The sequence below is a fragment of the Collinsella sp. TF10-11AT genome (genome assembly GCF_003437565.1).
Taxonomy (GTDB): domain Bacteria; phylum Actinomycetota; class Coriobacteriia; order Coriobacteriales; family Coriobacteriaceae; genus Collinsella.
This window is the reverse complement of sequence record NZ_QSQW01000001.1, coordinates 230,686-335,645: the sequence shown is the minus strand read 5'-3', so window position 1 is coordinate 335,645 and position 104,960 is coordinate 230,686. Positions and strand designations below refer to the sequence as shown.

The 104,960-nt window shown below is 60.9% G+C and carries 92 protein-coding genes, 4 tRNA genes and 1 pseudogene (1 of these 97 running past the window's edge); 84 read left to right on the top strand and 13 right to left on the bottom strand.

Going from position 1 to position 104,960, the window contains the following annotated elements; all coding sequences use genetic code 11:
- Positions 1-182 precede the first annotated feature (182 nt).
- From DXC99_RS01485 to DXC99_RS01420, 14 genes are all read left to right on the top strand, one after another.
- Positions 183-260: transfer RNA gene (locus DXC99_RS01485), tRNA-Asp, on the top strand.
- Positions 261-618: 358 nt separating this feature from the next.
- Positions 619-1,104, top strand: coding sequence for an Rrf2 family transcriptional regulator (locus DXC99_RS01480; protein ID WP_117629049.1), 486 nt, complete (start codon positions 619-621; stop codon positions 1,102-1,104).
- Between the two features lie 21 nt (positions 1,105-1,125).
- On the top strand, positions 1,126-2,031 hold the full coding sequence (locus tag DXC99_RS01475) for an adenine glycosylase (RefSeq protein WP_117564952.1): 906 nt from the start codon (positions 1,126-1,128) through the stop codon (positions 2,029-2,031).
- A 114-nt stretch (positions 2,032-2,145) separates the two neighbouring features.
- Positions 2,146-2,685 (top strand): rubrerythrin, encoded by a 540-nt coding sequence (gene rbr / locus DXC99_RS01470; protein WP_055252097.1) that lies wholly within the window; start codon positions 2,146-2,148, stop codon positions 2,683-2,685.
- Positions 2,686-3,151: 466 nt separating this feature from the next.
- The gene (locus DXC99_RS01465) at positions 3,152-4,456 is read left to right on the top strand and encodes a hypothetical protein (RefSeq protein ID WP_147329320.1); all 1,305 of its coding nucleotides are present in this window, start codon (positions 3,152-3,154) and stop codon (positions 4,454-4,456) included.
- A gap of 123 nt (positions 4,457-4,579) precedes the next feature.
- On the top strand, positions 4,580-5,110 hold the full coding sequence (locus DXC99_RS01460; protein ID WP_117629047.1) for a DUF6036 family nucleotidyltransferase: 531 nt from the start codon (positions 4,580-4,582) through the stop codon (positions 5,108-5,110).
- Positions 5,107-5,670 carry a transcriptional regulator gene (locus tag DXC99_RS01455; RefSeq protein WP_117629046.1) on the top strand — a complete coding sequence of 188 codons (564 nt, stop codon included), beginning with the start codon at positions 5,107-5,109 and terminating at the stop codon, positions 5,668-5,670. The genes DXC99_RS01460 and DXC99_RS01455 overlap by 4 nt, the downstream gene beginning before the upstream one ends.
- A gap of 51 nt (positions 5,671-5,721) precedes the next feature.
- Entirely contained in the window at positions 5,722-7,077 is a 1,356-nt protein-coding gene (gene rmuC, locus DXC99_RS01450; protein WP_117629045.1) for a DNA recombination protein RmuC, read from the top strand.
- A 125-nt stretch (positions 7,078-7,202) separates the two neighbouring features.
- Positions 7,203-9,005, top strand: coding sequence for an ABC transporter ATP-binding protein (locus DXC99_RS01445; protein WP_117629044.1), 1,803 nt, complete (start codon positions 7,203-7,205; stop codon positions 9,003-9,005).
- A 63-nt stretch (positions 9,006-9,068) separates the two neighbouring features.
- On the top strand, positions 9,069-9,734 hold the full coding sequence (nth, locus tag DXC99_RS01440) for an endonuclease III (protein ID WP_035136768.1): 666 nt from the start codon (positions 9,069-9,071) through the stop codon (positions 9,732-9,734).
- A 158-nt stretch (positions 9,735-9,892) separates the two neighbouring features.
- Positions 9,893-13,525 carry a transcription-repair coupling factor gene (gene mfd, locus DXC99_RS01435; protein WP_117629043.1) on the top strand — a complete coding sequence of 1,211 codons (3,633 nt, stop codon included), beginning with the start codon at positions 9,893-9,895 and terminating at the stop codon, positions 13,523-13,525.
- Positions 13,526-13,581: 56 nt separating this feature from the next.
- Positions 13,582-14,445, top strand: coding sequence for a phosphatase PAP2 family protein (locus DXC99_RS01430; RefSeq protein WP_117629042.1), 864 nt, complete (start codon positions 13,582-13,584; stop codon positions 14,443-14,445).
- Positions 14,446-14,490: 45 nt separating this feature from the next.
- Entirely contained in the window at positions 14,491-15,516 is a 1,026-nt protein-coding gene (locus DXC99_RS01425) for a low specificity L-threonine aldolase (protein ID WP_117629041.1), read from the top strand.
- A gap of 75 nt (positions 15,517-15,591) precedes the next feature.
- Positions 15,592-16,182, top strand: a complete 591-nt coding sequence (locus DXC99_RS01420; RefSeq protein WP_117629040.1) for a GNAT family N-acetyltransferase — start codon at positions 15,592-15,594, stop codon at positions 16,180-16,182.
- Between the two features lie 176 nt (positions 16,183-16,358).
- Here the strand turns inward: DXC99_RS01420 and DXC99_RS01415 are convergent, their stop codons facing one another.
- Positions 16,359-17,081: a GntR family transcriptional regulator gene (locus tag DXC99_RS01415; protein WP_117629039.1), complete on the bottom strand. Its 723-nt coding sequence runs from the start codon at positions 17,079-17,081 to the stop codon at positions 16,359-16,361.
- A gap of 205 nt (positions 17,082-17,286) precedes the next feature.
- Here DXC99_RS01415 and DXC99_RS01410 point away from each other — a divergent pair, with 205 nt between their 5' ends.
- The 12 genes from DXC99_RS01410 (at position 17,287) to DXC99_RS01355 (ending at position 30,861) form a co-directional block, all read left to right on the top strand.
- Positions 17,287-18,279: an SIS domain-containing protein gene (locus DXC99_RS01410; RefSeq protein ID WP_117629038.1), complete on the top strand. Its 993-nt coding sequence runs from the start codon at positions 17,287-17,289 to the stop codon at positions 18,277-18,279.
- Positions 18,280-18,645: 366 nt separating this feature from the next.
- The gene (locus tag DXC99_RS01405; protein WP_117629037.1) at positions 18,646-19,728 is read left to right on the top strand and encodes a DMT family transporter; all 1,083 of its coding nucleotides are present in this window, start codon (positions 18,646-18,648) and stop codon (positions 19,726-19,728) included.
- Between the two features lie 183 nt (positions 19,729-19,911).
- A complete protein-coding gene (locus tag DXC99_RS01400; RefSeq protein ID WP_117629036.1) occupies positions 19,912-20,835 on the top strand; it encodes a PTS mannose/fructose/sorbose transporter subunit IIAB in 924 nt (307 codons plus the stop codon).
- Between the two features lie 36 nt (positions 20,836-20,871).
- Positions 20,872-21,666: a PTS sugar transporter subunit IIC gene (locus DXC99_RS01395; protein ID WP_117629035.1), complete on the top strand. Its 795-nt coding sequence runs from the start codon at positions 20,872-20,874 to the stop codon at positions 21,664-21,666.
- Between the two features lie 13 nt (positions 21,667-21,679).
- Positions 21,680-22,513: a PTS system mannose/fructose/sorbose family transporter subunit IID gene (locus DXC99_RS01390; RefSeq protein ID WP_117629034.1), complete on the top strand. Its 834-nt coding sequence runs from the start codon at positions 21,680-21,682 to the stop codon at positions 22,511-22,513.
- A 198-nt stretch (positions 22,514-22,711) separates the two neighbouring features.
- Positions 22,712-23,695: an SIS domain-containing protein gene (locus tag DXC99_RS01385; protein WP_233505639.1), complete on the top strand. Its 984-nt coding sequence runs from the start codon at positions 22,712-22,714 to the stop codon at positions 23,693-23,695.
- Positions 23,696-23,855: 160 nt separating this feature from the next.
- A complete protein-coding gene (locus DXC99_RS01380; RefSeq protein WP_158551578.1) occupies positions 23,856-24,485 on the top strand; it encodes an HAD family phosphatase in 630 nt (209 codons plus the stop codon).
- Positions 24,486-24,838: 353 nt separating this feature from the next.
- Positions 24,839-25,846, top strand: coding sequence for a YitT family protein (locus tag DXC99_RS01375; RefSeq protein WP_117583851.1), 1,008 nt, complete (start codon positions 24,839-24,841; stop codon positions 25,844-25,846).
- A 104-nt stretch (positions 25,847-25,950) separates the two neighbouring features.
- Positions 25,951-26,670 carry a GntR family transcriptional regulator gene (locus DXC99_RS01370; protein ID WP_117583850.1) on the top strand — a complete coding sequence of 240 codons (720 nt, stop codon included), beginning with the start codon at positions 25,951-25,953 and terminating at the stop codon, positions 26,668-26,670.
- Positions 26,671-27,016: 346 nt separating this feature from the next.
- On the top strand, positions 27,017-28,990 hold the full coding sequence (locus DXC99_RS01365; RefSeq protein WP_117583849.1) for an ATP-dependent DNA helicase RecQ: 1,974 nt from the start codon (positions 27,017-27,019) through the stop codon (positions 28,988-28,990).
- Between the two features lie 2 nt (positions 28,991-28,992).
- Positions 28,993-29,748, top strand: coding sequence for a GntR family transcriptional regulator (locus DXC99_RS01360; protein WP_117629032.1), 756 nt, complete (start codon positions 28,993-28,995; stop codon positions 29,746-29,748).
- 144 nt (positions 29,749-29,892) lie between these two features.
- A complete protein-coding gene (locus DXC99_RS01355) occupies positions 29,893-30,861 on the top strand; it encodes an SIS domain-containing protein (protein WP_117629031.1) in 969 nt (322 codons plus the stop codon).
- A gap of 132 nt (positions 30,862-30,993) precedes the next feature.
- Here the strand turns inward: DXC99_RS01355 and DXC99_RS01350 are convergent, their stop codons facing one another.
- On the bottom strand, positions 30,994-31,971 hold the full coding sequence (locus DXC99_RS01350; RefSeq protein ID WP_117629030.1) for an L-lactate dehydrogenase: 978 nt from the start codon (positions 31,969-31,971) through the stop codon (positions 30,994-30,996).
- 211 nt (positions 31,972-32,182) lie between these two features.
- Between DXC99_RS01350 and metA the strand changes: the two genes are divergently transcribed.
- Entirely contained in the window at positions 32,183-33,109 is a 927-nt protein-coding gene (gene metA / locus DXC99_RS01345) for a homoserine O-succinyltransferase (RefSeq protein ID WP_117629029.1), read from the top strand.
- Between the two features lie 42 nt (positions 33,110-33,151).
- Here the strand turns inward: metA and DXC99_RS01340 are convergent, their stop codons facing one another.
- From DXC99_RS01340 to DXC99_RS01325, 4 genes are all read right to left on the bottom strand, one after another.
- Positions 33,152-33,748, bottom strand: coding sequence for a 5-formyltetrahydrofolate cyclo-ligase (locus tag DXC99_RS01340; RefSeq protein ID WP_117629028.1), 597 nt, complete (start codon positions 33,746-33,748; stop codon positions 33,152-33,154).
- Positions 33,749-33,876: 128 nt separating this feature from the next.
- Positions 33,877-34,206, bottom strand: a complete 330-nt coding sequence (locus DXC99_RS01335; protein ID WP_117629027.1) for a type II toxin-antitoxin system HicB family antitoxin — start codon at positions 34,204-34,206, stop codon at positions 33,877-33,879.
- Positions 34,199-34,462 carry a type II toxin-antitoxin system HicA family toxin gene (locus DXC99_RS10600; protein WP_117629026.1) on the bottom strand — a complete coding sequence of 88 codons (264 nt, stop codon included), beginning with the start codon at positions 34,460-34,462 and terminating at the stop codon, positions 34,199-34,201. The genes DXC99_RS01335 and DXC99_RS10600 overlap by 8 nt, the downstream gene beginning before the upstream one ends.
- A gap of 392 nt (positions 34,463-34,854) precedes the next feature.
- Entirely contained in the window at positions 34,855-37,899 is a 3,045-nt protein-coding gene (locus tag DXC99_RS01325; protein ID WP_117629025.1) for an insulinase family protein, read from the bottom strand.
- Positions 37,900-38,380: 481 nt separating this feature from the next.
- Here DXC99_RS01325 and DXC99_RS01320 point away from each other — a divergent pair, with 481 nt between their 5' ends.
- The 8 genes from DXC99_RS01320 to DXC99_RS01285 all read left to right on the top strand — a co-directional run bounded on the left by DXC99_RS01320 (position 38,381) and on the right by DXC99_RS01285 (position 45,331).
- Complete coding sequence (locus DXC99_RS01320) at positions 38,381-39,085, top strand: GntR family transcriptional regulator (protein ID WP_117563729.1); 705 nt, start codon at positions 38,381-38,383, stop codon at positions 39,083-39,085.
- Between the two features lie 135 nt (positions 39,086-39,220).
- Positions 39,221-39,640: a PTS sugar transporter subunit IIA gene (locus tag DXC99_RS01315; protein ID WP_117629024.1), complete on the top strand. Its 420-nt coding sequence runs from the start codon at positions 39,221-39,223 to the stop codon at positions 39,638-39,640.
- A 71-nt stretch (positions 39,641-39,711) separates the two neighbouring features.
- The gene (locus DXC99_RS01310; RefSeq protein ID WP_117629023.1) at positions 39,712-40,185 is read left to right on the top strand and encodes a PTS sugar transporter subunit IIB; all 474 of its coding nucleotides are present in this window, start codon (positions 39,712-39,714) and stop codon (positions 40,183-40,185) included.
- A gap of 194 nt (positions 40,186-40,379) precedes the next feature.
- On the top strand, positions 40,380-41,414 hold the full coding sequence (locus DXC99_RS01305; RefSeq protein ID WP_117629022.1) for an SIS domain-containing protein: 1,035 nt from the start codon (positions 40,380-40,382) through the stop codon (positions 41,412-41,414).
- A gap of 81 nt (positions 41,415-41,495) precedes the next feature.
- Entirely contained in the window at positions 41,496-42,269 is a 774-nt protein-coding gene (locus DXC99_RS01300; RefSeq protein WP_117563725.1) for a PTS sugar transporter subunit IIC, read from the top strand.
- A complete protein-coding gene (locus DXC99_RS01295) occupies positions 42,269-43,117 on the top strand; it encodes a PTS system mannose/fructose/sorbose family transporter subunit IID (protein WP_199408835.1) in 849 nt (282 codons plus the stop codon). The genes DXC99_RS01300 and DXC99_RS01295 overlap by 1 nt, the downstream gene beginning before the upstream one ends.
- Before the next feature lie 385 nt (positions 43,118-43,502).
- Positions 43,503-44,168 carry a PilZ domain-containing protein gene (locus tag DXC99_RS01290; RefSeq protein ID WP_158551575.1) on the top strand — a complete coding sequence of 222 codons (666 nt, stop codon included), beginning with the start codon at positions 43,503-43,505 and terminating at the stop codon, positions 44,166-44,168.
- Between the two features lie 5 nt (positions 44,169-44,173).
- Positions 44,174-45,331: a hypothetical protein gene (locus DXC99_RS01285; protein WP_117629020.1), complete on the top strand. Its 1,158-nt coding sequence runs from the start codon at positions 44,174-44,176 to the stop codon at positions 45,329-45,331.
- Between the two features lie 48 nt (positions 45,332-45,379).
- On the opposite strand, the gene DXC99_RS01280 is transcribed toward DXC99_RS01285, so the two are convergent.
- Entirely contained in the window at positions 45,380-45,892 is a 513-nt protein-coding gene (locus tag DXC99_RS01280; RefSeq protein WP_117629019.1) for a hypothetical protein, read from the bottom strand.
- 397 nt (positions 45,893-46,289) lie between these two features.
- Here DXC99_RS01280 and DXC99_RS01275 point away from each other — a divergent pair, with 397 nt between their 5' ends.
- The 4 genes from DXC99_RS01275 to DXC99_RS10265 all read left to right on the top strand — a co-directional run bounded on the left by DXC99_RS01275 (position 46,290) and on the right by DXC99_RS10265 (position 49,729).
- Entirely contained in the window at positions 46,290-47,087 is a 798-nt protein-coding gene (locus DXC99_RS01275) for a hypothetical protein (protein WP_117629018.1), read from the top strand.
- 88 nt (positions 47,088-47,175) lie between these two features.
- Entirely contained in the window at positions 47,176-48,123 is a 948-nt protein-coding gene (locus DXC99_RS01270) for a hypothetical protein (protein WP_117716597.1), read from the top strand.
- A 123-nt stretch (positions 48,124-48,246) separates the two neighbouring features.
- Positions 48,247-49,329: an HNH endonuclease gene (locus DXC99_RS01265; protein ID WP_117629016.1), complete on the top strand. Its 1,083-nt coding sequence runs from the start codon at positions 48,247-48,249 to the stop codon at positions 49,327-49,329.
- A gap of 118 nt (positions 49,330-49,447) precedes the next feature.
- On the top strand, positions 49,448-49,729 hold the full coding sequence (locus DXC99_RS10265; protein ID WP_118256698.1) for a hypothetical protein: 282 nt from the start codon (positions 49,448-49,450) through the stop codon (positions 49,727-49,729).
- 130 nt (positions 49,730-49,859) lie between these two features.
- Here the strand turns inward: DXC99_RS10265 and DXC99_RS01260 are convergent, their stop codons facing one another.
- On the bottom strand, positions 49,860-50,558 hold the full coding sequence (locus tag DXC99_RS01260; protein WP_117629015.1) for a DUF5710 domain-containing protein: 699 nt from the start codon (positions 50,556-50,558) through the stop codon (positions 49,860-49,862).
- 407 nt (positions 50,559-50,965) lie between these two features.
- Here DXC99_RS01260 and DXC99_RS01255 point away from each other — a divergent pair, with 407 nt between their 5' ends.
- On the top strand, positions 50,966-51,979 hold the full coding sequence (locus DXC99_RS01255; RefSeq protein ID WP_147329319.1) for a hypothetical protein: 1,014 nt from the start codon (positions 50,966-50,968) through the stop codon (positions 51,977-51,979).
- Between the two features lie 381 nt (positions 51,980-52,360).
- Here DXC99_RS01255 and DXC99_RS01250 read toward each other — a convergent pair.
- Positions 52,361-52,435, bottom strand: a tRNA-Val gene (locus tag DXC99_RS01250).
- 231 nt (positions 52,436-52,666) lie between these two features.
- Here DXC99_RS01250 and DXC99_RS01245 point away from each other — a divergent pair.
- The 11 genes from DXC99_RS01245 (at position 52,667) to glmM (ending at position 66,728) form a co-directional block, all read left to right on the top strand.
- Positions 52,667-53,551: a hypothetical protein gene (locus DXC99_RS01245; RefSeq protein WP_117629013.1), complete on the top strand. Its 885-nt coding sequence runs from the start codon at positions 52,667-52,669 to the stop codon at positions 53,549-53,551.
- Between the two features lie 11 nt (positions 53,552-53,562).
- Positions 53,563-54,399: a hypothetical protein gene (locus DXC99_RS01240; protein WP_117629012.1), complete on the top strand. Its 837-nt coding sequence runs from the start codon at positions 53,563-53,565 to the stop codon at positions 54,397-54,399.
- A gap of 15 nt (positions 54,400-54,414) precedes the next feature.
- On the top strand, positions 54,415-55,401 hold the full coding sequence (locus tag DXC99_RS01235) for a hypothetical protein (protein ID WP_117629011.1): 987 nt from the start codon (positions 54,415-54,417) through the stop codon (positions 55,399-55,401).
- Between the two features lie 2 nt (positions 55,402-55,403).
- Positions 55,404-56,201: a hypothetical protein gene (locus DXC99_RS01230; RefSeq protein ID WP_117629010.1), complete on the top strand. Its 798-nt coding sequence runs from the start codon at positions 55,404-55,406 to the stop codon at positions 56,199-56,201.
- Positions 56,202-56,261: 60 nt separating this feature from the next.
- Positions 56,262-57,008: a signal peptidase I gene (locus DXC99_RS01225; RefSeq protein WP_117629009.1), complete on the top strand. Its 747-nt coding sequence runs from the start codon at positions 56,262-56,264 to the stop codon at positions 57,006-57,008.
- Positions 57,001-58,692, top strand: coding sequence for a hypothetical protein (locus tag DXC99_RS01220; RefSeq protein WP_117629008.1), 1,692 nt, complete (start codon positions 57,001-57,003; stop codon positions 58,690-58,692). Before DXC99_RS01225 ends, DXC99_RS01220 begins: the two co-directional genes overlap by 8 nt.
- Positions 58,693-58,761: 69 nt before the next feature.
- A complete protein-coding gene (locus tag DXC99_RS01215) occupies positions 58,762-60,999 on the top strand; it encodes a DUF2357 domain-containing protein (protein WP_158551572.1) in 2,238 nt (745 codons plus the stop codon).
- Positions 60,999-61,709, top strand: a complete 711-nt coding sequence (locus tag DXC99_RS01210) for a signal peptidase I (protein WP_117629006.1) — start codon at positions 60,999-61,001, stop codon at positions 61,707-61,709. Before DXC99_RS01215 ends, DXC99_RS01210 begins: the two co-directional genes overlap by 1 nt.
- A 125-nt stretch (positions 61,710-61,834) precedes the next feature.
- Positions 61,835-62,857 carry a DMT family transporter gene (locus DXC99_RS01205; RefSeq protein ID WP_199408834.1) on the top strand — a complete coding sequence of 341 codons (1,023 nt, stop codon included), beginning with the start codon at positions 61,835-61,837 and terminating at the stop codon, positions 62,855-62,857.
- A gap of 143 nt (positions 62,858-63,000) precedes the next feature.
- On the top strand, positions 63,001-65,313 hold the full coding sequence (locus DXC99_RS01200; protein ID WP_117629004.1) for a DUF4012 domain-containing protein: 2,313 nt from the start codon (positions 63,001-63,003) through the stop codon (positions 65,311-65,313).
- 83 nt (positions 65,314-65,396) lie between these two features.
- Positions 65,397-66,728 (top strand): phosphoglucosamine mutase, encoded by a 1,332-nt coding sequence (glmM, locus tag DXC99_RS01195; protein ID WP_117629003.1) that lies wholly within the window; start codon positions 65,397-65,399, stop codon positions 66,726-66,728.
- Positions 66,729-66,933: 205 nt separating this feature from the next.
- Here glmM and DXC99_RS01190 read toward each other — a convergent pair whose 3' ends face one another.
- Positions 66,934-68,508: a carboxypeptidase M32 gene (locus tag DXC99_RS01190; protein WP_117629002.1), complete on the bottom strand. Its 1,575-nt coding sequence runs from the start codon at positions 68,506-68,508 to the stop codon at positions 66,934-66,936.
- Positions 68,509-69,013: 505 nt separating this feature from the next.
- On the opposite strand from DXC99_RS01190, the gene pheS reads away from it, so the two are divergent.
- From pheS to DXC99_RS01160, 6 genes are all read left to right on the top strand, one after another.
- Positions 69,014-70,090, top strand: coding sequence for a phenylalanine--tRNA ligase subunit alpha (gene pheS, locus DXC99_RS01185; protein ID WP_089572718.1), 1,077 nt, complete (start codon positions 69,014-69,016; stop codon positions 70,088-70,090).
- A 184-nt stretch (positions 70,091-70,274) separates the two neighbouring features.
- Positions 70,275-72,728, top strand: a complete 2,454-nt coding sequence (gene pheT / locus DXC99_RS01180) for a phenylalanine--tRNA ligase subunit beta (protein WP_117629001.1) — start codon at positions 70,275-70,277, stop codon at positions 72,726-72,728.
- A gap of 248 nt (positions 72,729-72,976) precedes the next feature.
- Positions 72,977-74,062, top strand: a complete 1,086-nt coding sequence (gene cbiM / locus DXC99_RS01175; protein WP_117629000.1) for a cobalt transporter CbiM — start codon at positions 72,977-72,979, stop codon at positions 74,060-74,062.
- Positions 74,040-74,876 (top strand): energy-coupling factor transporter transmembrane protein EcfT, encoded by an 837-nt coding sequence (locus tag DXC99_RS01170; RefSeq protein WP_117628999.1) that lies wholly within the window; start codon positions 74,040-74,042, stop codon positions 74,874-74,876. The genes cbiM and DXC99_RS01170 overlap by 23 nt, the downstream gene beginning before the upstream one ends.
- Positions 74,877-74,922: 46 nt before the next feature.
- On the top strand, positions 74,923-75,693 hold the full coding sequence (locus DXC99_RS01165; protein WP_233505638.1) for an energy-coupling factor ABC transporter ATP-binding protein: 771 nt from the start codon (positions 74,923-74,925) through the stop codon (positions 75,691-75,693).
- Between the two features lie 79 nt (positions 75,694-75,772).
- Positions 75,773-76,621 carry a hypothetical protein gene (locus tag DXC99_RS01160; protein WP_117628997.1) on the top strand — a complete coding sequence of 283 codons (849 nt, stop codon included), beginning with the start codon at positions 75,773-75,775 and terminating at the stop codon, positions 76,619-76,621.
- Here the strand turns inward: DXC99_RS01160 and DXC99_RS01155 are convergent.
- Positions 76,618-77,691 (bottom strand): hypothetical protein, encoded by a 1,074-nt coding sequence (locus DXC99_RS01155; RefSeq protein WP_147329318.1) that lies wholly within the window; start codon positions 77,689-77,691, stop codon positions 76,618-76,620. The genes DXC99_RS01160 and DXC99_RS01155 overlap by 4 nt on opposite strands.
- 421 nt (positions 77,692-78,112) lie before the next feature.
- A complete protein-coding gene (pyk, locus tag DXC99_RS01150; RefSeq protein WP_089572705.1) occupies positions 78,113-79,573 on the bottom strand; it encodes a pyruvate kinase in 1,461 nt (486 codons plus the stop codon).
- Between the two features lie 441 nt (positions 79,574-80,014).
- Here pyk and DXC99_RS01145 point away from each other — a divergent pair, with 441 nt between their 5' ends.
- From DXC99_RS01145 to proC, 27 genes and pseudogenes are all read left to right on the top strand, one after another.
- Positions 80,015-82,696: a cation-translocating P-type ATPase gene (locus DXC99_RS01145; RefSeq protein WP_117628995.1), complete on the top strand. Its 2,682-nt coding sequence runs from the start codon at positions 80,015-80,017 to the stop codon at positions 82,694-82,696.
- A 469-nt stretch (positions 82,697-83,165) separates the two neighbouring features.
- A complete protein-coding gene (rsgA, locus tag DXC99_RS01140) occupies positions 83,166-84,119 on the top strand; it encodes a ribosome small subunit-dependent GTPase A (RefSeq protein ID WP_199408838.1) in 954 nt (317 codons plus the stop codon).
- Positions 84,120-84,371: 252 nt separating this feature from the next.
- Complete coding sequence (cpaB, locus tag DXC99_RS01135; protein ID WP_233505637.1) at positions 84,372-85,031, top strand: Flp pilus assembly protein CpaB; 660 nt, start codon at positions 84,372-84,374, stop codon at positions 85,029-85,031.
- The gene (locus DXC99_RS01130) at positions 85,031-86,680 is read left to right on the top strand and encodes a P-loop NTPase (RefSeq protein ID WP_117628993.1); all 1,650 of its coding nucleotides are present in this window, start codon (positions 85,031-85,033) and stop codon (positions 86,678-86,680) included. The genes cpaB and DXC99_RS01130 overlap by 1 nt, the downstream gene beginning before the upstream one ends.
- Positions 86,677-88,005 (top strand): CpaF family protein, encoded by a 1,329-nt coding sequence (locus DXC99_RS01125; RefSeq protein ID WP_117628992.1) that lies wholly within the window; start codon positions 86,677-86,679, stop codon positions 88,003-88,005. Before DXC99_RS01130 ends, DXC99_RS01125 begins: the two co-directional genes overlap by 4 nt.
- A complete protein-coding gene (locus tag DXC99_RS01120) occupies positions 87,978-88,904 on the top strand; it encodes a type II secretion system F family protein (RefSeq protein WP_117563706.1) in 927 nt (308 codons plus the stop codon). The genes DXC99_RS01125 and DXC99_RS01120 overlap by 28 nt, the downstream gene beginning before the upstream one ends.
- Positions 88,901-89,542 (top strand): type II secretion system F family protein, encoded by a 642-nt coding sequence (locus tag DXC99_RS01115; protein WP_055250542.1) that lies wholly within the window; start codon positions 88,901-88,903, stop codon positions 89,540-89,542. Before DXC99_RS01120 ends, DXC99_RS01115 begins: the two co-directional genes overlap by 4 nt.
- Before the next feature lie 10 nt (positions 89,543-89,552).
- Positions 89,553-89,786, top strand: coding sequence for a hypothetical protein (locus DXC99_RS01110; protein ID WP_117628991.1), 234 nt, complete (start codon positions 89,553-89,555; stop codon positions 89,784-89,786).
- Positions 89,750-90,313, top strand: a complete 564-nt coding sequence (locus tag DXC99_RS10260; RefSeq protein WP_147329317.1) for a hypothetical protein — start codon at positions 89,750-89,752, stop codon at positions 90,311-90,313. The genes DXC99_RS01110 and DXC99_RS10260 overlap by 37 nt, the downstream gene beginning before the upstream one ends.
- A 1-nt stretch (position 90,314) precedes the next feature.
- Complete coding sequence (locus DXC99_RS10325; protein WP_055250538.1) at positions 90,315-90,533, top strand: hypothetical protein; 219 nt, start codon at positions 90,315-90,317, stop codon at positions 90,531-90,533.
- On the top strand, positions 90,508-91,005 hold the full coding sequence (locus tag DXC99_RS01100; protein WP_233505636.1) for a TadE/TadG family type IV pilus assembly protein: 498 nt from the start codon (positions 90,508-90,510) through the stop codon (positions 91,003-91,005). The genes DXC99_RS10325 and DXC99_RS01100 overlap by 26 nt, the downstream gene beginning before the upstream one ends.
- A gap of 64 nt (positions 91,006-91,069) precedes the next feature.
- Positions 91,070-93,130: a hypothetical protein gene (locus DXC99_RS01095; RefSeq protein ID WP_117628988.1), complete on the top strand. Its 2,061-nt coding sequence runs from the start codon at positions 91,070-91,072 to the stop codon at positions 93,128-93,130.
- Positions 93,130-93,606, top strand: a complete 477-nt coding sequence (locus DXC99_RS01090; protein WP_117628987.1) for a TadE/TadG family type IV pilus assembly protein — start codon at positions 93,130-93,132, stop codon at positions 93,604-93,606. The genes DXC99_RS01095 and DXC99_RS01090 overlap by 1 nt, the downstream gene beginning before the upstream one ends.
- Complete coding sequence (locus tag DXC99_RS01085; RefSeq protein WP_226790440.1) at positions 93,603-93,962, top strand: DUF192 domain-containing protein; 360 nt, start codon at positions 93,603-93,605, stop codon at positions 93,960-93,962. Before DXC99_RS01090 ends, DXC99_RS01085 begins: the two co-directional genes overlap by 4 nt.
- 58 nt (positions 93,963-94,020) lie before the next feature.
- On the top strand, positions 94,021-94,311 hold the full coding sequence (locus DXC99_RS01080) for a hypothetical protein (RefSeq protein WP_117583813.1): 291 nt from the start codon (positions 94,021-94,023) through the stop codon (positions 94,309-94,311).
- Positions 94,286-94,570: a ribbon-helix-helix domain-containing protein gene (locus tag DXC99_RS01075; RefSeq protein WP_035137167.1), complete on the top strand. Its 285-nt coding sequence runs from the start codon at positions 94,286-94,288 to the stop codon at positions 94,568-94,570. The genes DXC99_RS01080 and DXC99_RS01075 overlap by 26 nt, the downstream gene beginning before the upstream one ends.
- A gap of 123 nt (positions 94,571-94,693) precedes the next feature.
- A tRNA-Phe gene (locus tag DXC99_RS01070) sits at positions 94,694-94,766 on the top strand.
- Between the two features lie 482 nt (positions 94,767-95,248).
- Positions 95,249-96,310, top strand: coding sequence for a glycoside hydrolase family 5 protein (locus DXC99_RS01065; RefSeq protein WP_055309641.1), 1,062 nt, complete (start codon positions 95,249-95,251; stop codon positions 96,308-96,310).
- Between the two features lie 6 nt (positions 96,311-96,316).
- Complete coding sequence (gene rsmI / locus DXC99_RS01060; protein WP_089572680.1) at positions 96,317-97,195, top strand: 16S rRNA (cytidine(1402)-2'-O)-methyltransferase; 879 nt, start codon at positions 96,317-96,319, stop codon at positions 97,193-97,195.
- Between the two features lie 69 nt (positions 97,196-97,264).
- A complete protein-coding gene (metG, locus tag DXC99_RS01055; protein WP_117628986.1) occupies positions 97,265-98,866 on the top strand; it encodes a methionine--tRNA ligase in 1,602 nt (533 codons plus the stop codon).
- Between the two features lie 110 nt (positions 98,867-98,976).
- Positions 98,977-99,837, top strand: coding sequence for a 16S rRNA (adenine(1518)-N(6)/adenine(1519)-N(6))-dimethyltransferase RsmA (gene rsmA, locus DXC99_RS01050; protein WP_117628985.1), 861 nt, complete (start codon positions 98,977-98,979; stop codon positions 99,835-99,837).
- Positions 99,827-100,744: a TatD family hydrolase gene (locus DXC99_RS01045; RefSeq protein ID WP_117628984.1), complete on the top strand. Its 918-nt coding sequence runs from the start codon at positions 99,827-99,829 to the stop codon at positions 100,742-100,744. The genes rsmA and DXC99_RS01045 overlap by 11 nt, the downstream gene beginning before the upstream one ends.
- Positions 100,745-100,787: 43 nt before the next feature.
- Positions 100,788-100,874 (top strand) — tRNA-Leu (locus tag DXC99_RS01040).
- A gap of 254 nt (positions 100,875-101,128) precedes the next feature.
- A pseudogene (locus tag DXC99_RS01035) lies at positions 101,129-102,247 on the top strand (IS1249 family transposase).
- A 277-nt stretch (positions 102,248-102,524) separates the two neighbouring features.
- Entirely contained in the window at positions 102,525-103,463 is a 939-nt protein-coding gene (locus tag DXC99_RS01030; RefSeq protein ID WP_117628983.1) for an SPFH domain-containing protein, read from the top strand.
- Positions 103,464-103,469: 6 nt separating this feature from the next.
- Positions 103,470-103,940, top strand: coding sequence for a 23S rRNA (pseudouridine(1915)-N(3))-methyltransferase RlmH (gene rlmH, locus DXC99_RS01025; RefSeq protein WP_089572673.1), 471 nt, complete (start codon positions 103,470-103,472; stop codon positions 103,938-103,940).
- Between the two features lie 73 nt (positions 103,941-104,013).
- On the top strand, positions 104,014-104,784 hold the full coding sequence (gene proC / locus DXC99_RS01020) for a pyrroline-5-carboxylate reductase (protein WP_117628982.1): 771 nt from the start codon (positions 104,014-104,016) through the stop codon (positions 104,782-104,784).
- 157 nt (positions 104,785-104,941) lie between these two features.
- Here the strand turns inward: proC and DXC99_RS10400 are convergent, their stop codons facing one another.
- Positions 104,942-104,960: the end of a DUF6724 family protein gene (locus DXC99_RS10400; protein WP_168170424.1), read on the bottom strand. 155 nt of this gene lie beyond the right edge of the window; only the last 19 of its 174 coding nucleotides appear in the window; its start codon lies beyond the right edge, outside the window; its stop codon occupies positions 104,942-104,944.

The following is a 104,960-nucleotide window of genomic DNA, read 5'->3' as shown; positions in this document are numbered from 1 at the left end:
AATGTGCTTTCCGTCTTGCGCAGGACTGTAGAGCAGCAAACTTAACCCCCGCCCCCAGCCCCGGAGACCCTCCCGGATGGCCCCAAAAATTTTTTCAAAAAAGTTGTTGCGCGCCGGACAGACTTCTGTGTATACTAATCCCCGCAGCGCACGCGAGCGGAAACAAACGCGAACGTCTGCCTGGGGAGTTAGCTCAGTTTGGTTAGAGCGCCGGCCTGTCACGTCGGAGGTCGCGGGTTCGAGCCCCGTACTTCCCGCCAACGCAATTAAAGCCACGTCTTCGGACGTGGCTTTTTGCGTTTGATGCACTTTGTTTCGATAGAACGATCGCCCTGGCGCATCTTCGCCCAGAATCCCCGCCCCTTCGGGAACGCAAGTAAAATCTAATAAGCATATCTGTCTAAACAACAGCTTTGTTGCGCAACACCTGTTCAACGAAGCAGGGGGTTAGGTTATACTAAATTGCACTGTGGGCCGCATCTGATGCATTTCGCTCCAAGCGCGGCATTCAGTGGATATCCGATTTACCATTTGGATGTCCTGCGGTCATTTAGCGTCTCGACACAAGCTCGGCCCCGGAGCTCGTTCGAGCTGTTCGTATTCCTTGAAAGGGGAAAAATGGACATATCGAGGAAGACTGATTACGCCCTTCGTATGCTGGCGATGCTTGCCGAGGATCCGGAGCGTTTGCTTTCTGTTCGCACCGCTGCCGAAGAGGTCAATGTTCCGTATTCGTTTGCCCGCTCGATTCAGCACGGTTTGGTCCAGGCCGGTATTGTGGAGAGCCTGCGTGGCGTCCACGGTGGCATGCGTCTCAAGGTCAGTCCGGACGACGTCACCATCCGCCAGGTCGTCGAGGCCGTTCAGGGCCCTATGGTTATGAATGATTGCACCGCACCCGATGGCGACTGTGCACGCATGGGCACGTGCTGCTATCATCCCCTGTGGGCCGGAGCTCAAGCGTTGATGCGCGATTACCTCGATTCCGTTTCGCTCGGCGACATCGTCGCTCACCGCCAGTTCCCGGCCGTCGATCCCAAATTCGCCGACCGCGAAGCGTTTCCCGAGTACGCCACCTGCGCGTGCGCTTGCCGGGAGGAATAGCGCCGCATAAGGAGCATAGATATGATTCAGGACCCCTTTCGTTCGATGATTCGTTCGGAAGGGGTCCTGCGTTATCGCGACCTTCCGTGGCGCCGCACGCGCGATCCGTACATCATTTGGCTTTCCGAGGTCATGTTGCAGCAAACACAGGTGCCACGCGTGGAGACGCGTATGCCGGCGTGGCTCGATCGCTTTCCGACCGTGCAGGCGCTTGCCCAAGCCGCGCCTTCCGATGTTTTGGACGCTTGGCAGGGCATGGGCTACAACCGACGCGCTCTGGCGCTCCACAAGGCCGCTCAGCGCGTTGTGGAGGACTGGGACGGTGAGTTTCCGCGTGAGACGCGTGACTTGGTCGCTCTGCCTGGTATTGGCCCGGCAACGGCGCAAGGTATCCGGTCGTTTGCGTTTGACCTTCCAGGCGTGTATCTGGAGACCAACGTGCGCACGGTCTTTCTGCATCACTTCTTTCCCGATGTACCGGCTGTTCCCGACCGCGAGCTGGTGCCGCTGATTCAGGCGGCCTGTCCGGCGGTCCCCGGTGCGGCGACCGACGAGATCGCTCCCTTTGCCGTGCCGCTCGATGATGCCGACACGCCGCGCGCGTGGTATTACGCGTTGCTGGACTACGGCGCATATCTAAAAAAGACGTTGCCCAATCCGTCCAGGCGCTCGGCGGGCTATAGCCGTCAATCAAAGTTTGAGGGCTCACGTCGCCAAAAGCGCGCGCATATCGTGCGCATGTTGCTGGCAGCGCGCGATGGCCAACCGGCGGGGATTACGCTTGCTGATGCCGTGGTGGGCGTTAACGATATGGAAGCGGCGGCTGGGCGCGGGCCGGTCGAGCGCGAGCTTGTCGCGGGCATTCTGGCCGACCTGGAGCGTGAGGGCTTTTGCCGAGCCGAGGGCGATCGCTGGCTGAGCATTTAGCCCGTGGAAATCTGAAGAACAGGATTGTAAGGTTTAGATTTCCGACATGAGGGCATCCTAAAGACGAGGCCGCTCGAAGCCTACGGGCGGCATGCGTTGAAGGGAAGTACACCTATGGATTTTGAGAATTCCCAAACCAAGAAGAACCTCGAGACCGCTTTTGCCGGTGAGTCCCAGGCGCACACCAAGTATCGCTACTATGCCTCCAAGGCAAAGAAGGACGGCTACGTTCAGATCTCGAACATCTTTGCCGAGACGGCTGGCAACGAGTCCGAGCACGCCAAACTGTGGTTTAAGTATCTGCACGATGGCGCCGTCCCCGATACCCTGGACAATCTGCGCGATGCCGCCGCGGGTGAGAACTACGAGTGGACCACGATGTACGACGAGTTTGCCAAGACCGCCGAGGAAGAGGGCTTTGCCGAGATTGCCGCAAAGTTCCGTGGTGTCGCCGCCGTCGAGAAGGCCCACGAGGAGCGCTACAACAAGCTCGTCGAGCGCATTGAGTCGGGCGAGGTGTTTGAGCGCGAGGGCGTAAAGGTGTGGAAGTGCCTGAACTGCGGACATCTGCACGTTGGTGCCGAGGCACCTGAGGTGTGCCCGGTGTGTAACCACCCCAAGGCGTACTTTGAGGAGCAGGTGGTGAACTACTAGCGCTTGGCGCTGGCTGCTGCGGAGCGCAGGGCGGGGAAATACCTTTCCCTCTCGCTCACGGCTTCGCAGAGTCGCGCGAGGCAAAGGTATTTCCCCGCCCCGCGCTCCGGCTTCGGGTCGTCGCGTGCTCGTTACTGAAGAGCTGATATTAAAGCTTGTGTGCCGCCCCTTATGGGGCGGCACGTTTTCGTATGGGGGCTGGTTGGGACGGCACCGTTCATGGGTGGGGTACACTGGGTAGCGACTTTTAGTTTATCTACTACCTGATGGGGTGTTTTTTATGGGTAAGAAGTCTCGGGCTCGGGTTGCTGCGGCGGGAACTCGCAAGGATCCTGGCCGTCGGGTTGCCGAGGGCAAAAGGGCCGATCGTGCCGAGAAAGACAAGAAGGTCGGTGCGCATGCTCATCCTGAGTGGGCGCCTCATTTGAATACGGCGAGCGAAGACCTGACCGCCAAACTGTTTACGATGGTCGAGGTCATCTTGGGCGTGGTGCCCGTGGTGGTCATTGGTCTGTTCCTGGCCTCTAAGGATGCCACGAGTGTGGATAAGCTCACCGATGTCTTTTCTCAGGACCCCTCGATGGTGGTCACGTTTATCTCTGCGTGCCTGCAGCCGTTTGCGGCGTACATGCTATACATGATTTATCGCAAGTACTGCGAGGGCGATGCGGGCTTTGCCGCCGGCAACCTGATCGGCCTCTTGTGCTCCGAGATTTTGCTGCTCAATATTCCCGGCGTCATCGGCATAGGCATCTTGTTGTGGCGCGTGTGGCGCAACGTTGCTCCGCATTTCGAGAGCTGGCTGTTTGAGCGCCGCGCAATGGGCGTGCTGGTCGATATCGCGGGCTCGCTCGTGATTCTAGCCTTGGCGTTTATGTGCGCCACCGCGCCCGCGGTCTCGCGGGCATGTAGTCTGTCCTCACCGACCACGGAGCGCAGGGCGGGGAAACCTTTCCCTCTCGCTCACGGCTTCGCAGGGTCGCGCGAGGCAAAGGTTTCCCCGCCCTGCGCTCCGGCGTTGAGTCGTCGTGTGCTCGCTACAGAAAAGCAGATAAGAAGTTTGCGTGCCGCCTCTTTTGGGGCGGCACGTTTTTTGCGTGGGGTCCCTGTCTCCATACTTTTCGTCAAGCTTTTGGTTAGATTTTGGTCAGTTGGCGTAAGGGTGGAAGGCCAAAAGATTGCTGGCGAAAAAAGCTCAGAGAAAGTGCCGGTAGGGGAGTTGTTGAGGTTTTCGACAGCTTTTGTCAGCAAGAAACTTTGCAGCTATTGCTACGGATTGCGTTGCCGTGGCCTTGGCGGTGCGGGATGCTGGGCGCAAGCGTCGAATGCTCCGATTTTGGAGGCCAGCATGGATCTGTTTCTTGAGACCCCGCAGCAACAAGCCGAGCGCATGTTGCGCCAACAGCAACGGCTTATGGAGATGCAAATGCAAGGGGCGGCCGTCCAGCCTCCTGCGCAAAATGCCGCGCCCGCGGTTTCGCTTGCGGGTGGATCGGTGCCAGAGAACTATTCCGTACAACAAGATTCGTATGCGCAGGAGCTTGCGTTCGACAAACGCCGTACGCGTCACCGCCGCGTGGGCCAGCGCCTGCGCACGTTAGCGATGATCGTGCTCATTCCGTTAGGACTTGCGGCGATTTTCCTGGTCTCGTATGCGCTCACCTGCATTCTCAACGGTGCCTCGCCCAGTGAAGTGCTCCAGCATCTGTCAGCCCTCGGCCAGCGCCTAGGCGATGTCATAACAACCATCCGCGCCGGCTGGGAGAGCTAGCGTTTGTCGCATTAGGACTTCTAGGGTGTAGGGATTATCGCCACGAGTGGAATCCTTGCATCCTGTGGGTCCTGTCGTGCAACTGAATAGTATTATTGAAGATGAATAATATTAGGATTTGCTATGTATAAGCAGGATTTAGAGCAGACTCTTTTGGATATTGACGAAGAGGCGGAGCTGGAAATAGGTCCAAGAGACGATAGGCCGAGCGTTGTATTGGTGGGAGGAAGCGCCTTCATGCTAAACGACGTGACGAATCGGGCGGTTACACATGACATTGATGTGTTTGAGGCAGACAGGTGCCTCCGCGAGATCATAGCTCGATACCCCGAGGTGAATGGTATGGCAGTGGCATATTGCAACCAGATGCCATTCAATTACGAAGATCGCCTGATCCCATTGGAGATTGGGGCGCATTTTATCAGGTACTTTACGCCATCTTTGGAGGATCTGGCGGTGATGAAGCTTTATGCCTATCGTCCGAACGACATCGTCGACCTCCATAGTCGAACATTTATCGACCGACTTGATTGGGATCTGCTCGAGCGGCTTATATTCGATGAAGGAGAGGCGTTGGCCTCGTCGCCTTCAGAGCGGAGTTATCAAGAGATGGTCTGCGCATACAGGCAATACAAAAAGGAGGTGCTCGGTTGAATCTGACTTTTGAGGGATTTTTGAAAGGCTATTGCCGAGAGCTGTCCGGACAGCAGTCGCTGAGTTTTAGGAAGCTTGTAAAGCAGGCAACAACGGTTGAGCCGCGTGTGGCGGAGCCTCTGTTTTTGCTCGCTTTGGCGCAGGGTAAGGCCGAATACGTTCTGGGTTTATCCGAGGGCTCGTGGATGGAAGAGGGCTATCGAGGTGTTTTGTCTCTGTATGGCCAAGCGAGTAGCCTGGCATCTCTATGCTCCGAGGATAAGCTCCCCAATCGTTACGCCAACGTTTGGCGTGCGTATAGAGGGGTGAAAGAAAAGCCAGCGGCCGACAGAAGGGTGAACGCCCTGATGAGAAAGAGAACACTTAAAGCATTGGAGGAATCGGGTGTAACGCGCTACGGTCTCTGCCGCGATTTGAATCTGAATAAGGGAAACGTGTACGCATACTTAGCCGGTGATGACTCGAAGGTGAGCAGGAAGACAGCGCGTCGCATTATGGAATATGCGGAGGAGAGAAGCACCCAAGAAGGGGCCGGGCGCCCGGTGCGTGTGGCAGGGTAAGATTGATCGCGGTTTTGATTGATAATCGATTGGGTTTGTTGGGCGGAGTCTATGTCTGCTATTGATATTGCGCTTGTTGTGATTGCCTTGGTGGCGGTGGGAGTTGCTGCGGTCTGCGCCCTGCAGCTTAAGGGCCTTCGTGCCGAGTTGCGAGAGCGTGGCGGCAACGAAGCGGAGACGCTCGCGGCGCTCGAGCAGGCCAACAGCGCGCTCGATGCCCTCAACGTCGCGCTGACAGAAACCCGCCGCACGGCAAACGCCATCGCGCAGCAGCAGACGACCGATGCGGCCGTGGAGCAGCAACGCTACCTGACCATCGCGCGAGAGTTCTCGCAGGCCGGCGACCGTATGGATGACCTGCGCCGCGAGACGGCCCAACAGCTCGGTGCCAACCGCGAGGGCATCGAGCACCGCCTGGACAAGGTGCGCGAGACGGTCGATGCCCAGCTGGGCGCCATCCGCAAAGACAACAACGTGCAGCTCGACCAAATGCGTGCGACGGTGGACGAGAAGCTCTCTCGCACGCTCAACGACCGACTGTCGGCATCGTTTAAGCAGGTGAGCGACCAGCTCGAGGCCGTGTACAAGGGCCTGGGCGACATGCAGTCTATCGCCACCGGCGTGGGCGACCTTAAGCGCGTGCTGGGCAATGTCAAGGCGCGTGGCATTTTGGGCGAGGTGCAGCTGGGTGCAATCCTGGCGGACATCCTTACGCCCGACCAGTATCTGGAAAACGTTGCCACCAAGCCCGGCGCCTCGGAGCGTGTTGAGTTTGCTGTCAGGCTGCCGGTAGACGAGGGCGACCCCGTGCTGCTGCCGATTGACTCCAAATTCCCGGGTGATGCGTACGAGCATCTGCTCGACGCGCAGGAGTCGGGCGATGCGGAGACCGTGGCGGCTGCGCGCAAGACGCTCGACACCATGGTCAAGCGCGAGGCTAAAGACATCTGCGAAAAGTACCTGAGTGTGCCGGCAACGACCAACTTTGGCATTATGTTCGTGCCGTTTGAGGGCCTGTACGCCGAGGTCGTCAGCCGCCCCGGGCTTATCGAGACCCTGGGCCGCGACTATCACGTCAACGTAGCCGGTCCCAGCACCATGGCCGCCATTCTCAACAGCCTGCAGATGAGCTACCAGACGTTTAGGCTGCAAAAACGTACCGACGACGTACTGCGCGTGCTCTCCGCCGTCAAGGCCGAGCTGCCACGTTATCAGGCGGCACTGCGCCGCGCCCAGCAGCAGATCGAGACCGCGGGTAAAACGGTCGAGGGCATCATCACCACGCGCACCAACGTCATGGAGCGCAAGCTCAAGGACATCGACGCGCTGGAGGATGCTGGGGAAGCCGACGCGATTTTGGGCTTGGAGTCCGCAGGCCTGCTCGCAGACCAAAAAGACGAGGACTAGCTGCATCTGACGGCGGGGCGCCGGCGTAAACGCGGGTGCCCACCGCTTTTCGCATCGTGCTTGCCTGAAGTGCGCTTCAATGTGCAACAATGGCGTTTCGCCCTATCAGACGCGAAAGGAAGCCCATGTCTCAGAGAAGCACCAGTCCGCTCAAACGCTCCACCGTGCGCCGCACGCTGCAGCGTTTTTGGGACGTCACGCGCACGCAGCCGCTGATCGTCTTTCTCTCGGTGTTCTCGTCGGCGGGCTACATCTTTTTGCTCACGTTTTCCAACACCTACGTGATGGCCCTCATCGTCGACCGCGTCCAGGCCGGCCCCGTGGCGGATGACCAGGTGTTTGAGGTCTTCGGCCCCTATATCCTGGCGCTCGTACTCGTTAACCTGGTGGGTCAGATCCTCTCCAAGCTACAGGACTACACCGTCTACAAGCTCGAGATTGCGGGCAACTATCACCTGGCGCGCCTGTGCTTTGACACGCTCTCCAATCAATCCATGACATTCCACACCAGCCGCTTTGGCGGATCGCTCGTGAGCCAGACGAGCCGTTTTATGAGCGGCTACACGGGTCTGGTGGACGTGACGGTGTATTCGCTCATCCCCACCATCACCTCGGTAATCTGCACCGTGGCCGCACTCGCCCCGGTGGTGCCCACATTTACCGTGATCCTGGTGTGCATCATGGTCGTCTACATTGCGTTTGTCTGGCTTATGTACAAGCGCATCATGCCGCTTTCGGCCGCGACGTCCGCCGCGCAGAACAAGCTCTCGGGCGTGCTCTCCGACGCGGTCACGAACATCTTGGCCGTCAAGACCTGCGGGCGCGAGGACTTTGAACGCGATCTGTTCGACACCGCCGACCGCGCCGCGCGCGATGCCGAGACGGTCTCGATGCACGCCATGATGCAGCGCAACTTTACGACCTCGGGCCTTATCGTCATCACCATGGCCGTGGTGAGTGTGTTCGTGGCGGGTGGCAACGCGTGGTTTGGCATCTCGGCCGGCTCGCTCGTCATGATTTTTACCTACACCTATAACCTCACCATGCGCCTGAACTACGTGAGTTCCATGATGCAGCGTATCAACCGCGCTTTGGGCGATGCGGCCGAGATGACGCGCGTGCTGGACGAGCCGCGTCTGGTGGCAGACGACGAGAACGCCCCCGAGCTCAAGGTGCGCGAGGGCGCAATTGATTTTGAGCACCTGAGCTTTGCGTACCGTGACGCTGCGGCGGGCGAGAGCGTGTTCGATGACCTGACACTTCATGTGGCGGCGGGCCAGCGCGTGGGCCTGGTGGGCAAATCGGGCTCGGGCAAGACGACGCTCACCAAGCTGTTGCTGCGCTTGGACGACGTGCAGGGCGGCCGCGTGCTTGTGGACGGCCAGGACGTCTCGCGCTGCACGCAGCAGAGCCTGCGCCGCCAGGTTGCCTACGTGCCGCAGGAGGCGCTGCTGTTTCACCGCTCCATTCGCGAGAATATCGCCTACGGCCGCCCCGACGCCACCGACGAGCAGATTCGCGAGGCCGCGCGCCTGGCAAATGCCCTGGAGTTTATCGATCGCCTGCCCAACGGCTTTGACACCATGGTGGGCGAGCGCGGCGTCAAGCTCTCGGGCGGCCAGCGTCAGCGCGTGGCTATCGCCCGCGCGATTCTCGCCGACGCGCCGATTCTGGTGCTCGACGAGGCGACCTCTGCCCTGGACAGCGAGTCCGAGGCGCTGGTGCAGGAGGCGCTCGAAAACCTGATGCATGGGCGTACCTCCATTGTGGTGGCGCACCGCCTGTCCACCGTGGCGGCGCTCGACCGCATTGTGGTGCTGGCCGATGGTGAGATTGTCGAGGACGGCACGCATGCGCAGCTCGTCGAGGCGGGTGGCGAGTACGCGAGCCTGTGGAGCCGTCAGACCGGCGCATTCTTGGAGGCGTAAGCGTCTCGGACGTGGGACAATTGTGCCCATAAGTTTATTGTGCCGTTGAGCTGAGGAGTCGTTATGCCACGCGAGACCAATGCCGCCAAGCGCGAGCGCGCCATCGAGGTGTGCGAGCGCCTCAACCGTCGCTATGGCCCGGTCGAGTGCTTTTTGGACCACGAGAATCCCTTCCGCCTGCTGATCGCGGTGCTACTCTCGGCGCAAACGACCGACGCGCAGGTCAACAAGGTGACGCCGCGGCTGTTTGCCCAGTGGCCCACGCCCGAGGCCATGGCCGGGGCGAGCGTGGCTGACGTGGCGGACACCATTAAGTCACTCGGCTTTTATAAGAGTAAGGCCAAGCATGCCGTGGAGGCCGCCCAGATGATCGTTGCTGACTACGGCGGCGAGGTACCGGCCGACATGAAGGAGCTTGTAAAGCTGCCGGGCGTGGGGCGCAAGACCGCGAACATCGTACTCAACGTGGGGTACGGCATCGTGGAAGGCATCGCAGTGGATACGCACGTCAACCGCATTGCGCACCGCCTGATGCTGAGTCCCAAGACGCATGCCAAGGAGCCGCTCAAGACCGAGCAGGATCTGCTCAAGATTTTGCCGCACGAGTATTGGGAGTCGGTCAACCATCAGTGGATCACCTTCGGTCGCGAGATCTGCGATGCCCGCAAACCCAAGTGCGACGAGTGTCCGCTGGCAGATTTGTGCCCCAGCGTGCGCGTAGCGGGGTAGGGCGGAATGCATCTTCGTCTGGCGTTTTTTGCAGGGCCGGGTTTGCCCTTGAGCAGGAGTCCTCTCCATGCGCTACCATGACAAACAATGATCTTTGACGTACGACCCGCCGAGCTTGCCCCGGCGGGCTTTTGGCGTTGCGATGCCGGAGGAACAGCATGCTCATTCACCGTATAGCCGCGCAGCTCTACACTGCCGAGGCCTTGCAGACCGTCGAGGCCGGACTCGATGCCGGCGAGGACGTGACGCTGGCCGTGTCGCAGTCGGGCCGTACGCTTATGGCCGCCGCCCAGTTTGCGCGCCGTCCGCGCCCCACGGTCTACATTGTGAGCGGCGAGGACGCGGCCGATCGTGCCGCCCGCAGCCTTGCCGCCTATGTGGGGCTGGCGCACGTGTGTCGCTTCCCCGAGCGCAAGGACTATCCGTGGCGCGAGCAGGCGCCCGACGACGCCGTGGTGGCGCAGCGCTGCGAGGCGCTCGGGCGCATCGTGCGCGGCGACAACTGCATTATGGTCGCCTCGGCCCGCGCACTGCTGCGCTGCGTGCCGCCGGTCGAGAGCCGCTACTGGGAGTCCACGACCTTTGCGGTGGGCGAGGAGATCCCTTTTGACGAGGTGCCGCAGCGCCTGGTGGGCATGGGCTACACCAATGCCGGCGCCGCCGATGCACCCGGCCTGTTCCGCGTGCACGGTGACACCGTCGAGGTGTTTCCCGCACAGGAAAAGGCGCCCGTGCGCATCGAGTTTTTCGGCGACGAGATCGACCGTATCCGCCGCATGGTGAGTTCCACGGGCCAGACCATCGGCAACGAGGACAGCATCGAGATCTTCCCCTGTCGCGAGCTCGCACTCACCGACGACGCCGTCCACAACATGCATGTGGCGCTCTATCGTGCCAGCCAGGACGACAGCAAACTGGCGGCGCTGCTCGAGATGGTGGATGCGCGCATCGTCACGCCCGAGCTCGACCGCTTTTTGCCGGTGATGTACGGCCAGACCGTGAGCCCGCTGTCGCATGTGAGCGGCAAGGCGCTCGTGGTGCTGTCCGAGCCGCGCTCGCTGTTCGACGATTGCCTGCGCGCCTACGAGGATATCGAGGCACGTGCCGGCGAGGCGGGGGTCGACCGTCTGGACGGCCTGTACGTGCGTGCCCAGCAACTCGACTTTGGTGCCCAGCAGCGCCTTAACTACGTGAGCTTGATCCGTGCCGGCGGTGCGGTGACGGCAGAGCTCAAGATTGAGCAGCCGGCCATCGCGGGCTCAGACAATCGCTTTATGACGCGCATCCAGGAGGTCGTGGGCAAGCGCTATGCCTGCGTATTTGCCATCCCCGACCGCGGTGCGCGCGAGTCGATGGAGCTCACCTTTGGCGATGAGGGTATTACCTTTGAGGAGTCGCTGACGGCCGCGCCCGAAAACGCGGGCGCTATTGGCGACCGTGTGCGCGTGGCAGCGGCAGATTCTGCCGATCGTGCTGTCCGCCAGGATGCTCATGCTGCAATTCGCGAACGCAAGGCCGACGCGCTCAACGCCCGCTCGCTCGAGGCAGGTGCCGCCCAGGCTGCCGCCGGTGCCGCCGTGCCCACCATCTCGCGCGGACGCGTGACCTTTGTCGATGCCGCCTTGCCGCAGGGCGTGGTGGTGCCCGATGCCAACCTGGCCGTGTTCTCGATTGCCGACCTCAACGCCCGCATGGACGCCAACCGCGCGCGCAGCCGCCGCAAGGTTGACATTACGCAGATCACCTTCCCGTTTAAGCCGGGCGACTACGTGGTGCACGCCACTCACGGCATCGCGCTCTTTAGCGAGATCGCGCGCCAGGAAGTGGGCGGCAAGGAGCGCGACTACTTTTTGCTGGAATACGCCGATGGCGACAAGCTCTACGTGCCGCTGGAGCAGGTCGACCGCATTACGCGTTATGTTGGCCCCGACGGTGACAAGCCACGCCTGACCAGGCTCAACACCGCCGACTGGACGCGTGCCACCAATAAGGCGCGCAAGAACGCCAAAAAGTTGGCGTTTGACCTGGTCGATCTGTATACGCGCCGCTCTTCGATTACCGGTATCGCCTGCCCACCCGACACGCCCGAGCAGATCGAGATGGAGGAGAGCTTCCCCTACGACGAGACGCGCGACCAGCTGGAGGCCATCGCCGACATTAAGGCGGACATGGAGGCACCCAAGCCCATGGACCGCCTGTTGTGCGGCGACGTGGGCTTTGGCAAGACCGAGGTCGCCCTGCGCGCGGCGTTTAAGTGCGTGGACTCCGGCCGCCAGGTCATGGTGCTCTGCCCCACGACCATTCTGGCCCAGCAGCACTACGAGACATTCTTTGAGCGCTTTGCTCCGTTTGGCCTGGAGGTCGAGGTGCTCAGCCGCTTCCGCACGCCGGCGCAGCAAAAGCGCGCGCTCAAGGCGTTTGCCGAGGGCACGATCGATGTGCTCATCGGCACGCACCGCCTGCTCTCGGCCGATGTGAACCCCAAGAACCTGGGCCTGGTGATCATTGACGAAGAGCAGCGCTTTGGCGTGCAGCACAAGGAGCAGCTCAAGAACCTGCGCGAGCAGATTGACGTGCTCACGCTTTCGGCCACGCCCATCCCGCGTACCATGCAGATGGCCACGAGCGGCGTGCGCGACATGAGCCTGATCACCACGCCGCCGACTGGGCGCCGCCCCGTGATCGTGCACGTGGGGGAGTACGACCCCGACGTGGTGAGCGCGGCGATTCGCCTGGAGGTGGGTCGCGGCGGACAGGTGTACTACGTGTCCAACCGCGTCAAGACCATCGACGACGCCGTGGCGCGCGTGCACGAGGCCGCGCCCGAGGCACGCGTGGGCGTGGCGCACGGAAAGATGAGCCCGCGCGAGGTCGAGGACGTGATGATCGAGTTCGCGACCAAAAAGATCGACGTGCTCATCGCCACGACCATTGTGGAGAGCGGTATCGACAACGCGACCGCCAACACGCTCATCATCGAGGACTCGCAGCGCCTGGGTCTGGCACAGCTCTACCAGCTTAAGGGCCGCGTGGGCCGCTCGGCCACGCAGGCATACGCGTACTTTATGTTCCCCGGCGAGCTGCCGCTCACCGAGGAGGCCACGGCGCGCCTGACTGCACTTTCCGAGTTCCAGGACCTGGGCAGCGGCATGCGCATCGCCATGCGCGACCTGGAGATCCGCGGCGCCGGCTCGCTCATGGGCGCCGAGCAGCACGGCAACCTGTCGAGTGTGGGCTTTGACCTGTTTACGCAGATGCTGGGACAGGCCGTGGCCGAGGCGCGCGGCGATGACGACGCCGGTGTGGAGGCGGCGAGCGTGGGTATTAACCTGCCGGCCGACTACTTCTTGTCCGAGGAGTACCTGCCGGCGGTGGACCAGCGCGTGCTCGTGTACCGCAAGCTCGCGGCGGCTGAGGACCTGGAGAGTGTCGACGAGGTGCAGGAGGAGACCGAGGCCGCGCATGGTGAGCTGCCGCTGGCGGGACTCAACCTGTTCAACCGCGCGCGCATCCGCATTCGCGGCGAGCGCCTGGGGCTCGAGAGCGTCACGCTCAGCGGTGGGCGCATTACCTTCCTGGGGGTTGACGTTCCCAAGAAGGTAGCCTTTGAGCTTAAGACCCGCTACGGTGCGGTGAACTTCCCCAAGAGCCGCAAGCTGTCGGTGCCCTATAAGGCGGGCGCCGGTGCGGGCAGCGGCCTGGGTCGCGGTCTCGATGCCAACGACGGCACCGGCCCCGTGGCAGCCGCCCTCATGCTGCTGCAGCAGCTGGGCGCCAGCGATGACGACTAATGGGTCGACGCTGCAAACGCCCCATTTGGGCAATCTGACCTCATCGAAAGGAAAGCATGTTCGGATACATCTATAAGAAAGATGTCGCCATGATCGCGGTTGTCCTGTGCCTTTGTCTGGGCGTGGGCAGTTTCTTCGATTATCAGATCTCGAGCGCGCTCTTCAATATCGGCAGCATGTACGGTCGCTTTATCGAGGCCGCTGGCGAGCTGCCGTTCGAGCTGACGGCGAGTATCGCGGGCGTCATGCTCGTGCGCGCGGTGCGTCCCGACTCCAGGGGGAGCAAATGGCTCGCCGTGCTCGGCATCCTCGTCAACGTTGGCCTGGCCGGCTACGAGATCGTCTCGTCCCTGAAGGTTGGCGGCAAACTCATCGCGGTTCAGCTGGTTCTGACGTTTGCATTGGTCATCGCGGCCAACCTCATCGCCTATCGCCTCACGCGCGACACCGACTCCGACGAGCTCACACGCTGGGCGCTGATGGTGCTTGCCGTGTGGGTCGCTCAGGCCATCATCCTCAACGTGATCGTCAAGCCGCTGTGGTCGCGCCCGCGCATGCGCGTGATCGAGGTGACGCAGGGACTCGATTTTCAGCCGTGGTGGGTGATCGGCAACCCCGACAAGTGGGCCTATATCGCCGCCGGCGTGATCAAGGACGGCTTTAAGTCGTTTGCGAGCGGACATACGGCACACGCGGCGATCGGCCTTATGCTCGCCGGGCTTCCCGCGGCGGCCTTTAAGGAAAAGCCGTCGCGCCGCCGCGCGGTCTTTTGGGTCGCCGCTGCGGTTGCGGCGTTCGTCGCCTTTGGTCGTATCGTGATCGGTGCGCACTTTTTGAGTGACGTGAGCTGCGGCTTTGCCCTGGTGCTGGCGCTCGAGTGCCTTGCAGCGCGCATTGCTTATCCGAGCGGCGTACAATAGCCCCATCTGAATCATCGGGCTCGTGCCCGGCTAGAGAGGATTACCATGCTCGCGTTTAACAATGACTATTCCCACGGCGCACATCCGGCAGTGCTGCAGGCGCTCGTCGACACTAATATGGAGCCGCAGCCCGGCTACGGCACCGATGCACACACCGAGCGTGCCAAGCAGCTTATCCGTGAGGCCTGCCAGGCGCCCGATGCCGACGTATTTTTCCTGGTAGGCGGCACACAGGCCAACGCGACGGTGATCGACATGCTGCTCGCGCCCTACGAGGGCGTCGTTGCCGCCGAGACCGGCCACGTTGCCTGCCACGAGGCTGGTGCCATCGAGTTTGGCGGCCACAAGGTACTCACCATCCCCGGCTACGAGGGCAAGATGCACGCCGAGGACCTCGAGAACTATATCCAGGTGTTCTACGAAAACGAGAGCTACGAGCACACGGTGTTTCCGGGTGCCGTGTACGTGAGCCTATCGACCGAGTACGGCACGCTGTGCTCCAAGGCCGAGCTCGCGGCGATTCATGCGGTGTGCCAGAAGCGCGAGATTCCGCTGTTTGTGGATGGCGCCCGCCTGGCCTATGCGCTGGCGGCCGATGAGTGCGACATTACCCTGCCCGAGCTGGCGCAGCTGTGCGACGTATTCTACATTGGCGGCACCAAGTGCGGCGCGCTCTGCGGCGAGGCTGTGGTGTTCTGCGGCATGCACGCTCCGGCGCATCCCATTCCGCGCATTAAGCAGCACGGCGCGCTGCTGGCCAAGGGCCGCCTGACGGGCGTGCAGTTTGAGGCGCTCTTTACCAATGGCCTGTATTTTGAGATCGGTCGCCAGGCGATTGAGACGGCTCAGGCGCTGCGCCGCTTGCTGCATGAGCGCGGCTACGAGTTCTTCTTGGAGACGCCTACGAACCAACAGTTCGTGATTCTGCCCAACGAGGATATGGCCCGCATTCGCGAGCACGCCTCGATCGAGTACTGGGAAAAGTACGACGAGACCCGCACCGTGGTGCGTTTTTGCACCAGCTGGGCCACGACGCAGGAGGACATCGACGCGCTGGCTGCCGTCCTGTAAGTTGATGCAATGACGAGGGCCGCCTTGCGCTTGGGTTTGGCGCAGGGCGGCCTTTGCTTTTGGGAGAAGGGTTGTATGACCGAGATGTCCGAGCCGACGATTCGCCTGGCGACGCCCGATGACGCGCCGGCGTTGCTTGCCATCTATGAGCCGTATGTGCGCCAGACGGCGATTACCTGCGAATACGAGGTGCCGAGCGTTGAGGAGTTCGCCGGGCGCATCGAGCATACACTGAAGCGCTACCCGTATCTGGTGATGGAGCTGGACGGGCGCCCGGTAGGCTATGCCTATGTGAGTCCGCTCAACAGCCGCGAGGCGTACGACTGGTCGGTCGAGACATCGATCTACCTGGCGCGCGACGTGCGCCACGGCGGACTGGGTCGCAGGTTGCACGACGCGCTCAAGCAGTGCCTGGTCGCGATGGGCATCACCAACATGTGCGCCCTCATCGCCGTGCCGCACGACAAGGACGACGAGTATCTAACGCACAACAGTCAGGATTTCCATGCCCATATGGGGTATCGCCTGGTGGGTGCCTTCGACCGCTGCGCTCAAAAGTTCGGTCGCTGGTACGACATGTGTTGGATGGAGTTGGTCCTGGCCGAGCGCACGCCCAACCAGCCCAAACCAACCTGGTTCCCCGATCTCCTCAAACCTACCATTTAGGGACAGGTTTATTTTGGCAGGTTTTATCTGGGCAAACGTTGCAAGCCGCTGCGAAGGATGCGGATACCTTCGCGGCGGCTTTTGTTTTGGGTGTGTATGACCAAGGCGATTGACCTGCGGATATAATAAAACCCCAGATAAAACCTACCAAAATAAACCTGTCCCTTTTTGGCCGGTTAGCCGATGGGCTCGGTGTATTTGGCGCGGTCGGTGCGCTGGATGCGCTTGGAGATATGGAGCGGGCGGCCGTCGGTGTCGTAGACGTAGTCGGTGATTAGGATCAGCGCCTGCCCGCGCTCGACGTTGAGCAAAAACGCCTCGTTTTGCGAGGCATAGCACACCTCAAAGGTCTTATGCCCCTGCGCCGGCGTACGATGGAACTCCTGGCGCAGCGTGGCGTAGAGCGAACCGTTGATATCGCGATCGATGAGCGCCTCAAAGCTTGGCGGCAGATAGGTGGTCTCCAGGCACAGCGGTGCTTCGTCCAGATAGCGCAGGCGGACGAGCTTGACGAGTTTGCTGCCCACGGCGGCATCGAAAAACTTGGTCACGTCGCCGGCGGCCTTGGCAAAGCCCGAGTCCACCGTGCGCGTGGTGGGCTTCATGCCCTGGCCTTCGACCTGCTTGGTATAGCTCGAAAACACCAGGTTGTTCTCGTGGAGCGCGGGCGTGTCGGCCACAAAGGTGCCACGTCCGCGCTCGGTGCGCACCAGGCCCTCGTCAACTAACACCTTAAGCGCGTGGCGCACGGTGCTGCGCGACAGCCCCGATTCGTCCATGAGCTCCATCTCGGACGGCAGCTTGTCTCCGCGTGCGTAGGTGCCGGCGGCGATGCGGTCACGCAGCGTACTCGCCAGACGCTCGTATTGGGCCAAGTTCTTTTTTGACGAAGTGCTCATGCGAACGACCTGTATCTAACCTGTATGCTTACTGAACCAAGCATGTATCCAACATGACAACAAAACCGCTGGTAATGGATTGTCGAAAACTTTACCAGCAAAAATTCTAAGACAAATATAGCATACAACTAGTCGACATAACCAAAACGTGTATGTAACTTGTATGCCATCGAGAGCATCAAACGAGAAGAAAGGCTGATGCACGATGACTACTCAGGAACAGGTTAAGGATGTCGTCTCCCAGGTTTTGGCTGACAAGGCAGACAAGGGCGGCATCAAGCGCGTTGTGTGGATCGGCGCCGGCGGATCTAACGGTGGTAACTATCCTGCTCAGTACTTTATGGAGCACGAGGCTACGCAGGTCGTGAGCTCCAGCTACACCAGCAACGAGTTCGTGCACGCAACCCCTGCCTACGTCAACGAGAACACCCTGGCCGTCGTCGTGTCCATGCGCGGCACCAAGGAGACCATCGTCGCCGCCCAGGTCGCCAAGGACCACGGCGCCAGCACCATCGCCATCTATGTTGACGAGTCCGGCCTCACCGAGGTCTGCGACTACAAGATCCAGTACGACAGCTTGGCCGTCGATGAGTCCTGCATGGGCCGCACCAACTCCGCCGTCGTGACCATGATCGCCATGGAGCTCACGCAGCAGACCGAGGGCTATGCCGAGTACGAGACCGCTATGGCCGCGTTCGACTTGGTCGACCCCATCTATCGCAAGGCTGTCGAGTACACCCGTCCGCTCGCTGCCAAGTGGGCCGAGCAGAACGCCGACAAGCCCTGCATCAACGTTATGGCTCAGGGCCCGCTCTTTGGTGCCGCCTACGTCTTTAGCATCTGCAACGTGCAGGAGATGCTGCAGATCGACTCCTGCACCATCAACACCTGCGACTTCTTCCACGGTCCCTTCGAGATCCTGGACAAGCGTACCTCGCTGTTCCAGCTCATCAGCGTCGGCCGCAGCCGCTGCAACGACGAGCGCGGCATCCGCTTCGTCAGCCAGTACGGTGGCGAGCGCGTCTATCAGCTCGACGCCAAGGAGCTCGGCCTCAACGACATCAAGGACAGCGTGAGCGAGTACTTCAACCACCTGATCTTTGCCCCGATCCTCAACAACGTGTATATGCGCGCGCTCTCTGCCGTCACCCACAAGGACTATATGACGCGCCGTTACATGTGGAAGCTGGACTACTAGTTACGCCGTTCTACCGAACGGCGTAACGGCTCGACGCTGCGCGCCCGGCATTTGGCCAATCTGCCGTTCAATTTCAAAGGCGCGACCAGAAGGTCAGCGCCTTTTCATTTCACGGCACCTTGGCTCAAATGACGGGCGCTCGCTGACGTTGCCAAAACGTCGGCGTCGTCGTGTTTGTTAAGGGGTTGGTGCATTGGGGCCAGGTTCATATGCACCAAGTTGGTGCATATGAACCTGGCCTCTTTGCACTAATGGGTTGTAGCGGAAAAGCAGATTTTCCCGTTTGCCGATTTGTGCCTTGAAAAATGTATATAACGACTATAACGTAGTGTGAAACATATTGGAAACAATACCGAGGAGGCTGCGTTGAAGAAAAGCAATCTGGGCTATGTGCTGGTGCTGATCGCCGCGCTTATGTGGGGCAGCATCGGAATCTTTGTAAACGGCATCTCGGCCATGGGCGTTACGTCCCAGAGTATGGCTGCCTTTCGCTTGTTGGTCGGAGCGCTTATCTTGGCGCCGGTCCTGATGTTTATGGGCTGCCGTTCGGGTGAGGGGTCTACCGTGGCTCAGGGTCCGCTGGCCCTGTTCAAGGCAAGCCCTAAAGAGCTTGTTTCCTGCGCGCTTGTCGGTATCGTCGGTTTGGCCGCCGCCAACACTTGCTATTACGAGTGTATGGGCGAGGTGGGCATGTCCACGGCCTCGGTGCTGCTCTACACCTCGCCGGTGTTTGGCGTCGTGCTCGGCCGCGTGCTTTATCGCGAGGACGTGACCCCCAACAAGCTCGTTGCCATCGCTTTTAACATAGGGGGCTGTGTACTTGCAGTAACTAATGGCGACCTTTCCGGTTTCCATTTTTCGGTTTGGGGCGTCACGTCGGGCGTGATTGCAGGCTTTTGTGGGGCGTCGCTCGCGGTGTTTAGCCGGATAGCAACCAAGACGGTCCACCCGCTGGCTGTCACGTTTTGGGGCCTTGTTTTTGGCGGTGCGGTTATGGCGGCTATCGCGGCTCCGTGGCCGGATGTCGCCGCGGCAATGTCGCCACAGCTGCTGCTGCTGTTCCTTGGCTTTGGACTCATCCCCACAGCCGTGGCTTACATCTTATATATGCAGGGTCTGTCCATGGGGCTCGAGACATCGAAAGTTCCCGTCGTAATGTCTTTCGAGACGGTCGTCACCGTACTGGTGGGCATTGGTGTCTATGCCGAGTCCGCCGGCGCGATCAAGGTCCTGGGTATTGTGCTGGTGCTCATGTCCATCCTGATTATGAACACCGACTTCTCCAAGCTGCGCAACAGTGTATTTGTCGGTCATGTCGCTGAGAGCATGACCTTTAAGCCCAACGCGTGGTGGACGGAGAAAACGCAGGACATGGATCTGTTTAAGGAGCGCACCGGCATCGCGCTGGAGCCCACCGTGCAGGAAAGCCCCTGGTACTTCGTGCGATAGAGGATTGCGCGCAGGGTCCGACTTGGGGTTATCCCGCCAGTGCCGGCCTGCCCAGCCCCAACGTTTCAAGTACGTTAAACCCGTCAACGGTCGATTTTCACCCGCGAACGGTCTTTATACTAATTAGCAATATCCACAACGTATAAGACGTTATAATGACCATAACGAAAAGGAGGAGGCAAGATGAATCAGATCATTCTCGCATCTCATGGCGGCCTGGCCGCAGGCGCCAAAGACACGCTCGAGATGGTTCTCGGCGACGTGTCGAACGTCCACGTCGTGTCGCTTGCTCGTGACGACAAGGAGCCCATCACCAACAAGGTGGACGCCATGATCGCCACGTTCAATGCGGACGACACCGTCTATGTGCTGACCGATATGCTCGGCAGCTCGGTCAACAACAGCATGGTCGAGCTTTCCCGCAACGGTGCGGCATTCACGGTGATCAGCGGTTTCAACATCCCGCTGGCACTGACGCTCGCTATGAGCCCCGCCCCCGTCAAGGGTGCCGAGCTCGCGGCCCTCATCAACGAGGCCCGCACCGGTCTGACCAACCCCAACGCACCGGTCGAGGCTGCCGCGGCTCCCGCCAAGAAGGCCAAGGCGCCCCGTCACAGCTCCGGTCCCGCCAAGATCGTCCTCGCACGTCTTGACTACCGTCTGCTGCACGGTCAGGTCGTCTTTACCTGGACCACCAAGGTTCAGGCCGAGCGCATCATCGTCGTCGACAACGCTGCCGCCAACGATGACATCAAGAAGGGCGCTCTCAAGCTTGCCAAGCCCCAGGGCGTGCGCCTGAACGTCTTTACCGTCGAGCGTGCCCTCGCCAAGATGGACAAGCTCAACACCCTCGGCGAGCGCGTCATGTTCGTCTTTGGCAACACGGCCGAGATGCTGCAGTTCTGCCAGGGCTACAAGCTCGACGCCATCAACCTGGGCGCCACCGCCAACCACGACGGTGCCGATCAGATCGGCGGCAAGGACAGCTCCGTCTTCCTCGACGCCACCCAGAAGGCCGACGTCAACCAACTGCTCGACATGGGCATCAAGCTCTATGTCCAGCAGACCCCTACGTATCAGAGCGTCGACATCGACGCCAAGCTGTAATCAACCAGGCTTTTGCCTGACTGAAAGGAGAAGGGTATGAATACGTTCATCAGTGCGGTGCTCGTCGGCCTCGTCGGCGTGTTCTGCATGTGGGACTCCCGCCTGCTCGGTCGTCTTAACTTCGAGCAGCCCCTCGTTGGCGCTACGCTCGTCGGTCTGCTGCTGGGCGATGTGCCCACCGGCCTTGCCGTCGGTGCCGCCGTCGAGCTCGTGTCCATGGGCCTGGTGCAGGTCGGCGCCGCCGTTCCGCCCGATATGGTCCTGGGCGGCATCGTGGCCGCTGCCTTTGCGTGCCTGACCGATGCTTCCGCCGAGACCGCCATGACGATCGCCATCCCGGTCGCCGTCCTGGGTCAGCTCCTCGGCATCGTGTTCCGTTCCATCATCGCCGCCCTCACCCATGTGGCCGATAGCGCGATTGATAACGGCAAGTTCAAGACCGCCTACCGCATGCACATCTGCGCCGGCTCCGGTCTGTACGCCATCATGTACTTCCTGCCGATCTTCCTGGCCGTCTTTGTCGGTACCGACCTGGTCCAAGCCATCGTCAACATGGTTCCCGAGTGGCTGTCCGTTGGTCTGAACGTCTCGACCAAGATCATGACCGCCTACGGTCTGGCCCTGCTGCTCACCATGATGATCAAGAAGGGTATGACCCCGTTCCTGTTCATCGGTTTCCTGCTCGCCGCCTACCTCAACCTGTCCGTCATCGCGGTCGCTCTGATCGGTGTGTGCCTGGCTATCGTCTTCATGGGCTTCAAGTTCAACGGTTCCCATGCTGCTGCCGGTGTCGATTCCGACTATGATCCGCTCGAAGACGACGAAGACTAAGGAGGAACACACTATGGCAACCGCAACCAAGGACGTGTCCCTGAACAAGAAGGTCAGCCAGTTCTTCTGGCGCTCCTGGGCCATCCAGGCCTCTTGGAACTACGAGCGTCAGATGAACATGGGCTTCCTCTACGGCATGGTCCCCACGCTCGACCGCCTCTACCCCGACGAGTCTGACCCCAAGCAGCTCGCTGCTAAGAAAGAGGCTTACCATCGTCACATGGCGTTCTACAACTGCACCCCGCAGACGAGCGCTTTTGTCCTAGGCCTCGCCGCCTCCATGGAGGAGGAGTACGCCAAGGATCCCGAGAACTTCGATCCCGATTCGATCAACGCGGTCAAGACCTCCCTCATGGGTCCGCTTTCCGGCATCGGTGACTCCCTCTTCCAGGGCACCATCCGCGTTATCGCCTTTGGCCTGGGCGTTCAGCTGGCTCAGCAGGGCTCCATCATGGGCCCGATCCTGGCCATGCTCATCTCCATCGTCCCCTCTGTGCTGATCACTTGGTTCGCAGCCAAGATGGGCTATCAGGGCGGCCACGAGTACCTGAGCAAGCTCCAGGGCGGCGACCTCATGGAGAAGCTCATGTATGTCTGCGGCATCGTGGGTCTTATGTCCGTGGGCGGCATGATCGCTACGCTGATCGGCGCCACCACCCCGCTGCAGTTCGCTGATGGCACCGTCGTGATCCAGGACATCCTGGACGGCATGATGCCCCAGATGATCTCCCTCGGCCTCACCGGCCTTATGTACTGGCTCATCAAGAAGAACGTCAACACCGGTTGGCTTCTCGTGATCGCCATCGTGGGCGGCATCGCCCTCTCCGCGGCCGGCATCCTGGCCTAGTCGCGACCCAGCGTCTAACCGCTTTCCCCCGGGGGCCTGCCTGGCATCCCATACCCCAGGCAGGCTTCCATCCCTAGATGTGTCAAAGAGACAGTCCCTTTGACACATCCTCAACGGGCCGGCGACTCGGTCCAAATTACGGTAACCCTGCGTGCGTCCGGCAAAGTGGCGCCGCAAAAATCGAAAGGAATGTGTCAGATGTACGAGATCGACCTTAACCTCCCTAAGCAAATCGTCGCTGACGTCCTGTCCAACCACGAGATCCACAGCGTCGCCTTCGTCGGCTGCGGTGCTTCCATGTCCGACCTTTACCCCGCCAAGTACTTCCTGGCCAACAACACGGACAAGCTGAACGTTCAGATCTTCACCGCTAACGAGTTCAACTACGACACGCCTTCCTGGGTCAACGAGCACACCTTCGTGATCACTTGCTCCCTCGGTGGCTCCACGCCCGAGACCGTCGAGGCCAACAAGACCGCCAAGAAGCACAACTGCCCGGTCGTCTCCCTCACCAACAAGGCTGGCTCCGCTCTGACCGTCGACGCCGACCACGTCATCGTCCACGGCTTCCACGCCAACTACGCTGCCAAGTGCGAGAAGCCCGGCTACGCCATCGCTCTTGCTCTCGAGATCCTTCAGCAGACCGAGGGCTATGACCACTACGAGGACATGATCACCGGCCTCACCAACGTCTTCGAGCTTTGCGAGAACGCTGCTCAGTCCGCCAAGGGCCTCGCCAAGCAGTTCGCCCAGGACTTCAAGGACGACGAGATGATCTACTTCATGGCCTCCGGTGCCTCCGAGAAGATGGCTTATTCTCACGCCGCCTTCCTGTTCACCGAGATGCAGTGGATCGATGCCGCCGCCTACAACACCGGCGAGTACTTCCACGGCCCGTTCGAGGTTTCCACCGAGGGTAAGCCCTACGTCTTCTTCATGTCCGACGGTGCCACCCGTCCGATGGACGCCCGCGCCCTCACCTTCCTTAAGCGCATGGGCGCCAAGGTCGCTCTGATCGACTCCAAGGACTACGGTCTGGCCGACGCCGTGCCGGCAAGCGTCGTCACCTACTTCAACCCGCTGCTGCACCTCGCCGTTATGCGCGAGTACGGCAACCAGATCGCCGAGGCCCGTCAGCACCCGCTGACCATGCGTCGCTACATGTGGAAGCTTTCCTACTAATCACAAGTAAGTAGACCTTACAGGTTGATTGAGAGGGGATGGGGTTTGCGCCCCGTCCCCTTTTTTGCTCTGGGGAGGGCGCGCCCGTCGCGCCGCAAAACCCCAGATAAAACCTACCAAAATAAACCTGTCCCTTTTTGGCGGGTGGGAGGAGATGCGTATGATCAAGGCAGTGCTGTTTGATATGGACGGCGTGCTGGTCGATACCGAGTGGTTCTACAACCGTCGCCGCGTGGCGTTTATGGAGGAAAAGGGGTTCCACTTTGACGAGATCCCCGATCTTTCGGGGTCTAACGAGCCTGCCATCTGGAAGTCGCTGGTGCCCGACGATGTTGAGCTGCGCGAGCGCTTGCGCGTTGAGTACAAGCAGGTCTACAGCCCGGTTCACCCTGTTCCGTATGCCGAGCTGCTCAACGAGCAGGCGGAGCCGGTGATGCGCGAGCTGCACGAGCGCGGCGTCAAGTGTGCCATCGCGAGCTCGTCCTATCGCGAGCTCATTGACGAGCTGGTGGAGATTGCCGGTATCACCGACGTGCTGGACTACACCATCAGCGGTCACGAGTGCAGTGCATTTAAGCCCGACCCCGAGATCTACCTGCGTGCCATGGAGGCACTGGGGGTGGAGCCTACCGAGTGCCTGGTTATCGAGGACTCGCCTTTGGGCATCGAGGCCGGCAAGCGCTCCGGCGCGCGCGTCCTGGCACTGCGTCCGCACGAGGGCGTTAACCTGGACCAAACGGGAGCCGACGCCGTCATCGACAACCTCGCCGACATTCTGACCGCTTTGTAGCGTCAATTCGCCGCAAGAAGTGCGGATTCACACGTCTCTTGCGGTGGATTGGCTCATTTTGGCTTTGATTTAGATCCGTTTGGCTTCGACTCGGACTAAGTGAGTAGACTTTTTGGCACATGCCGAGCACAAAGCGTATCTGCCTTAGTAAAACCGCAGGTCGGAGAGGTGGCTGTTTTGAGTGCGCTTGGTAGATCGCGAAAAGTCTACTCACTTAGAATTTGGCTCTTTGGTTGGGGAGCTGCTGGCTCGTTTTGGTTGTCGAGAGAGGGTGAATTGAAGCGCCCTCTCGCGCTCCATGCTACAATCGCCGGCATGCCCCACAATTACATCTGCCTTCGAAAGGAGCCTACGTGGCGAACGCCATCGATCAGCTCACGGACCGCGTGCTCGTGCTCGGCCGTCTCACCATCGTCCGCCGCGCCATTACTGCCGTGGCGGTCACCATCTCCGCCGTTCTCCAGACATTTCTGATTCAGGCGTTCATTCGCCCCGCCGACCTGCTTCCGAGCGGCCTCACCGGCGTCGCGGTCCTGCTCGATCGCGTCACCTCGCTCGGCGGCGTTCACATCGACATCTCGCTCGGCATGCTCGCGCTCAACATCCCCGTGGCGCTCCTGTGCTGGAGCGGCATTAGCAAGCGCTTCGTCATCTTCTCGATGATGCAGGTCATGCTCTCGTCGCTGTTCCTCAACGTCTTTCACTTCGCGCCGTTTTTGGGCGACAAGATCATGCTCATCATTTTTGGTGGCGTGGTCTCGGGTCTGGGCGCTGCCATCGCGCTTAAGTCCGGCGCATCCACCGGCGGCACCGACTTTATCGCGCTGTGGGTTTCCAACCACACGGGCAAGACCATCTGGGGCGTTATCTTTGGTTTCAACTGCTTTATCCTGGCGATCTTTGGCTTTATGTTTGGCTGGGACAACGCGGCGTACTCCATCGTGTTCCAGTTTATTTCGACCAAGACCATCGACAGCTTCTATCGTCGCTACGATCGCGTGACGCTGCAGATCACGACGCGCAAGGCCGACGAGGTCATGACCGCCTATGTTGACCATTTTCAGCATGGCATTAGCTGTGCCGAGGTCATTGGCGGATACAGCCGCGAGAAGATGTACCTGCTGCATGCCGTTGTCTCGACCTACGAGAGCCAGGACATTATCAAGCTGGTGTGCGACATTGATCCCGGCGCCGTGATCAATGTGTTCCATACGCTCAACTTTGTGGGCGGCTGGTGGGGCGGTCATGTCGACGAGCCCATGCCCACGGCCGTGCCCGATCCCGACAAGCCCGCGCGCATGGCCAGCAGGCAGGCGCGCCTCATCGATCAGGACAGCCTGCAACAGGACGACGGCAGGTAAGGATTTGCTGTATGCGGTGTATCGTTTTATCATTATGAGGTAACATGAAACTAGACGTTATATACGTATTAGTTATTTCAATATTTCGATAAGAGTGATTAGATATGCCTGCACCCAAAAATGCACCGCTTTACCAGCAGATTTACGACGAGATCAAGGATGCGATCGAGAAAGGTGTTTATGCACCCAAGGAGCGTATTCCGTCCGAGCTCGAGCTAGCCGAGCAGTACGAGGTGAGCCGAATTACGGTGCGTCGCGCCGTCGAGGAGCTGTGCTCCGATGGCTACCTGGTTAAGCAGCAGGGCCGTGGCACCTTTGTTTCCACGCCGCACATCAATCGCCAATTTCACGCCTCGACGCTGCAGACGTTTACCGCGCTGTGTGCCGGCAACGGCATGAAGGCCGGTGCGCACGTAATCGATCGCCAGATTGTGCCGGCGCGCCAAAACGAGATGGAGTTCTTTGGCCTGCAGAAGGATGCGCTGCTGCTGCACATCAAGCGCGTGCGTACTGCCGACGGCGAGCCCATCTTTGAAGAGAACATCTTTGTGCCGTTTGACGCCTACCGTGAGCTGTTGACGGCCGATCTTGAGGACAAGTCGATTTTTGCCGAGGTCGAGCGTGTTGGCGGAACGCCGATTGTCTCGGTTGGTTACCGTACGGTCGAAGCCGTTCGCGCCAACGCCGAGCAGGCGGCTGAGCTGGGCATTGCTCCGCACGATCCGCTGCTCAACCTGCGCGCCGGCTTTATCGGACCCAATGGCGAGCCGGTCCTGATGGGTAAGCAGTACTACGTGGGTAGCCGTTACGTCATGGTGATGTAAGTTACGCGGTTTTACCAAACCGCGTAACGGGCCGACGCTGCGCGCCGCCCAGGGCGACAATTTGTCATTAAAAAGGCGAGGCATGACCAGAAGGTCTATGCCTTGCCTTTTTCATGCCAACTTGTTCGCCCTGGACGTCGCTCGCTGTCCGTCCTCTACCTGCGGCGGAGTAGTCATTGCGCTCATTGGGGACAGACTTAAATGAGTAGTCGTTAGGGATATTCTTGTTTGACTAGTCGTTTAAGAACGTCCCCAATGACTACCCATGTCGTGGCCGGCAGCCGTGCGGCACCGGTCCGCGTGGCGGCGTATAATCGGCGGCAGATGACTTGGACGTTAGGAAACCATGACCGATAGCATGCAGCAGATGGCGCTCGACACGCTCGGCGCCTATTTTGGCTACACCTCGTTTCGCCCGGGGCAGGACCGCATGGTCGATGCGATCCTTGCCGGCCGCGACGCGCTGGGCGTTATGCCCACGGGCGCCGGCAAGTCCATTTGCTACCAGGTGCCTGCGCTCATGCTGCCCGGCATCACCTTTGTGGTGAGTCCGCTGCTGTCGCTTATGGAGGACCAGACCCGCGCACTGCTTGCGGCGGGCGCGCGCCCCAGCTATCTCAACTCCAGCCTTACGCCGGCTCAGCAAAATACCGTGCGCAAGCGGGCGCGCGAGGGTCGCTACCAGCTTATGTATGTGGCACCTGAGCGCCTGCTCGAGCCGCGTTTTCTGGCCTTTGCGCAGGAAGCTGCGGCCGAAGGCGGCATCGGCGTTCCGCTCGTGGCCATTGACGAGGCCCACTGTGTGAGCCAATGGGGTCAGGATTTCCGCCCCGCCTACCTGCAGATTCGCGAGTTTATCGATTCCCTGCCGCAGCGCCCCATCGTGGCGGCCTTTACCGCTACAGCGACTGAGCGCGTGCGTGCGGACATTCAGCAGATGCTCGGCCTGCAAAACCCGGCGACGGTGGTGACGGGCTTCGATCGCAAGAACCTCTACTTTGGCTGCGAGGAGATGGGCGACAAGGCTAAGACCGCGTGGGTGCGCGACTATGTGATCGCGCATTCGAGCGAGAGCGGCATCGTGTATTGCTCGACTCGCAAGACGGTTGATGCGCTGGCAGGAGAGCTTGCTGAGGCGTTGGGTCCCAGCGGCATTCGCGTTGGCCGCTACCATGCCGGCATGGGTAATGACGCCCGCCGCCAAAGCCAGCGCGCCTTTATCGACGACGATATTCAGGTGATGGTTGCCACCAACGCCTTTGGCATGGGCATCGACAAGCCCAACGTGCGCTACGTCATCCATAACAACGTGCCCGAGAGCATCGAGGCCTACTACCAGGAGGCGGGCCGCGCCGGCCGCGATGGCGATCCGGCCAGCTGCCACCTGCTGTGGAACGGCAACGATTTTCGCATGCGCCGCTTTTTGATCGACCGCGGCGATGCGGCCGACGAGACGCTCGACGACGAGCAGCGCGCGTGGGCGCTCCAGAACCGATATCGCCTGCTCAGTCAGATGGAAGGCTATTGCAACACCACCGGCTGCCTACGCGAATACATGCTGCGCTACTTTGGCGACGAGGCCGCGGCCGAGCATACGGCCGTGGGCGGCGCCGCCGCGGATGAGGCCGAGGGCTGTGGCAACTGCAGCAACTGCCTCACGCAGTTCGAGGTCGAGGACGTCACCGGTATGGCTCGCGCCGCCGTGCGCTATGTGGCCACGCGCCCCATGCGCTTTGGCAAGTCGCTCATCGCCGATGTGCTTCACGGCGGCAACACCGAGCGCATTCGCCAGATGCATCTGGACGAGGACCGCGGCTATGGTGGGCTGTCGAGCGAATCGGTCGGCCGCATCAAGGACATCATCGGCCAGCTGTGCGGCCGCGGTTATTTGGCCACCTCGCAGGGGCAGTACCCGGTCGTGGGCCTGGGTCCGCGTGCCGGCGAGGTCGAGGACGAGGCGTTTGCCTTTACCGTTAAGCGTCGCGCGTCCAAGCGCAAGGCCTCGGCCCGTGCTCGCCGTGCGGTGGATCTGCTGCGCGAGGAGGCCGAGCTGGATCAGCGCCCGCGCGTGGGCGACGATGCCGAGCTGTTCGAGCGCCTGCGTACCCTGCGCAAGGAGATCTCGACCGAGCTCGAGATGGCGCCGTACATGGTCTTTTCCGACAAGGCCCTGCGCGGCCTGTGCCGCCTGCGCCCGCAAACGCGCGACGAGCTGATTCAGGTCAACGGCATCGGCGAGAAAAAGGCCGATGCCTTTGGCGAGCAGTTTATGGCGGCGATTGAAGAGTTTGAGTCCGAGCATGCGCGGGATGGAGCGTAACGATGGCAACCGACGATAAAACCGACCGCGCTGGCGTATCCGCCGTACCGCTGTACCAGCAGGTCATGGACGACCTGAAGGGCGAGATCGCGCGCGGCGTGTATGCGGCCGGCTCGCGCATTCCTTCCGAGATGGAGCTCGCGAAGTCTTACGGCGTGGGACGCATCACCGTGCGTCGCGCCATCGAGGAGCTGTCGCGCGCGGGATATCTCAACCGACAGCAGGGGAGGGGCACCTTTGTGTGCGCTCCCAAGCTCAAGCGCAAGATTGTCCAGAAAGGTGACGTCCAGAGCTTTACTGAGGGTTGTGCCGCCAACGACATGGTGGCCGGAGCGCGTCTGGTGTCGCGTACGGTGGTCGCGGCGACGCGCGAGGATGCGGCGTTCTTTGGCGTGGAGCCCGGCTGCGAGCTCATCGTGGTCGAGCGCGTGCGCACGGCGGATGGCGTGCCCGTCATGCTCGAGAACAACGCCTTTGTGCTGGCCGACCATCCCTACCTGCAGACGCTTGCCGATAAGGACCTCACCGATAACTCGATCTTTGCGCTCGTTGCCGAGCATTCGGGCCGCGCGCCGCTCAAGTCCGACCCCTGTACCGTGGAGATTGCGCTTGCCGATGCTCAGGCGGCCCCGCTGTTGGAGGTGCCGGCCGGCGAGCCACTCTTCTATATGGAGGCGTACTTTACCGATGAGGACGAGCGGCCCCTGCTGCTCGGGCGCCAAAAGATCGTGGGCTCGCGCTACGTGTTCGACATCTAACGTCCATAGATAGAACAACATAGAACAAATTTGCTGAAATGACTTCACCTGCGACAGCTCGCATGCTATAAATAGAACAACATAGAACGACTGCAGGTACGAGCTGCCGTCGTCCAAAGCCGCCACACAAGGAGGAGCGTCACCGTGAACGCACACGATCTGATTCAGGAAATTATCGAGCGCAAGGGTAAGATCGAGAACGTCTTTTGGATCGCCTGCGGCGGTTCGATGATCGACCTGATGCCGGCTAACGAGCTGCTCAAGCGCGAGGCCACTACGTTTGCCTCGACGGTCTACACCGCGCGCGAGTTTTGCCTGATGGCCCCCAAGAGCCTGGGGCCGAAGTCGCTCGTCGTCGCCTGCAGCCACAGTGGCAACACGCAGGAGGTCATCGACGGTTGCGAGATGGCGTTGACTGCCGGCGCCGAGGTCGTCGCCCTCACCGACTGCGAGGGCTCCAAGATCGACAACGGCAAGTGGACCACCTGGGTCTACCCCTGGGGCGAGGGTGTGTCGCAGGCCGAGGTGCCGCAGGGCATCGGCGCTCTGATCGCCGCCGAGCTGCTCGACCAGCAGGAAGGCTACGAGGCGCTCGCCGACATGTACGAAGGCCTCAAGCAGATGGATGCGCTGCTGCCCGCCGCCCGCGAGAAGGTCAACGCCGAGCTGGGCGCCCGCTTTGCCGAGCTCTGCCAGCAGCACAAGTTCTTCTATATCCTGGGGTCCGGCCCCAACTTTAGTCAGACCTACGCCATGGCCATCTGCTCGCTCATGGAGATGCAGTGGCAGCACTGCTGCTATATCCACTCCGGCGAGTACTTCCACGGCCCCTTCGAGGCTACCGAGCCCGGCGTGTTCTACTTTGTGCAGCTCGGATCGGGTGAGTGCCGCCCCATGGAGGAGCGTGCACTCGCGTTCCTCAACACGCACACCGATACGATTATGGTGCTCGATGCGCTCGAGTACGGCGTGGGCGAGGTACCTGCCAGCGTGCGTTCGTTCTTGGAGCCGATCTTCTTTTACGCGATGAGCTGCGAGCTGCGCGCCGCCCGCGGCAAGGTGTTCGACCACAGCCCCGAGATCCGTCGCTACATGGGCATCGAGCAGTACTAAGTAACGGGAAAACCATTCACCTTCGATTCGCAAGGGCACTGCGTGAGTCAAAAAAGCGGGCCGCGCCGGGGATTTCCGGCGCGGCCCGCTTAGTATCGCGCTTAGATTCGCAAGGTTGCGGCAGCCAGCGGCCTACTTTGCGTCGTAGGCCTCGGTGTCCCACCAGTCGAGCTGGGCGATGTTGTCGCGGATGTGCTGGCAGCTCTTGTGGAAGCCCTCGAGCTCGTACTCGGACAGGTCGAGCGTGTAGACCTCCTCGACGCCCTCGGCGCCGATCACGCACGGCAGGGAGGTGAAGATGCCCTCCTCGCCATACTGGCCGGTCATGAGCGTGGAGGCGGAAAGCACGGCGTGCTCGTTGTGCAGCACGGCGGCGCAGACGCGCGCGGCGGAGTTGGCGACGGCGTACTCGGTGCACTGCTTGCCCTGGTAGGTCACATAGCCGCCCTTGCGCGCGAGCTCCTCGATCTCCATGTGGTCGAAGGCGTACCTGTCGGGGTTTTCGGCCTGAAGCTCGTTAAGGCTCTTGCCGGCGATGGTCGCGGACTTAAAGGCGGCCAGCTGGCTAAAGCCGTGCTCGCCGATCATGTAGGCGTCGATGGACTTGGGGCTCACGCCGACCTTCTTGGAGATCTCGGTGCGCAGGCGGGCGGAGTCCAGGCCGCAGCCCGAGCCGATGATCTTCTTGGGATCGTAGCCGGTCAGGTGCCACAGCTCGGTGCACACGACGTCGCAGGGGTTGGAGATGCTCACGAAGATGCCGTCAAAGCCGGCGTCGACGATGCGCTTGGCAAAGGTGCGGGCGGCGTCGGTGGTAAAGAACAGCTCACCGTCGCGGTTGCCGGCGGCCAGCGCGACCTTGCCGGCAGCGTTGACGATGACGTCGCAGCAGGCCAGCTCCTCGTAGTGGTCGTAGCAGTTGACGATCTTGGTGTTGTACGGGACAAACGAAAGGGAGTCGCGCAGGTCCTGGACCTCGGATGTCACCTTGGTCTCGTTGATATCGCACAGGTACAGCTCATCGGCAATGCCCTGCATGAGCAGGCTGTTGGCGACATGTGCTCCTACGTGGCCCTGGCCGACCACACCGATCTTACGCGTCTGGTACATATATGTATCCTTTCGGCCGAGTTTCTCGCGTCGAACCATTGTAGCCTTCTGCCGTCACTTTGCTAGGCTAAAGCGAAGTAGATTTTTGGGACATGCTTTAATCTCTACTTTTGGAGTGATTTGGGCCGCTGGCGACATCGCCGGGCGATGTGCTCGCGCGGATGGGGCCGCTCGTTGTACCATAGCTGCAACTGACTCGTAAGGAGCATCCATGCCCATTCGCATCCCCGACGCCCTCCCTGCCGCCGCGCAGCTCGAGAGCGAGAACATCTTTGTCATGACCGAGTACCGCGCGCTGCACCAGGACATCCGTCCGCTGCGCGTGCTCATCCTCAACCTCATGCCCACCAAGATCGCCACCGAGACGCAGATCATGCGCAAACTCTCCAACACGCCGCTGCAGGTGGAGGTGGACCTGCTGCGCACCAAAACGCACGAGGCCACGCACGTGAGCGCCGGCCACCTGGAGACGTTCTACCGCACGTTCGACGACATCCGCGACATCCACTACGACGGCCTGATTATCACGGGCGCGCCCGTGGAGCAGATGCCGTTCGAGGAGGTCGACTACTGGCCCGAGCTCTGCCAGATCATGGATTGGTCCACCACGCACGTGCACTCCACGCTGCACATTTGTTGGGGCGCGCAGGCGGGGCTCTACCATCATTACGGTATCCAGAAGTACGACCTGCCGGCAAAGGCGAGCGGCGTATTTGAGCATTATCTGGTGAAGCCGCAAAGCCCGCTGGTCCGCGGCTTTGACGACCGCTTCTATGCCGTGCATTCGCGCAACACCGATGTGCGCCGCGAGGACGTGGAGGCCGAGCCGCAGCTTGAAGTCGTGGCCGTGTCCGACGAGGTAGGCCTGTATATCGTCAAGTCGACCGACAGCCGCCGCTTTTTTGTCTTTGGCCATCCCGAGTACGATACCGACACGCTGCGCCTGGAGTACGAGCGCGACGTGAAGCGCGGGCTCAACCCTCAGGTGCCGGCGCATTACTTCCCGGGCGACGATCCCACCGCCGAGCCGCGCAACGTCTGGCGCAGCCAGGCTCAGCTGCTCTACACCAACTGGCTCAACTACTACGTCTACCAGACCACGCCCTACGACCTGGCCCGCGCCGGCGAGGAGCACTAGACTGCGATGGTGCTGCTGTAGCCGTGGCTGATGTGGCGGCGATTAGGCGCTGATGATGTTGGGCAGCGGCAGGTCGTGGGCATCGGTGGGGATGTGGTCGACGTGCTGTTCGTCAAAGGCGATGCCCACGATTTGACATACGGGCGAGAGCATGGGCAGGTAGCGGTCATAGCAGCCGCCGCCGTAGCCTAGGCGCATGCCGGTGCGGTCGAATGCTACGAGCGGCACGACGATCATGTCGAGAGCTTCGGCAGGCACGATAGGGAAGCGGCTGCTGTCGATGTCCGTGGCCGCAAAGGCCCGCGTGGGGTGGGCGATAAACGGAGCCGCGTCCGCGTCGCCGGCAGCAACTGCCCGCATACACATGCGCTGGCCACAAGCTGCGGCGTCTGTTGCCGAGAGCATGCACGGATAGGCCACGCGCCAGCCACGTTTGGCGGCAGCTGCGGCAAACGCGGCTGAGTCGACTTCGGAACCCATCGCGGCATAGACGGCAACGGTGTGCGGCGCCGCGGCATCCAAGCGGCCCAGCAGCTCAACCAGCCGCGCACAGATATCAGCAGACTTCGCCGCCCGCAAGTCCAAATCAAGAGCATCACGCCGAGCAATCACCGCCCGCCGCAACTCAGCCTTGTCCATCCCGGCTTCCTCTCCCAAACCTACCAAAAAGGGACAGGTTTATTTTGGCAGGTTTTATCTGGGCAAATGTCGAAACCACCACAAAGGTGCCTGTCCCCTTTGTGGTGGTTTTGGCCCATGCGTTAACGCTATAACGCCGCGGCGATTGCTTCGGTCACAAACTTATTGAGTGACTCGCCCTTCTTTGCCGCCGCCAGTGCTGCCTGCTTGTGAAGCTCGGAGCCTGTTCTCACATTGAACGAGCCCTTAAAAGCCCGCTCTGGTTCCTTGCCCTTTTCGGCACAAAACTCAAGGTAATCGTCGACGGCGTCGTGGAAGCATTGCTCCACTTCTTCAGCCTTGGAGCCTTCAAATACAATTGCGTCCCTAATGCCGGCGACCATACCTGTTAGTACATGCTGCTCGGCATCGAACTCGACTGGGGCGAAATAGCCCTTGTATGCCAAAACGTTACTCATGACTGCCTCCGACATCCTGCAGAAATCGAACGATGTTTCGAATTGTCCCCGCTGTCAATTCGTCAGATGGATGAGGCGCGTGCATCACGAACATCCTGCCATCTGAGGGCCTGTAGAAGCGAATGCGCGATCCGGATGTCTTGCCTTTGCTGTCCATTTCAAAGCCATATGAGGCCATGACTTTTAAAAAATCGGCATACCGATACGTCGAAGGGCAGCTAAACAGTTGGGCGATGAGTTTATCGGCTCGAGTCATCCCGCCTCACATTCTGCAACTATATTCTAGTTGCAATTTAAGTCCGATGCAAACACTCATAATATAGAACATGTGTACGTATAGAACAAGTGTTCGAATCACCACTGAGAAAGGGGACAGGCACCTTTGTGGTGGTCTGTGCTGTGGAGTGGGCGTCTCGGCGGTTTGTCTCGATCTGTAACAGTAACTCGGCATAAATGGGCCTAGCTGTTACAGATCGAGACAAAGAGCCGGTGCCGTTCGGGAACGTCTCGATCTGTAACATCTGGAGCCGATATTGCCGTCTAGATGTTGCAGATTGAGACAAACCGCCGCGGTGGGCTACGCCGCCCCGCCCAAGCCGCAGAAAAAAGTAGATTTTCAGGCATGTTCCAAAAATCTACCTTTGTGCGTTAGCCCATCAGGTCGACTACGTTAAAGCCGGCGTTGCTCTTGGCGATGACGTCTCGGCCGCCAAAGACGCAGGTGGGCGACTCGGCTGCGATGCGCGTTACGTCGGTGCCGAGCGAGCGCAGCTCACCGGGCGTGGCGGCGAGCATCTGGGCGCGACGCTCCTCGCGCGCGTGCGGATCGAGCCCGGCCAGGTAGGTCGTGTTGCGGCGCTTGGTGAGCGCGTACGGCTTCACCGGCGCGTCCATGCCACTTACGCAGCTCACGATAAAGCCCTCGAAGGCGGCCTCGTCGGGCTCAAAGCTGCCGAGCCATTCGCCTGCGCGTTCCACACGCTCAATCGAGGGGTCGATTGCCGGGTCGCGGTAGGTATAGAACGCCGTCTGGCGCTCGCCGGCTGCGCGGAATCCGCAGCCGTACGCACCGCCCTTCACGCGAATCTCGTTCCACAGGTAGTCGTAGGAGAGCGCGTTGGCAGCCACGGCCCAGGCTCCCGTCACGTCAATGCCCAGACGACGCGGGTCGCACGCGCTTGCCGCAAAGCAAATGTCGCTGGGAATGACAAAGGCCTCGTGACGGTCGCGCGGCGTCGGCACCACGAGCGCGTCGCGGCCGGCATCGACGTCGTCGCCAGCGTCCAGCCCCAGGTTACCCGCGGCATCCCAGTACGCGTCAAAGTCCTCGTCGCTGCCGGTAAAGCTCGCCATGCAGCCATCGGCTACAAAGATACGCTCCGCCAGCTCGGCAAGCTTGGCGCGCAGGTCGTCCAGGCGCTCGTCAAAGTGCTCGAGCAGATCGCGCAGGAACAGATAGAAATCCACGCCCGAAAGCTGCTCACGCACCACGGCCGAAGGCGAGCTGTAGCTCATCGCGCGACCGAGTGCCGCCGAGTGACCGTTGTTGATAAAGCCCTGCTCAAGACCAATGCGAATCTGTGTGAGCACGTCGCGCACGCGGTCGGCGTCGGCGTCCGCCAGCAGCGTGCTCGACCACACCTCGCGCGGCAGGCTCGCCAGCGCGTCGATCTTCTCGGACAGGGCGCCGGCACTCACCAGCAGGTAGGGGCGCGCGCCGTCCACGTCGGGCTGCGTCATAACTTCGGTCGTAAAGCTCAAAAAGCCCAGCTTGCCGGCGAGCAGGTTGTCGAGTTCCTCGGCCGAATGCTCGCGCGTGGGCAGCTGCTTAAGCAGGCGGCAGAGCAGCGTCACATAGGGCAGGTCCTCAAACGCGACGCAGCTCAGGTCGAAATACTGCATGGCGTAGGCCAGGCGGTTGGTAGGGATGTCGTGGCGCAGACAGACGATGGGCGCGGTCGTGTCCACGACCAGCGGCGGTTCGGGGCGCGCCTCGCCAATGTCGGACACGCGCAGGCGCGGCAGCGTGGCCTTGTCCTCGGGCGTGTCCTCGGCTTCCTGCGCGGCACGCAGCGCGGCCGTGCGATCGACCACGTCGGCCAGCTCGGAATCGGTCATGGCGTCGCGCTTGGCTGCCAGCTCGATGGCCTCGGCACCCTCCGAACCCTCGGCGGCGTCCACCGGCACCAGCTCGACGAGCGCCATGTGGTCGTTCTCCAGCACCAGCTCGCGCAGCAGGTCCTCAAAGTAGGTGCCGTCCAGCTCGCTACGCAGCTCCTCGTACACCGGGCCGTACTTGAGTGCCAGCGTCGCGGCGTCGTCATCGTAGAGCCAGGTGCTCAGCGCGTCGCACGCAATGGCCACGCCGTCGGCGATGCCGTAGTCGCGCTGGCGCAGATCGTATTCGTTGCTGCTGATGATGGCTTCCAGGCGCTCGCGCGGAACGCCGTGCTCGCACAGGTCGCGGCAGGCGTCCTGAAACACGCGGCGCAGCTCGCGCGCCACGCCGGGCTGCGCGTTTTGCAACATGATGAGCTCGTAGGGCTGCAGGCTCTCGGCCGCGGTGTAGCTCACCACGTTGCCGCCCAGGCCGGCGGCCAGAATGGTCTTCTTGACCGGCGCCTCGTTGGAGCCCAGCAGCGCCTCGAACAGGATATCCGCCGCGATCGTGCGTTTGCGGTCGAGCGCGCTGCCCAACACAAGGCCCAGGCCCACCAGGGCGTTCTCGGGTGTAGTGGCCATCTCGACGCGCTTGTACTCGCAGGTCACGGGCGTCTGCACGCCCAGCGGATTGGGCGCCAGCGTGGACGGGTCCTCGCCGGCGGCAACGGCTGCGTCCATGCGGCGGCTTGCGGCACTCGGCTGCGACAGATAACGCTCGTCCAAAAAGGCCAGTGCGCGGTCCACGTCCAGGTCGCCGTAGAGCGTGATGTAGGAGTTGGAGGGGTTGTAGTGGCGCGCGTGCGTGTCCAGGAACTGCTCGTAGGTGAGCGCGGGAATCGCGCGCGGGTCGCCGCCGCTTTCGTGCGCATAGGCGGTGTCGGGATAGAGCGCGGCGTTGACGGCGTCGTCCAGCACGCTCATGGGGTCGGACAGCGCACCCTTCATCTCGTTGAACACCACGCCGTTATAGCGCAGCGTGCCCTCGCGCAGGCTGGCGGGGTTGCCGTCGCCCTCGCCCTCGGCGCCCTCTGGCAGGTCCAGCTCGTAGTGCCAGCCCTCCTGCTCAAAAATGGTGGGCTTGGTGTAGATGGCCGGGTTGAACACCGCGTCCAGGTACACGTCCATCAGGTTGTACAGATCCTGCTCGTTGGTGGTGGCAACGGGGTAGATGGTCTTGTCGGGGTAGGTCATGGCGTTGAGGAACGTCTGCATGGAGCTCTTGATCAGGTCGACAAACGGCTCCTTGACGGGAAACTTGGCCGATCCGCACAGCACCGAGTGCTCAAGAATGTGGAACACGCCGGTGGAATCGGCCGGCGGCGTCTTAAAGCCAATGGCAAAGGCCTTGTTTTCGTCGTCGCACGCTAGGTACAGCAGGCGAGCGCCCGAGGCAGCGTGACGCAGCACGTAGGCGTCCGAGTCGAGCTCGGGCACGGTCTCGCAGCGCTCGACGGCAAAGCCGTGGCAGGTGGTGCCGGGCACCAGCAGCGCGGCGGCAGCGGCGCGCGGGTCGGTTGAGGTAGTGGACATATGCAGTCTCCTTTGACGCCCCAACGGGGGCGAATCGAGTCGAATCCCCGAGAGTATACCCATATGGGGCCTTCGACCAATCTGCCGGATGAGCGTGGATTTTCTGGCACACGAGCGTGGAAATTCGGACGTCTGCCGCATGAGCGTGGATTTTCGGACGAAATCGGCCGCCAAAAGCCCAAAAACCGTCCAAATATCCACGCTCGCGCGTCAAGTACGTATCTCTCACCTCACATTCATCTCTACGACGAGGGATGAATGTGAGACAGGTAGAAGATAAAAATCAATCGGCTTATCGGATGCATATACCGCCATCAGATTGAAGCTGTATGCGGAAATGGATGGACTCTACACCGCTTACGCAAAATAACCCCTCGTTTGCTAAAACATTATAGGAAATGGCGTGGAGTGCTAAAAAGTTCTAATACAATATAAGTCATTTATCTATAGGCTGCTGATTCCTTGTAAAGGTATGGTTGATATGGTTGAGGCAAATAGCGTTATCCCCCTGTACAAACAGATTGTTCGTGCGCTTTCTGATTCAATCGCCAACGGCACGTACCGCCCGGGAGATAAGCTTCCGACCGAGGCGGAGCTTATCGAGCAATTTGGCGTGAGCCGAATAACGGTTCGCTCCGCAATTAAAGAAATGGAAGATGCTGGGCTTGTTGAGAGGGCCCGCGGCAAGGGCACGTTCGTTTCGTCGGACACGCAGATGTATGCCGCGGACGACCGTGAGAGCTTTACCCATTCGTGCCAGCTTGCGGGCAAACAGGCGTCTACCAGGGTTCTCGAAATGGGCTGGGACTTCCCAAGTCTGCGAGACGCGAAGTTCCTGGGCGTAGACGATACCCAAAAGGTATTGCGTAGCCGTCGTCTGCGCCTTGTGGATGGCAAGCCCACGATGCTGGAAACCAATAGCTATTCCGCTGCGCTTTCTTTTTTGGAGCATGAGTCCCTCGATGATTCGCTGATGGCGGTACTCGATCGCCAGGGGATCAAGATGGGTCCCAACACGCGTACGCTCGAGGTCTGCTATGCGAGCGAGCTCGAGGCGGCATACCTTAACGTGGAGCTGGACTCTTCGCTGCTTCTGTTTGTCGATAGACGTTATGCCCCAAGTGGCGAGCCGCTTTTCATCTCCCGTCAGGTGTACTGCACCGAGCGACTGAAGTTCTATTTGTAAATTAGAGATAGATTGGTCGATTTACCGACCAATTGTTACCGTTCGCGGATTTGGAAAATAGACACACCACGTAGGGTAGATTGCTAATATACTTTGTTATGACAATATAGTACGTCCTATTGGTATTGGAGAACTATGAATAAGATATTGCTAGCGAGTCATGGTTATCTCGCCCAAGGCATGAAAAGCTCTCTGGAGATTCTGATGGGCACCAACGACCGAATCGAGTGCCTGTGCGCCTATGTCGATGACGATTCAAGGGACGTCGCGGCGTTGATTGATGCATGGATGGAGACGAGGGACCCTGCCGACTCTTGGTTTGTCGTGACTGACATCTTTGGCGGCTCTGTAAACAACGAATTCATTCAGAGGCAGACCGACGGATCGTTTACGTTAATCGCTGGAATGAACTTGCCGCTGCTGGTGGAAATGGTTACACAGCTGGACTCCCTGGATGCGGACAAGGCCAAAGCCGCGGTCGAGGGATCGCGTTCGTTTATTCAGCTTTGCGAGGCGGCGGACATGCTTGCCGGCGCCGAGGAAGAAGAGTTCTAGTTAGTTCTGGTTCGAGCCCTAGCTAGGGGCCACACCTGTCATTCCCTTTATCACGTGCGGAGATGATAACGATGATTAAGCTTACGAGAGTTGATTACCGACTGATTCACGGCCAAGTTGCCATGTCCTGGACTCACGCTTTGGATGTAGATTGCATCTTGCTTGCCAGCGATGCTGTGGCAAAAGACGACATGAGGAAGGCGGCCTTGAGGCTCGTCCGCCCCAACGGCGTTAAACTCGTCATCAAGGATGTTGACGCTGCTATCGAGGCGCTCAACAGCGGCGTTACCGACAAGTATTCGCTGTTTATCATCACTGAGACGATTGAAGATGTCTATCGTCTCGCTAAGGGTTGCAAAGACATCAAAGAGATCAATCTGGGCGGAACCCGAAAGACCCCTGAGACCACGCTTCATCCGACCCCTGCGATCTTTGCGACCGAGAAAGATGCCGAGCATATCCAAGAGCTCCTGGGCGATGGCGTGGCCATCGAAATCCGTCAGGTCCCCAATGACGCTAAGGTGTTTGCCAAGGACGTTTTCTAGCCGGAAACACGTTGATGCTCGGCATTTATTGAACCAATGCTTTATGCCTATGCCCGTCGATCATTTGATCGGCGGGCTTTTTATTAAAGAAAAATCAAAAAAATCTGAAATAGTTCTTGCATAGTTAGTTATATAAAGTATTATAACGTCATGGGATGAATGAAGGGTTCATCCAAGTGAGTTAGGAGTAAGGGATGTTCAATTTCGATGAGCCTCGTTACGAGAAGGTTGTGAGCGATGCCCTCGCTCTCCGTCCTCAGATTGAGGCTGCCGTGGACAAGGTCTGCGAGCAGGGTTATTCCAACATCTTCTTCATCGGCTGCGGCGGCACCTGGGCCCACACGCTCCCGATGAAGTATTGGGTCGAGACCACCACGGCCGACGTCGATGTCCACTGCGAGATCGCCGCTGAGTTCCTCGCATGCCCGCCCAAGACCTTCAACAAGGACTCGGTCTGCGTCTTCTCCACCCGTACCGGCACCACCCCCGAGATCATTGAGGCTGCCAAGTTCTGCCAGGAGCAGGGCGCCCGCACGCTGATGTATGTCTCCAACGACAACACCCCGGCCACCGAGTACGCCGATTACAAGTTCTTCAGCTTCGCCGAGGACGACGTTCTGTGCGAGGCCATCTACACCTACCAGATCACGCTGGTCGCCCGCTTCCTCAAGAACGCCGGCGCCTTCCCCAAGTACGACACCTTCATGGAAGAGTTCGGCAACATCGCTCCGTACCTCATCAAGGCCAAGGACGCTCAGGACGAGCGCTGCGCCGCCATGGCCGAGGACTTCAAGGACACCGATTACCACATGGTGATTGGCTCCGGCATGCTCTGGGGTGAGGCCTACGACTACGCCATGTGCATCCTCGAGGAGATGCAGTGGATCAAGACCAAGTCCATCCACGCCGCCGAGTTCTTCCACGGCACCATCGAGCTGTGCGAGGAAGGCACGAGCCTCATCATGCTCTACGGCGAGGACGACACCCGTAAGCTCATGGACCGCGTGGACAACTTCACTCACATGCTCGCCGACGAGAAGGGCGTCAACGTCCGCGTGAACAAGTTTGACACCGCCGAGGTCGAGCTGCCGTTCAGCGACCCCGAGTTCCGCAAGATCGTCTCCCCGATGGTCACCTACACCATCACCGAGCGTCTGAGCTGCCATCTCGAGCACGTCCGTAACCACCCGCTCACCACGCGTCGTTACTATCACCAGATGAACTACTAATCCTCTCAAATTGCTGCGGTTGTCTGCAGGCGAGCTGCGCAGAATGCCTCGCCTGCAGACCTATTTCTGGGGTTGATCGAAATGGTTGTCCAGTATCTTCTAGTTGCACTGGTCGCATTTATTGCGTCCATGGACGAGCAATTATTTGGCATTACGATGCTTGGTCGTCCGCTGTTTACGAGCCTGTTTGTCGGCTTGATCCTTGGCGATGTCCAGCAGGGCGTTATCGTCGGCGCGGCTTTGGAGTCCATGTTCATGGGCGCCATCATGGTCGGCGCGGCGGTTCCTCCCGAGGTCTATGCCTCCGGCGTGCTTGGCTGCGCGTTTGCCGTCATTACGGGTACGGGCACGGCAACTGCCGTCGCGCTCGCCCTTCCCGTCTCCGTCTTCCTTCAGGTGTGGCGCAACTTCTGCTACGCCGTTCCGGGTGCCTTTGCCTGCAAGAAGATTGAGACCGCTCTGGCAAATCGCGATCTTGCCAAGGCGAATCTGTACCATCTGACTATCGTGCCGCTGTCGATTGGCATTCCGTCTGCACTGCTGGTGTTTGGCTCACTGTTCTTTGGTGCCGACCTTATCAACAATGCGCTCAACGCGATTCCGCAGTTTGTGATGGACGGCCTCAACGTTGCGTCCGGCGTCATGGTCTGCATCGGCTTCGCTCTTCTTATCAGGACCATGGGCGATAACAAGCTCCTTCCCTGGCTGTTCCTGGGCTTCATTATGGTCATCTACCTCAAGATGGACGTGGTCGGCGTCGCCGCAGCTGCCATTTGCGTCGCGCTGCTCCTGGCCTTCCGCGAGGGCTCGTCCGGTCCGCAGACGGTTGCTGCAGATGAAGAGGAGGACTTCTAATGGCTATCCAGAACACCGACCTCAAAGAGGCCAAGAAGGACGCGATTATGACTCCCGATATGTATCGGAGCATGTTCCTTCGCCAGTTTACGAGCCAGTGCTCGCAGTCGTACGACAAGATGATGGCAATGGGCTTCATGTACACCATTCAGAAGCCCCTGCGAAAGATCTATCCCAACGACGACGATTACTATGCGGCGCTCGATCGCCATACCGAGTTCTTTAACATCACGCCTCATGTGCTTCCGTTTGTAGCCGGTCTAACGGTTTCGATGGAAGAGCAGGCGGCTGCCGATAAGAACTTCGACACGTCCTCGATTAACGCCATGAAGGTCGGCCTCATGGGACCGCTTTCCGGCATCGGCGATTCGTTCTACTGGGGTACGTTCCGCGTGGTTGCCGCCGGCATTGGTATTGGCATCGCTTCGACGGGCAACCCGCTCGGCCCCATCGTGTACGCGCTCATCTACTCCGTGATTAACTTTGCAACGCGTATCGTCGCAGCCCATCTGGGTTACGACTTGGGAACCAAGTTTTTGCAGCAGTCCGAAGAGAACAACCTTATGTCTCGCATGACGCATGCTGCCGGTGTCCTCGGAATGACCGTTATCGGCGCCATGATTGCGGCACAGGTCTCACTGTCCACTGCTTTGACCTTTGACGTGGGTGGTTCGGAGATTGTCCTGCAGGATCTGTTCGATTCGATCTTCCCCGGTCTGCTGCCCTTGCTGGCAACCTTTGCCTGCGTCGCCCTGTACAAAAAGGGCGTCAAGACCATTTGGATCATCTTGGGCATCTTTGCGATCTGCATCATCGGAACGGGCTTGGGAGTGTTCGCGGCGGCGTAATGTTGACTGCTATGCTCGCGCGTTGGATAACTAACTGACCGTTTGAAAACGGGGCTCGGCGTCAGGCCGGCCCCGTTTTTTGTTTGAGGGATTTTCCGACCGTCCAATAGTCCAGGCCCATGCATCACTCACGTATCTCTCATCTCTCACTCATCTCTAAGCTGAGAGATAAATGAGAGATGGCTGAGAGATAGACAGACGGCCTGTCGGGGACATGCATCGCTGTTAGATTGATGCCGCGCGCGGAGCAGCTGCACGTTCACCCGCGCCCTGCATCCCGCCATTTCGCGCACTGCCCGCCGAAACCTCCGGCAAAGCAGGTACAATAGCCCAATGCGCATCGCGCACGACGATGATATCGGCGCCCGCGACTGGGGGAGAAAACATGGCAGAGCAGCAGATAACGCCGGGGACCAAGCTTCAGGTGGCATTCGACGTGCCCATGGGCCAAAAAACCGACTTCAACATGCTCGCCACGTACAAAGAGAACCTGGACGAGGCGTACTTTCTTATGAGCGCGCCCATGCTCGCCGGCAAGCCGCTCATCATGGACGAAAACCAAAAGCTGCTGCTGCAATACAAAGTGGGCGAGGAGACGTTCGTGCTCGCTGGCTACCCCGAGTCGGTCGAGAAAAAGGGCATCCGCACCTACTGGAAAATGCGCAAAGTCGCCGAGCAGCGCACCTTCGTCAGGCGCCGCGACGAGCGTTTTAAGGTCGCCATGCGCCTGACCTACCAGCGCGACAACGCGCCGACCTCTGAGCCCGAGGACGCCATGACCATCGACGTTTCGGCCGGCGGTCTGGCCATCTACCTTAACGATTATCCCGACGTGGGCGAGGCCCTGGCCGTGCAAATGCCCACGATCCGCCTGCAGGGCGAGCGCCACGAGCTGCCCGGGCAGCTGGGCATCGTATGCTGGGTGCGCCGTGCGCCCAAGGGCAGCCTGTACCGCAACGTCTGCGGCCTGCAGTTCCGCTATGCCGACGACATGGAGCGCGAGCTCGTCAAAGAATACGTCGGCTACATCCGCACCAAATATAAGATCTGATCGCCATGGCTCTGTTCAAGCGTAACGACAACAAAGATCAAGCTGCCGAGGATTTGGCCGAGGATTTCGTCGAGGACCAGGCCGAGGACACGTCGCAGGACGTGCCCGGCGCCAATGCCGAGGACGCACCCGGCGAGGACTCCGCGCCCGAGCAGGCTTCCGCCTCCCGCAAGCGCTCTGGCAAGTCCAAGCCCAAACGCAAACCCAAGCCCAAGCGCGACCTGCGCGGCGTGGTGCGCATCGAGGAGCTGGAGCAGGCGCTGGCCGACCAGGACCTCGATGACATCGACCCCGATGCGGTCGTGTCCATGTATATGCCCAAGCGCCGCATGGAGCGCATTGGCGCGGCGCTGCTGCGCATGGACAAGCTGCAAAAGGCCCTTGTGGTGCTGGCGCTTGCCTTTGGTGTGCTGTTCGCCCTGTCGTTTATGCAGGAAAACATGGGTAACTTCACCATCAACCTCAACCGCTTGGAGCTGTTTCGCCGCGGCGTGGCCATTGCCGACAACGGCGACTTTAACAACGCCACCGCGCGCCTGGCCGCCGACGCCTTGGACAACGGCACGAATATCGCTGCCGAGGACTTGCCCGACAATCTGGACGACATCGACGGCAGCCACAACGGCAAGAACTACGTGGCGTACACCTTCTATATCCGCAACGCCGGTAAGACCGATCTGGGCTATAGCGCCAAGCTCAAGGTGGTCAGCGCCAGCAAGGGCGTGGAGAAGGCGGCACGCGTGAGGCTGTATCGCAACGGCGAGCCCACCACCTATGCGGCGGCCGCGGCCGATGGCAACCCTGAGCCCAACACCGAGCCGTTTGCGTCCAAAGACGTGGTGACGACCATCAGCCACGCGAACTTCCGCGTAGGCGATGTGGACAAGTACACCGTGGTCATTTGGCTGGACGGCGACGATCCGGAGTGCGTGGACAAGATCATCGGCGGGGCGGTGGAGTTCGGTTTTGACTTCGATTCGTCCGAGACCGACGATTCGAGTCTGTTCGTTAAGTTCGTGCAGGATATTGCCGATACCCTCACCGGCAACGACCCCATTAGCGCGAGCGGCAACGAGGCGCCCGATTACTACAAGGAGCACGAGGTGACATGGAGTAGTCGCCGCAACCAAAAGAACTCGCCTGCGGGGGACGGGGACAAATAGAACGAACAAGCGCCGGGCCGGAATCGATTTTCCGGCCCGGCGCTTTTGTTATGCGGAGGCGTTGTCTGCGGAGGTAGCGCCGTTGCCGGCGGCGCCGTCCAGCAAGAACAACCGCAGCGCGAACTTGATCGCGTAGCCTGGCTTGACCTGGGCCGTGTCACCCATGCGCTCGTCCAGGTCACTACAGTAGGCGTAGAGGTCGCGGATGAGGTCCGCGCCCGAGAGCGTGAACATGTAGCCCGCGTCCGAAAGCGCGTTGGGTGCTGCGGGCAGCCCCGCAGCCGCACAAAAGCTTGCAAGGTCGGGGCCCATGACGGCCTCGTAGTCAATCGCGGCGCCACGGTCCCGTGCGGCCTGCTCTTGCTTGCGGGTGTACGACAATGCCGTCGCCAGCACAAAGCTGGGCGTGGGCGCATTGACGTCGTCGGTGGTGGCGACGAGCTTACCGGCCGCTTGCGTGACCAGCCAGGCGACTTCGCGCTGACAACGAACGGCCTTGCGCGTCACCGGCTTAATCGATCCGGTGGAAACGCTTCCCTTGGGTTGATTGGCGGCAGGCATGGGCCCTCCCAACAAATAGCCCGTTTAGCAGGCAAAAATGACACGTGCCACACCAGTATAGCGAGTGGGAAAGGGCTAGGGCGAAGCTCGGCGGAGGGTGAATGTATGCGATGGCGTGGCACTGCGGCCGCAAGGCTTAAGAGGGACTTATGACTGTACGGGAGAGAGATCAAATAAGGTAAACGATGTTCACACAGCACCACATATAGCCCGAGGTAGACCTATGAATCTGCCGGAATGTAGGCTGCCGAAAACTCATAAGGAAATCGTAAGAATTATGGTATTCTCAATTTCATGTCTAAAGGATGGGCAAGCAACATCCAACACGAAAGCGCGGGCTCCCCTTCCGGGCTTCTCGAGGGTCATCTGGGACGAATGGGGAAAGAAAGGGGTCCGTATGGATACCAAGGCATTAAAGAAGCAGATGGGCGCCGCCATCGCCATGGTGCTGGTAGCAGCCGTAGCGTTGGGTTCTGCCACGTTCGCATGGTTTGTCAGCAACAACAAGGTCACAGCACAGACGTCTAACATTGCGGCTCAGTCCAACTCTGCATACCTTGTGATTGATAAGACGACGACGTCGACGAATTCCACTAGTTCTACCAGCTATTCGACAGATCAGACGACTGGTCTCTATCCTGCTATGATTGAAAAAAAGGAAGGCAAGGCCGTTTGGAAGACCGCTTACGCGGAAAAGGCCAATGCCACGACGATGAAGACCGGGAGCGATTTTGAGATTGCTGACGGAACTGCCGATAAAGCTGTGAAGGCGAATTACGCGGTTAAAAACACGTTTTATGTTGGCACCGGTACCTATGATGGCGAGTTCACGAACCTGCACATTACGGGTGTGACTGTTACTAACCCCGCAACGACGGAAAACATGAACCTCGGCAATGCCCTTCGCGTTCTCGTTGTTTGCGGTAATAAGTGGGAGGTCTGGAGCGGTAATGGCATTCAGCTCAGCTCGTCTAGCGACTCTAAACCGCTGTCGGCTAGCAATTTGCTTGCTTCCGATAATGCGGTGATCAAGTCCAATCAGGATACTCAGATTGATGTCTACCTGTACTACGATGGTAACGACGCTAACGTCTATTCTAACAACCTTAATAAGATCAATGCCGATGCTGGCAACAATGGCGTGACAATCACCTTCGAGGCGACGCCCAAGGAGTACAAGGGCGCTTCTAACTAGCTATTGCTGACTTCGTCGTTTTTGAGATTTCAGAATGCCGGGGGCCGAACCGTCGGCTCCCGGCATTTTTACTAGATAGGTCTATCGAATGAGCCAAAGCGTAAAAGAGCTAAAAAAACAGCTTATGGGCGCTGCCTGCGCGGTGCTTATGTCCGCCGTTGCTCTTTCGTCTGCTACCTATGCTTGGTATGTCGCAAATAACACGGTGAAGGCAACATCTTCAACCATCAGCGCAACGACGAATGGTTTCATCCTTCAGATAGATGAACTCAAAAACGGTGCCCAACATGGCGGCGAACAGACGTCGCTTGCGGCTGCAATACAGGGCGGAAAGATAACGCCGTCTTCTACAGACGATCTTAAGAACTGGTTTGTTTGCCAAGGCTGGGGATCCGACGGTAAAGTATCCTCTTACTCGCAGATTAACTTTAAGCAAGGCGGCAAGTCTGGCGAATACGAGGCTGGTGGCGAGACCCACTACGCTTATCTCAAGAGTGAGTTTATTGTTTATACCATTACAGAGTCCGGTATAGCCGACGTGTATCTTGAAGGATCTGACGGAGAGCCCGTAGTTGTTACCGCCCATGGGGCACCAACGACCGATACCATCCCGAATTCTTTACGAGTCGGTATCACTACTCAGGCAATTGATGCTAATGGAAACCCGACCGGTGATGAAACTCTAAAGGTCGTGTACGCTCCCGCTGCAGTTTCTACTACCGAGAAGGGTAACGATAAAAACGCCATTGCTGGATGGTCTTGTGTAAAGGACGCGGTTAGCGGACCTCAAGTGCCTTCCTACCAACATATTGAAGCAGACAATTGCGCCGGCTGGCTTGCAAACAAGGTGGGAGACGATTATCAGGTTGACGCCGGTACGCACCAGATCGCAAGTCGCGTTGGCTATGATGGCATAGCGGTCCGAATTTATATTTGGATGGAAGGAACCGATGCTGACTGCGTTAACAACGCCGCAGCTGAGGACCTTGCAACATACGATGTGACAGTCAAGCTCGCCGGTGTTGCAACGTCGTAATGCCGACGCTCGCTTAAATGCAGATGGTCAAGGGCCCGCTCCGAAGGAAGTGGGCCCTTTTTCGTTTGGCGCCATCATTGCATAGGCGATAATGTGGGGAACTGTTCTTCCAGGAGGTTCCTTATGGACGGCATCGCTTCTAGTGTTCCGCTGATTGCTCGGCCGAGTTTCGACCGTGCTTGCAGCTTTGTGCCGTCCGAATATGTCCAGGCCTGGGAGTGGTTCTTGCGCGAGGAGCAGCGTGGCGGCCTGTGGGACAAGCTCCCGCATCGCACCAATGCCGATAGCCCTCAATATCCCTTTCGTCTGACGATTGATTCCGAACTCTTTCCGGTGTCGCGCGACTCGGGCATCTTTTGGCCTGGTCGCCGGCGCGTTAAGCATCCGCGTGAGAAGACCTTCGCCCTTTCGGTGCACAACTCAAAGCGCGGCGCCTACCCCGATGTTCCGCCGCTCTATCTTGAGGATGGCACCTGGGTGCTCAAGTACTCGTCGCAAAGTGCTTCGGTCGAAAACTGGCGCGACCAGGACTACAACCAAAAGATGATCAACTGCATGGAGTGCGGCGTTCCCGTTGGCGTGTTCTTTGCAACGAGCGCTGGCTACAAGGTGCTGGGCCTAGCGTTCGTTGAGCGTTACGAGCCGGAGAACAGCTGGTTTGTGCTGCATGGCCCCGTTCACAAGGGTGGACCCGACGCGCGTTTCTTCCCCGATATGAGCTACATGAAGGACGCTCCGATTGCGGCGGAGTTTTCCGGCGCTCCGGCGAGCGACGATGAAAAGGTTCGCTATGCGCTGCGTCGCGAGCGAATCGGCCAGCAGCGTTTCCGCACGCAGCTCTTTGAGGCCTATACCGGTCGATGCGCCGTCTCGGGTTGCAATGTCGACGAAGCGCTCGAAGCTGCGCATATCGAGAACTACTCGGGTCCCAAGTCGCAGGTTGTCAGCAACGGTATCCTGCTGCGCCGCGACCTGCACTCGCTGTTCGACGCTCATCTGATTTCGTTTGAGCTGGTACGCGGCGACTATCAACTTTGCGGGTCGTACCTTCTGCGACATACGGAATATGCGACGTTTGCAGGCTCGGTGCTGCGCGAGCCGGACGAGCATCGCTTGCGACCCAACGCTCGATTCCTCGAGGCGCATCGAGCCGAGTTCGATTTCTCGGAATCGCGACGTCGGGCGGAAGCCGTTGCTCCGTATTAGTTAGGTGCGGCCCGTCGCAACCCAATCATGTCGATTGATCGGATCGCGCCGCGCCGCAACGAGAGCCGCACGATCCTGCCATCCTCTTCTCAACAGGTAAAACAGGAAAGGGGAGACCATGGGATGGCGAAGCGATATCGCGCGCGGCGCATACGGTAACTTACCGCGCGTTTTGATGGATCGGAGCTTATTTCCGCTCATCGAGGCCAGCTGCAGCCAAATCTGTCTGCCCTGTCCTTGCTGCGGTACAGACCTTCCGTGCCTAGACATCACCTTCATCGATGCCCGCGATAAGCACGCCACCGACCCGCGGGTTCGAACGGGCCTGCGCCTCCCGGTCTATCCTCAGCAATGCCCGACCTGTGGATGCGCCATTACCTATGACGATGCGGACACCTAATTGCCTGATGGCGAGCGAGGATTTTTGGACGATCGAAAACCGAGCGTGGATAATCTCCCGTTTTTGGGCTGAAGGGCTGTCAAAAACGGGAGATTTTCCACGCTCAGCCGTTTCTGCCTTATAAGATGCCCTACAGGTAAATCCCCTCGTACAAGGTCTTGTGGAACTGGGTGTGGTGGTCGCGTGCCCAGGTGAAGAGCGCCTGGTCAAAGTTGTCCTGGCTGGCGGGGATGCCGTAGACGCCGGCGACTTCCACGCGCACGAACTCCAGCGCGGGCAGCTTGTTGATGGCCGTGAGCGCAAACGGCGACGTGGGCTCCTCGAACAGGTAATGGCTGCCTTGCAGCGCGCCGCAGGCGGTGCAGGTGCTGGAGAGCGATGCGGTCTTGGTGGTGCGCGACGTTACGGGCTTGTAGCCGCAGCGCTCGCGCAGGTAGTCGCGGATCTCGGCCGGCACGCAGCCCAGCGCGGGGACGATAGCTATGGCGTTGGCGCGGGCGGTGTCGATCGCGATGTGGCCCGCGTCGTCCATGGCGGGTACTGCGCCGGGCGCAGCCTTGCTGCCCGAGTCCTCGGCCACCCGATACGGAATGCCAAAGGCCGTGACCGTTGTCTGCTCGTGGCACTTCCAACATTCGCGCTTGCCCAGCACCAGGTAGATGTAGGGCGCGCTGGGGTCGGAGCGGTCCAGCCCAGGCAGCCACGCGGCAAAGGGCTCGGGGTTGACGCCATCGGGCACGTACCAGATCTTCTTGACCCGGTCCCACTTGGCGCCCAGGGCCTTGGCCTTGTCTTTGTGCGAAAAGGGAACATCGAGCTCGGTGCGCATGGCGGCTCCTTTGTGCGGCTTGCGGTGCATGTGCTCCAAGGATACCCCAGCGCTGGGTGTGTGGTCGCTAAACGAGCATTTCGACCGTCCGAGAAGTCGCGGAGCATTTTGGCGAGGGGGTGCCGTCAAGCAAATGGGCAAGCAAATGGTCAGCTTTTGGTCAGTTGAGCGGCAACCTTGCCAAAAGCTTGACGGATTTGCATTTAGACGTCGACGAATGAACACTTTGGTTGCGCCGCGGCAAAAAACTGCTGGTCGTTTGCCGAAAACTCGCCAGGACCGCCAGCGGCCGCCGACGCGCGTGCTATCTTCGCGCCATGGGTTACTTTATCGTTTCACATAACGCTGCGTTGGCGCTTTTGGCGCACCTGCCGAACCCTCGTTTTGGGGATTCGGAACCAGAGGTCGTGTCGATTGCAGGCGCCTGCGCGCTGTTGGAGCAAGAGGCGCAGGAGTTTATCGATCGCTATGATCTGGGGATCCAAACGCTGGATTTGCTGGTGCCATCGCGTGCCGACCGTCGGCAGAGCAAGCATGTTAAGACGCACCTGTGCACCAACGAGCTCCCGGCGGGCTCGTTTATCTCGCTGGGCCACTGGATGGGCGGCCTGGATGCGTATGTGTGCTCCCCCGAGCTGGCGTTTGTGCAGGTTGCGCACGACAGCTCTGCGGCCGAGGCCATCTATGCCGGCTATGCCATGACATCGGACTATCGGCTGGACAACCTTGCTCCCGGCGGGGTGACAAGCAGGGATGGGGGCATGCGCGATGGCAGGCTCACGACGAAGGAGCTCATTGCGGCGTATATCGAGGCGTCCCCAAAGGTAAGGGGTCTCGCGAAGGCAAAGGCGCTGCTTGCGTATGTGATCGAGGGATCGCGCTCTCCGAGGGAGTCGGGGCTGTGCATGTTTATGTCGCTGCCTGCGCGCTACGGCGGGTATGCATTGGGCAAGGCCGAGCTCAACAAGAAGGCTTTCATTCGCGATGGACTCAACGATGGGCGCGAGCGCAAACTGCGCGTGTTGGAGCGCACGCCCGACATTACGCTTACGGCTAAAGTCGAGGTGGGCAGGGATAAAGTAAAGGCCGGGCTGCTGCCAGAGGTGCTGACCGCGATGGTCGACTACGACAGCGATGCCATTCATGACGGCCGCGAGAAGATCCACAAGGATGCCGAGCGCCGCAACGAGTTGGAACTGCTTGAGGGAGTAGCGTATTTTATGGTGACAACCGACCAAGCAAATGACTACGACAAGCTCGTTCGGCTGTGCGAACGCATCCGACGGAAGCTGCATCGGAATAAGCGCCCCATCTTTAACAAGGCGATGAGTGCAGAGCAGCGATATTTTGCCCATGCGCGTGCCGAAACGAAGCGATTTTGGCTCTGGCAAGCCGTTATCGATGCGCATCAGTATTGGTAGGGGCGGTAACAGGGGGTTAGAATTAGCGGCCATATATCCAGATCTAATACTTTTCCCGAGAAGTGAACGAGCCAGAATGGACCCCCGAAACATCGACACTTTTAGGGGCCCGTTTCCTGCGGTTTTGCTGCTGGGGTCCTGCGGTTTTAACGTCAAAAAGTGTGGATGCTCTGGGGGTCCAAATAAGCTCGTTCACTTCTCGGGAAAAGTATTAAACCTCACTTTATAGGGGGTTATTTATATATGGCTGCGAGACCCAACCGCGCCTGATCGGGGCAATCACCGGGGCTGTTTGGGCGCTTTGGGTGCCGTGGCATCCTCTGGGCTTGGTCGCCGTAAAATAAAACAGCTCAGAGGCGAAGCCTCTGAGCTGCGAACATTTGGTGGGCGTTAGAAGATTTGAACTTCTGACCTCTTCCGTGTCAGGGAAGCGCTCTCCCCCTGAGCTAAACGCCCGATCAAGGGTGCGCGAGTGCGCAGGGAATAATATAACGGAGCTCCCATCCGGTGGCAAGAACTATTTTTTAAAAAGTGGCAACTTGCGACCCTATCGGCCCCCGATCCGGCACGAGCAGCACGTGAAAAGTCGCGTTTGTACCCCCGATGAACTGCACGTTCGCGTAAAATGTTCCCATTATGGGCAAATGGTGTCCAGGTAGTTTACGATGCGGCATCTGGGGGAGGGACATGTCGGACGCGCGCTCGCTGCGAAAACAGTTCAATCGCATGCTCGCCACGTTGCTGGTGGCGCTTGCTGCTGCCGGAGCCGTAACGTATGCTTGGTACATCTACAACGCCAACCGCCACATCACCGACGTCAAGATGGCCGCGGGCACGGGCGTGACCTTCCTTATCTCCAACGAGTACGACGGCGAATACAAAACCAACGCCGGCCTGAGCTTTACGGGTCTGCTCGATCCCGTCTCGACCGACAACGTGCTCAACGGCTTTCAAAAGGTAACGGGCTTTACCGGCGGAACCACCCAGGACTCGCTGTTTGCCAGCATGTTTGGTGCCGCAGAGCATTCCGACTACTACAAGACCTCCCTGTACCTGGCCACCAACTCTGCCGCGACCGACGTGTACCTGTCGGGCATCGACTTTACCGAGCAGGACCCGGCAAACCCCATCTCTACCGCTCTGCGGGTGGGCCTGGTTACCTATGCGCCGGGGCAGGGCGATACCGTTACGGGCCAGTACATCTTTGAGGTCTCGGGCGAGCGCAATCCCCAGGCGCGCTACAACACGCTCGACGGCAAGGATGCCGGCGAGAACGAGCAGAATCACCTGGTGCTCGACAGCACCCGCTCCGATGGAACAACGGTTCATTTTGACCAGCTGACCAGTGCAAACTTCTGTGACTACAACGAAGACACTGGCATCGTGAGCCTCAAGGAGGCTACGACCAAGATCTGCAGCCTGCCCGCCGCTGCCAAGGGCACCAACCGCAGCACGCCCGTGCGCGTGGATGTGTACGTGTGGCTGGAAGGCTGCGACCCCGACTGCACCAACAACCTGGCTGCTACCAGCTTGCAATCGCTGGCGCTGCGCTTTGCCGGTAAGCGTTCGTAAGGGGCCGGGGCATGAGTACATCGAACATCAAAGACATCCTAAGCTCGCGCCGTCGCATGGTTGCCGCGGCCGCATGGATGTTGGTGCTGGTAGCCGCCCTGAGTGCGGCCACATACGCCTGGTTTAGCAACTCGCGCTTCACCAACGTGACGCCCGTGGCGCACACGGTAAGCGACGAGGGGTCCGACCTGCAGATTGGCCTTTCGGCCAACGGGCCCTGGGACACAACGGCAACGCTTGCCGCCGCCGACAAGACGCTCTATCCCATCTCGACGGCAGACCTTTCCCGCTTTTGGCGCGGCACGTTCCAAAACGCCGCCGGCATCACGACCGACTACGCCGACTGCACCGCGCAGCTGGACGACTACGCCCTTTCGGGCACGCTGTACCTTAAGGGCAGCGATAGCGCGCTCAACGTGTACCTGTATCAGGGCCAGATGAGCGTGACGAACGACCCGCAGCTGCTGGCCGTGCTGCGTCTGGGCCTGGTCATTACAACTCAGTCGGGCACGCAAACGCATATCTTTACCTGCGACGATCTGGGCAACACCTCGGGCGCCACCAGTAGGCGTACCACCGCGCAAGACGGCGTGGTCGTGGCGCCCGGTGCCTCGGGCTGGACCTACACCGCCGACCCCGCGCGTGCCATAAGCGCTTACAGCATGGATGGCACCGGCGACACGCCCGCGGCGCGCGCAGGCGCCACGCCCATCTGCACGCTGGCCGCCAACGAGGTGGCAAGCGTTCGCTACGTTGTGTACATGGAAGGCTGCGACGCCAATTGCATCGACGAGGCTCAGGCTCGCGATGTGGTGCTGCAGCTTGCCTTTGCCGCGGCCAAGGCATAAGGGGGGCGAAGCGACATGGAAGACAAGAAGCACATGCCAGCAGATAACCGCAAGGCCAAAACCCAGAGCGCTAGCTCCGCGGCCCCCTCCAGCGCGTCCGTCGATCGCCAGGTCCTCGAGGGCGCCGCCGCCCGCCGTCACGCCCGTCGCGCGCGTGCCTACATCGCGCTCGTTATGGTGGCGCTCGCCGCCACTTTGGGCGCCGCGACCTACGCCTGGTTTACCAGCAACATGAAGGTCAACACCAACTCGGTGAGCGTGCACAGCGACACGTCCAAGCTGGTGCTAGAGCTGGGCGATGCCGATCGCGGCAGCTGGTCGCAGCAGGGCGACGTTTCCCTGACTTCCAGCGCGAATGGCGCCGTGACGCTCTACCCAGTCTCGACCTTTGACCTCAACGGCTTTGCCGCCTGCGCGCAAAACAACTCGGCCGGCGATGCCACGGTATTTGAGCAGGCAAAAGACAATGGCTCCGCGTTCTACCACGGCTGGATCGATCTGCGCCCCACCATTACCGGAACGGGCGCCAGCAAAGTAAAGGGTAAGGTCAGCTTGTATCTGGCCGAATCGCTGGTCCCGCAGGACGCCAACGCCGAGCTGCTGCGCGCAGCCCGTGTGGGCATTAAGATCTCGAGCGGCAACCAGGTACTTGCCGCCAACATCTTTGAGCTCGACAGCTCCGACGGCGGCCATCGCGACGAGCATCCCGCGACCGTCCCCGCGGGCCTGGCAGGCTATACCGAGGGCATGCTTTTGGGCTGGCAAAACGGCCAGCTCGCTTGCGGTACCAACGTGACGCAGGACCCCGCCGCCTTTACGCTGGACACGAGCGAGACGGCCACGCGCCCGCAAAACACGCTTGCCACGCTGGGGCTGGGCCAGACCTATCGTCTGGATATCTATTACTACATCGAGGGCACCGACCCCGATAGCGCCGACTACCTGCATCAAGACCCGGGCACCTTGCACCTGGCGCTCTTTGCGACCTTGGACGGTGAGTAGCAATGGCACACGCCACGCCCGACAACCGCCGCCCGACCACCGGCGCTCCGGTTGCCGCGCCCACCGATATCGACCTGCGCCGCAAGCTCACTACCACCGTGGTGCTGGTGCTGTTTGCGCTGGTGGCGATAGCCATGGCAACGTTCGCCTGGTTCTCCATCGCCGATAGCGCCAAGACCCGCATGCTCATGATCGACGCCAACGCCGACGGCTCGCTGCGCTTTGACCTAGACGAGCATGCCGCGTTCGAAGAGTACGTGCACAGCCTGGGCTTCGACCAGATCTCGGCACGCATCGCCAGCGAAAAGGGCGTGGACATCGATGCATCCAGGCTCAAGCCCGTCACCACGAGCGACTACCAGACTTTTACCTTCGAGGACGGCTCCACCGCCGATCCCGCGACCGGCGCCTACTTGGAGTTCACGCTGCACTTTATGAGCAGTACGGACCTGCGCGTTCGCCTGACCGGGCAGGACGGCGACGGCGGCGCGTCCGGCACGCGGTTTAGCTCCGACACGCAGGGCATGGCCAGCGCCATGCGCATGAGCTTTACCGCCGACGGCTACACCTGGGTCTACAACCCCAACGGAGGCGGGGGCTCGTCCGGTACGGCCACCGTCTTTGGGCTCGATTCGGGCGCTGCCACCGCGGCCAGCGATATGTTCGACCTAATAAAAGATACGGACAAGCCGGTAACCGTTCGCATATGGCTCGAGGGAACGGACCCAAATTGCACTAATATGCTAAAGGGAGCTAACTATTCGGTTTCGATGCGCTTTGAGGGCATCGAGGAACAGTAGATATGCACGGCGGCCATCGGGCCGCGCACGACCTAGACAGACACGGTAGTAAGGGACATCATGCAATCTGTTAAAAAAGCCGCATCCATCGCACTAAGCGTCGTCATGTGGATCATCATCCTGGTAGCGGCCCTGTACGCGTTCACCACGCTCGCCACGCGCGAGGACGGCAGCGTCTCGGACATCGCCGGCTTCACCCCGCTCGCCGTACAGTCCGACTCCATGGCGCCCACGTTTAACAAGGGCGACCTCATCGTCATCAAAAAGTGCGACACCTCCAAGCTCGAGGTGGGCGACATCGTGACGTTCCACACCATTATCGACAACGAGTACGCGCTCAACACGCACCGTATCGCCGCCATCGACGAGGTCAACGGCATGCGCAGCTTTACCACCAAGGGCGACAACAACGACGTGGCCGATACGCACATCATCAGCGACGGCGACATCGTTGGTAAGTACCTGTTCGCGTTGCCGCAGATGGGCAAGGTCATGGACTTCCTGTCCAGCTCCATGGGCTTCCTCATTGTGATTGTGCTGCCCATGCTGCTGTTCTTTATCTACCAGGTGTATCACCTCATCGTGGTTGGCATGAACCTTAAGCGCGCTATGGCCGAGGAGGACCGCCTGGCCGCCGCGGCTGCCATCGTGGATGCCGAGGGCAAGGGCGACACTACCGTCACCGCCGATAACGCCGCCGAGCAGCTCGCCCAGGCCGAGGCCAAGCTCGAGGAAGCCCGTCGTCTGAAGGCCGAGGCCGAGGCGGCGATGAACGCGACCAAGCAGGAGGATACCGACGGTGAGTGAGTTTCTGGGATTTGCCTGGGAGCTGCTGGCAAAGGTTGTCTACAACGTCGTTGCCGTTGTGAGCTCCATCCTTAACCTGCTGGTGTTTGGCTGGGTTGAGTACTTCAACATCTTTATGACCTACTTCACCACGTTTGACCTGGTGGGCAAGATCGGCGCGGTCATTCTGTTTGCCATGCTCATCGCGGTCCCCGTGCTGATCGTGGCCATCCTGGTCCACCGCTACCGCATCAACCGCCGCCTGCATCGCGACGACACGTCCAACAAGGCGCTCTATCGCGAGATCGGCCGCCTGAACAAGCAGGTGCTCGATCTTATGGACGAGAAGAACAAGCTGCTGGCGCTCAAGGTCAATGCCATGGGCGGTACCAAGCAGATTCCGTACGTGGGCGCCTCGGCTCTTGCCGACGATCACCTGCCGACGGTGGGCAACGTGGTGGGCGCCGCTGCGGGCGCGCCTGCGGGCGAGGGCGCCACGGCTGCCGTGGTGTCGGGCAACGCGTCGCTCGCGCTTGATGGCGCGGGCGTCAAGGACGCCGCGGCTGCCATGGCCAAGGCCACCGTCGAGGCCAAGACCCTTGCCGAGGAAAAAGAGATCGCCCAGGCCAACCGCTTTCCCAAGCTGTCCCTCGTGGACCTTAAGTACCGCGACTGGGAGTCGCCGGCCTACGACGATGCCATCTCGCTCGAGGACTTTGTCGACAGCTTCCGCGCGTTCGCCTGCAGCCAGATGAAGCTCTACTACACGCCCGAAATCATCCGCCGCTTTGTGGCCGGCATGGCCGCCTCCAAGCTGCTGATCCTGGAGGGCATCTCGGGTACCGGTAAGACCTCGCTGCCCTACAGCTTTAGCCGCTACCTGGATAACCCCGCGACCATCGTGTCGGTGCAGCCGAGTTTTCGCGATCGCACCGAGGTGCTGGGCTACTTCAACGAGTTTTCCAAGCGCTTTAACGAGACCGAGTTCCTGCGCGCCGTGTACGAGGCAGGCCTTCGCCAGGACCCGTCCATGATCGTGCTCGACGAGATGAACCTCGCCCGCGTGGAGTACTACTTTGCCGAGATCCTGTCGGTGCTCGAGATGCCCAGCCACGACGAGTGGGTGCTCGACTTGGTGCCCACCCAGTGGGCCGCCGACCCCAAGGCCCTGCACGACGGCAAGCTCACCATTCCCGACAGCTTGTGGTTTATCGGCACCGCCAACAACGACGACTCCACCTTTACCATCACGGACAAGGTGTACGACCGTGCGATCCCCATCGAGCTCAACGAGCGCGCCGACGCGTTTGAATGCGAGCCGCACGAGCGCGTGCACGTGACGGCCGACCACCTGCAGTATCTGTTCCAAAAGGCCAAGGTCGAGTACGTAATCGACGACGAGCTGCTCCAGAAGATGCACAAGCTGGACCAGTACCTGCAGACCCGCTTTAAGCTGGCCTTTGGCAACCGTATCATCAAGCAGATGTACGACTTTATCCCCGTGTACGTGGCGTGCGGCGGCACCGAGCTGGGCGGCATGGACTACATCATCGCCCGCAAGGTGCTCAAGAAGTTTGAGTCCATGAACGTGAGCTTTGTGCGCGACGAGATGAAGGGCCTGATCGAGTACATCGAGAAGACCTTTGGCGAGGGCGGCCTGCCCGATTCCGTCATGTACCTGCAGCGGATCCAGAACTTCTACTAATGCTGTAAATGCGGGGCGGCGTGATGTCGCCCCGCCCCTTTCCGATCGATCCAACCTATGGAGCATCCCATGTCCGAGACCATTCAGGACCTCTATACCAGCTTCTCCGAGCAGATGGAGCCCATCCAGGAGGACAGCCGCTACTTTCGCTATCTGTTTGAGATGGCGCAGGCCTCGGGCACCACGATCGAGCAGCAGCGCGAGGAGCTCGTCAAGGTGGTGGACGAGGAATGGATCAGCATGATCGAGGACTCGCTCGACGCCATCAATACCATTATCGAAAAGCCGCGCCGCTTTATCACCACCGAGGAAGAGGTGGTGCCGGTCTCGCTCGCCAAAAAGATCAGCGCCGACAGCGTCCGTCACCTGAGCCAGAACACGCAGTTCCTGGCGCCGAGCGACGATGGCGGCGTCCATCCCACGCGCATCCTCAACGTCAATACCGTCGAGACCTACGACCTGTACGAGAATCGCTTTATCTACCACCTGATTCAGCGCCTGCTGACGTTTGTGGACAAGCGCACCGACGTGATCTTTTGGTCTACGGGCAACGAGATCCGCAACCGCTTTAAGATGCACAGCAAGATCGACGATGCGTACGAAGAGATCGAGTACAACGTCGAGATGACGGTCAAAAACCGCCAGAGCTTTGCCGAGAACGACGCCGACAACATGGACGTCTTTATGCGCATCGACCGCGTGCGCCGTCTGGTCATGGCGCTGCGTGGCGCGTCGTTCTGCCAGATTATGAACGGTTGCAGTGCGGTCCGCAGCCCCATCCAGCGCACCAACCTCATCATGAAGGACCCCAACTACCGCAAGTGCTACCAGCTGTGGCAGTTTATGGAGCGCTACGACAAGGTGGGCTACAACATCGACGTGCAGCAGCAGGCGCTGGCGTTCGACGACGAGTACATGGTGCAGATGTACACCAACCTCATTAACAACTACACCGTCTTTAAGAGCCTGACCGATGACGAGCGCAACCTGCAGGAGCTCGAGAGTGTGCAACACGCGCCGGTGGCGCCCAAGTTTATTAAGGAGATTAAGGAGGAGCAGGTCGATAGCCCCGACCTGCCCGACGTCGAGGTCCGGCGCGTGTTTGTGGAGGAGGTCACGCAGGCCCAGCTCGATGCCGAGCAGGCGCTGACCGAGGCCCGCGAGCAGATTGAGGAGCTGCAGGGGCAGCTTACGTCCTGGAAGGTTCAGGCGCATGCGCTGACCGACGAGCGCGACGACTTGGCCGACGAGTTGGACGAGGCCAAAACGCGCGAGCTGGCGCTGACGCAACGCGCGCAGATGGCCGAGGCGGATGTTGAGGAGCTGCGAGGTTCGCTGGAGGATGTCGAGGCGGGCAAGAAGGCTGCCGAGGCCGACGCTGTCGAGGCGCGTGAGACCGCGGCGGCGCAGCTTGAGCAGATGCGCGCCGAGGCCGATGCCGAGGTGGCTGCCGCCCGGGCAGACGCGGACGCCAAGGTTGCTGCCGCCGAGCAGGCGGCTTCCGAGCAGGTCGCGCAGGTTAAGAGCGATGCTACTGCGGCCCTGGCCGCCAAGACGGCGGCCGACGCTGCCGAGCTGCAGGCCACCAAGGACACTGCTGCGGCCGAGCTCGCCGCCGTGCGCGAGGCCTCTGCCAAGGAGATGGCCGAGCTGCATGCCAAGTTGGACGCCGCCAAGCTGCAGATCGAGGAAGTGCAGCTGACGGCCGAACGCGATGCTCGCGCCGCGCAGGAGGCGGCCGACGCCTCGGCAGCCGCAGCGGAGCAGGCGCTCGCCGACACCGTTGCCGCGGCTGAGGCGAAGGTCTCCGCCGCCCAGCAGGCCGCCGATGCCGCAATCGATGCTGCCCGCGTTGCCGCCGACTCTGCCGTTGAGCAGGCTGCGGTGGATGCCAACGAAAAGGTCGCCGCCGCTGCCGCCGAGCGCGACACCGCCACGCGTGCCGCCGAGGAGGCCCGTGCCGACGCCGATGCACGCATTGCCGCGGCCGAGCTCGAGGCGGGGGAGCGAATCGAGCAGGAGGTCGCCGCCGTCCGTGCCGCTTGCGAGCGCGAGGTCGAAGCTGCTCGCGCGGAGATGCAGCAGCGCTTGGCCTCGTTGGCGCACGAGCTGGAACAGGCCGAGCGCGATCGCGCCCGCGCCGAGCGCCGTGCCGAGGGCAACAGCCTGTCGCGCTATCTGCTGGCTCGCTTGCGCGGAGAGGCCGCCGAGGGCGATGTCGCCACGACCGTTGAGGGAGATGAGACCGACGTTTCGGCATCTGACGCCACTGACGTCGAGCCTTCCGCAAAGGACGCCGACAAGTGATGAAGCACGTGCTCCGCGTGATCAACGTGCTGGCGACCGTGGTGATCCTGGTCGCCTTTGTGGTGCTGCTGCGCACGGTGTTCACGCCCGCCGGCGAGATCCCCACCATCATGGGCTATGGCTTTATGCGCACGCTGACCGGCTCTATGGAGCCGGCGATTCCCGTGCACTCGTTTATCGTCGTCGATACCGACAACAGTCAGGCCTACCAGGTGGGTGACATCATCACCTTCCATTCGTCCGATGACGCGCTGGAGGGTTCACTCAACACGCACCGCATCGTTGCCGTGGAGGCCGCGGCCGACGGCACGCCGGTCTACCGCACCAAGGGCGATGCCAATCCGGTCGAGGACGCCGCGCCCGTGCCCGCCGCCGACGTGGTGGGCCGCGTGGTCTTTGTCTCGGCGGGGCTGGGCGTGGTGGTCTCGTTGCTCACCAATCCGCTGCTGTTCTTTCCGCTTATCGTGGTGCCGCTGATCGTGCTGCTGGTGCTCGAGATTCGCCATATGGTCAAGACAACGCAAGAGGTGGCACGCGCCGAGGACGAGGCCGCCCTGCGCGCAGCCGTGGAGCAGATTCGCGAAAAGCGCCGTCGCGAGCAGGAGGAGCAGGGCGACGCCGGTGACGAGGGCGATGCCGACGGTGGCCATACCGATGAAAGTGCGGAAGCCGATCCCGGCGCCCCAGGCGATTCCAACCGCTCGGCATAGCTCTTCGGTGCCTTTCGTCCCTGCAATTTGGATGCTCGTAGATGTTCCGAATCGCCCGCATTTCCGTATCAATATTCGTGCTACAGTTTGAGCGCTTTGTTGCCAATTGATTTCTGGGGAGTGGGATGGAACAGAAGCGCTCGGCGCAGTGTGCACGTGAAAGGGCTTCGGTACCGATGACGGCGGCGTCTGATTTTATCGTGCCCGAGGGGACTGACGAGCTGAGCCGCAGCACCCGCCGCGCATGGCGCGACCGCCTCAACGACGCCCAGGCGCGCAAGATGGCCCTGGGTACGCTCGCCGCGTTTGCCGGCGGTACGTTTTGGGGTTTTTCTGGCACCAGCGCCAGCTACCTCTTTGACGTGTGCCATATCGAGACGTTTTGGCTGATGAGCGTGCGCCAAGTTATCGCTGGCCTGCTCTTTATGTTCGTTGTGCTCAGAAAAGACCGCGACCGCTTGATCGAGCTGTGGACTACCCCCGCCGATCGCAAGCAGCTTATTCTGTTTACGATCTTTGGCCTGCTGTTCAACCAGCTTTGCTATCTGTCAGCCGTGCGCCTGACCAACGCGGGTACCGCGACTGTCTTCCAGTGCCTGCAGCTGGTGGTCGTCATGGGGTATGCCTGCGTCACCGCGCATCGACTGCCGCGCACGCGCGAGGCTCTTGGCATTTTGCTCGCATTGGGCGGAACGTTTTTGATCGCCACGGGCGGCGACCCCAGTACGCTCAACATCTCGCCGATGGGCCTGCTCTCGGGCCTTTTGTGCGCAGTGGGCGGTGCCTGCATAGCAATCATCCCTGCCGGAATCCTCAACAAATACGGTAGCCCGGTCGTCACGGGCTCGGCCATGCTTTCGGCGGCAATCGTGATGAGTATCTTTACCCAGCCGTGGGCGCATATGCCGGCGCTCGGCCCCTCGGGTGTCGGCGCGCTCGCGATATTTATTGTGGTGGGGTCGTTCTTCGCCTATATGTTCTACATGCAGGGCGTTAAGGAGATTGGCTCGGTGCGCGCGAGCCTCCTTGGAACCATGGAGCCGGTTTCGGCCACCATCACCAGCGCCCTTATGCTGGGAACGGTGTTTTTGCCCACCGACCTGGCGGGCTTTGCCATGATTATCGCGATGGTGTTTTTGACGGTGTAGCTGGCGCCAAGACGGAAAAGGCGTTGTGCCACATTTTCGCCAATTGATGTCCGTGTCTGGAGTTTAGCTGTCGATGCTCAAAATGCCATAAACTAGTAACGTTATGGACTTTTTCATTGCGACTCAATTGCGAGGATTTCTTTATGGCTGGTAATCACTTTAAGGGCAGCGATAGCGGCCGTCCTGCAGTTCCGCCGCGTCCGAACGGGGCTGGTAAGGCCGGCACGCCGGGCGGCGCTGGGCAGGGCGGTTCCGGTAAGCGCGTGTCCCCGGGCGAGACGGCGATGTTTACCGCTCTGTACGAGCAGTCTCAAAAGGCAAAAAAGACCGGCCGTGCAAGAGGGAATGTCTTTGCGGGCGGTGCAACCTCCACGTCGCAGCCGAGCGGGGCCCCTTCGATACCTGCGAACAACGCAGGTGCTGCCAACGCCGCGAATACCGCCGGCAACGTTAATGCCGGCAAGGCCGCCAACAATACTCCCTCTGCCGGTGGCGCGGGGCTTACGGGTAACCTTGGCACGATTTACACCGGCGCCTCCGAGACTGGCACGTTCGCCCGCCTGGATGATAGCGGTGCCGAGTTTGCGGGCTCGGGTTCCAAGGAAGATTATTACGATTTTGGCTTGAACTACGGTAGCGACGCTTCGTCGAGTTCGACCTCTGACGGTCTGGTCCGTCATCGCCATCGCAAGGGCGAACGCAAAAAGCGTCACACCGGCGCCATTATTGCCGCTGTAGTCGCGGTGCTTCTCGTTGCGCTTGGCGCAAGCGGCTTTATGCTGCTTAACTCGGCAAAGACCGTAAAGAGTGAAGCGAAGGAGGCCGTCGAGATTGTCGGTGGCCTTAAGGACAAGGTCACGTCGGGCGATTTTTCGACGCTGCCTGACGACGCGAAGAAGATTGATGAGCTTTGCGACAGCATGAAGGCGGAGACCTCGAGCCCGCTGTGGACGGCGGCTTCGTTTATCCCGGTGTATGGCAGCGACATCAATGCGGCCCGCACCATGATCGACGCCCTGTCCGATGTCTCGAGCAATGCGCTGGTTCCCATGGCCGATAACCTTTCGCAGGCCACGCCCGGCAAGCTGTTTCAGGACGGCATGATTAACGTGTCCGCGCTGCAGGCGGTCGCCGATTCGCTTTCCAGCAGCTCGAAGGTGTTCAAGAGCGCCAACGAGAAGATCCAGGGCATTGGCGATACTCATATTTCCCAGGTGACCGAGCTGGTCGATAAGGCCAAGGACGGCTTTGCCACCCTCAACGGCGCGGTTGACGCGGCGGAGAAGGTCGCCCCCGTCCTTCCGCAGATGCTCGGCGCCAACGGCCAGACGCGCAACTACCTTGTGTACGCCATGAACAACGTCGAGATTCGTGCCTGCGGCGGCTTTGGCGGTTCGCAGGGCCTGATTTCGGTCACCGACGGCCAGATGTCGATTGGCGAGTTTGTTCCCCGCATTGGACTCAGCGAGGATGAGGCAGTCGAGAGCGTCGACGAAGAGGATGAGGCGCTGTTCGGCAACCACAGTAACCTGTACAACTCGGGCAATACCTATTCGCCTGATTGGCCCCGCAACTCGCAGCGTGTCGCAGCCCTGTGGAAATCTCAATATGGCCAGGACGTTGACGGCGTCGTGGGTATCGACCCGGTGTTCCTGCAGTATCTGCTGGGCCTGGTCGGTAACGTGTCGCTGCCCGACGGAACGGTTGTCGACGGCACCAACGCCGCAAAGGTCCTCATGCACGATGTGTACTGGAACTATCCGGTCGAGGAGTCGGACGGCATCTTTGCATCCGTCGCCAGCGCTGCCTTCGACAAGATCCTTGGCGGTATCGGCGATGTCGATGTTACGAAGCTTGTCAGCGCCGTTGAGCGCGGTGCCGAAGAGGGCCGCCTGATCGCGTGGATGAAAAACGATGACGAGCAGAACGCTATCAAGGAGATGAACATCGACGCCTCGCTGCCCGATCCGGATGACCCGAGTGAAGATCCCGTTGCTGGTGTCTACTTTAACAACCTGAGCTTCTCCAAGCTCGACTGGTACCTGAATGCCGATACGCAGATTGGCCAGGGCATCAAGAACGGTGACGGCACATGCTCGTATCGCATCACCGTTACCCTGACGAACATCATGACGCAGGAGGAGGCCGGCAAGCTGCCCGACTACGTCGCGGCGAGCGCGCCCGATGCCGCGCGCGACGACGAGCGTCTGAATGTCTCGTTGTTTGCCCCGACGGGCGGCAACATTACTGATCTGACCGTCGAGGGCACCCAGTTTGGTCTTGGCGCCGCTACGTGGCATGGAATCCCCTTCTATTCGGGCACCGTTGACCTGCATGCTGGCGAGACGACGACGATCACATATACGCTGACCACGTCAGCCGAGGCGGGGGACAAGCCGCTTACGCTGCGTCAGACTCCTACATGCCAGGCGGCTCGCGACAGCGCGTCGGCGTAGGGTTTTTCTGGTAGCGCAGATAATCGAGTACCATTTTGGGGCGGACAGGCAATCTGTTCGCCCCTATTTTGTAAGGAGAGCGCATGAAGTACTTTGGCACCGACGGCTTTCGCGGTGAGGCTAACGTTGGGCTGACGGTAGAGCACGCTTATAAGATTGGCCGTTTTGTGGGCTGGTATTACGGCGCCAACCGCGAGCGCAAGGCGCGCATCATCGTGGGTAAGGACACGCGTCGCTCGAGTTATATGTTCGAGGCGGCGCTGGTGAGTGGCCTGGTCGCGAGCGGTGCGGACGCCTATATGCTGCACGTGATCCCCACACCGGGTGTAGCGCATCAGACCGTGGAAGGCTGCTTCGATTGCGGCATCATGATCAGCGCGAGCCACAACCCGTTTTGCGATAACGGCATTAAGCTCGTCAATAGCGACGGTTTTAAGATGGACGAGGACGTACTGGAGCTCATCGAGGACTACGTCGATGGCAAGAGCGAGGTGCCGCTGGCCACGGGCAACCACATCGGCGCCACGGTGGACTACATGCAGGGCCGCAACCGCTACATTGCCTCGCTCATCGCCAGCGCGAACTTTTCGCTGCAGGGCGTCAAGATCGGCATCGACTGCGCCAACGGCTCGGCGTCCTCGGTGGCCAAGCCGGTGTTCGACGCGCTGGGCGCCGACGTGCGCGTGATCAATGCCGCGCCTGATGGTTTTAACATCAACGTCGACTGCGGCTCTACGCATATGGAGCGCCTGCAGCGCCACGTGGTGGAGCAGGGCCTGGACGTGGGCTTTGCCTATGACGGCGATGCCGACCGCTGCCTGGCCGTGGACGAGCGCGGCCGTGTGGTCGACGGCGACCAGATCCTGTACGTGTGCGGCGTGTACCTGAACAAGCACGGTCGCCTTTCGGGCGGTACCGTGGTGCCGACGATCGCCAGCAACTTTGGCCTGATCAAGTCGCTGGAGCTTGCCGGCCTGAGTGCCGTGACCAGCGGCGTGGGCGACCGTCACGTGTATGCCAAGATGCGCGAGGGCGGCTACAGCCTGGGTGGCGAGCAGACGGGCCATACGATCTTTGGCGATATCGAGCGCACGGGCGACGGCATTATGACCTCGTTGCGCGTGATGGAAGTGATTCGTGCCGAGCGCGAGACGCTCTCGCAGCTCACGGCTCCGTGCAAGCTGTTGCCGCAGGCGCAGGTTGCCGTGCGCGTGGCGGACAAGGACGACGCGCTGGGCAACATGGGCGTGCAGGCCGCCGTCGCCGAGGCCGAGGCGTCGCTGGCGGGCGAGGGCCGCGTACTGGTGCGCAAGAGCGGAACCGAGTCGGTGATTCGCGTTTTGGCCGAAGCCCCCGACCAGGCAGCCGCCGACGCCGCCATGAAGCGCATCGCCAACGCGCTGGAGGCTCTTTAGTTACGCGGTTTTACCAAACCGCGTAACTGCTCGACGCTGCAAACGGCCTCAAGCGGCAATCTGACGTTCAATTTCAAGGGCGTGACCAGAAGGTCAGCGCCCTTTCATTTCACGTCACCTTGCTCGCTTGGGGCCGTTTTCGCTGACGTTGCTAAGACATTGGCGTCAACATGGTTGGCGTTGGCGATGGCGTGCTGGTCAATCCTTACAGCTGGTAGAGCGTGGTGAACTTGTCCTGCAGGTAGCTGCAGTAGTAGCGGGCATCAAAGTCCATGCCGCAGGCGCCCTTGATGAGCTCCGGTGCGTCCCTGGCGCGGCCCCACTGCCAAATGTGCTCGCCCAGCCAGGCACGGACGGGTGCCAGATCGCCGCTCGCGCAGGCACCGGTAAGGTCGACGCCGTCGCGGCACATGGCCGGCACAAACATGGCGTCGTAGGCACTGCCCAGCGCATAGGTGGGGAAGTAGCCAAACGAGCCGCCGCTCCAGTGCGTATCCTGCAGGCAGCCACGCGTGTCGTTGGGAACCGGAATGCCCAGGTACTCTTCCATAAAGCGGTTCCAAAGCGCGGGGATGTCCTTGGCCGTGGCCTCGCCGGCAAACAGCATGCGCTCAATCTCGTAGCGCACCATAATGTGCAGCGGATAGGTGAGCTCGTCCGCCTCGGTGCGGATCAACGACGGCTGAGCGATGTTCACGGCATGGTAGAGCGTATCCTCGTCCACGCTGCCATAGACCTCGGGCGCGTGACGGCGCAGCACCTCAAGCAGCGGGCCCATAAAGGCGCGGCTGCGGCCCACGGTGTTCTCGAAAAAGCGGCTCTGGCTCTCGTGGATGCCCATGGAGGTGCCGCCCTCCAGGCAGGTGCGCGCGTAGGCGGGGTTCACGCCCAGCTCGTACATGGTGTGACCGGCCTCGTGGATGATGCTGTAGACGTTGGAGATGCAGTCGTCCTCGTAGATGTGCGTCGCGATGCGCGCGTCGCCCACGGCAAAGCCCTCGCTAAACGGGTGCTCGGTAAAGGCAAGCGTGGTGTCGTTCAGGTCCAGGCCGACGAGCTTCATAAGGTCGAAGCTCATGGCGCGCTGGGCGGCCTCGGGCACGCGGGCGTGCAAAAAGTCGGCAGCGGGCTGCTGGCCGCGCTCGCCGATGGCGTGCACGAGCGGCACGACCGTCGCCTTGACCTCATCGCAAAACGCATCGAAGCTCTTGGCGGAAAGGCCGCGCTCGTACTGGTCGAGCCAAACATCGTATGGGTCGCGCTTGGGGTCCATGAGCTCGGCCTGATGCTTAAGTTGGGCGACGATTCTATCCACATAGGGCTCAAAGCTCGCCCAGTCATTGGCCGTCTTGGCCTTGTGCCACACGGCGTCGGCCTCGCAGGTGAGCCTGGTCCAGGCCTCGGCCTCCTCGGTGGGGATGGCGCTTGCCTCGCGCTGGTCGCGGCCGAGCACGCGGATCTCATCGACCAGCTGCGGGTCGTCGATCTTTCCGCCCGCGACCGTCTCACGCGCGAGAGAGCGCACAAGCTCAACAGACTTTTTGCTGGTCAGGAGTTTGTGATGTTCGCCGGCAAGGGTGCCCATAGCATCGGCGCGGGCCGCGGCGCCGTTGGCGGGAGCAATGGTTGCGCCGTCAAACTCGGCAATCTTGAGCAGGTACTCGCGGGTCCACAGCTTGCCCTCGAGCTTGCGGAATTTTTTGACGGCCTTATCGACCTTCATGCCTTTGGGCGTCTTGCCCGCTGCGGGCTCGGCCTTCTTATCGTGCTTCTTTCCCATACCATATCCTTGATCTCGTGAGCCGAGCGCCTCGGGTGGGCGCGCGGCCAGTTTGCACAGCTACCTGCCTTGTACCCAGCACGAACAAAACGGAACGCGGCGATACGCCCACACAATGTGGTATCCTGTAGCCCAATGCGTTGACGGAGAGGGTTTTGCCCGCCGCGTCGCCGGCAAGAGAGGGAAGGTCATGGGCTGCAAGCCTTCCTGCGGTGGCAAGGGCCAAGCGTTCACTCCCGAGCAGCGACCTCAACGGGCGCGCGGCTAGCGGCGGCGAAGCCCCAGTAGGGAAGCCGTGAGCCTCGCGATAAGGGGCGCAGAGTGGGCACGGCGGGCCAGACATCCGCCGGGTCAAACAAGGTGGTACCGCGGAATTCAACCGTCCTTGGGCAATGCACACGCCCGAGGACGGTTTTTTTATTACCGAACCGGGCCGCACATTCGTAAGCATCGGGCGGTGCCAGCCGCCCCGGCAAGCGGATGCGCGAGAGACGAAAGGGAAGACATGAGTCTGATTGATGATCTGGTCAAACTCGAGGAAGAGGCCAAGGAGCTCGTCGCAGGCGCCGACGACGCCGAGAAGCTTGAGGCCGCGCGCGTCGCGCTGCTCGGCCGCAAGGGTCGTATCACCGGCCTGATGCGCATGATGGGCAAGCTCGCCCCCGAGGATCGTCCCGTCATGGGCAAGCGCGCCAACGAGATGCGCCAGCTGATCGAGGGCATGCTTGACGAGCGCACCACCGAGATGAAGGCTGCCGCCCTCAAGCACGCACTCGAGCACGAAGCCGTCGACATCACGCTGCCGGGCATCCGTCCGCAGATCGGCCACCAGCACCTGATCAAGCAGATTATCGAGGAGGCCGAGGACATCTTCTGCGGCATCGGCTACACCGTCGAGTCCGGCCCCATGGTCGACACCTCCTACTACAACTTCACCGCGCTCAACGCCCCCATGGATCACCCGAGCCGCTCGGCCCGCGATACCTTCTACGTGGTCGACAACAACCCCGGCAGCGTCGCGCACCCCGAGGCTCACGCCCACGGCGAGTCCGACGTGCTGCTGCGCACCCAGACCTCGGGCGTGCAGATCCACACCATGGAGTCGCAAAAGCCGCCCATCTACATGATCTGCCCGGGCACCGTCTACCGTCCCGACACGGCCGACGCCTGCCACCTGCCGCAGTTCAACCAGATCGAGGGCTTGGTCGTCGACGAGGGCATTACCTTTGGCGATCTGAAGGGCACGCTCGACTACTTTGTTAAGTGCATGTTTGGCGAGGACCGCAAGACGCGCTACCGTCCGCACTTCTTCCCCTTCACTGAGCCCAGCTGCGAGGTGGACGTGAGCTGCCACGTGTGTGGCGGCAAGGGCTGCAACTTCTGCAAGCACAGCGGCTGGATCGAGATCCTGGGCTGTGGCATGGTCGACCCCAACGTGCTCATCAACTGCGGCATCGACCCCGAGAAGTACACCGGCTTCGCCTTTGGCATTGGCGCCGAGCGCGTCGCGGCCCTGCGCTACGACCTGCCCGACCTGCGAACTCTCATGACGGGCGATATGAGATTCCTGAATCAGTTCTAGGCTGCGGCTTGCCCAAGCACGGCACCTCGGCGCTCATTCGTCGCTTGCGTACCAAAGTACGCGGCGCTCCTCTTTCGGGCCGATCTGCCGCACTTGGACAACCCTCGCTTTGTAAGGAATGTTCACAAAGTTGAAGTTTCCACCTGCATTTCTTCGCAGGCTTTCAGTATGAAAGGAGAGCTAGATGCGTGTTTCTTACGACTGGCTCAAGACCATGATCGATATTCCGGAGGATCCCAAGACCCTTTCGGACGAATATATCCGTACCGGCACCGAGGTCGAGGCGATCGACACCGTGGGCGAGTCCTTCGACCACGTGGTGACCGCCAAGGTGCTCACCAAGGCCCCACACCCCGATAGCGACCACATGTATGTGTGCTCGGTCGACGTGGGCGACAAGAACCTCGACGCCGACGGCAACCCCGCTCCGCTGCAGATTGTCTGCGGCGCGCAGAACTTCGAGGCCGGCGACCACATCGTCACGGCCATGATCGGCGCTGTCCTGCCCGGCGACGTCAAGATCAAGAAGAGCAAGCTCCGCGGCGTCGTGTCCATGGGCATGAACTGCTCCGCGCGCGAGCTCGGCCTGGGCGGCGACCACTCCGGCATCATGATTCTGCCCGAGGACACGCCCTGCGGCATGCCGTTTGCCGAGTACGTGGGCTCGAGCGACACCGTGCTCGACTGCGAGATCACGCCCAACCGCCCCGACTGCCTGTCCATGATCGGCATGGCCCGCGAGACCGGCGCCATCTTCGACCGCGATTTCCACGTTGAGCTGCCCGCCATCAAAACCGAGACCGGCCGCGCGACCGACGACGAGCTTTCCGTCGAGATCGCCGACGAGGGCCTGTGCGACCGCTACGTTGCCCGCATCGTGCGCAACGTGAAGGTCGGCCCGTCGCCCGACTGGATGGTCAAGCGCCTTAACGCCCTGGGCGTGCGCCCGCATAACAACATCGTCGACATCACCAACTACGTGATGATGCTCACCGGTCAGCCGCTGCACGCCTTTGACCTGTCCACCTTTGCCGAGCGCGAGGGCAGGCGTCGCGTGGTGGTTCGCGCCGCCCAGCAGGATGAGAAGTTCACGACGCTCGACGGCGAGGAGCGCACGCTCGACGCTGGCATGGGCCTTATCACCGATGGCGAGCGCCCCGTGGCGTTGGCCGGCGTTATGGGCGGCATGGATTCCGAGATCGAGGACGACACCGTCGACGTGATGGTCGAGAGCGCCTGCTTCAACGCCGGTCGCACCTCGCACACCAGCCGTGACCTGTCGCTGATCTCCGACGCCTCCATTCGCTTTGAGCGCCAGGTCGACGAGACCGGCTGCGTGGATGTTGCCGATGTTGCCTGCGCGCTCATCGAGGAGATCGCCGGCGGCGAGGTCGCTCCCGGCTACATCGACGTGTTCCCCGCGCCCAAGACCATCGACAGCATTAAGCTGCGCCTGGCCCGCGTGCACGCCATCTGCGGCGCCGACATCGAGCCCGACTTTATCGAGCGCTCGCTCACCCGCCTGGGCTGCACCGTCGAGCGCGACGGCGAGGACTTTATGGTCACTCCGCCGAGCTTCCGCCCCGACCTGCCGCGCGAGATCGATCTGATCGAGGAGGTCCTGCGTCTGTGGGGCATGGGCCGCGTGACGGCGACCATCCCGGCTGCCAAGAACCACATCGGCGGCCTGACCCGCGAGCAGAAGCTCACCCGCAAGGTCGGCGAGATCCTGCGCGCCTGCGGCCTCAACGAGACCACGACTTTTGGCTTTGCCGCCCCGGGCGACCTGGAGAAGATCGGCATGTCCACCGAGGGCCGCGGTTGCCCCGTGGTGCTTATGAACCCGCTGGTAGCCGAGCAGACCGAGATGCGTCGTTCGCTGCTGCCGGGCCTGCTGCAGTCCGTTGCCTACAACGAGGCCCACGGCACGCCCAACGTGCACCTGTACGAGGTCGGTAGCCTGTTCCACGGCCGCGAGAACGCCAGCCTGCCCAAGGAGACCAAGTCCGTGGCGGGCGTGCTTTCGGGCCAGTGGAGCGAGCAGTCTTGGAACATGAAGTACCGCAAGCTGCGCTTCTTCTTTGGCAAGGGCATTGTCGAGGAGCTGCTCGCCCAGCTGCGCATCGAGAAGGTTCGTTTCCGTCCCGCTGAGGGCGAGGGCTACGCTTTCTTGCAGCCGGGCCGCGCCGCCGAGGTCCTCTCCGGCGGTACCGTGCTGGGCTGGGTCGGCGAGATCCACCCCGAGGCGCGCGAGGCGATGGGCATCGATGAGGTCGTCGTTGCCTTTGAGCTCGATCTGGACAAGCTGATCAAGGGCGCCCGCAATCAGGAGAACTACCGCGAGTTCTCGCAGTACCCTGCTGTTGAGCACGACCTTGCCATTGTGGTCGACAATGCCGTGACCTGCGAGGATCTTGAGCGCCGTATTACCAGCGCCGGCGGCAAGTTGCTCGAGGGCGTGCGCCTGTTCGACGTCTACCGCGATCCCATCCGCATCGGAGCGGGCAAAAAGTCCATGGCCTTTGCGCTTACGTATCGCTCCGACGACCACACGCTCACCAGCGAAGAGGTCGAGAAGGCGCACCAGAAGATTGTCACCAAGGTGTGCAAGGGCGTAAACGGCGAGGTCCGCGGCTAGGGCTTGCGATGGGAGCGTAGGGCCTGATGGCGGTTGCTGCGGAGCCCTGCGCGACCGCGGTGTTCGGAATAAGGCACCGTTGACCCTGCATATATGACACGCGCATTACATAACGGCGTGCTGCTTTTGTGGCGGCGCGCTGTTTTGCTATTATAGCCTGCGGCGTGTTACGAATATGACATTACGTAACACTGGCAAGGTGATTCAAGCGGCGTTGCAATTCCGTGCGCCGATACCGGGAGGCGTATATGCACATTCCAGACAACTACCTGTCCCCGCAGACCGATGCCGTTATGGCGGTGGCGATGGTGCCCGTATGGGTTCACTGCATCAAGAAAGTGCGCGCCACGCTCGATCGCGAGCATATGGCCTTTCTGGGTATTTGCGCTGCGTTCTCCTTTTTGCTCATGATGTTTAACGTTCCGCTGCCCGGCGGCACCACAGGCCACGCCGTCGGCGGCGCACTCATCGCGCTGCTGCTGGGCCCCGAGGCCGCGGCTATCGCTGTCTCGGTCGCGCTGGCGCTGCAGGCGCTGCTGTTTGGCGACGGCGGCGTTCTGTCGTTTGGCGCCAACTGCTTTAACATGGCCTTTGTGCTGCCGTTTGCCGCTGCTATCGTGTTCCGTGCGCTCAACAGCCGTCTGCACGACAAGAGCTGGGGCACCTCGGTTTCTGCCATCGTGAGCGGTTGGGTCGGCCTGTGCCTGGCGGCCCTGTGCGCGGCAATCGAGTTTGGTATTCAGCCGATGCTCTTTACCAACGCTTCGGGCGCGCCGCTGTACTGCCCCTTCCCGCTGTCCGTGGCTATTCCGGCCATGTTGATCCCGCATATGCTGGTTGCCGGTGTGGTCGAGGGCGTGGCGACGGCCGCAATCTACGGCTTTATCAAGAAGACGGCGCCGAGCATTATCGTCGGCCCCGAAGCCGCCGATGGCCAGCTTGCCGCCGAGGGCGCTGCCGCCAAGAAGACCTCGCTGGTCCCCACGCTCATTCTGGTCGCCGTGCTTGTCGTGGCTACGCCGCTCGGCTTGCTTGCCACCGGTGACGCCTGGGGTGAGTGGGACGCCGAGGGCGCCGCGACCGCCGTTCAGGAGGCTGGTGACGACAGTCTGCAGGCTTCGGTCGGTCTCGACACTCCGACCTTTGCCGATACCCTGCCCACGGGCGATTATCTGCAGGCCTATTCCGAGGAGCAGGGCCTTGGCTTTGCCGGCCAGGCCGCGATGTATATTCTTTCGGGCGTGATTGGCGTGGCGGTGCTCACCATCGCATTCCGCCTGGTCTCGCTGACGGTCAAGGAAAGCGGTGCTCATGGCAATAGCCGAGCTGCCTAGCTGGCTTGCGGCCGAGGAGCGATACGAGCCCGCGGGGGCTCGGCATCGTGTGATGCAAAAGAACGTCCTGCATCTGGCGAGCCTGCTTGAGCGGGTTCGCCTGGGTGGAGGTGCGAACGAGGGCGGGTCGATGGTCGACCGCGCCCTTTCTTGCGTTTCGGCTCCGGTGCGCCTGTTAGGGATGTTCGTTTGCGTCCTGTGCGTGTGTCTGACGCAAAGCCCGCTGTACCTGATGTTGATGGCGGCAATCGCGTTGGTGCTGGTCGCGGTGCGCCCCGTACGCGGGCTCCGCGCTACCTTTGTGCCGGCGTTGGCTGCCGCGGGGTTTGCCGTGGTTCTGGCGCTGCCTGCCCTGCTGCTGGGTGCTTCTGCCACGGGCGCCATGCTCAAGATTGCACTCAAGACGTTCATTAACGTGTCGCTGGTGCTGGGTGTTTCGTGGACGCTCACCTGGAGCCGCATGTCGGCGGCGCTCAAGATGCTGCATCTACCCGACGAAGTTATCTTTACGTTTGATATGGCGCTCAAGCATATCGAGGTGCTGGGACGCACGGCGCACGATCTGTGCGAATCGGTCATGCTGCGCAGCGTCGGTTCCGCGCCTGCGGGTTTTTCGCGCACCGACTCGCTGGCGGGTATCATGGGCATGACGTTTATCAAGGCGATGGAGTGCAGCCGCGCGATGGACGAGGCTATGCTTTGCCGCGGCTTTGCCGGCGTGTATCCGGCGCCTGCACGCGCCGGGTTTGGCTGGCGCGATGCGGTCTATGCGGCCGGCGTGGTTCTGCTCGCCGTGTTGTGCGCGGTGCTGTAGGCGCTGCTGGTTCCGGCTGGGGATGCAAATAGGGAAGGGCGACGTTTTGACGATCGATATGAATAGTGCGGCGGGTACGAACGGTGCGGGCGGCGCCGAGGCCACGCCGCTCATCGAGCTGCGCGACGTGGTGTTCTCCTATGCGGGGCATACGGTGGTCGACGGCGTTTCGCTGCAGGTCGATCGTGGTGAACTCGTTGCCCTGCTCGGTCCCAACGGCTGCGGTAAGACGACGATCATGCGCCTTATTAACGGCCTTGAACTTGCCGACGCAGGAGCATACCTGTTTGACGGGGACGTAATCGATGCGGCATATCTCAAGGATTCCGCGGCCGCTCAGCGTTTTCATCAGCGCGTGGGCTTTGTGTTCCAGAATGCCGACGCGCAGCTCTTTTGCGCTACGGTGGGCGAGGAAGTTGCTTTTGGTCCCGCGCAGATGGGGTTGCCGGCAGACGAGCTCGAGCGCCGCGTCCGCGATGCCATGGAGCTGTTCCAGGTTGCCGACCTTGCCGACGCCTCTCCCTATCAGCTCTCGGGCGGGCAAAAGAAGCGCGTGGCGCTGGCTGCGGTTGTGTCTATGAACCCCGATATCCTGGTGCTCGACGAGCCTACCAATGGGCTCGACGAGGATTCATGCGACATCGTGGTCAACTTTTTGCTGGCCTACGTTGCGGCGGGTAAGACGGTCTTGATGAGCACGCATCACCAGGATTTGGTGCGACGCCTGGGTGCCCGCGCTATCTATATCGATCGATATCACCATGTGGTCGAGGCGCCTTCGCCGTCGTATGGAACCGAAAGCGGTGCTACGGACTAGTTGCTGCGTAGAGCGTGCGTAGCCGCCCGCGCGGCTTTGCCGTGATGGTATAGTTATCCAGGTTTTTATGGGGGTGGCTATGCCAAGCTGGAACATTCATATTGCTCAGACGGAGCGTTTGCTGGAGCGCACCGGTGCGCTTGCCAGTAGCGTGCGCGACCGCAATGCCTTTTTGTTTGGCTGCGTGGTCCCGGATATCTTCGTGGGCTATATGGTCCCTGGCATCGCCGATCCCATCCCGTACCGCATTACGCACTTTGCCAAGCCTGAGCCCATCCCTAAGCCTCGTGAGCATGAGTTCTGGGATACCTATGTGGCACCGTTGCTTAAAAGTTCGCCCACCGGTGCGCCGGCCGCGGCGACCTCGATTATCGAGGAACGCGAGCGACTGAACCGCGTACACTATCCCCAGCGCTACAAGGATACCGAGCCGGTTGCCGGTCCCGGCGCCTGTGAGTTCTCGCTTGCGTCCGAAGATGTGGCGCAGTCGCTGCTCGATTTAACGCTGGGCGTCTGGTCGCATCTGGTAGCCGACACGGTATGGAACACGCGTGTGAACCAGTATCTGGAAGCACACGGCGGCAAGCCGTGCGAGGAGTTCCGCATTAAAAAGCAGGGCGATTTTGACTGGTTTGGCAAGACGCTGGGCATTGTTTCCATCCCGCGTGCGACCGATCGCCTGTATACTGCGGCGACGCGTTTTGGGCAGTATCCCATCCATAAGGAGTATGTGCTCAAGACCATCGGCGTCATGCACGAGATTGTACGCGAAAACCCCGGTGAGCCCGATCATCCGCCGTATCGCCTGCTAACCGAGGAGTTCTTCGACGCGACGTTTACCGAGGTCATCGAGCTGACCGAGGCGGGATTTGCGGCTCGCGTTGCTGCTTCTGACGTTCCCACAGTCCCCCTGATCGCTAGCTGTTAGCCGGCCGTCTTAACGGCGAACGGCTCATCCCAATCGACCAATAGCTCCCGCCGCAGGGCATCTTCGGTGGTGCGTTTCTGATCGGTCTTTGGGATGTAGGGGAGCCCTGCCTTTTTATGGATGAGTTCGGCGATGTTGTTAAAGCTCTTCGTGTCTTTGATTTGCTCATAGGTTATCTGGATAACGTCATAGCCCATGCTTGTGAGGGCGGTGGTGCGCTCGGCATCGGAGAGACTTGCGGCTTCGCCATCGTGGGCGGAGCGGCCTTGGCATTCCAAGATGACGCCCATGCTGTCGTTGTTGCTCTCGATGAGGATATCGGCGTAGCAGCAGGTTTTGTCATACAGTGAGCGCGCGGCGTCGCTGAGTGGGATGCGCACGTTGTTTGCGATGTTGATGCCCATGCCGCCCTCGTTGCGGGGGAGCGAGACAAGCATAGAGGCCTGTACTTCGAAGGGCGAGGCGGTCTGCCCCGTCATGTGCTCGGCCGCCCAGCGCAGTTGTTTAACGCCGCGCAGGCCTGCAGCCTGCTTGGCGAACGCGGCGATATCCGCCGCGCTGAGGAGCGGCGGGCGCTTCCACAAATTGGTGTCATTGCCCTTGGTGTCGACAACACGCTCCCAGCAGCAGTTGGGTGGAATGAGCTTAAGCGAAATAGCTTCATCAAGTTGTTGTTGCGTTCGCTCGCAGGGCTTAAACACTGCAAAGGAGCCGCACATCTCGTAGCAAGCCATGAGTAGCTGGTTGCGTGAGACCTGCGTAGCAAGGCTGAGCAGCGTAAACTCGGGCGACGTGACATCAAATCCATGTTCAGTTTGCCTAAACGACCCGGGAGGCGGCTCTTGGGTCAGGAGGTGCGATTTAAACAGGCTTCGCGACCCGGATTGTGCTCGAGTGAATACAAACCTGTGAAGCGGTGCGTGAAGTAGGTCTTTTACAACTGCATGACTTCCGAGGCCGCAACATCTGCGATCCATATTGCCAAGGCTAATGGCGGGGTAAAGCCCTAATACCTGCGGCGGGATACAGTGATAGTAAAAAGCGGATTGACCGCATAGCGTCAGGTCCATGATATCCTCCTGGTCGAAATGTGCTTTTGGACCGTGCGATGCCAGCGTCAATTCGGAAGTATGCGGCAAAATCTGAACCCTGTGAGCAGACCTGGCTTTTGAGGCCAGTTTATCAGGCATTTTGTTGCGAAAAAACGGGGTGTGCTCGGAGGTCTCAGAATTTGCCGCATACTTCCGAAAACGCGGTCGATCTGGCTCTTGCTAAAACGATTTAGCAGCGTCGGGTAAGGTGTGGTTTCGCCATCGGGCGAACACTTTTAGCGCTTGGGACTTTATTTTTGGGCCTCGAAAGGTGGATTTCGCGCTTTTGGTAAAGAAATGGGTGCGTGTTTTGCCGTGTGCCGGCATTGACACAGAAAAAGGGCCCGGAAGGCGAAGCCTTCCGGGCCCTTTGCAATGCAAACATGCTTGCAAGTACGACTTAACGCACCTGAGCGACGTAAGCGACGTTGGTCGAGGAGACCTTGTCCTCGAGCTGGACGCTCATGCGGGGATCGCCGGCGGTAGCGACGGTCAAATCGCCAGCCTCGACGTAGCCGAGCTCCTTAGCGGTCTCGATCGCCTTGACGATCGTGCCGTTGACGGTGCCCTGGGTAATCTCGGCCTGGTGCGGGATAACGCCCCAGTACATGATCATCTGCTGGACGGCCCACTCGTGGCGGGAGAACGCGCAGATCGGCATGTTGGGACGGAAGTGCGAGATCAGGCGTGCGGTACGACCGGTGGTCGTCGGCACGGTGATGCACTTGGCGCCAACGGTGGTGGCCATGTTCACAGCGGACATACCCACAACGTTGTTGACGACGCGGGTGCCGTGAGCGTCGGCCGGAACCTCGAGCGGAGCGTGGGCCGGGAGGTACTTCTCGGTCTCGAGAGCAATGCTGGCCTGCATCTTAACGGCCTCGACCGGGTACTTACCGGCAGCGGACTCGCCAGAGAGCATAACGGCGTCGGTGCCGTCGTAGATGGCGTTAGCAACGTCGGCAACTTCGGCGCGCGTCGGGCGCGGGTTCTGCTGCATGGAGTCGAGCATCTGCGTAGCGGTGATAACGGGCTTGTAGGCCGCGTTGCACTTGGCGATGATCTCCTTCTGGATGTGCGGAACGAGCTCGGGCTTGATCTCGATGCCCAGGTCGCCACGGGCGACCATGATGCCGTCGGAAGCCTCGAGAATCTCGTCGAAGTTCTCGACGCCCAAGGCGCACTCGATCTTCGGGAAGATCGTCACGTGCTCGCCGCCGTTCTCGCGGCAAAGCTTGCGGATGCCACGGACGGACTCGCCGTCACGGATGAAGGAAGCGGCGATGTAGTCGATGTTCTCGGTCAGGCCAAAGAGGATGTCCTGACGATCGCGCTCGGTGATGGCGGGCAGCGAGATGTTGACGTTGGGCATGTTGACGCCCTTGCGCTCGCCGATCAGGCCGTCATTCTTGACGACGCAGGTCATGTCCTGGCCGTCGACGGACTCGACCTCGAGGGCAACCAGGCCGTCATCGATCAGGATGAGGGAGCCCTTCTCGACCTCGGAGGGCAGAGCCAGGTAGTCGAGGGAGATGTGCTCAGCGGTGCCGTGGAAATCCTCGGACGTAGGCTGAGCGGTGACGACGATCTTATCGCCGGTCTTGACGGCAACCTTCTTGCCGTCGACCAGAAGGCCGGTGCGGACCTCGGGGCCCTTGGTGTCGAGCAGGATGCCGACGGGCAGACCGAGCTCCTTGGAAATACGGCGGACGCGCTCGATGCGACCGTGGTGCTCGTCGTAGGAGCCGTGCGAGAAGTTAAAACGGGCGACGTTCATGCCCGCCTTGATCATCTCGCGGATGGTCTCGTCGCTATCGCAGGCGGGACCCATGGTGCATACAATCTTAGTGCGCTTGTACATTCAGACCTCCATCTGACATCGTCTTGCGCTGATAGATAAACCATAAGAAATAAAACCGTGTTGATTATAACGAAATGCTGACCGAATACCCCATAAAATCGACCGTATGCCGAATTAGAAGTTCATTTTTTGCGGGATAAACGGTATATGAAAAAATTTACCAACCGCTCTAACCGCTGCTATCTGGGCGATATGTCAGTTTGGCGATGTGCCGAAGAAAAAACGTTTTACCAATGTTGAGCATCACACGGTCTGCACCGTTGCGTGCGGACCATATTTCCAAACCGATTGTTTTGGCTAGACGCGTCGCTTTGGGGTACCATAGCTCCACTATCAACTGCCGCTCAGCACGGCAGCCTTGATGAGCCCTTGCCCTTCTCCTGGGAATTATGATCGGGCATCAATCTGCTGAGTGGCCCGAATCCCAGGAGGGGACTCTATATGCAAAAGGAATACCTGTCCGCCGCGGCGGAGGTGCTCAGCGACCAAGGTGTCGATGAGAACCTCGGCCTGAGCAACGACGAGGCGTCTTCGCGCCTCGCCAAGACAGGCCCTAACAAGCTCGAGGAAGCTGAGAAGACGCCGCTGTGGAAGCGTTTCTTTGAACAGATGGCTGACCCTATGGTCATCATGCTGATCGTTGCCGCCGTCATCAGTGCGCTCACGGGCATGGTCAAGGGCGAGCCCGACTTTGCCGATGTTGCCATCATCATGTTCGTCGTTATCGTCAACTCGGTGCTGGGCGTGGTCCAGGAAGCCAAGAGCGAGGAGGCCCTCGAGGCCCTGCAGGAGATGAGTGCGGCGCAGTCCAAGGTGCTACGCGACGGCAAGCTCGTGCACCTGCCGAGCGCCGAGCTCGTGCCCGGCGACGTGATCATGCTCGAGGCGGGCGACTCCGTCCCGGCCGACTGCCGCGTGCTCGAGAGCGCCACGATGAAGATCGAAGAGGCCGCGCTCACCGGCGAGTCCGTGCCCGTCGAGAAGCATGCCAACGTGATCGAGCTCGCCGCCGGCACCGACGACGTGCCGCTCGGCGACCGTAAGAACATGTGCTATATGGGCTCCACCGTCGTGTACGGCCGTGGTCGCGCCGTCGTGGTCGGCACCGGCATGAACACCGAGATGGGCAAGATCGCCGGCGCCCTGGCCGAGGCCAAGGAAGAGCTCACGCCGCTGCAGGTGAAGCTCGCCGAGCTCAGCCGCATCCTCACCATCATGGTGATCGTCATCTGCGTCGTCATCTTTGGCGTTGACATCCTCCGCCACGGCGTGGGCAACGTCCTTACCGATCCGACTGCCCTGCTCGACACCTTTATGGTTGCCGTCTCGCTCGCCGTCGCCGCCATCCCCGAGGGCCTTGTTGCCGTCGTGACCATCGTCCTTTCGCTTGGCGTGACCAAGATGGCCAAGCGCCAGGCGATTATCCGCAAGCTCTCTGCTGTCGAGACCCTTGGCTGCACACAGACCATCTGCTCCGACAAGACCGGTACCCTTACCCAGAACAAGATGACCGTCGTCAAGCACGAGCTCGCTGCGCCCAAGGAGAAGTTCCTGGCCGGCATGGCGCTGTGCTCCGATGCTCAGTGGGACGAGGAGCTGGGCGAGGCCGTGGGCGAGCCGACCGAGTGCGCGCTCGTCAACGACGCCGGCAAGGCTGGCCTCACCGGCCTGACTGCCGAGCATCCGCGCGTGGGCGAGGCCCCGTTTGACTCGGGCCGCAAGATGATGTCCGTGGTCGTCGAGACCCTGGATGGCGAGTACGAGCAGTACACCAAGGGTGCGCCCGACGTGGTGATCGGCCTGTGCACCCATATCTACGAGGGCGATAAGGTCGTCCCCCTGACCGAGGAGCGCCGCGCCGAGCTCGTGGCGGCCAACAAGGCCATGGCCGACGAGGCCCTGCGCGTACTGGCGCTGGCAAGCCGCACCTACACCAAGGTTCCCGACGACTGCAGCCCCGCTGCGCTCGAGCATGACCTGGTCTTCTGTGGCCTGTCCGGCATGATCGACCCGGTCCGTCCCGAGGTGGCCGACGCTATCCACGAGGCGCACGACGCCGGTATCCGCACCGTCATGATCACGGGCGACCACATCGACACCGCCGTGGCCATCGCCAAGCAGCTGGGCATCGTCGCCGATCGCAGCCAGGCCATCACCGGTGCCGACCTCGATCGCATGAGCGACGAGGAACTCGACGCGCACATCGAGGACTACGGCGTGTACGCCCGCGTCCAGCCCGAGCACAAGACACGCATCGTCGAGGCTTGGAAGTCGCGCGACCAGATCGTGGCCATGACGGGCGATGGCGTCAACGACGCCCCGTCCATCAAGCGCGCCGACATTGGCGTTGGTATGGGCATCACCGGTACCGACGTCACCAAGAACGTCGCCGACATGGTACTTGCCGATGACAACTTCGCTACCATCATCGGCGCCTGCGAAGAGGGTCGTCGCATCTACGACAACATCCGCAAGGTCATCCAGTTCCTGCTTTCGGCCAACCTTGCCGAGGTGTTCTCGGTGTTTATCGCCACGCTCATCGGCTTTACCATCTTCCAGCCGGTGCAGCTGCTGTGGGTGAACCTGGTCACCGACTGCTTCCCCGCGCTCGCGCTGGGCATGGAGGATGCCGAGGGCGACATCATGAAGCGCAAGCCGCGCAACGCCAAGGACGGTGTCTTTGCCGGACATATGGGTCTGGACTGCGTGGTCCAGGGCCTAATCATCACCGCGCTGGTGCTGGCGAGCTTCTTTGTGGGCGTGTACTTTGACATGGGCTACATCCACATCGCCGATATGATCGCCGGCAATGCCGACGAGGAAGGCGTGATGATGGCGTTCATCACGCTCAACATGGTCGAGATTTTCCACTGCTTCAATATGCGCAGCCGTCGTGCGTCGCTGTTCACCATGAAGAAGCAGAACAAGTGGCTGTGGGCTTCCGCCGCGCTGGCACTGGTGCTGACGGTGATCGTGACCGTGCAGCCGACGCTTGCCGAGATGTTCTTTGGCCCCGTGACGCTTGAGCTCAAGGGCGTTGTCGCTGCCCTGGGCCTGGCCTTCCTGATCATCCCGCTGATGGAGATCTACAAGGCGATCATGCGCGCGGTCGAGAAGGAGTAGGTCGAAAGGCCATCCTTCCCACCGGCCCGACCGCCTGCGGGGTTTCTTCCTCGCTGGTCCTCGCGCTTCGCGCTGCGGGATCGCTCGGAAGAAACCCCTCCCGGCGGGCGGGCCTTCGGATAACCTCTCGGGACCATTGGCTGAGGGAAAGTTTGTGAGCTGGTCGGGCTTTGCCCGGCCAGCTCTTTTTGATTTAAAATACCTGCTCAGTTGTGTGGTTTTGTGCTGGGAGGCATCTGTGGGCAAGGCTAAGGCTAAAGCGAAGAAAAAGACGACGGGGGCGCGGGCTAAGCGTGATCGTCGTCGGAAGCTCGCGACCGAACCCCCTGCATCTGCTGAGGAGTTGCTGGCGAGTGTACCGGGGCTTGACGCGCTGCAGGATGTTCCGGCGTTTGATGACCTGCCGGTCGATGAAGCTCAGCAGGCTGCCTTTGATGATTTCTGCGCACATGCCGAGGAGCCCGAGCAGATGCAGCTTGGCGCCGTGGTGCGCTTGGATCGTGGGTTTCCGCTGGTGGCGACTGCCGACGATACCTTCCGCGCCGAGCATGCCGTGGGATTTGCCAAGTCGCGCGGTGGGGACGAGGTCCTGCTGCCTGCCGTGGGCGATCGTGTGGCGGTGCGCCGCGCTCCCGGGCACGATATGGGCGTGATTGAATGCGTGCTGCCGCGCCGTACGAGCTTTGAGCGTTGGCGCGGCCGTGCCCGCGGAGAGCGCCAGGTGCTCTGCTCCAACGTGGATAGCGTGCTAATCGTGCAGGCGCTCGGTGCCGGCGAGGTGCTGCTCGACCGTGTGGCGCGTTCGCTGGTTTTGGCGCTCGACTGCGATGCCGAGCCGGTGGTGGTACTCACCAAAGCTGACCGCTGCGATGCCGAGGAGCTCGAGCGCGATCTGGACCGCGTGCGCCGCCTGGTGGGTCCGGACGTGCGCGTGATCGTGACGTCCTCTGCCGAGGGCCGCGGCCTGGACGAGGTCCGTGCCTGCGTGCCTGCCGGGAGCTGCGCCATGATTCTGGGCGAGTCGGGTGCCGGCAAGTCGACGCTGCTCAATGCGCTGCTGGGCCACGATACGTTGGCGACCGGCGGTGTGCGCGAACGCGACGACCAGGGCCGTCACACTACCGTCGCGCGCGTGATGGTGACGCTGCCGGGCGACGCCGGCGTGATCGCCGATGCCCCGGGCCTGCGCAGCCTGCCGCTCGTGGGTCACGAGCGGGGTCTGGCGCGCGCTTTCCCCGAGATTGTCGAGGCATCGCGCGCGTGCCGGTTTGGCGATTGCACGCATACCCATGAGCCGGGCTGCGCCGTTCGCGAGGCCGAGGACGCCGGGCAGATCGACAGCCTGCGTCTGGAAACGTTCCAAAACCTGGCGTCATCCATGCGCGTGAGCGCTCAAATGCTCGATCCCGATGTCCATCTGTAATTGATTTTTCCTATGACAGCCGTCTCCCAACTGTTCGGGAGACGGCTTTTTTGCTGCGGAAAAGCTTCGAAACATACAGTTTGCTGACGTGCTGACCAAAACCTTGCCACGAGCTTGACGGGCTGGTCAGCTTTTGGTCAGCGATTGGTTTGACATCGAAAACCAAGATTGCGATTGCGCCGCTTTGCACTCTGACCGCTCAGACAATGGTGGTACGGGCATTCGCCCGGCACTGCCATGAGAGGAGCGGCCGTGAACAAGAGCAAGCGCATCGCCATCAGTCTGGTCGCGGGCGTGCTCGCTGCTCTGCTCTGCATGGTTTACGGCTCGTCGATCCGCTCGCAAGCCGAACAGGTCCAGGCTGAGACCTTGGTCAAGTACGGTGGCGATCGCGTCGAGGTTTGCGTCGCGGCGCGCGATATCGATGTGGGCGAGACCCTCGATGAGACCAATGTCATAACCCAGGAATGGCTGACGAGCCTGCTGCCGCGTGACGCGGCGACCGAGCTGCGCCAGGTGCGCGGCGACGTGACGACTTCGCGTATTCCCAAAAACGCCGTGATCTGCAATGTCTACACCAAGGCCGAGAGCCGCAAGCTCGAGGTGCCTAAGGGCAAGGTTGCCGTTTCGGTGGCGGTCGATGCCGAGCACTCGGTCGGCGGTGCTACGGGCGTGGGCAGCTACGTGGATGTGTATGTGCAAAAAGACGGCGTGACCGATCGGCTGTGCGGCGCGTACGTGATCGATACCAGTGAGGATTCCGGTGCCACGCGCGAGGGCAAGATCGAATGGGTGACGCTGGCGGCTGACCCCGAAGACGTCAAGGAACTGCTGGGAGCCTCGGGCAAGGGAACGGTCAGCTTGACGATTCCCGCCACGGCGCGCGGCAAAAAGAGCGGAGGCGACGAGTGATGAAGGCGATCTGGCTTGCGTGCTGCGCGTGCGGCGATTACGGGCTGTTGCAGCGGGAAGTCGAGGGCCGTGATGCGGGTGCACAGGTGCTTCGCGTGGGTGACCTGGACGGGCTGGTTTCCATGGCGCGGGCGTTTCCGTCGCGCCGCGGGGCTGCCATCATCGCGGCGTCTCTGTTTGATACCGAAGATGTGCGCAAGACTGTTGCGCGCCTGACGGCCGAAGGCCGCGTGAGTCGCGTGGTCGTGTTGATAGAAGCGCTCGATCCGTCGGATATCGAGGGGCTGTTTCGCGCGGGGGCGACCGAGGTCATCGCTGCACACAGTATATGCGGCAACGGGCGCGCGGGCGAGGGAGCGGTTGATTCCGATCGGCGCATGACGATTGAGCCCGATGCTTTTGTTGATAGGGAACCCGGGGCGCCTCGCGCTACAAGAGGCCCGCGTGTTGATGATTATGGAAAAGCGGAAGCCGAGCATGGTCGGCGCCCCCGGAACCCCCTTGTATACGATGACGCTGGAGGGCCGGCGCAGCATGCTGGCGACTCCCCGGCAGTAGATATGGGATACGTGCACGGCGTGAATCTGGCGGATGAACTCGACGAAGTTGAGGGCCTTGCCGGGTGCGGCGAGTTGTCGCTGATGCAGCATGAGCAGATTGCGCAGAACGAGCCTGCCTCGCAGACCGAACAAGCAGCCATGCCGGCTTGGACGCAGCACGTGGTTGCGGCGGGGGAGACGGGGACGCTGTCACCGACGCCCGCCCCGCCGCCTCCGATGCCGCCGGCAGACGCTACCGCTCCGCCGCATCGAGCTCCAGTCATCTGCGCTATTTCGGGTTCGGGCGGTTGCGGCAAGTCGACGATCGTTGCCACCATGGCACACACATCGTCGCTGTTGGGCTTGCGTGCCGCCGTGCTCGACCTGGACCTGATGTTTGGAAACCTTTACGACTTGTTAGGCGTCGATGCTCCGCGCGATATGGCGGCACTTATCGAGCCGTCGGCGGCGGGCATGCTCACCGAGCCGGATATCGTAGCCGCTTCGATGCGCGTGGCGCCGGGCGTTACGCTCTGGGGTCCCGTCGCGGCGCCCGAGCAAGCCGAGCTCATGGCACGTCCGGTGGAGCTACTGCTTGATGTTCTGCGTCGCGAATCCGACGTGGTCTTTATCGATACCTCGGTCTTTTGGGGCGACGCCGTGGCGGCTGCGGTGGCGGCGAGCGACCGTTGCCTGGTCGTTGGCGATGCGGCGGTGTCGTCCGCGGCATCGGCATCGCGCGTCATTGAACTGGCAGGTCGAGTAGGTGTGCCGCGCACGCGCATGAGCGCCGTGTTCAACCGGTTCGGTGCGCGCGGGGCAGACGAGGACGTCGCCATGCGCTTTGAGATTGCCTGTGCGTTAAGCTCCAAGATTCGTATCGCCGATGGCGGGCAGGATCTCGCCGCGCTCATGGCGTTTGGGCGCGCTGACGAGGCAGTGGGGCAGACCAGCGCTTTTGCGACTAGCGTGCGCGAGGCCACGCGCGAGATGCTCGTGGAACTGGGGTGCGCCGTCGGCCCTTGGAGCGATATGGTCGCCGACCGTGCAACGCGCACCGAACGCCCGCGTATCCGCCTTCCCTGGTCGCGCGAGGGTGATCAGCGATGAGCCTGCAAACGAGGATTAAGGCTGCCGGCGCTGCGGCGGCGGCAGCGCCTGTAGATGTGGGGCGTCGCCGCGCCGTGAAACGACGCACCAAGCGCGCCGTGATGGACCGCATGGGTTACGACGAAGTGGCGCGTATCAGCGCCTATATCGACCCGGCACTTGCCCGCTCGGAATTGCGTCCTGCGGTGGAGGCGGCGCTCAATGTTGAGGAGCCGACCGATCTCGCGACGCCCGAGCGCGAGACCATCATCGACGAGATTTTGGATGACGTGGTGGGCTTGGGGCCGTTGCAGCCGCTCATCGAGGACGACACCGTTACCGAGATCATGATCAACGGCTGCCGCTCGGCTTTCTTTGAACGCGGCGGCGTCTTGTACCCCATCGAGCATGCGTTTGAGGATGATGAGCAGATCCGTGTGCTTATCGACCGCATTATCTCGCCACTTGGCCGCCGTATCGACGAGCGCAGCCCCATCGTCAACGCCCGCCTCAAAACGGGCTATCGCGTCAACGCGGTGATTCCGCCTGTGGCGATTGACGGACCGATTCTCACCATCCGAAAGTTCTCGGACCGTATCTGCTCGCTGGACGAGCTCGTGGGGTTGGGATCGCTGCCGCTTTGGTATGCGCAGCTGCTGTCGTGTGCGGTGTCGCTGCGACAGGACCTGGCGGTTGCGGGAGGCACGGGATCTGGTAAGACCACCCTGCTCAACGCGTTGTCATGTGAGATTTCCACCGGCGAGCGCATCGTGACGATCGAGGACTCTGCCGAGCTCAAGTTTGCGCATCATCCGCACGTGGTGCGCCTAGAGGCGCGCGAGGCTTCAATTGAGGGCGAGGGCGCGGTGACGATCCGCGACCTGGTGACTAATGCCCTGCGCATGCGCCCCGACCGCATCGTGGTGGGCGAGGTGCGCGGTGCCGAGTGCTGCGACATGTTGCAGGCCATGAACACGGGCCACGACGGGTCGCTCACCACGCTTCATGCGGGTTCAGAACAGGAGACCGTGGTGCGTCTGACGTTGCTTGCACGTTATGGCATCGATCTGCCGAGCGAGCTCATCGAGGAGCAGATTGCCATGGCACTCGACGGTATCGTGATGTCCGAGCGCCACGCCGATGGCAGGCGCTTCGTCTCCTCGTATTCGGGGGTGCGACGCGCCGCATCGGGCGGCGTAGATCTCGAGCGCTATGTGACGTTCGATGCCGCCGAGCGCACCTGGACGCTTGACCGCGAGCCGCCGTTTATCGCAGAAGGCCTGCGGTCGGGGACGCTCACACAAGAGGAGGTGGACGAATGGAGATCACTGTGCCCCTCGTCGTAGGGGGCTTGGCAGGGCTTTCTGTCGCGACGGCGTGCGGGGCGGAACCTCGTGTGCCGCAGGTACCGCCGGCGGAGCTGGCACGTCAGGCGCTCGAGACGGTGGCAGAGAAGCTGCCGCGTGAGCTGGTGGAAAACGATCTGCTGAAAAAGATCGCCCGTTCGTGGGCATCGCTGGCTCCGGCGCATCGCCTTGGCCTCGTGATCGAAGATGCTTCGGGACGTTTGGCGTTTCTGCTGCTATCGAGCGGTGTCTGCTGCGTTTTACTAACGATGGTGTCGTTATCGCCCCTCGGATTTGCCTTGGGACTTGTTGCTCCGTTTGCCGTTGGTGCCGCTCGGGATGGCTTTGAGAGCCGGCGCGAGCAACACGATGCAGAAGAGGCAATGCCCGAGGCGTTTACCGCACTTTCCATGTCGCTTGCCTCGGGACATTCGCTGGCCCAGGGCATGCGCTTTGTGGGCGCTCATGCGCAAGAGCCAGTGCATACCGAGTTTTTGCGGGTGGCGGCGGCGATCGATTGCGGCATCTCGGCGACCGACGCGCTCGATGACTTGCTCGTGCGTATCGACGCCCCCGGTCTTTCGCTTGTGACCTTGGCGCTTAAGGTGTCTCAGCGCACCGGCGCTCCGCTTGCCGACTTACTGTCCGAGGCGTCGAGCATGGTGGGGGAGCGCATTGAGCTCAAGCGCCGCCTGGATGTTAAGACGTCGCAGGCTCGCATGTCTGCGCATATGGTCGCGGCGATGCCGGCGGGCATGTGCGCGGTGTTGGCGCTGCTTTCGGCAGATTTTCGTCGCGGTCTTGCGACGCCTGCCGGCGCGGGCGCTGTGGTGCTGGGTCTTGCCCTCAACGCCGTTGCCCTGGTGGTTATCCGGCGCATTATGCGGGTGGAGCTATGAGCGCCCCGGTTGCAGTTGCGGCTTGCCTGTGCGCCCTGAGTGTATTTGTCGCGACGGGTTTGGATCGGGCGGATGCACGCAAGATCGCAGGGGCCTGCAAGCGCGAGGCGGTGCTGGTCGCTGCCGCGGGTCGCTCGGTGGTCGATGCTCTGACCGCGCGAGTGAAGGGCGCGGTTGGAGCGGGCGGCCCGGCGCGAGTGTCGCTCGGCGAAGTGTCCGAGATGATCGATGTTGTGCGCTTGGGTCTTTCGGCCGGCCTTTCGTTTGATGCGGCGCTTGAGATTTTCTGCGCCAACCGCCGGTCAGTGCTGGCTCTTCGCCTTGAGCGCGCCTGCATGGCGTGGCAGGTGGGCGTGGGCACGCGTGAGGACGAGTTGTTGGCCGCCGCGCGCGACCTGGACGTGCGAGCGCTCGAGACCTTTGCCATCACGGTGGGGCAGGCGCTCGCCCTGGGTGCCCCACTTGCCGAGACGCTGGCCGCTCAAAGTCGCGAGATCCGTGCGGCTCATCGCGCCGCGGTCGAGCGCGAGATCGAGCGTGCGCCCGTCAAGCTGCTGATTCCCACCGGCACGCTCATCTTGCCGGCGTTGCTTCTGTCCATATTGGGCCCGCTGCTGGGAGCAGGCGGGATGATGTAGGGAGGAATACATGAACACGATGACTGACACTGCTGGCAAGGTGCAGGGCTGGGCGTTTTGCCGGGCGGCACATGTTCGTCAGCGCGCCAAGGAACTATTGCAGGAGGAGAGTGCGCAGGGTACCACCGAGTATGCCATCTTGGTCGGCGTGCTCGTGGTGATCGCGATTATCGCCATCGTCGCATTTAAGGGCAAGGTCCAAGATCTATGGAACGCTATCAGCGAGGGCATCAACAGCCTGTAGAGGGCGAGCGCCCCGTCGGGGTGCTGCTGGTGTTTGCTTGCCTGACCGTGGCGATAGCGGCGGTGCTTTGGGGGCTTAACGCCGCGCGGCAGCAGCGTCCTGGGACCGCCTCCGATTTGGGCTCAGATTCGGCGGTGGCGTCTCAAAAAGATGAGATGCGAGATGCGGACGATTCGGATGTCGCTGTCACGGCGCAAACCTTTCTGCGGACGCTCGACAAGCGGTCTGGCACTGCGACGGATTCGCCTGGGGGCAACGCGATTGTGGTCCGGCTTGCATGGTCCGAGGACCGACCGATGACCGAAGCGGCGGCGGATATGCTGCGTTCCTATCGCGAGGTACCCACGGCTCAACTTGCTCTGAGCGGCTATCTCGACATCAAGGGAAACGTGTGGGGCGCCATCGTGCGTGACGGACGCGGCTGGGTCGATATGGTGACGGTTGCCGCGGATGCTGGTGATACTTCGTGTCGCCTGCGCGCCGTGCGCCTGGTTCCGCAAACAATAAGCTCAAAGGAGGGGTCGTGAAATGCATGGCGTTCTGCGTGAAGAGGTTGCCCAAGCGACTGTGGAATACGCCATCGTCACGGTGGCGCTGTTATCGATCGTGCTGGCGATTGCGGGGCTTTGGCGTGCTGGCACCGATGGGCGCTTGGCGGCGCTGGTCGAGCGGGCGGCGTCTCACGGCGTCACCTCGACATCGGTTGTCGACGCTGCTGCGGGTGCTGAGGACATCGCGCTGTATTGATATCGCGCGCGAGGACCGGGCGCAGTCTACGGTCGAGGCCGCTTTTTTGCTGCCGACGTTTCTGACGCTCATCCTTCTCGCACTGCAACCGGCGTGTCTGCTCTATACGCGCGCGGTCATGGAGTCTGCCGCCGCCGAGACCGCGCGGCTCATGACCACGACGACGGCGGAGGACGACGATCTTAAGGAGTTCACCCGCCGCCGACTTGCCGCAGTGCCCAACGTTTCGATCTTTCATGCCGGCGGGCCGTTGTCGTGGGATATCGAGCTTGGCCGGGTCGGTGCGGGTGGCGCCTCGTCCGTGTCCGTTTCCGGCGAGGTCAAGCCGTTGCCTGTGATCGGTGCGTTTGCGCAGGCTATGGGTGGTACCGCCGAGGGCGGCTACGTTGAGCTCAAGGTCGATGTCTCGTATCAATCGCGTCCCGAATGGCTGGAGGGAGATTATGATTCGTGGATTGCTGCATGGGATTAAGCGTTTCTGGTCTAGACGCGTTTTGACGCACCGTCCGAGCTGCCATCGCAAGCGAGGCGGCTTTATGGGTCGAGCCGGTGTCGATCTGTTTATCGAAGACGGCGCCTATACCACGCTTTCTTCTGCCGTGGTCATCCTAGTGGTGCTCACATTGTTGTTTTCGTCGACCGCGGCGATATGGAGCATGTCGCGTGCCGGGGACACCCAGGTGGCGGCCGATAGCGGCGCGCTGGCGGGTGCCAACGTAGTGTCGTCCTATCACACGGCTGCCACGGTGGTTGATGCGAGTATCTTGAGTCTGGGGCTGGCGGGGTTTGCCACGATCGGGACGGGCCTGGTCGCCATCCTCATCCCGGGTGCCGAGCCGGTTGCCGGCAATATGGTCGACACCGGGATCGAGATCATTAAAACGCGCAACAAGTTTGCCAAAAGCGCATCGGAAGGCTTACAGAAAATCGAGACGGCTCTGCCGTATCTGATCGCCGCGCGTGCCACGCAGGCGGTGTCGGCGCAGGATACCGATAGTGTGACCTATACCGGTACGGCGCTTGCCGTGCCCAGGACATCCGAGTCGGACTTTGCTGCGCTCAAAGGGTCAGAGATCTCGACCGATACCATTAAAGACACATCAGATGATTTAGAGCGTGCGGCCGAGGAGCTGCGGAAGGCCTCGGAGGAGACGGCGAAGGCAAAGGAGCGCGCTTGGCTGGCGGATTGTGGTGGGTCTGACAAGGGCTCGGTCGGCAGCTGTTCTTGTATGTGGGAGCGCGCAAAAAGCCTAACGGATCTTTCCGGTGTTCAAAATCCGCATTACTCATCGAGCGTTACGTGGGAGCCTCAAGTTGCCCTTGATCGCGCGAAGGACTACTACCATTGGCGTCTGACAAATGAGAAGCCCCAGGGCTCGAGTGTCGAGATGAAGGCAGAGTCTGCGGCGCGTAAGGCGTTTTATACCTATGCGAACGCGGAGGTCGATCGGGCATATATAACCGAGAACGGAGACAGGGTTTCCTCCTATATTCCGCTGTTGCCGCGCAACTCTGATGAGGTTCGGGCGACGGAACTCTATACCGATGCGGTGTGGCCGACTAGCGTGAACGATGACAAGGCGTATCTGCATTACGGGACGACCTGCCCTAACTATAAGAAAGGGACGCCGAGCGGATTTGCTTCGGTTGCCGATTACGATGGACAGGATAAATGCAGCAAATGCCATTTTGGCGTTTTGTCGCTTGGTGCTGTTGCGGCGCCTTCAACCTCTATCGAAAACGGCTTCGAGTATCACTTTGACAAGTTTAAAGACGCCCTGGAGGACTACGTCGACTGTCGCAACAAGGAGCTCGAGCTCGAGCGTCAGACCGAGGACGAAGCCGACCGTGCGGGCAATGCGTTCGATACCGCCATCAAAGAACTTTCCGGTGAGCGCCCGCGTATCGCTCCGCCCGGTCGCAACGGCGTGGTTGCCTTTGCGGTTTCGGGTGCCATCTCGAGCTCCGATGAACTCAACTCTTCGTTTAACACGGCAGTCAGACTTGGCGATCGCGGTGCCATCTCTGCCGCGGTGCTGGCGCCCGATGGGGCGACGGCGCAAAACAACGTGCTTTCGCGATTTTTCTCGACATTGAAGGAACGCTCGGGCGGCGTTGCCGGCGTGCTCGACGGCGTCATGGATGTCTGGGGACGGCTGCTTGTGGGATACGGAGACATCCAAGGTTCGGCCGACGAACTTATGGACGAGATGATTAAAGGCCTAGGAGGGGGCAGCGGCGCGTTGGGCTCCATTGCATCGTGGCTCGGCGATACCGTTTCGGCATCCGTGGCGGCGCTGGGTTTGGAACCGTGCGACTTGCGCCTGCGAAAGCCGGTGCTGACCGATTCCGCCAACGTCATTAAGAGTCCGGGGTCTGACATTGCTGGTCTCTCTCAAGCGCAAGACAAGCTGCGAGGTATTCCGTTGGGCGTGACCGATCCCAAGGCGCTTTGCGAGGCGTTGGAATATCAAGTCGAACGCACCATTAGCGGTACGGTGTTCACGCTTGCGGAGATTCCCCTGCCCGGCGGCGGCTCCATCCCACTCACCGTCGATGTCGCCACGCTGGTTGGCGCTCTGGGCGGTGGGTCGTAATGAGTATTCGCATGCGTCTGCGCGAGGAGCGCGCCCAGGCGACGGTGGAGATGGCAGCGGTTACGCCCGTTTTGCTGGTGCTGGCACTCATCGTGTACAACGTCATGATCTTTGCCAGCGCTGTCGCGCGCTTCGACCGCGTGGTGCCCGACATCGTGTTGGCGCACGCCGTGGCGTCGAAGGGGGAGGGCGACGAAAGCTCTGCCGATGCCTCGGCGACGGTTCAGACTCAAATTCTGAATGCCATGGAAGGCTATGACTTGCAGATCGAAGTGTCGAGCGAGCAAGGCGCGGAGGCATCGGATGGTGGCCTGCTCTCCCTATCCGGTACGTTTAGGACCTACACCTGCACCATGCACTATGAGCCGTGGCCGACTTCTCTCAGCATCGCTGGCGTTCCGCTGGGGGCGCCGACAACGTTGTCGCACGAGCGCGCGGTGACGGTCGATCCATGGCGTCCGGGGGTGGTCATGTGACCGCGGTCTCGTCCTACATCGCCTACGCGCGGGCACTCAATAGGCTGGGCTGGACGCCGGCCGAGTTTGCGGTGGCGGAGTCGTTTGCCGTGCGCCTGCGCGGCATGCTGGGACGGTGTCCGGTTGCCGCCAACGGTCTGCCGCTCGTCATGGCATTTCCACGCTGCTCTTCGGTCCATACGTGTTTTATGGCCTATCCCATCGATATCGCCTTTATCGATGCACGTGGCTATGTCCTCGTATGCTACGAAAACGTACGTCCCTGGCGTATGTGCTCCTGCCCCGGCGCCTGGGCCGTACTAGAGCGTCCTTCAATCATTGTTTCGACCCCTGCTCTCCAACGCGTGCCGGCTTAAGAATTGGCGACAGCGGACTTTCGTCATACGAAATTGGGTAAGATGGAGGAGAAGATGCATGGATGTTGAGATCCATCCCAACGCTAAAAAGCACCTGACGGAAAAGCAGGTGCTTAGCGCTTGGCTTGCGGTTACTGAGTGCATTCGTCGCGAGCCGAAGGACGAGCCGCCGAGATGGCTTGCGATTGGATGGCTCCCAGACGGACGAAGCGTGGAGCTTGTCGCGGTCGAGCTTGTCCGTGGGGGCTTATCATTCATGCCTTGTCTCCAGTCCAGAAGAAATTTTGGCAGGAGATTGAACGGGCTCGGCAAAGGGGTCGATGATGGGCAAGACGTATACGGCCGCTAATGGTCAGGTTGTAACGGATGAAATGATTGACGCGTGGTGCGAGTCGTACGAGCGCGGAGAGTTTCCGGATGGCGAACACACCGTTGGTGGGATCGTGCATGGACGGCCCCCACTCTCGGGTGAGGGGACGGCAACGCTGTCGGTCAAGATTCCTCTGGGAATGAAGGAGGCCATTCGTCGACGGGCGGCTGCCGAGGGGATGACGCCAAGTGAGTTTGCCCGTGCGGCTCTGAGCGAAAAACTTCTTGCTGCCGGCTGATGCCTCTGACGTGCCGATTTAAAGAACCGAGGCTGTGCTTAAAAACTTTTTTGAAATTCTCGGTTGACCGGAACGCGTCCTTGGTTATACTAATCAAGCCTTGAAACAAGGCACACCTCAAATGGCTGGGTAGCTCAGTTGGTAGAGCAGAGGACTGAAAATCCTCGTGTCAGGGGTTCGATTCCCTTCCCCGCCACCTTGAATTGACTAGGACCTCTGCAAAGGGGTCCTTTTCTTTTATGTAGCCCTCGCACGGAATCGAACCCCGTGAGGGCGCGGAGCTGAGTAAACGCGTAAGCGTTTGCCAGCGCAGCTCGCAAGGCGCGTAAGCGCCGCAGCGGTCCGTCCGCGCAGCGCGCGGACGCGATTCCCTTCCCCGCCACCTTGAATTGACTAGGACCTCTGCAAAGGGGTCCTTTTCTTTTATGTAGGGTTCTGCGGAAACTGCGTCCCAGAATAAGGGCTCAGAACGGGACACACTTTCCGGTGCCTGCCTCCGGCGCGCGTACACACCTCGTCGCACCATTCCGAGCCCGCCCGCCCCAGACATTCCTCCCACTTTCGCGTCACTTTACAGACCGTTCGGTCGCCTGTCCGCACACGCGGGTATACTCAAAACGATACTTATCCTATGCAATACGATGCGGGTTCGACCTGCATGATCCGAAGGGGGCAGTGATGGAGAGGATACTCGGCGTTAATCTCTCTGGCTGGTTTATTCCCGAGCCTTGGGTGACCCCGTCGCTGTACGCGGCGACCGGTGCATCCAACGCGGCCGAGCTACAGGAGGCCATGGGTACCGCCGCCTATAACGAGCGCATGCGCCGCCATTACGAGACGTTTGTGAGCGAGGACGATTTTCGTCGCATGGCGCAGATCGGTCTCAATGCCGTGCGTCTGCCGGTGCCTTGGTATGCCTTTGGCTCACAGGAGTCCGATGCCTCCTACATATCGGTTGTCGATTACATCGACCGCGCGATTGAGTGGGCTGCCAAGTACGACATCCGCGTGCTGCTCGATCTGGCAACCGTGCCCGGTGGCCAGGGCGATTCCAACGATTCGCCCACCACGCCGGAGGCTGTTGCCGAGTGGCATTCGTCCACCAACGGCCGTCATGTCGCACTCGACGTGCTCGAGCGCTTGGCCGATCGCTATGGCGAGGCCGAGAGCCTGCTGGGCATTGAGCTGCTGGACACGCCGCAGATGAGCGTTCGCAAGAGCCTCTTCACCATGACGGATGGCATTCCCGCTCACTACCTGCGCAATTTCTATCGCGATGCCTACGAGCTCGTCCGTTCGTATATGCCCGAGGATAAGATCGTCGTCTTCTCGTCGTCGGGGCATCCCAGCGAGTGGAAGCATTTTATGCGCGGCGCCAAGTACAAGAACGTCTACATGGACCTTCACCTGTACCATTACCGCGACGAGTATGCGCTCGACATCACGAGCCCCCGCGGGCTGACGACGGCGATTTCGCGTAACAAGCGCGAGCTTAAAGAGGCGATTTCGACTGGGTTCCCCGTGCTGGTGGGCGAATGGTCGGGCGCGGCGATCTTTGCTAACTCGTCGGTTACGCCCGAGGGCCGCAATGCCTACGAGCGCGTGTTTATCGCCAACCAGCTGGCTTCGTTTGCGCCGGCTGCCGGTTGGTTCTTCCAAACGTGGAAGACCGAGAAGCGCATTGCAGCATGGGACGCCCGCGCGGCGCTCGGTACGCTCGAGCGCGGCATGATTGAATAGGTTGATATGACGCAAAACAGCGCCCATACGGGCAAACTCTATGTGGTCGGCACGCCCATCGGCAACCTGGGCGACCTGTCCCCGCGCGTTGGTGAGGCCTTTGCCGCTGCTGATGCCATCTGCTGCGAAGACACGCGTGTGACGTCAAAGCTGCTGATGCACCTGGGTATTTCCAAGCCGCTTGTCCGTTGCGACGAGAATGTGATCGCTAGCCGCGCTGCCGGCCTGGTCGACCGTCTGCTGGCGGGGGAGACCCTCGCCTTTGCCTCGGACGCCGGCATGCCGAGCGTGTCCGATCCCGGCCAGGCGCTGGTCGAGGCGGCGCGTGAGGCCGATGTGCCCGTCGAAGTTATTCCCGGACCCTCTGCTTGCGTCACGGCACTCGTTTCGTCCGGCATTCCCTGCGAGCATTTTTTCTTCGAGGGCTTTTTGGGCCGAAAGCACGGCGACCGTGTGCGCCGTTTGCAGCGCCTTGCCGTGGTGCCCGGCGCACTCATCTTCTACGAGTCTCCACATCGCATCGTGGCGACGCTCGAGGCCGTGGCGGAGGTCTTTCCCCAGCGTGAGCTTGCCGTCTGCCGCGAACTCACCAAGCTGCACGAGGAGGTCTTGCGCGGGCCCGCTGACCAGCTTGCCGAGGAGCTGCGTGCTCGCGGCGAGGTAAAGGGCGAGATTGCGCTGGTCATCGCGCCGCCGAGCGAGGACGAGGAGGCCGGCATCGCGCCGGTTGGCGCTGCGGTAGCGGATCCCGACGATGCCCTGCGCGAGGATATCCGCACCGCGCTCGAGGAGGGGGAGCCCGCCTCTGCGGTGGCCAAGCGCCTGTCTCAGAAGTATTCGCGCCGCAAGCGCGATGTCTATGCCATGGTGCTCGATATGCAATAGATGGAGGATATCCAGCCCTTGCGCTAGAATCATCCCCTGTATGCAACGTTTTTCTGGAGGACAAACCCCATGGATCAAAGCAAGCCTTCGTTCTTTATCACGACGCCCATCTACTACGTCAACGCCGATCCGCACCTGGGCACGGCTTATTCCACCATCATCGCCGACGTTCAGGCTCGCTATCGCCGCTCCGCCGGCTATAACGTCAAGTTCCTGACCGGCATGGACGAGCACGGCGAGAAGGTCGCCGAGGCCGCAGCCAAGCATGGCATGACGCCGCAAGAGTGGACCGACAGCCAGGCTCCGCACTTCAAGGAGCTTTGGAGCAAGCTCGAGATCTCCAACGACGACTTCATCCGCACCACCGAGCCGCGCCAGCATCATGCCGTGCAGTATCTGTGGGAGCGCATGAAGGAGTCCGGTTACCTGTATAAGGGCAGCTACGACGGTTGGTATTGCGTGCCTGACGAGACCTACTTCACCGATACGCAGGTCCAGAAGGGCGACGAGGAGTACGGCAGCGTCGGCCAGCATCTATGCCCCGACTGCCACCGTCCGCTTGAGCGCGTGCAGGAGGAGTCCTACTTCTTTAAGCTTTCCGCCTTCCAGGACAAGCTTCTCAAGCTCTATGACGAGCACCCCGACTTTGTCGAGCCTGCGTTCCGCATGAACGAGGTACGTAGCTTTGTCGAGGGCGGCCTTAACGACCTTTCCGTGAGCCGTACGAGCTTTGACTGGGGCATCCAGGTCCCGTTTGACGAGGGTCACGTGACCTACGTGTGGTTCGATGCGCTGCTCAACTATATGACTGCCGTCGGCTACGGTGTCGACACCGACGAGGCCCGTGCCGAGCTGGCCTATCGCTGGCCCGCGCAGTTCCATATTGTGGGTAAGGACATCATTCGCTTCCACTGCGTCATTTGGCCCGCCATGCTCATGGCCATCGGCGAGGCCCTGCCCGAGCACGTCTTTGCCCACGGCTTCCTGACCGTGCGCAATGCCGAGACCGGCAAGGCCGAGAAGATGTCCAAGAGCCGCGGCAACGCCATCGCTCCGCAGGATGTTATCGACATGCTGGGCGTCGAGGGCTACCGCTATTACTTTATGACCGACGTGGTCCCCGGCACCGACGGCGCCATCAGTTTCGATCGCATGGAGCAGGTCTACAACGCCGATCTGGCCAACAGCTGGGGCAACCTCATTTCGCGCTCGCTCAACATGAGCGCAAAGTACTTTGACGGCTGCGCCCCGGCTAAACCGGCGTCTGCCGACACGTTCGATAACCCGCTGGCAAAGATTGCCGATGGCCTGGTCGACCGCTACATGGCCAAGATGGACGTGCTCGATTACGGCGGAGCCAAGGATGAGGTCATGGAGCTCATTCACGCCGCCAACCACTACATCGAGGACTCCGAGCCCTGGGCGCTTGCCAAGGACGAGGCCAAGGCTGACGAGCTGGCATTTGTGATCTACAACCTGCTCGAGGCCATCCGCATCGCCGCCCACCTGCTGATGCCGCTCATGCCCCAGACTTCTGCCGAGGCTCTGCGCCGCCTGTCCTGTGAGGGCGAGGCCGCGAGCGACGACCTCAAGGGCATTTGCACTTGGGGCCTGCTTGCTGGTGGTCAGCCCGTCGAGAAGGGCGATCCGCTGTTCCCGCGTCTGGCGTAGAGACCGCGCGAGCGCCATATCGGCAATTTGCTGTTTAGCTGTAAGGGCATGGCCGCAACGGTCCATGCCCTTTCGTTTCAAGACGCCGCCATCATGCTAAGGAGGCAACTATGACAACTTCGCCTTTGGCAAACCCCACGGCAACAAGGGAGCTGCTGGAGGAGTTTGGCCTTGCGACCAAGCATCGCCTGGGCCAGAACTTTCTAATCGACAATCATGTGATCGAGCGTATCTGCGAGCTTGCCGAGCTTGCAGGTGACGAGCGCGTACTCGAGGTGGGTCCGGGTTGCGGTACGTTGACACTTGCGTTGCTGCAGGAAGCGGCGTGCGTTACGTCCATTGAGGCCGATCCCGAGCTTGAGCCGGTGCTCGACGCCCACGCCGCCGACTATGCCAACTTCCGCTTTATCATGGGCGACGCGCTTAAGGTGGGCCCGGAGCAGATTGAGCAGGCTGCGGGCGGTGAGCCGACGGTATTTGTCGCGAACTTGCCCTATAACGTGGCGGCGACGATCATTTTGCAATTTTTCCAGACGATGCCGGCGCTCAAGCGCGCCGTCGTCATGGTGCAAAAGGAGGTTGCCGATCGCATTGCCGCAGTGCCGGGCAACAAGACCTATGGCGGCTATACGGCAAAGCTTGGCCTGTATGCGCAGGTAACGGGTCGCTTTGAGGTGCCGCCGCGTTGCTTTATGCCGGCGCCACACGTGGACTCGGCCGTCGTGCGTATCGACCGTGTTGACGGTGTGGTGCCCGAAGGACTCGATCGCGAATTTGTGGCCCGCGTGATTGATGCTGCATTTGCTCAGCGTCGCAAGACCATCCGCAATTCCATGAGCGCCAACGGCTTTGCCAAGGACGTGCTCGATGCCGCCTTTGAGGCTTGCGGTATCGCACCCACCACGCGCGCCGAGACGCTCGATGTTGCCGACTTTGTCCGTCTGGCCCGGGAGCTTTCCCATGACGCTTAATGCCGAACGCGTGACGTTTACCAAAAAAAAGAAGACGGTTGCTTGTCCCGTGCCCTTGGCACCGCTTGCCGACACACATGCGCATCTGCTTTCGTTCTGGGGCAAGGATGTGCCCGAGACACTCGTGCGTGCCAAGGCGGCAGGCATCGACCTGTTGGTGACGGTCTTCGATCCCATTGCCGATAAGCGCAGCGTGACGGACTATAGCGACTGGCTGACGCGCGAGATTCTGCCGATGCAGGATATCCCGCAGATCAAGTATCTTGCCGGCGTGCATCCGTATGGCGCGCCGGACTATACCGACGACATTCACGCACAGGTTGTTGCTGCGCTTGATGACCCTTTGTGCGCCGGTATTGGCGAAATCGGTCTGGACTACCACATGGATTACGACGACGACATCACGCCGGCGCCCCACAGCGTGCAGATTGATTGCATGGCACGTCAGCTCGAAGTCGCCATGCGCTGCAATGTGCCGGTGGAGTTGCACCTGCGGCACGAGGACTCGGATGGGGAGCGCACCTCGCATATGGATGCGTACAACGTGCTTCGTGAGGTGGGCGTGCCCCAGGTCGGTTGCGTGCTGCACTGCTTTGGCGAGGACCGCGCCACGATGGAGCGCTTTGTGGAGCTGGGCTGCTATATCGCCTATGGTGGTGCGGCCACCTTTAAGCGCAACGACGACGTGCGCGAGGCATTTGCGGCAACCCCACTCGATCGAATTTTGTTCGAGACGGATTGCCCGTATATGGCTCCAGAGCCCATCCGCGGTCTTGAATGCGAGCCCGCAATGATCTCCATTACGGCAAACGCGCTGGTTAACGACCGTGTCGATCGCACTGGTGAGGACGCCGAAACAATCGCGCATGCCGCTTGGGAAAATGCCTGCAAACTTTTTCAAAAATAGTTCTTGCGTTCGCGGTGGCGCTCCGTTATTCTAATTCCTGCACGCGGGCGTGGCGGAATTGGCAGACGCGTACGGTTCAGGTCCGTATGGGGGCAACCCCATGAAGGTTCAAGTCCTTTCGCCCGCACCATTGATTGAAAGAGCTCCCAGCAATGGGAGCTTTTTTGTTATGGGCCCATCGCAGGGACTTGAACCTGTGGCTTATAGGACAAAATGTGTGTCCACGTTGGGGGCATCGGCGCAGGTCGATGCCCCTTTTTCAGCCGTTTAAATTCCGTGCCCGCTTTTAACCGCTCGGACAGAATGTGTGTCCGGTTGCCTATCGTTACCGCAGGTAGATAACCTTTTCCGGAACCGTTAAATACCCTTTCGGAAGAGGTGCCCATGAAGGCCGTTTATTGCCCCTACTGCGGCGGTCGGACCAAGCGCAACGGCAGGACCTCATCGGGGTCCCAGCGGTGGAGGTGCACGGCCTGCGGCGCGTCGACGACGGTGAGGTACGACGACACGGCGACGAGGCTGGACGAGTTCCTCGGGTGGCTCCTCTCCAAGGACTCCTAGGCGGCGATGCCGGGCGGCGGGCGGTCCTTCAGGCGCAGGACGGCCGAGTTCTGGGAGGTCTGGCCCATGCCCGTCCCCGACGGCGAGCTGCACCGCGTGCTCTACGTCGACGGGATCTGGGTCGCGCGCGACCTCGTGGTGCTCATATGCTGCAGCGGCGAGAGGGTGGTCTCCTGGTACATGGCAAGGTCGGAGAACTCGAGGGCGTGGTCGGCCCTCATGGCGCCGATCCCGGCGCCCGAGGTGGTCGTCACCGACGGCGGGAGCGGGTTCGCCAAGGCCGTGCGCGAGACCTGGCCGCGCACCAGGGTCCAGAGATGCACCTTCCACGCCTTCTCGCAGGTCAAGCGCTACACGACGACGCGGCCGAAGCTCCAGGCGGGGCGCGAGCTCTACCTCATCGCGCGCGACCTCATGGGAATCGAGACGCTGCACCAGGCCGAGCTCTGGGTCGAGCGCTACCTCGACTGGTGCGGGTTCTGGGCCGACTTCCTGGAGGACAGGACCGTGGTGGACGGCAGGAGGGTCTACACCCACGAGAGGCTGAGGCGGGCGCGCTCGTCGCTGTCGTCGCTGGTGTCGGCGGGGACGCTGTTCACCTACCTCGACCCCGCCCTTGCCAAGGCCGGCCCGCTGCCGTCGACCAACAACATGATCGAGGGAGGGGTGAACTCGCAGATGAGGGCCGTCCTGCGCAACCACCGGGGGCTGACGTCGGTCAAGCGCGTGAAGGCGGTGTTCTGGTGGTGCCACGCGCACTCGGGGGGCGCGAGGACGGCGCGCGAGAAGCTCGCCACGATGCCGACCGACGCGGACATCGACTTCCTGTTCAGCGTCTACTCCGCCTCGCCGTCACGCGAGGACGGAGGGCCGGAATGGGGCGACAGGGCCGTGTGGGAGGACCTCCACCACAGGGACCCGTACCCGTTCTGGCTGGATTAATGGATGGAAACGGATGTTCTATCGGGACACACATTTTGTCCTATAAGCCGAACCTGTGAAGGAGCGAGCGTCAAGAAAACGCGGAGCGTTTTTAGCGAGCTGGCGAGTCCGCCGGCAGGCGGGCGAAGCCGGTGCGGATCCGCGAAGCGGATACGCGGACGTCCTTTCGCTCGCACCATGGATTGAAAGAGCTCCCAGCAATGGGAGCTTTTTTGTTATGCACGATCTCCTTGGACGGGTATCCTAATGGCAACGTGTGCCTATCAGAGGAGAGACCATGCTGTTTTCCGGTATCATCGCTGCCCTTACGAGCCTTTTGATTCCCATCATCATCCTGCTGCTGTTGTTTCCCAACGCCTGCTACGTCGTTGAGCAGCAGCACGCTGTGATCATCGAGCGCTTGGGTAAGTTCAATCGTATCGTCAACGCGGGCTTCCACGTGAAGGTGCCCGTGATCGACCGCAAGGCCGCCACGGTGAGCCTGCGCACCATGAAAAACGGTTTTGGCATCGACGTTAAGACCCAGGACAACGTGACCATCGGCCTTGAGGTCTCCGCTCAGTACCACGTGAGCTACGACATGGGCGCCGGCCCGGCAGATTCGGGCATCTACAAGAGCTACTACATGCTGCAGGAGCCCGTCGACCAGATGCGTGACTTCATCACCGACGCCCTGCGCTCTTCGATTCCTGTCTACACACTCGATGAGGTCTTTGCCAAGAAGGATGACATCGCCAAGGATGTCAACGCTACCGTTTCCGAGCAGATGGCCGCCTACGGCTTCACCCTCGTGTCGACGCTCATCACCAAAATCGCACTGCCGACCGAGGTTGAGAACTCCATGAACGACATCAACGCCGCCCAGCGCAAGCGCGCTGCGGCACAGGAGCTCGCCGAGGCAGACCGCATCAAGCGCGTCACCGAGGCGACCGCCGAGGCCGAGGCAATGGAAAAGGCGGGCGAGGGCATCGCCAACCAGCGCAAGGCCATCGCACTGGGTATCAAAGATTCGCTCGAGATCATCCAGGAGACGGGTGTCGGCAATGACGAGGCCAACCAACTGTTCATGTTTACGCAGTGGTCTGAGATGATGACGGAGTTCGCTCGCACGGGTAAAACCTCGACGGTCGTGCTGCCGAGCGACTTTTCGCAGTCGGCCTCGATGTTCGAGCAGATGCTGGCCGCCGGCAAAGTTCAAAACGATTCGAAGGAGTAGGCGCGCGTGAAATACACCGTCGTTTGCGTCGGTAAGCTCAAGGAGCGCTTTTGGAAGGACGCGTGCGCTGAGTACACCAAGCGCCTAGGTGCCTATGCCAAGGTGGATATCCGCGAGGTGGCCGATATCGACCCGGCTAAGGCGGGCGGCGTGGATGTCGCGCGCGACAAGGAGGGGGCGGCGATTCTTACAGCCCTGCCGCCTCGAGCACATGTGATCTTGCTGGCCATTGAGGGCAAAGAGCGCTCGAGCGAGGAACTTTCGGCGCGGCTCGATGATCTTATGCTACGTGGTAACAGCGACATCGCCTTTGTAATTGGCGGATCGGACGGCGTGAGCGATGACGTGCGCGCACGAGCCGACGAGATGCTCAGCTTTGGACGTATTACCTTGCCGCATAACTTGGCGCGCGTGGTGCTGCTGGAGCAGATCTACCGCGCCTGCAAGATCAGCCGCGGCGAGCCGTATCACAAATAGGTCAGCAATACGAAACAATGGCGTGGGACAATAGCTTTCGTTTTGAGGAATGTGTCTGAAAGGACTATGTGATATGAAGATTGGATTTGTCGGTTTTGGCAATATGGCGAGCGCTATGGCCGATGGCTGGATCGCTGCCGGTGTAGCTGCGAGCGACATGTGCGCCTGTGCGGGTCGCTACGACGCACTGGTTGAGCGCTGTGAGGCGCGCGGGATGGCCGCTTGCCACGATGCCGCCGAGGTTGTCGCCGCATCCGATATCGTGGTCGCTGCGGTCAAGCCGTACATGATCGAGAAGGTATTCGCCCCGCTCAAGGATGCTCTTGCCAAAAAGGTCGTTCTGTCGGTTGCCTGGACCTGGGACAGTGCCAAGTGGGAGCAGGTCCTGCCGGGCGTCGCGCATATCTCGACGGTGCCCAACACGCCGGTTTCGGTGGGCGAGGGCGTCATCGCTTGCGAGAAGGCTTCCACGCTTAGTGATGAGCAGAGCGCAGTGGTGCTTGATTTGCTTGGCAAGCTCGGTGCGGTGGTCGAGCTCGATACGAGCCTGCTGTTCGTGGGCGGCACGGTGGGTGGTTGCGCTCCGGCATTTGTCGCTATGGCAATCGAGGCCCTGGGCGATGCAGCGGTCAAGCACGGTATCCCGCGTGCTGATGCCTATCGCATTGTGAGCCAGATGGTGCTGGGTACGGCAAAGCTGCAGCTCGCAACCGGTCAGCATCCCGCAGCGATGAAGGATGCCGTGTGCTCGCCCGGCGGTGCCACCATCAAGGGCGTCGTTGCGCTCGAGGACGCCGGCATGCGCAGCGCCCTGGTCAAGGCAATCGACGCAACCCTCCAGTAAAACCGACCAAAAAAGGGACAGTTTATTTTGGCAGGTTTTTCCTGCGGTTTTGTCCTTTTAGCGAAAAGTGCCCCGCAACTGGCTCAATTCCAGTTGCGGGGCACTTGCGTTTGCCCAGATAAAACCGACCAAAATAAACCTGTCCCTTTTTGGCAGGTTAGTCCCAGAAGCTGTCT

Excerpts from the sequence above, each read along its gene's own strand:
- mfd (WP_117629043.1), top strand. The coding sequence starts at position 9,893 with ATGCTCATTCACCGTATAGCCGCGCAGCTCTACACTGCCGAGGCCTTG.
- DXC99_RS01290 (WP_158551575.1), top strand. The coding sequence starts at position 43,503 with ATGGCAGAGCAGCAGATAACGCCGGGGACCAAGCTTCAGGTGGCATTC.
- proC (WP_117628982.1), top strand. The coding sequence starts at position 104,014 with ATGAAGATTGGATTTGTCGGTTTTGGCAATATGGCGAGCGCTATGGCC.
- rmuC (WP_117629045.1), top strand. The coding sequence starts at position 5,722 with ATGTCTGCTATTGATATTGCGCTTGTTGTGATTGCCTTGGTGGCGGTG.
- DXC99_RS01295 (WP_199408835.1), top strand. The coding sequence starts at position 42,269 with ATGGCTATCCAGAACACCGACCTCAAAGAGGCCAAGAAGGACGCGATT.
- DXC99_RS01305 (WP_117629022.1), top strand. The coding sequence starts at position 40,380 with ATGTTCAATTTCGATGAGCCTCGTTACGAGAAGGTTGTGAGCGATGCC.
- DXC99_RS01155 (WP_147329318.1), bottom strand. The coding sequence starts at position 77,691 with ATGGACCTGACGCTATGCGGTCAATCCGCTTTTTACTATCACTGTATC.
- nth (WP_035136768.1), top strand. The coding sequence starts at position 9,069 with ATGCCACGCGAGACCAATGCCGCCAAGCGCGAGCGCGCCATCGAGGTG.
- DXC99_RS01445 (WP_117629044.1), top strand. The coding sequence starts at position 7,203 with ATGTCTCAGAGAAGCACCAGTCCGCTCAAACGCTCCACCGTGCGCCGC.
- DXC99_RS01310 (WP_117629023.1), top strand. The coding sequence starts at position 39,712 with ATGATTAAGCTTACGAGAGTTGATTACCGACTGATTCACGGCCAAGTT.
- pheT (WP_117629001.1), top strand. The coding sequence starts at position 70,275 with ATGCGTGTTTCTTACGACTGGCTCAAGACCATGATCGATATTCCGGAG.
- DXC99_RS01260 (WP_117629015.1), bottom strand. The coding sequence starts at position 50,558 with ATGCGCACCGAGCTCGATGTTCCCTTTTCGCACAAAGACAAGGCCAAG.
- DXC99_RS01475 (WP_117564952.1), top strand. The coding sequence starts at position 1,126 with ATGATTCAGGACCCCTTTCGTTCGATGATTCGTTCGGAAGGGGTCCTG.
- DXC99_RS01415 (WP_117629039.1), bottom strand. The coding sequence starts at position 17,081 with ATGAGCACTTCGTCAAAAAAGAACTTGGCCCAATACGAGCGTCTGGCG.
- DXC99_RS01325 (WP_117629025.1), bottom strand. The coding sequence starts at position 37,899 with ATGTCCACTACCTCAACCGACCCGCGCGCCGCTGCCGCCGCGCTGCTG.
- DXC99_RS01460 (WP_117629047.1), top strand. The coding sequence starts at position 4,580 with ATGTATAAGCAGGATTTAGAGCAGACTCTTTTGGATATTGACGAAGAG.
- rsmA (WP_117628985.1), top strand. The coding sequence starts at position 98,977 with ATGACAACTTCGCCTTTGGCAAACCCCACGGCAACAAGGGAGCTGCTG.
- DXC99_RS01385 (WP_233505639.1), top strand. The coding sequence starts at position 22,712 with ATGTACGAGATCGACCTTAACCTCCCTAAGCAAATCGTCGCTGACGTC.
- DXC99_RS01030 (WP_117628983.1), top strand. The coding sequence starts at position 102,525 with ATGCTGTTTTCCGGTATCATCGCTGCCCTTACGAGCCTTTTGATTCCC.
- DXC99_RS01300 (WP_117563725.1), top strand. The coding sequence starts at position 41,496 with ATGGTTGTCCAGTATCTTCTAGTTGCACTGGTCGCATTTATTGCGTCC.
- DXC99_RS01225 (WP_117629009.1), top strand. The coding sequence starts at position 56,262 with ATGCAATCTGTTAAAAAAGCCGCATCCATCGCACTAAGCGTCGTCATG.
- DXC99_RS10600 (WP_117629026.1), bottom strand. The coding sequence starts at position 34,462 with ATGACTCGAGCCGATAAACTCATCGCCCAACTGTTTAGCTGCCCTTCG.
- DXC99_RS01205 (WP_199408834.1), top strand. The coding sequence starts at position 61,835 with ATGGAACAGAAGCGCTCGGCGCAGTGTGCACGTGAAAGGGCTTCGGTA.
- DXC99_RS01210 (WP_117629006.1), top strand. The coding sequence starts at position 60,999 with ATGAAGCACGTGCTCCGCGTGATCAACGTGCTGGCGACCGTGGTGATC.
- DXC99_RS01215 (WP_158551572.1), top strand. The coding sequence starts at position 58,762 with ATGTCCGAGACCATTCAGGACCTCTATACCAGCTTCTCCGAGCAGATG.
- DXC99_RS01065 (WP_055309641.1), top strand. The coding sequence starts at position 95,249 with ATGGAGAGGATACTCGGCGTTAATCTCTCTGGCTGGTTTATTCCCGAG.
- DXC99_RS01240 (WP_117629012.1), top strand. The coding sequence starts at position 53,563 with ATGAGTACATCGAACATCAAAGACATCCTAAGCTCGCGCCGTCGCATG.
- DXC99_RS01075 (WP_035137167.1), top strand. The coding sequence starts at position 94,286 with ATGGGCAAGACGTATACGGCCGCTAATGGTCAGGTTGTAACGGATGAA.
- DXC99_RS01265 (WP_117629016.1), top strand. The coding sequence starts at position 48,247 with ATGGACGGCATCGCTTCTAGTGTTCCGCTGATTGCTCGGCCGAGTTTC.
- DXC99_RS01110 (WP_117628991.1), top strand. The coding sequence starts at position 89,553 with ATGAACACGATGACTGACACTGCTGGCAAGGTGCAGGGCTGGGCGTTT.
- DXC99_RS01410 (WP_117629038.1), top strand. The coding sequence starts at position 17,287 with ATGACTACTCAGGAACAGGTTAAGGATGTCGTCTCCCAGGTTTTGGCT.
- DXC99_RS10265 (WP_118256698.1), top strand. The coding sequence starts at position 49,448 with ATGGGATGGCGAAGCGATATCGCGCGCGGCGCATACGGTAACTTACCG.
- DXC99_RS01395 (WP_117629035.1), top strand. The coding sequence starts at position 20,872 with ATGAATACGTTCATCAGTGCGGTGCTCGTCGGCCTCGTCGGCGTGTTC.
- pyk (WP_089572705.1), bottom strand. The coding sequence starts at position 79,573 with ATGTACAAGCGCACTAAGATTGTATGCACCATGGGTCCCGCCTGCGAT.
- glmM (WP_117629003.1), top strand. The coding sequence starts at position 65,397 with ATGAAGTACTTTGGCACCGACGGCTTTCGCGGTGAGGCTAACGTTGGG.
- DXC99_RS01390 (WP_117629034.1), top strand. The coding sequence starts at position 21,680 with ATGGCAACCGCAACCAAGGACGTGTCCCTGAACAAGAAGGTCAGCCAG.
- DXC99_RS01280 (WP_117629019.1), bottom strand. The coding sequence starts at position 45,892 with ATGCCTGCCGCCAATCAACCCAAGGGAAGCGTTTCCACCGGATCGATT.
- DXC99_RS01080 (WP_117583813.1), top strand. The coding sequence starts at position 94,021 with ATGGATGTTGAGATCCATCCCAACGCTAAAAAGCACCTGACGGAAAAG.
- DXC99_RS01235 (WP_117629011.1), top strand. The coding sequence starts at position 54,415 with ATGGAAGACAAGAAGCACATGCCAGCAGATAACCGCAAGGCCAAAACC.
- cbiM (WP_117629000.1), top strand. The coding sequence starts at position 72,977 with ATGCACATTCCAGACAACTACCTGTCCCCGCAGACCGATGCCGTTATG.
- metG (WP_117628986.1), top strand. The coding sequence starts at position 97,265 with ATGGATCAAAGCAAGCCTTCGTTCTTTATCACGACGCCCATCTACTAC.
- metA (WP_117629029.1), top strand. The coding sequence starts at position 32,183 with ATGCCCATTCGCATCCCCGACGCCCTCCCTGCCGCCGCGCAGCTCGAG.
- rsgA (WP_199408838.1), top strand. The coding sequence starts at position 83,166 with ATGCAGCTTGGCGCCGTGGTGCGCTTGGATCGTGGGTTTCCGCTGGTG.
- DXC99_RS01160 (WP_117628997.1), top strand. The coding sequence starts at position 75,773 with ATGCCAAGCTGGAACATTCATATTGCTCAGACGGAGCGTTTGCTGGAG.
- DXC99_RS01315 (WP_117629024.1), top strand. The coding sequence starts at position 39,221 with ATGAATAAGATATTGCTAGCGAGTCATGGTTATCTCGCCCAAGGCATG.
- DXC99_RS01285 (WP_117629020.1), top strand. The coding sequence starts at position 44,174 with ATGGCTCTGTTCAAGCGTAACGACAACAAAGATCAAGCTGCCGAGGAT.
- pheS (WP_089572718.1), top strand. The coding sequence starts at position 69,014 with ATGAGTCTGATTGATGATCTGGTCAAACTCGAGGAAGAGGCCAAGGAG.
- DXC99_RS01190 (WP_117629002.1), bottom strand. The coding sequence starts at position 68,508 with ATGGGAAAGAAGCACGATAAGAAGGCCGAGCCCGCAGCGGGCAAGACG.
- DXC99_RS01425 (WP_117629041.1), top strand. The coding sequence starts at position 14,491 with ATGCTCGCGTTTAACAATGACTATTCCCACGGCGCACATCCGGCAGTG.
- DXC99_RS01350 (WP_117629030.1), bottom strand. The coding sequence starts at position 31,971 with ATGTACCAGACGCGTAAGATCGGTGTGGTCGGCCAGGGCCACGTAGGA.
- DXC99_RS01095 (WP_117628988.1), top strand. The coding sequence starts at position 91,070 with ATGGGTCGAGCCGGTGTCGATCTGTTTATCGAAGACGGCGCCTATACC.
- DXC99_RS01130 (WP_117628993.1), top strand. The coding sequence starts at position 85,031 with ATGAAGGCGATCTGGCTTGCGTGCTGCGCGTGCGGCGATTACGGGCTG.
- DXC99_RS01465 (WP_147329320.1), top strand. The coding sequence starts at position 3,152 with ATGGTCGAGGTCATCTTGGGCGTGGTGCCCGTGGTGGTCATTGGTCTG.
- rsmI (WP_089572680.1), top strand. The coding sequence starts at position 96,317 with ATGACGCAAAACAGCGCCCATACGGGCAAACTCTATGTGGTCGGCACG.
- DXC99_RS01125 (WP_117628992.1), top strand. The coding sequence starts at position 86,677 with ATGAGCCTGCAAACGAGGATTAAGGCTGCCGGCGCTGCGGCGGCGGCA.
- DXC99_RS01480 (WP_117629049.1), top strand. The coding sequence starts at position 619 with ATGGACATATCGAGGAAGACTGATTACGCCCTTCGTATGCTGGCGATG.
- DXC99_RS01420 (WP_117629040.1), top strand. The coding sequence starts at position 15,592 with ATGACCGAGATGTCCGAGCCGACGATTCGCCTGGCGACGCCCGATGAC.
- DXC99_RS01370 (WP_117583850.1), top strand. The coding sequence starts at position 25,951 with ATGCCTGCACCCAAAAATGCACCGCTTTACCAGCAGATTTACGACGAG.
- DXC99_RS01045 (WP_117628984.1), top strand. The coding sequence starts at position 99,827 with ATGACGCTTAATGCCGAACGCGTGACGTTTACCAAAAAAAAGAAGACG.
- DXC99_RS01430 (WP_117629042.1), top strand. The coding sequence starts at position 13,582 with ATGTTCGGATACATCTATAAGAAAGATGTCGCCATGATCGCGGTTGTC.
- DXC99_RS01400 (WP_117629036.1), top strand. The coding sequence starts at position 19,912 with ATGAATCAGATCATTCTCGCATCTCATGGCGGCCTGGCCGCAGGCGCC.
- DXC99_RS01120 (WP_117563706.1), top strand. The coding sequence starts at position 87,978 with ATGGAGATCACTGTGCCCCTCGTCGTAGGGGGCTTGGCAGGGCTTTCT.
- DXC99_RS01340 (WP_117629028.1), bottom strand. The coding sequence starts at position 33,748 with ATGGACAAGGCTGAGTTGCGGCGGGCGGTGATTGCTCGGCGTGATGCT.
- DXC99_RS10325 (WP_055250538.1), top strand. The coding sequence starts at position 90,315 with ATGCATGGCGTTCTGCGTGAAGAGGTTGCCCAAGCGACTGTGGAATAC.
- DXC99_RS01320 (WP_117563729.1), top strand. The coding sequence starts at position 38,381 with ATGGTTGAGGCAAATAGCGTTATCCCCCTGTACAAACAGATTGTTCGT.
- DXC99_RS01230 (WP_117629010.1), top strand. The coding sequence starts at position 55,404 with ATGGCACACGCCACGCCCGACAACCGCCGCCCGACCACCGGCGCTCCG.
- DXC99_RS01270 (WP_117716597.1), top strand. The coding sequence starts at position 47,176 with ATGAGCCAAAGCGTAAAAGAGCTAAAAAAACAGCTTATGGGCGCTGCC.
- DXC99_RS10260 (WP_147329317.1), top strand. The coding sequence starts at position 89,750 with ATGGAACGCTATCAGCGAGGGCATCAACAGCCTGTAGAGGGCGAGCGC.
- DXC99_RS01335 (WP_117629027.1), bottom strand. The coding sequence starts at position 34,206 with ATGAGTAACGTTTTGGCATACAAGGGCTATTTCGCCCCAGTCGAGTTC.
- DXC99_RS01145 (WP_117628995.1), top strand. The coding sequence starts at position 80,015 with ATGCAAAAGGAATACCTGTCCGCCGCGGCGGAGGTGCTCAGCGACCAA.
- DXC99_RS01115 (WP_055250542.1), top strand. The coding sequence starts at position 88,901 with ATGAGCGCCCCGGTTGCAGTTGCGGCTTGCCTGTGCGCCCTGAGTGTA.
- DXC99_RS01360 (WP_117629032.1), top strand. The coding sequence starts at position 28,993 with ATGGCAACCGACGATAAAACCGACCGCGCTGGCGTATCCGCCGTACCG.
- DXC99_RS01245 (WP_117629013.1), top strand. The coding sequence starts at position 52,667 with ATGTCGGACGCGCGCTCGCTGCGAAAACAGTTCAATCGCATGCTCGCC.
- DXC99_RS01275 (WP_117629018.1), top strand. The coding sequence starts at position 46,290 with ATGGATACCAAGGCATTAAAGAAGCAGATGGGCGCCGCCATCGCCATG.
- rbr (WP_055252097.1), top strand. The coding sequence starts at position 2,146 with ATGGATTTTGAGAATTCCCAAACCAAGAAGAACCTCGAGACCGCTTTT.
- DXC99_RS01365 (WP_117583849.1), top strand. The coding sequence starts at position 27,017 with ATGACCGATAGCATGCAGCAGATGGCGCTCGACACGCTCGGCGCCTAT.
- DXC99_RS01090 (WP_117628987.1), top strand. The coding sequence starts at position 93,130 with ATGAGTATTCGCATGCGTCTGCGCGAGGAGCGCGCCCAGGCGACGGTG.
- DXC99_RS01200 (WP_117629004.1), top strand. The coding sequence starts at position 63,001 with ATGGCTGGTAATCACTTTAAGGGCAGCGATAGCGGCCGTCCTGCAGTT.
- DXC99_RS01380 (WP_158551578.1), top strand. The coding sequence starts at position 23,856 with ATGATCAAGGCAGTGCTGTTTGATATGGACGGCGTGCTGGTCGATACC.
- DXC99_RS01170 (WP_117628999.1), top strand. The coding sequence starts at position 74,040 with ATGGCAATAGCCGAGCTGCCTAGCTGGCTTGCGGCCGAGGAGCGATAC.